The 97,227-nt window shown below is 33.7% G+C and carries 99 protein-coding genes, 1 pseudogene and 1 riboswitch; of the genes and pseudogenes, 49 read left to right on the top strand and 51 right to left on the bottom strand.

All coding sequences use genetic code 11. The annotated features are described in order from the left end of the window. The 7 genes from DYH56_RS07330 to DYH56_RS07300 form a co-directional block, all read right to left on the bottom strand. A partial coding sequence (locus DYH56_RS07330) for an SLC13 family permease (protein WP_116649066.1) occupies positions 1-763 on the bottom strand: 763 nt, incomplete at its 3' end. 26 nt (positions 764-789) lie between these two features. Next, positions 790-1,713 carry a PTS sugar transporter subunit IIA gene (locus DYH56_RS07325; RefSeq protein ID WP_114642217.1) on the bottom strand — a complete coding sequence of 308 codons (924 nt, stop codon included), beginning with the start codon at positions 1,711-1,713 and terminating at the stop codon, positions 790-792. A gap of 240 nt (positions 1,714-1,953) precedes the next feature. Continuing rightward, positions 1,954-2,823 (bottom strand): YitT family protein, encoded by an 870-nt coding sequence (locus DYH56_RS07320; protein WP_114642216.1) that lies wholly within the window; start codon positions 2,821-2,823, stop codon positions 1,954-1,956. Between the two features lie 79 nt (positions 2,824-2,902). Further along, the gene (locus DYH56_RS07315; protein WP_114642215.1) at positions 2,903-3,943 is read right to left on the bottom strand and encodes a sugar phosphate isomerase/epimerase family protein; all 1,041 of its coding nucleotides are present in this window, start codon (positions 3,941-3,943) and stop codon (positions 2,903-2,905) included. Positions 3,944-4,046: 103 nt separating this feature from the next. Further along, positions 4,047-5,345: an MFS transporter gene (locus DYH56_RS07310; RefSeq protein ID WP_114642214.1), complete on the bottom strand. Its 1,299-nt coding sequence runs from the start codon at positions 5,343-5,345 to the stop codon at positions 4,047-4,049. 230 nt (positions 5,346-5,575) lie between these two features. Continuing rightward, positions 5,576-6,346 carry a DeoR/GlpR family DNA-binding transcription regulator gene (locus tag DYH56_RS07305; protein WP_233500009.1) on the bottom strand — a complete coding sequence of 257 codons (771 nt, stop codon included), beginning with the start codon at positions 6,344-6,346 and terminating at the stop codon, positions 5,576-5,578. A 7-nt stretch (positions 6,347-6,353) separates the two neighbouring features. After that, the gene (locus DYH56_RS07300; RefSeq protein ID WP_233500008.1) at positions 6,354-7,688 is read right to left on the bottom strand and encodes an alanine/glycine:cation symporter family protein; all 1,335 of its coding nucleotides are present in this window, start codon (positions 7,686-7,688) and stop codon (positions 6,354-6,356) included. Between the two features lie 282 nt (positions 7,689-7,970). Here DYH56_RS07300 and hpt (DYH56_RS07295) point away from each other — a divergent pair, with 282 nt between their 5' ends. The 10 genes from hpt (DYH56_RS07295) to DYH56_RS07250 all read left to right on the top strand — a co-directional run bounded on the left by hpt (DYH56_RS07295) (position 7,971) and on the right by DYH56_RS07250 (position 13,572). Then, positions 7,971-8,534, top strand: coding sequence for a hypoxanthine phosphoribosyltransferase (gene hpt, locus DYH56_RS07295; protein ID WP_233500007.1), 564 nt, complete (start codon positions 7,971-7,973; stop codon positions 8,532-8,534). A gap of 14 nt (positions 8,535-8,548) precedes the next feature. Next, positions 8,549-9,082 carry a hypoxanthine phosphoribosyltransferase gene (hpt, locus tag DYH56_RS07290; RefSeq protein WP_114642211.1) on the top strand — a complete coding sequence of 178 codons (534 nt, stop codon included), beginning with the start codon at positions 8,549-8,551 and terminating at the stop codon, positions 9,080-9,082. Between the two features lie 26 nt (positions 9,083-9,108). Then, positions 9,109-9,903 (top strand): 16S rRNA (adenine(1518)-N(6)/adenine(1519)-N(6))-dimethyltransferase RsmA, encoded by a 795-nt coding sequence (gene rsmA, locus DYH56_RS07285; protein WP_114642210.1) that lies wholly within the window; start codon positions 9,109-9,111, stop codon positions 9,901-9,903. An 89-nt stretch (positions 9,904-9,992) separates the two neighbouring features. Next, positions 9,993-10,235 carry a DUF4911 domain-containing protein gene (locus DYH56_RS07280; RefSeq protein WP_114642209.1) on the top strand — a complete coding sequence of 81 codons (243 nt, stop codon included), beginning with the start codon at positions 9,993-9,995 and terminating at the stop codon, positions 10,233-10,235. Between the two features lie 9 nt (positions 10,236-10,244). Then, positions 10,245-10,649 carry an acyl-CoA thioesterase gene (locus DYH56_RS07275; protein WP_114642208.1) on the top strand — a complete coding sequence of 135 codons (405 nt, stop codon included), beginning with the start codon at positions 10,245-10,247 and terminating at the stop codon, positions 10,647-10,649. 43 nt (positions 10,650-10,692) lie between these two features. Then, positions 10,693-10,932, top strand: coding sequence for a KH domain-containing protein (locus DYH56_RS07270; RefSeq protein ID WP_028856129.1), 240 nt, complete (start codon positions 10,693-10,695; stop codon positions 10,930-10,932). 15 nt (positions 10,933-10,947) lie between these two features. Further along, positions 10,948-11,451, top strand: a complete 504-nt coding sequence (rimM, locus tag DYH56_RS07265; protein WP_114642207.1) for a ribosome maturation factor RimM — start codon at positions 10,948-10,950, stop codon at positions 11,449-11,451. Beyond that, the gene (trmD, locus tag DYH56_RS07260) at positions 11,448-12,161 is read left to right on the top strand and encodes a tRNA (guanosine(37)-N1)-methyltransferase TrmD (protein ID WP_114642206.1); all 714 of its coding nucleotides are present in this window, start codon (positions 11,448-11,450) and stop codon (positions 12,159-12,161) included. Before rimM ends, trmD begins: the two co-directional genes overlap by 4 nt. 178 nt (positions 12,162-12,339) lie before the next feature. Continuing rightward, positions 12,340-12,861, top strand: coding sequence for a gamma carbonic anhydrase family protein (locus DYH56_RS07255; protein ID WP_114642205.1), 522 nt, complete (start codon positions 12,340-12,342; stop codon positions 12,859-12,861). Between the two features lie 147 nt (positions 12,862-13,008). Next, on the top strand, positions 13,009-13,572 hold the full coding sequence (locus DYH56_RS07250; RefSeq protein ID WP_114642204.1) for an RNA methyltransferase: 564 nt from the start codon (positions 13,009-13,011) through the stop codon (positions 13,570-13,572). A 91-nt stretch (positions 13,573-13,663) separates the two neighbouring features. On the opposite strand, the gene DYH56_RS07245 is transcribed toward DYH56_RS07250, so the two are convergent. The 6 genes from DYH56_RS07245 to DYH56_RS07220 form a co-directional block, all read right to left on the bottom strand. Further along, the gene (locus tag DYH56_RS07245; protein ID WP_114642203.1) at positions 13,664-15,430 is read right to left on the bottom strand and encodes an aminopeptidase P family protein; all 1,767 of its coding nucleotides are present in this window, start codon (positions 15,428-15,430) and stop codon (positions 13,664-13,666) included. A gap of 74 nt (positions 15,431-15,504) precedes the next feature. Next, positions 15,505-15,786, bottom strand: a complete 282-nt coding sequence (gene ppnP, locus DYH56_RS07240; protein ID WP_114642202.1) for a pyrimidine/purine nucleoside phosphorylase — start codon at positions 15,784-15,786, stop codon at positions 15,505-15,507. Positions 15,787-15,805: 19 nt separating this feature from the next. Continuing rightward, positions 15,806-16,609: a pyrroline-5-carboxylate reductase gene (proC, locus tag DYH56_RS07235; RefSeq protein ID WP_114642201.1), complete on the bottom strand. Its 804-nt coding sequence runs from the start codon at positions 16,607-16,609 to the stop codon at positions 15,806-15,808. A gap of 30 nt (positions 16,610-16,639) precedes the next feature. Then, the gene (hypD, locus tag DYH56_RS07230; RefSeq protein ID WP_114642200.1) at positions 16,640-19,000 is read right to left on the bottom strand and encodes a trans-4-hydroxy-L-proline dehydratase; all 2,361 of its coding nucleotides are present in this window, start codon (positions 18,998-19,000) and stop codon (positions 16,640-16,642) included. Positions 19,001-19,002: 2 nt separating this feature from the next. Continuing rightward, positions 19,003-19,902 carry a trans-4-hydroxy-L-proline dehydratase activase gene (locus DYH56_RS07225; RefSeq protein WP_114642220.1) on the bottom strand — a complete coding sequence of 300 codons (900 nt, stop codon included), beginning with the start codon at positions 19,900-19,902 and terminating at the stop codon, positions 19,003-19,005. Between the two features lie 349 nt (positions 19,903-20,251). After that, positions 20,252-20,830, bottom strand: a complete 579-nt coding sequence (locus DYH56_RS07220) for a helix-turn-helix domain-containing protein (protein WP_199532989.1) — start codon at positions 20,828-20,830, stop codon at positions 20,252-20,254. Between the two features lie 740 nt (positions 20,831-21,570). Here DYH56_RS07220 and orr point away from each other — a divergent pair. Then, positions 21,571-22,632, top strand: a complete 1,062-nt coding sequence (gene orr / locus DYH56_RS07215) for an ornithine racemase Orr (RefSeq protein WP_114642199.1) — start codon at positions 21,571-21,573, stop codon at positions 22,630-22,632. A 96-nt stretch (positions 22,633-22,728) separates the two neighbouring features. On the opposite strand, the gene DYH56_RS07210 is transcribed toward orr, so the two are convergent. Genes DYH56_RS07210 through DYH56_RS07195 form a run of 4 tightly spaced genes read right to left on the bottom strand, consistent with a single transcriptional unit; the run spans position 22,729 to position 27,428 of the window. Then, the gene (locus DYH56_RS07210; RefSeq protein ID WP_147269600.1) at positions 22,729-23,283 is read right to left on the bottom strand and encodes a chalcone isomerase family protein; all 555 of its coding nucleotides are present in this window, start codon (positions 23,281-23,283) and stop codon (positions 22,729-22,731) included. Between the two features lie 16 nt (positions 23,284-23,299). Next, positions 23,300-23,836, bottom strand: coding sequence for a GNAT family N-acetyltransferase (locus DYH56_RS07205; RefSeq protein WP_114642197.1), 537 nt, complete (start codon positions 23,834-23,836; stop codon positions 23,300-23,302). Further along, positions 23,833-25,656, bottom strand: a complete 1,824-nt coding sequence (locus tag DYH56_RS07200; RefSeq protein WP_114642196.1) for an ABC transporter ATP-binding protein — start codon at positions 25,654-25,656, stop codon at positions 23,833-23,835. The genes DYH56_RS07205 and DYH56_RS07200 overlap by 4 nt, the downstream gene beginning before the upstream one ends. Beyond that, the gene (locus DYH56_RS07195; protein ID WP_114642195.1) at positions 25,656-27,428 is read right to left on the bottom strand and encodes an ABC transporter ATP-binding protein; all 1,773 of its coding nucleotides are present in this window, start codon (positions 27,426-27,428) and stop codon (positions 25,656-25,658) included. Before DYH56_RS07195 ends, DYH56_RS07200 begins: the two co-directional genes overlap by 1 nt. 253 nt (positions 27,429-27,681) lie before the next feature. Here DYH56_RS07195 and DYH56_RS07190 point away from each other — a divergent pair, with 253 nt between their 5' ends. Genes DYH56_RS07190 through DYH56_RS07180 form a run of 3 tightly spaced genes read left to right on the top strand, consistent with a single transcriptional unit; the run spans position 27,682 to position 29,618 of the window. Next, complete coding sequence (locus DYH56_RS07190) at positions 27,682-28,467, top strand: TIGR00266 family protein (protein WP_114642194.1); 786 nt, start codon at positions 27,682-27,684, stop codon at positions 28,465-28,467. Continuing rightward, entirely contained in the window at positions 28,460-29,365 is a 906-nt protein-coding gene (locus tag DYH56_RS07185) for a Ppx/GppA phosphatase family protein (protein WP_114642193.1), read from the top strand. The genes DYH56_RS07190 and DYH56_RS07185 overlap by 8 nt, the downstream gene beginning before the upstream one ends. Next, complete coding sequence (locus DYH56_RS07180; protein ID WP_114642192.1) at positions 29,358-29,618, top strand: acylphosphatase; 261 nt, start codon at positions 29,358-29,360, stop codon at positions 29,616-29,618. Before DYH56_RS07185 ends, DYH56_RS07180 begins: the two co-directional genes overlap by 8 nt. Before the next feature lie 135 nt (positions 29,619-29,753). On the opposite strand, the gene DYH56_RS07175 is transcribed toward DYH56_RS07180, so the two are convergent. Continuing rightward, entirely contained in the window at positions 29,754-30,821 is a 1,068-nt protein-coding gene (locus tag DYH56_RS07175; protein ID WP_114642191.1) for a GTP pyrophosphokinase, read from the bottom strand. Between the two features lie 377 nt (positions 30,822-31,198). On the opposite strand from DYH56_RS07175, the gene DYH56_RS07170 reads away from it, so the two are divergent. From DYH56_RS07170 to DYH56_RS07160, 3 genes are all read left to right on the top strand, one after another. Beyond that, a complete protein-coding gene (locus DYH56_RS07170; RefSeq protein WP_114642190.1) occupies positions 31,199-31,966 on the top strand; it encodes an SDR family NAD(P)-dependent oxidoreductase in 768 nt (255 codons plus the stop codon). Positions 31,967-32,235: 269 nt separating this feature from the next. Then, a complete protein-coding gene (locus DYH56_RS07165) occupies positions 32,236-32,865 on the top strand; it encodes a toxin-antitoxin system YwqK family antitoxin (protein WP_114642189.1) in 630 nt (209 codons plus the stop codon). 504 nt (positions 32,866-33,369) lie between these two features. Beyond that, positions 33,370-33,510, top strand: coding sequence for a zinc ribbon-containing protein (locus DYH56_RS07160; RefSeq protein ID WP_114642188.1), 141 nt, complete (start codon positions 33,370-33,372; stop codon positions 33,508-33,510). 1,584 nt (positions 33,511-35,094) lie between these two features. On the opposite strand, the gene DYH56_RS07155 is transcribed toward DYH56_RS07160, so the two are convergent. Further along, a complete protein-coding gene (locus tag DYH56_RS07155; RefSeq protein WP_114642187.1) occupies positions 35,095-35,610 on the bottom strand; it encodes a lactoylglutathione lyase family protein in 516 nt (171 codons plus the stop codon). A gap of 259 nt (positions 35,611-35,869) precedes the next feature. Here DYH56_RS07155 and DYH56_RS07150 point away from each other — a divergent pair, with 259 nt between their 5' ends. The 4 genes from DYH56_RS07150 to DYH56_RS07135 all read left to right on the top strand — a co-directional run bounded on the left by DYH56_RS07150 (position 35,870) and on the right by DYH56_RS07135 (position 38,866). Then, a complete protein-coding gene (locus DYH56_RS07150; protein WP_114642186.1) occupies positions 35,870-36,211 on the top strand; it encodes a winged helix-turn-helix transcriptional regulator in 342 nt (113 codons plus the stop codon). A 271-nt stretch (positions 36,212-36,482) separates the two neighbouring features. Then, the gene (locus DYH56_RS07145; RefSeq protein WP_114642185.1) at positions 36,483-37,232 is read left to right on the top strand and encodes a carbon-nitrogen hydrolase family protein; all 750 of its coding nucleotides are present in this window, start codon (positions 36,483-36,485) and stop codon (positions 37,230-37,232) included. Positions 37,233-37,519: 287 nt separating this feature from the next. Beyond that, the gene (locus tag DYH56_RS07140) at positions 37,520-37,705 is read left to right on the top strand and encodes a hypothetical protein (RefSeq protein ID WP_114642184.1); all 186 of its coding nucleotides are present in this window, start codon (positions 37,520-37,522) and stop codon (positions 37,703-37,705) included. A gap of 525 nt (positions 37,706-38,230) precedes the next feature. Continuing rightward, on the top strand, positions 38,231-38,866 hold the full coding sequence (locus tag DYH56_RS07135; protein WP_114642183.1) for a toxin-antitoxin system YwqK family antitoxin: 636 nt from the start codon (positions 38,231-38,233) through the stop codon (positions 38,864-38,866). A 295-nt stretch (positions 38,867-39,161) separates the two neighbouring features. Here the strand turns inward: DYH56_RS07135 and DYH56_RS07130 are convergent, their stop codons facing one another. Then, entirely contained in the window at positions 39,162-39,632 is a 471-nt protein-coding gene (locus DYH56_RS07130) for a type II secretion system protein (RefSeq protein WP_114642182.1), read from the bottom strand. Positions 39,633-40,120: 488 nt separating this feature from the next. On the opposite strand from DYH56_RS07130, the gene DYH56_RS16460 reads away from it, so the two are divergent. Together DYH56_RS16460 and DYH56_RS07120 are read left to right on the top strand one after the other, a co-directional pair. Then, on the top strand, positions 40,121-40,330 hold the full coding sequence (locus DYH56_RS16460; protein WP_199532988.1) for a nitroreductase family protein: 210 nt from the start codon (positions 40,121-40,123) through the stop codon (positions 40,328-40,330). A 157-nt stretch (positions 40,331-40,487) separates the two neighbouring features. Then, positions 40,488-40,922: a YbhB/YbcL family Raf kinase inhibitor-like protein gene (locus DYH56_RS07120; protein ID WP_114642181.1), complete on the top strand. Its 435-nt coding sequence runs from the start codon at positions 40,488-40,490 to the stop codon at positions 40,920-40,922. 134 nt (positions 40,923-41,056) lie between these two features. Here DYH56_RS07120 and DYH56_RS07115 read toward each other — a convergent pair whose 3' ends face one another. Next, a complete protein-coding gene (locus tag DYH56_RS07115) occupies positions 41,057-41,431 on the bottom strand; it encodes a hypothetical protein (protein WP_114642180.1) in 375 nt (124 codons plus the stop codon). A 92-nt stretch (positions 41,432-41,523) separates the two neighbouring features. Further along, a complete protein-coding gene (locus tag DYH56_RS07110) occupies positions 41,524-41,844 on the bottom strand; it encodes a hypothetical protein (RefSeq protein WP_114642179.1) in 321 nt (106 codons plus the stop codon). A gap of 215 nt (positions 41,845-42,059) precedes the next feature. Here DYH56_RS07110 and DYH56_RS07105 point away from each other — a divergent pair, with 215 nt between their 5' ends. From DYH56_RS07105 to DYH56_RS07085, 5 genes are all read left to right on the top strand, one after another. Continuing rightward, positions 42,060-42,341, top strand: a complete 282-nt coding sequence (locus DYH56_RS07105; protein WP_114642178.1) for a hypothetical protein — start codon at positions 42,060-42,062, stop codon at positions 42,339-42,341. Between the two features lie 617 nt (positions 42,342-42,958). Then, positions 42,959-44,029, top strand: a complete 1,071-nt coding sequence (locus DYH56_RS07100; RefSeq protein WP_158539093.1) for a sensor histidine kinase — start codon at positions 42,959-42,961, stop codon at positions 44,027-44,029. After that, positions 44,010-44,834, top strand: coding sequence for a DNA-binding domain-containing protein (locus tag DYH56_RS07095; RefSeq protein WP_114642176.1), 825 nt, complete (start codon positions 44,010-44,012; stop codon positions 44,832-44,834). Before DYH56_RS07100 ends, DYH56_RS07095 begins: the two co-directional genes overlap by 20 nt. A gap of 152 nt (positions 44,835-44,986) precedes the next feature. Further along, on the top strand, positions 44,987-46,702 hold the full coding sequence (locus DYH56_RS07090) for a M20/M25/M40 family metallo-hydrolase (protein ID WP_114642175.1): 1,716 nt from the start codon (positions 44,987-44,989) through the stop codon (positions 46,700-46,702). A 56-nt stretch (positions 46,703-46,758) separates the two neighbouring features. Further along, positions 46,759-48,183 (top strand): alanine/glycine:cation symporter family protein, encoded by a 1,425-nt coding sequence (locus tag DYH56_RS07085; protein WP_114642174.1) that lies wholly within the window; start codon positions 46,759-46,761, stop codon positions 48,181-48,183. A 267-nt stretch (positions 48,184-48,450) separates the two neighbouring features. Here the strand turns inward: DYH56_RS07085 and DYH56_RS07080 are convergent, their stop codons facing one another. From DYH56_RS07080 to DYH56_RS07070, 3 genes are all read right to left on the bottom strand, one after another. Beyond that, the gene (locus tag DYH56_RS07080) at positions 48,451-48,804 is read right to left on the bottom strand and encodes a toxin-antitoxin system YwqK family antitoxin (protein ID WP_114642173.1); all 354 of its coding nucleotides are present in this window, start codon (positions 48,802-48,804) and stop codon (positions 48,451-48,453) included. Positions 48,805-48,887: 83 nt separating this feature from the next. Beyond that, positions 48,888-49,454 carry a GNAT family N-acetyltransferase gene (locus tag DYH56_RS07075; RefSeq protein ID WP_114642172.1) on the bottom strand — a complete coding sequence of 189 codons (567 nt, stop codon included), beginning with the start codon at positions 49,452-49,454 and terminating at the stop codon, positions 48,888-48,890. Between the two features lie 103 nt (positions 49,455-49,557). Further along, the gene (locus DYH56_RS07070) at positions 49,558-50,028 is read right to left on the bottom strand and encodes a GNAT family N-acetyltransferase (RefSeq protein WP_158539092.1); all 471 of its coding nucleotides are present in this window, start codon (positions 50,026-50,028) and stop codon (positions 49,558-49,560) included. A 346-nt stretch (positions 50,029-50,374) separates the two neighbouring features. On the opposite strand from DYH56_RS07070, the gene DYH56_RS16455 reads away from it, so the two are divergent. The 4 genes and pseudogenes from DYH56_RS16455 to DYH56_RS07045 all read left to right on the top strand — a co-directional run bounded on the left by DYH56_RS16455 (position 50,375) and on the right by DYH56_RS07045 (position 52,065). Continuing rightward, positions 50,375-50,617, top strand: coding sequence for a redoxin family protein (locus DYH56_RS16455; protein WP_114642169.1), 243 nt, complete (start codon positions 50,375-50,377; stop codon positions 50,615-50,617). Positions 50,618-50,629: 12 nt separating this feature from the next. Continuing rightward, positions 50,630-51,010, top strand: a pseudogene (locus tag DYH56_RS16255) (redoxin domain-containing protein); the annotation flags it as partial. A 182-nt stretch (positions 51,011-51,192) separates the two neighbouring features. Further along, positions 51,193-51,681: a toxin-antitoxin system YwqK family antitoxin gene (locus tag DYH56_RS07050; protein WP_158539091.1), complete on the top strand. Its 489-nt coding sequence runs from the start codon at positions 51,193-51,195 to the stop codon at positions 51,679-51,681. Positions 51,682-51,819: 138 nt separating this feature from the next. Further along, on the top strand, positions 51,820-52,065 hold the full coding sequence (locus tag DYH56_RS07045; protein ID WP_114642166.1) for a DUF6868 family protein: 246 nt from the start codon (positions 51,820-51,822) through the stop codon (positions 52,063-52,065). A 117-nt stretch (positions 52,066-52,182) separates the two neighbouring features. Here DYH56_RS07045 and DYH56_RS07040 read toward each other — a convergent pair whose 3' ends face one another. The 10 genes from DYH56_RS07040 to DYH56_RS06995 form a co-directional block, all read right to left on the bottom strand. Continuing rightward, positions 52,183-53,037: a hypothetical protein gene (locus DYH56_RS07040; protein ID WP_114642165.1), complete on the bottom strand. Its 855-nt coding sequence runs from the start codon at positions 53,035-53,037 to the stop codon at positions 52,183-52,185. 58 nt (positions 53,038-53,095) lie between these two features. Next, the gene (locus DYH56_RS07035; protein ID WP_114642164.1) at positions 53,096-53,554 is read right to left on the bottom strand and encodes a cyclic nucleotide-binding domain-containing protein; all 459 of its coding nucleotides are present in this window, start codon (positions 53,552-53,554) and stop codon (positions 53,096-53,098) included. A 134-nt stretch (positions 53,555-53,688) separates the two neighbouring features. Next, positions 53,689-54,744, bottom strand: coding sequence for a threonine aldolase family protein (locus DYH56_RS07030; RefSeq protein WP_114642163.1), 1,056 nt, complete (start codon positions 54,742-54,744; stop codon positions 53,689-53,691). 146 nt (positions 54,745-54,890) lie between these two features. Continuing rightward, positions 54,891-54,991: riboswitch (glycine riboswitch) on the bottom strand. Between the two features lie 143 nt (positions 54,992-55,134). Beyond that, positions 55,135-56,583 (bottom strand): threonine synthase, encoded by a 1,449-nt coding sequence (thrC, locus tag DYH56_RS07025; protein WP_114642162.1) that lies wholly within the window; start codon positions 56,581-56,583, stop codon positions 55,135-55,137. Further along, on the bottom strand, positions 56,570-57,508 hold the full coding sequence (locus DYH56_RS07020) for a homoserine kinase (protein WP_114642161.1): 939 nt from the start codon (positions 57,506-57,508) through the stop codon (positions 56,570-56,572). Before DYH56_RS07020 ends, thrC begins: the two co-directional genes overlap by 14 nt. An 8-nt stretch (positions 57,509-57,516) precedes the next feature. Further along, positions 57,517-58,674 (bottom strand): aspartate kinase, encoded by a 1,158-nt coding sequence (locus DYH56_RS07015; protein WP_114642160.1) that lies wholly within the window; start codon positions 58,672-58,674, stop codon positions 57,517-57,519. 2 nt (positions 58,675-58,676) lie between these two features. After that, a complete protein-coding gene (locus DYH56_RS07010; RefSeq protein WP_114642159.1) occupies positions 58,677-59,612 on the bottom strand; it encodes a homoserine dehydrogenase in 936 nt (311 codons plus the stop codon). Further along, on the bottom strand, positions 59,609-60,613 hold the full coding sequence (locus tag DYH56_RS07005) for an aspartate-semialdehyde dehydrogenase (RefSeq protein ID WP_114642158.1): 1,005 nt from the start codon (positions 60,611-60,613) through the stop codon (positions 59,609-59,611). The genes DYH56_RS07010 and DYH56_RS07005 overlap by 4 nt, the downstream gene beginning before the upstream one ends. A 553-nt stretch (positions 60,614-61,166) precedes the next feature. Beyond that, entirely contained in the window at positions 61,167-61,799 is a 633-nt protein-coding gene (locus DYH56_RS07000) for a cyclase family protein (RefSeq protein WP_114642157.1), read from the bottom strand. A 456-nt stretch (positions 61,800-62,255) separates the two neighbouring features. Continuing rightward, the gene (locus DYH56_RS06995) at positions 62,256-63,077 is read right to left on the bottom strand and encodes a MerR family transcriptional regulator (protein WP_114642156.1); all 822 of its coding nucleotides are present in this window, start codon (positions 63,075-63,077) and stop codon (positions 62,256-62,258) included. 77 nt (positions 63,078-63,154) lie between these two features. Between DYH56_RS06995 and DYH56_RS06990 the strand changes: the two genes are divergently transcribed. The 4 genes from DYH56_RS06990 to DYH56_RS06975 all read left to right on the top strand — a co-directional run bounded on the left by DYH56_RS06990 (position 63,155) and on the right by DYH56_RS06975 (position 67,566). Further along, positions 63,155-64,507 (top strand): MATE family efflux transporter, encoded by a 1,353-nt coding sequence (locus tag DYH56_RS06990; RefSeq protein WP_114642155.1) that lies wholly within the window; start codon positions 63,155-63,157, stop codon positions 64,505-64,507. A 240-nt stretch (positions 64,508-64,747) separates the two neighbouring features. Then, positions 64,748-66,073, top strand: a complete 1,326-nt coding sequence (locus tag DYH56_RS06985; RefSeq protein ID WP_114642154.1) for an MATE family efflux transporter — start codon at positions 64,748-64,750, stop codon at positions 66,071-66,073. A 29-nt stretch (positions 66,074-66,102) separates the two neighbouring features. Further along, positions 66,103-66,894, top strand: a complete 792-nt coding sequence (locus DYH56_RS06980; RefSeq protein ID WP_114642153.1) for a MerR family transcriptional regulator — start codon at positions 66,103-66,105, stop codon at positions 66,892-66,894. 126 nt (positions 66,895-67,020) lie between these two features. Beyond that, the gene (locus DYH56_RS06975; RefSeq protein WP_114642152.1) at positions 67,021-67,566 is read left to right on the top strand and encodes a GNAT family N-acetyltransferase; all 546 of its coding nucleotides are present in this window, start codon (positions 67,021-67,023) and stop codon (positions 67,564-67,566) included. A gap of 197 nt (positions 67,567-67,763) precedes the next feature. Here DYH56_RS06975 and DYH56_RS06970 read toward each other — a convergent pair whose 3' ends face one another. Together DYH56_RS06970 and DYH56_RS06965 are read right to left on the bottom strand one after the other, a co-directional pair. Next, positions 67,764-68,441, bottom strand: coding sequence for a DUF554 domain-containing protein (locus DYH56_RS06970; protein ID WP_114642151.1), 678 nt, complete (start codon positions 68,439-68,441; stop codon positions 67,764-67,766). A 76-nt stretch (positions 68,442-68,517) separates the two neighbouring features. Continuing rightward, positions 68,518-69,318 carry a MerR family transcriptional regulator gene (locus DYH56_RS06965; protein ID WP_114642150.1) on the bottom strand — a complete coding sequence of 267 codons (801 nt, stop codon included), beginning with the start codon at positions 69,316-69,318 and terminating at the stop codon, positions 68,518-68,520. A gap of 247 nt (positions 69,319-69,565) precedes the next feature. On the opposite strand from DYH56_RS06965, the gene DYH56_RS06960 reads away from it, so the two are divergent. Further along, complete coding sequence (locus DYH56_RS06960; RefSeq protein ID WP_114642149.1) at positions 69,566-70,222, top strand: YczE/YyaS/YitT family protein; 657 nt, start codon at positions 69,566-69,568, stop codon at positions 70,220-70,222. Between the two features lie 284 nt (positions 70,223-70,506). Here DYH56_RS06960 and DYH56_RS06955 read toward each other — a convergent pair whose 3' ends face one another. Continuing rightward, the gene (locus DYH56_RS06955) at positions 70,507-71,061 is read right to left on the bottom strand and encodes a helix-turn-helix domain-containing protein (RefSeq protein ID WP_114642148.1); all 555 of its coding nucleotides are present in this window, start codon (positions 71,059-71,061) and stop codon (positions 70,507-70,509) included. A 126-nt stretch (positions 71,062-71,187) separates the two neighbouring features. Here DYH56_RS06955 and DYH56_RS06950 point away from each other — a divergent pair, with 126 nt between their 5' ends. From DYH56_RS06950 to DYH56_RS06930, 5 genes are all read left to right on the top strand, one after another. Next, complete coding sequence (locus DYH56_RS06950) at positions 71,188-71,844, top strand: YczE/YyaS/YitT family protein (RefSeq protein WP_114642147.1); 657 nt, start codon at positions 71,188-71,190, stop codon at positions 71,842-71,844. A gap of 276 nt (positions 71,845-72,120) precedes the next feature. Further along, positions 72,121-72,396 carry a hypothetical protein gene (locus DYH56_RS06945; protein ID WP_114642146.1) on the top strand — a complete coding sequence of 92 codons (276 nt, stop codon included), beginning with the start codon at positions 72,121-72,123 and terminating at the stop codon, positions 72,394-72,396. A gap of 64 nt (positions 72,397-72,460) precedes the next feature. Continuing rightward, a complete protein-coding gene (locus tag DYH56_RS06940; protein ID WP_114642145.1) occupies positions 72,461-72,748 on the top strand; it encodes a DUF503 domain-containing protein in 288 nt (95 codons plus the stop codon). 151 nt (positions 72,749-72,899) lie between these two features. After that, entirely contained in the window at positions 72,900-73,250 is a 351-nt protein-coding gene (locus DYH56_RS06935; protein ID WP_114642144.1) for a DUF3147 family protein, read from the top strand. Positions 73,251-73,436: 186 nt separating this feature from the next. Further along, positions 73,437-73,823, top strand: a complete 387-nt coding sequence (locus DYH56_RS06930; protein ID WP_114642143.1) for a desulfoferrodoxin — start codon at positions 73,437-73,439, stop codon at positions 73,821-73,823. 181 nt (positions 73,824-74,004) lie between these two features. Here DYH56_RS06930 and DYH56_RS06925 read toward each other — a convergent pair whose 3' ends face one another. From DYH56_RS06925 to DYH56_RS06910, 4 genes are all read right to left on the bottom strand, one after another. After that, positions 74,005-75,045 carry a hypothetical protein gene (locus DYH56_RS06925; RefSeq protein ID WP_114642142.1) on the bottom strand — a complete coding sequence of 347 codons (1,041 nt, stop codon included), beginning with the start codon at positions 75,043-75,045 and terminating at the stop codon, positions 74,005-74,007. A 12-nt stretch (positions 75,046-75,057) separates the two neighbouring features. Beyond that, positions 75,058-75,780, bottom strand: coding sequence for an outer membrane lipoprotein-sorting protein (locus tag DYH56_RS06920; RefSeq protein ID WP_114642141.1), 723 nt, complete (start codon positions 75,778-75,780; stop codon positions 75,058-75,060). Further along, positions 75,777-78,365 carry an efflux RND transporter permease subunit gene (locus DYH56_RS06915; protein ID WP_114642140.1) on the bottom strand — a complete coding sequence of 863 codons (2,589 nt, stop codon included), beginning with the start codon at positions 78,363-78,365 and terminating at the stop codon, positions 75,777-75,779. Before DYH56_RS06915 ends, DYH56_RS06920 begins: the two co-directional genes overlap by 4 nt. A 222-nt stretch (positions 78,366-78,587) precedes the next feature. Further along, positions 78,588-80,003: a GGDEF domain-containing protein gene (locus DYH56_RS06910; RefSeq protein WP_158539090.1), complete on the bottom strand. Its 1,416-nt coding sequence runs from the start codon at positions 80,001-80,003 to the stop codon at positions 78,588-78,590. A 419-nt stretch (positions 80,004-80,422) separates the two neighbouring features. Between DYH56_RS06910 and DYH56_RS06905 the strand changes: the two genes are divergently transcribed. After that, a complete protein-coding gene (locus tag DYH56_RS06905; RefSeq protein WP_114642138.1) occupies positions 80,423-80,926 on the top strand; it encodes a hypothetical protein in 504 nt (167 codons plus the stop codon). 246 nt (positions 80,927-81,172) lie between these two features. Here the strand turns inward: DYH56_RS06905 and DYH56_RS06900 are convergent, their stop codons facing one another. The 6 genes from DYH56_RS06900 to DYH56_RS06870 all read right to left on the bottom strand — a co-directional run bounded on the left by DYH56_RS06900 (position 81,173) and on the right by DYH56_RS06870 (position 88,316). After that, on the bottom strand, positions 81,173-82,078 hold the full coding sequence (locus tag DYH56_RS06900) for a toxin-antitoxin system YwqK family antitoxin (RefSeq protein ID WP_114642137.1): 906 nt from the start codon (positions 82,076-82,078) through the stop codon (positions 81,173-81,175). Positions 82,079-82,170: 92 nt separating this feature from the next. Beyond that, positions 82,171-83,136 (bottom strand): amidohydrolase family protein, encoded by a 966-nt coding sequence (locus tag DYH56_RS06895; protein WP_114642136.1) that lies wholly within the window; start codon positions 83,134-83,136, stop codon positions 82,171-82,173. Between the two features lie 519 nt (positions 83,137-83,655). Further along, positions 83,656-83,964, bottom strand: coding sequence for a hypothetical protein (locus DYH56_RS06890; RefSeq protein ID WP_114642135.1), 309 nt, complete (start codon positions 83,962-83,964; stop codon positions 83,656-83,658). A gap of 543 nt (positions 83,965-84,507) precedes the next feature. Continuing rightward, entirely contained in the window at positions 84,508-84,819 is a 312-nt protein-coding gene (locus DYH56_RS06885; RefSeq protein WP_114642134.1) for a hypothetical protein, read from the bottom strand. A gap of 643 nt (positions 84,820-85,462) precedes the next feature. Further along, on the bottom strand, positions 85,463-85,870 hold the full coding sequence (locus DYH56_RS06875; protein ID WP_114642132.1) for a DoxX family protein: 408 nt from the start codon (positions 85,868-85,870) through the stop codon (positions 85,463-85,465). 316 nt (positions 85,871-86,186) lie between these two features. Further along, the gene (locus DYH56_RS06870) at positions 86,187-88,316 is read right to left on the bottom strand and encodes an APC family permease (RefSeq protein ID WP_114642131.1); all 2,130 of its coding nucleotides are present in this window, start codon (positions 88,314-88,316) and stop codon (positions 86,187-86,189) included. 151 nt (positions 88,317-88,467) lie between these two features. On the opposite strand from DYH56_RS06870, the gene DYH56_RS06865 reads away from it, so the two are divergent. Further along, positions 88,468-90,048: a sensor domain-containing diguanylate cyclase gene (locus DYH56_RS06865; RefSeq protein ID WP_114642130.1), complete on the top strand. Its 1,581-nt coding sequence runs from the start codon at positions 88,468-88,470 to the stop codon at positions 90,046-90,048. 206 nt (positions 90,049-90,254) lie between these two features. On the opposite strand, the gene proC (DYH56_RS06860) is transcribed toward DYH56_RS06865, so the two are convergent. Then, a complete protein-coding gene (proC, locus tag DYH56_RS06860) occupies positions 90,255-91,058 on the bottom strand; it encodes a pyrroline-5-carboxylate reductase (protein WP_114642129.1) in 804 nt (267 codons plus the stop codon). A 4-nt stretch (positions 91,059-91,062) separates the two neighbouring features. Further along, positions 91,063-91,242: a pyruvate formate lyase family protein gene (locus tag DYH56_RS16250; RefSeq protein ID WP_500797403.1), complete on the bottom strand. Its 180-nt coding sequence runs from the start codon at positions 91,240-91,242 to the stop codon at positions 91,063-91,065. Positions 91,243-91,366: 124 nt separating this feature from the next. On the opposite strand from DYH56_RS16250, the gene DYH56_RS06850 reads away from it, so the two are divergent. Continuing rightward, the gene (locus tag DYH56_RS06850) at positions 91,367-91,978 is read left to right on the top strand and encodes a helix-turn-helix domain-containing protein (protein ID WP_114642127.1); all 612 of its coding nucleotides are present in this window, start codon (positions 91,367-91,369) and stop codon (positions 91,976-91,978) included. Between the two features lie 171 nt (positions 91,979-92,149). Here DYH56_RS06850 and DYH56_RS06845 read toward each other — a convergent pair whose 3' ends face one another. Beyond that, positions 92,150-93,163, bottom strand: a complete 1,014-nt coding sequence (locus DYH56_RS06845; RefSeq protein WP_114642218.1) for a DUF642 domain-containing protein — start codon at positions 93,161-93,163, stop codon at positions 92,150-92,152. 416 nt (positions 93,164-93,579) lie between these two features. Here DYH56_RS06845 and DYH56_RS06840 point away from each other — a divergent pair, with 416 nt between their 5' ends. The 4 genes from DYH56_RS06840 to DYH56_RS06825 are packed head-to-tail and all read left to right on the top strand — an operon-like array spanning position 93,580 to position 97,066. Continuing rightward, positions 93,580-94,506 carry an ABC transporter substrate-binding protein gene (locus tag DYH56_RS06840; RefSeq protein ID WP_114642126.1) on the top strand — a complete coding sequence of 309 codons (927 nt, stop codon included), beginning with the start codon at positions 93,580-93,582 and terminating at the stop codon, positions 94,504-94,506. Between the two features lie 24 nt (positions 94,507-94,530). Then, the gene (locus tag DYH56_RS06835) at positions 94,531-95,373 is read left to right on the top strand and encodes an ABC transporter permease (protein WP_114642125.1); all 843 of its coding nucleotides are present in this window, start codon (positions 94,531-94,533) and stop codon (positions 95,371-95,373) included. Continuing rightward, positions 95,366-96,157, top strand: coding sequence for an ABC transporter ATP-binding protein (locus DYH56_RS06830; RefSeq protein WP_114642124.1), 792 nt, complete (start codon positions 95,366-95,368; stop codon positions 96,155-96,157). The genes DYH56_RS06835 and DYH56_RS06830 overlap by 8 nt, the downstream gene beginning before the upstream one ends. A gap of 54 nt (positions 96,158-96,211) precedes the next feature. Further along, positions 96,212-97,066, top strand: coding sequence for a WYL domain-containing protein (locus DYH56_RS06825; RefSeq protein WP_114642123.1), 855 nt, complete (start codon positions 96,212-96,214; stop codon positions 97,064-97,066). Positions 97,067-97,227 lie beyond the last annotated feature (161 nt).

Below are 97,227 nucleotides of genomic sequence, written 5' to 3'. Positions count from 1 at the left end.
CACTGAGAGCCATTATAGCCAGTCCCTTATCGATGAAGTTATTCATCAAAAATCCAAAGATTACCAGGGCAAATATAGTAGCAGATTCCTGTAATAATCTTATGTTTTTTAAGGATCTGGATGCATCGAGTTCCATGACCCTGGCTTTTAGATCTCTGGAGACAACCATCTTTCTGCCGTACATAAAATAGACTGTAATTATTAATATAATCAGTGAAATAATGGCTATTGGAGCTGTATTGATTAAAAAATCATTGAAACCTATCTTACCCTCTGCTCCTATTATCAGCTGGGTAGGATCCCCGATCAATGTAGCTAATCCCCCTATGTTGGCCGACATAATGAGGGTCATGATGTATACGAAGGGGTCAACTTTCAGCTGGTTTGCCAGTAAGATAGATACCGGTGCCATGAGTAAGATAGTGGTTACATTGTCCAAAAATGCTGAACAGACTGCAGTTATTACTGCCAGAAGTACCAGTAAGGGAAAGGGTTCTCCCTTTACTAATTGTGCTACCTTTACTGCTAAATACTGGAAGACTCCTGTTTCGGAGATAAAATGAACGATGATCATCATCCCTACCAGCAGGAGTATTATTTCCAGTCTGGAGCCGATGGCATGGAGTGCTTCGTGTTCATTTATGATTCCCACAAGTGCCATGGACAGCCCCCCTAAAAGAGTGGCTATGGGACCTGGGACTTTTTCTGTTATTATCAAATAAAATGTCGTTATAAATATGATTAAACCTATTGCTAATTGCATCTTTCTTTCCTCCTAAATACCTAAACTTATATATGTAAAACTTTTTTGATTATATGTGATCTCAAGATAGTTCCGTAATATTTACCATTTTCAACTACATATATCCTGGTAAATCCTTTATTTACCATGAGCAGGCATATTTCCATTATAGGAGTTTTTCTGTCTACAACTGTTGTTTTTTTTCTGTAAATATCCTGAATTCTGGCTGTTTTTTCATTTTTTAGATATTCCTCAAAGGGTTCCCCTATGGTGAAAAAATCCAAGTCATCCATTACCGAGGTGTAGTCCGGCATACCAAAGGAGATAAGCTCCCTTTCGGTCATCTCTCCCAGGAAATTTCCGTTGTCATCCACTACCGGAAATCCCGGTTTTTCCTCTGTGATAAGCCTTCTGGCTATATCGTCCAGGGTATCATAGGGGCTCACCGGTTTTATTGTGGGGTCCATAACATCTTCAGCTGTGATCTTGTTTTCAATCTTTACATTGATATCACTTAAAAGATCATAGACTTCGGCCGGGCTCTTGGCATTTTTTAGTTTTTCCAACAGGACCTTATCTTTCATGGCTATCTTAGTGATAGAAGACATGATCTTTAAGATAACCTTACTCTTTAAAGTTTCGGCTGTGATCATAAAGAATATTTTTACCAGATCTTTATTTCTCAGATCTGCCATATCACATTCTATGGGCTCCTTCATGATACCTATAGAGATGAGGATATCGTCATATCCATCCACCCTGGCATGAGGTATAGCAATCCCGCTCCCCATAGCAGTAGAAACCTCAGCTTCCCTTGCGAAAACCGATTTTCTGATTAAATCCACAGATTCGTGAAATGTTTTGTCGTATTTAGCCGTATTATCTATCATTTGACCGATGATATCTTCCTTGGTATCTCCTTCTAAATTCAGATAGATACACTTAGGATTCAGGTAACTTGATAATTTCATATATAACCTCCAAATTGTTATTCAAAATCTAATTTTAGATTTTCCAGCCATTATCTTTTCCCAACTTTTCTTTAATGTTTGCCGGGACACAGATTGGGCAGGATTTTTTCTTGCATTTTATTATACAACGCAAGGTCCTATAAATGGAAATAGTTTTTTTAATTACCTTAGCTAAGGTATGGGAACTCCCTTAAGAAAACCTTTTTTTTAAGACAAGAGCCGCTCCTACCCTCCAAATTATTATTCAATATCTAATTCTAATTTTTCCAATCCATTATCCTTTCCCCAGGCTGAAATGATTGGAACAAAATTTATAAAGGCATCTATATCTATTTTACTTATAAAATCTTTTATCAGCATGGCTTCCCTCAAGGAACAAATTGAAATGATTTTTTCTCTTTTTTCTTCACTATGATTTCCTTTAAGGAACCCGATACTGTATCTTCTATGGATTTTATCTATCAGAAATTTTTCAATCTCCTCTTTTTTATCACTTATAATAACCACTTTTACCAGTGATGATCCAAATCCAAATAAAACCACATTTATAGATTTACTGTATACCGTTTGAATGATGATAGCGTATAATACAGCAGTTTTCCCGAAAACAAAACTGGATATAAGCAGGATAAATATGTCTATACAGAGCATTACTTGACTTATCCCTATAAATGGAAATATTTTTTTTTGAATTACCTTAGCTAAGGTATCTGAACTGCCTTGGGAAAACCCTTTTTTTAAGACAAGACCTGTTCCTACTCCCATAAAAACTCCATAATATATGCAGATTAATAATTTATCTGGGGTATCACTCAAAAAATTAAAACTGAAATTATTCATGAGCATTAAAATTAAAGGATAGGTTGTAGAAAGAAGAATTATCTTCCCGGCTTCTTTGTTTCCTAAGAAAATCTTGGCGGAAGAAAGTATTATAAGACAGATAAAATAATATATATAGGTGTAGTTTATAGATATTAACTTACCTATAGTCAATGAGAGTCCTGTTATTCCGCCAACAGTGAGATTGTTAGGCTTTAATATGCAGGTAATGGCAAAGGCCTGAATAAAACAGCCTAAATATACTGTAAGATAATCTACTTTATTTTTCATAATTGCTCCTAAGGTGAAAAACTAGAGGGGGACCCCCTCTAGTTTCAGTATTATTTATCTCTTAAATTGATTTGCGATTCTAGTCTCTACAGTATTTATCTCTTAGACTTTTTAGATATTTAACCCCTGTTCTAACACCTTCCATCTGTTTTACGATTAACTCTTCCAATAGTTCTTCTGAAACTTCATGGGGATAGTAATATTGAAGGGGTTTAATAAAGTCGTAATCAAATAATTGTTTTTCAACCTTAAAAGCTCCTTCACCTACTTTAAAGACTCCGCCCGTACCGGGACTTCTTTTAAACTGTGCACAATATGGATAACACATCTCTAAGTTGATTCTTTTAAGATCTGATTTTTCTACCATTATCTTAAAAACTGCATCCAGGTCAATATTTCCTTCACCGGCAGGGACACCACAAACTACATGTCCATATTTATCACTGGGATCTTCAATTATTATATGGTCTTTGAAGTGTGTTGTTAATGTATATGGAGCCATATTTTCGGCAGCCTGAACAGGTTCTTCCCAGACCATCATAGAATTCCCGAAGTCATAGTGTAACCCTACCCATTGAGAGTTGACTTTTTTCACTACATCCACCAATTCTTCCGATGTTTCATATTCATGGTTTTCCAGTGCGATTTTAATTCTATATTTTTCCAATAATGGAATCAATTTTTTTACCTTTTCTACCCCTTCATCAAAGCATTTAGTATCAAAATCCTGTCTGATTTTTGCAGGATCATATGCTCCTTCAGATCCGCTTTCTACCTCATTTCTTACGTTAGATACGATGGGAATATAGGTTCTGATGATATCAGCACCCAATAGATGTGATACTTCTATCACTTCTTTTAAGTGATCGTATTCTAAGTTTTTTGTGTCGATCTCCACATACATATTGTATTTGTTGATAAGTGCCTTAACTTTCTTTAAATGTTCTGGATCAACACTTCCCAATGTTCCCCAGTTGGGGTCTAAATTATAATCTGGAACGATATTTATTTGAACACCATCCAACCCTAATTCATGTGTAAATTCTATAAATTTAAATATATCCATCCTTCCGTGCTGGAATGAAAGGTGACAGCTTTCTGTTTCTAATCCTAATCTCATTTGTTCCTCCTAAATTTATGTTAATATTATATTTGTGCACTTCTTACAGGTCTTTTAAAATAAGAATTTGCCCGCCATAGGCAGGCAAATTTTACTTTTTCTTTTAACCGGCTTTGTTTTGTTTTTTAATCATTCCGATAAGTATAGTTGTTATTATTATTCCTAAAACAGCAAATCCGATCATGGTAGTGAATACCATTCTGTAACCTGCTATACCCGGATGAGCATCCAACATACTTCCATATAGGGAATATGCAAACATCGATGGTGAGTATCCGAAGATGCAGGCTATAGACATTGCAGCTCCACTTATATGTTTAGGTACTTGGATTTCATTGATAGGTGCAAAGAATACAGCTCTCATGGTGAATATAATTGCTCCGAATCCTAATGTAGCTGCCATTCCCGGATATAATCCCATTTTTGAATGAGGTAACATTATAAATACTGCCATAGATATTGCTGCTACAAGAAGAGCAACTCTTAGATATTTACTTGCTGATTTAAATTTCTTGTCCACAAGAAATCCCCCGACAGGTCCACCGATCATCTTCAGTCCATATTGATTTATGATACCATATGCTCCTAATAATGTAACAGGCATCCCATAGATATCTCTTAAAAATGGAATAAAGTATGTCAATCCACAATATACTGAGTATACAGAAAATATTGTAAATGATACAACCCAAATTTCTTTGGTTTTTATAGCTTCCATAACACCTTTCATAGCTACTACATTTTTATTGACCTTATTTCCGTTTTCATCCTTATCTACTACAATATCATCTTCAATTAAGAAGTATGAAATAATTCCTACGATTATAACCGCTGCTGAATAAAATAAGATAGATCCTTTTAGTGCTCCTGCTGATTTTCCCATTAATGCAAAGATTCCAAGGGCTGAGAATGCGATAATAACGTCTACAACTCCTCTACCAGCTTCTAAAAATCCAAACATTCTTCCCTGCTCTTCGTCATTTCCTAATAATCTCACCGCTTTTAGGAGAACCGGCCAATATGTTACTTCACCAAAGAATGCAAATAATCCCCAACACGCTAAGATTCCATAATAACTTGGGAATGTTGATAGATATACTCCAACTATTCCTATCCCAACCAGCGATAGAGGGATCAATGTTCTTTTGGAGAATCTATCTGAAATATAGATAGATCCTACATTACCAATTGTTTGAACCAGACCGTAAACTGACATGGCTGCACCTATCTGCGTGTGGCTTAAATGCATAAATTCTTGCATAGGCACATAAAACGCATCTTTTAATGATGAAAGCTTATATATTGTCCCCCCTCCAATAACTAAAATGATAAATGTGAACCACTTTTTAAAATTTTCACTCTTTGCTGCCGAATTCCCTAATGCTATACCTTTTCCTGCCATTTTTCCTCCCTTTATTTCTATTTTCGTTTGAACGTTTAGATTATATTACACTTTTTGTGGATTTGCAAGCTTTTTTATGGTTTTTTATGGTTTTTTATGTTTTTTTGTGGGAAAAATGAATAGGGGGTGTGGACTTTAGAAAGAGAAAGGTTTAAATTTTTTAGGGAAAATATATTACAGTAGTTGATTTAATAGTACAGAAAATAAAAAAGAGATAGTTTTCACTACCTCTAATTTTTTATCTCTATTCCGTTTTTTAAATATTTTTTTTTCATGTTTTTATCTAATTTGGAATCTGTTATTATAAAATTAATATCCTCTAAATCACATATTTTTATCAGGGAATTATTTCCTATTTTGCTGGAAACTGCTAAGATTATAACTTCGTTTGCAATCTCTATAAACTTTTTTTGCAGCTGGACCTCTTCCTCCAAAAAATCTGTAACTCCTCTTTTTAGAGAAACTCCTCCTACACTGATGAAGGATTTATTTACCGAAAATTTGTCCAAAGCATTGACTGTATTTTCACCCAAAAAAGAAAATTCCCTTTTATTGTATATTCCCCCTACCAATATAAGGTTTATCCCCTCTTTTTGAACTAATTCATTGGCTATCAACAGGGAATTTGTTATGACGGTCAGGTTGTTGTACTTAACTTTTAACAGTTTTGCGATCTCTATATTTGTAGTGCTTCCATTTAAAGCTATCGTTTCCCCTTCACCTATATATTCTAAAGCTTTAGATGCAACAGCCTGTTTTTCTTCTCTACTTTCATCTTCTCTCAATGTATAGGGAAGGTTGTCTACTTTATTTGTTTTGGCTACAGCTCCTCCATGAACTTTTTTTAGCAGACCTTGTTTTTCTAGATTTTCCAGATCTCTTCTGATGGTTTCCAAGGATACTTCCAATTTTTTAACTAACTTAGAAGATTTTACACTTCCTTCTAAATCCAAAATACTTAGGATTTTACCATATCTTTCGTTTGCTAGCAACGTTATCACCTCTTTGTTATATATTTATGTAGTTTTTTGAGAAATCTTTAACTGATTTTTTGACCTGTATACTGAGTAAAAGTATAGCTAAAAGATTAGGAATTATCATTATTCCTAGTATAGTATCTTGAATATACCATACTAAACGTAAACTGACAAGGGAGCCTATTAAGCTAAAAAATACAAAAATAAATTTAAAATATTCAGCTCTTTTTTTATCCAATATAAAGGTAAGGGTCACATCTCCAAAATACCACTGGGCCAGGATAGAAGAAAAACCAAACAATATCATACTTATTCCTATTATATATCTAAATATAGGATGGATGGATTCAAAGGCTCTCATAACCATTAAAGCCGGTGAAATATCTACTTTATATATACCGGTAGTTATTATTACAAATGAAGTCATTGAACACATTACAATGGTATCTATAAATACCTCTACAATACCAAACAAACCCTGCCTGGAAGGGTGATCGGTGATAGCTGTTGAATGCAATACAGGAGCAGAACCCTCCCCTGCTTCGTTGGAATAAAGACCTCTGGCTATCCCGAATCTCATAGCTGTTCTGATAGAATACCCTGCTACTCCGCCGCCAATCGAGTCAAAATTAAAGGCAGATCTGAATATCACGGCAATTGCCGGGATGATATTATGAAAATTGGTAATAATGATTGCTAAACTCCCTAAAAAATATATTAAAGCCATAATTGGGACTATTTTAGTAGATACAAACCCTAATCTTTTGACTCCTCCGACTATTACTAAGCTCACTAAAACTACCATGATTATCCCGGAAACTAAAGGTTTAATATGGAAAATATCTTTTGCTACCAAAGCAATGGCATTGGATTGAATCAATGCCCCGCCGCTTATTTGGAGGAACATTAAAATGGCAAAAAGAACTCCTGTTTTTTTCATATTCAAACCCTTGGAAAGATAATACATAGGTCCGCCTACAAAACTACCGTCTTTTAATTTTTCCCTGTATATCATACCTAACACAATTTCTGCATATTTTGTAGCCATACCTAATATTCCGGCCAGCCACATCCAAAAAACAGCTCCCGGACCACCTAATACAATAGCTGTAGCCACTCCTACAATATTTCCATTTCCTATACAGCTGCTAAGAGCTGTACACAGAGCTTCGTAGGGAGAAAGCGTCCCTTCACCCTTTGTACTGTCTGATTTTCTGCTGTCCCAAACTTCTCTCATAGATAGTTTAAACCATCTAAATTGAATGAAGCCGGTGAAAACGGTAAAATACAGGCCTACCAATAATAATGTTGCTAAAAGCCAGTTTCCCCAAATTAAATTGGATAAGGTCTTAAATAATTCTTCCATATATAACAATTCTTTACCTCCACATTCTTTTTATTTTTCTCAAATAATAACATTTTTTTCCAAGTTTTTCAACATTTTTATGCTGGTTTTATGTGTTTTTGTGTGTGTTTTGCTTTGTATGTTGTAAAAAAGTACGTTAAAGTCGCTACAGAATGAATGGCTATCTATAACAAGAATTACAATAAAATAAGGAAGTATTTTATTTTAAAATATAACATTGAAAAAAAACAAGAATTAATGGTAAAATATGGGGTAAATTATTAATCTTAGGAGGAAATAAAATTGAATAAAAAGCCTTGGGATAAAGGAATTGCAACAAAAATGCTTACAGAGGAACAGATCGCTGCAAGAGTGGCCGAGTTAGGAGCTCAAATCACAAAAGATTTTAAAGATGTAGAGGAAGATATAATCGTAGTATGTTTATTAAAGGGATCGATTATATTTATGGCAGACCTTTGTAGAAAAATTGAATTACCACTAAAGATGGATTTTATGACTGTATCTAGTTATGGAAATGAATTTGTATCAACGAGAGAAGTAAAAATCAAGAAGGATTTAGATGAAAATATCATGGGGAAACATGTAATCGTGGTAGAGGATATTATCGATTCAGGAAACACATTGAAGACTGTATTAAAGATGCTGGGGCATAGAGGACCTAAGTCGGTATCATTATGTACACTTTTAAATAAGCCTTCTAGAAGGGAAGTTGAGATCGATGTACAATATATTGGTTTTGAAATAGAGGATGAGTTTGTATTGGGTTATGGATTAGACTATATGCAGGAATATAGAAACATCCCTTACGTAGGTATCATGGGGAATTTAGACGAATTAGAAGACTAAGGAGATAAAAAAGAATGAAATATTCAGTAGATGTAATGATCTCAAAGAAAGAGATTGCAGAAAAAGTAGCAGAATTAGGGGCTAGAATAAATAAAAAGTATGAAAACAGTGAAGAGTTAGTATTGATTGCTCTTTTACGTGGATCGGTAATATTTATGGCTGACCTTGCCCGTGAACTAAAATTAGAGAATGTGAGACTGGACTTTATGACTGTATCCAGTTATGGGGATTCTATGACTTCTTCTAGAGATGTAAAGATAAAAAAAGATATAGAGGACTGTATCCAAGGTAAAGATGTACTTATTGTAGAAGATCTGATAGATACAGGATTTACTCTGAGTAAAGTTGTTGAGATTTTGAAGATCAGAGAACCAAAATCCCTCAGTATTTGTACACTTTTAGACAAACCGGCTAGAAGAGAAGCCAATGTTGAGGTAGAATTTTCTGGATTCCAGATCCCAGATGAATTTGTAGTGGGATATGGGATAGATTATGCTGAAAAACATAGAGAACTTCCATTTATCGGAAAAGTAATTATAGAAAAATAAGGTATAAAAAAAAAGGCAGGTAAAAGATGGGATTTAAACATAAAAAAAAATACGGGCAAAACTTTTTGACCAATGCAGGACAGGTTTTAAATAGAATTATAGAAGTTTCAGATGTAAATGCGAAAGACGCTATAGTGGAGATAGGACCTGGTGAGGGAGCGCTTACAGAACTGTTGCTGGAGCATGGGAAAAAAGTTACGTGTATGGAGATCGATACAGATCTGGAAAAGATACTCAGAAAGAAATTTGATACCAACCCCAAGTTTACACTGCTTATGGGAGACGTATTAGAGGTGGACTTTCAGGAGAAAATAGGAGAACCTATAAAGGTGGTAGCGAATATCCCTTACTATATCACTTCTCCAATTATTCATAAATTAATAGAAAATAGAAATATTATAAGTGAAATTTATATAATGGTACAAAAAGAAGTAGCTCAAAGGATATGTGCAAAATCAGGAAGTGAGAGAAGTGTTCTTACTCTGTCTGTTGAATATTATGGTGATGCAGAGTACCTATTCACTATTCCAAAGGAAGATTTCACACCGGTACCTAAGATTGATTCGGCATTTATGTCGATTAAACTTCGTGCTGACAACAAGTATGAAAAGTTAGTAGATGAAGCTACATTTTTTAAATATGTAAAGGCAGCTTTTGCTACCAAGAGAAAAAATATACTGAATAACCTGTCTAACCTGGGATTTAGCAAGGCAGAGTTAAAAGAAAAATTAGCTGCCATAGGTATAGAGGGAAACAGAAGAGCTGAATCTATAACTATCGATGAATATATGGAAGTTATCAGAGTCTTAGAAGCAAAATAATAATAAAAAATTAAGAATGGGGTAAATCTCCATTCTGAATTTTTTATTAATGGGTAAAAGATCGCCATAGGCGTAAGGGAGGTAAAATTATGATGAGAAGTTACGAGTTTTTCATTCAGACTGAAAGAAAACATATAGATTTTATAAATAAAGTAATGGAAGCCTATGAAGGGCTGGGAATAGTCAGAACTTTAGATGCTAAGTTAGGAACGATAAAGATTATATCTACTGAATTCTACGCTGATGAAGTAAGAGGTGTTGTAGAAGATTTAGATGCAAGCGGAGTATATGCTAAGATAACCTATGAGGGACCTTGGAAGGGCGTTTTATAGGAGGCAATAATGGAAAAAAGTTGTCATACGATAGATCACAGAGTTTACTACAATGAAACCGACCAGATGGGACGGGTATATCACTCCAACTATGTTATCTGGATGGAAAAAGGAAGAACTGAATTTATCAGAGATAAAAACCTCTCCTATAAATCTTTGGAAGCAGAGGGGATATTTCTTCCGGTCTCAGATATAGATATAAAATTTTTAAAGGCCATAGAATACGATATGGAGATAAAGATAAAAACTATCTTAATGGATATAAACAGAATTAAAGTGAAATTCAGGTATGAATTTTATGATAGTGATATGCAGACTCTCTTTGGGATTGGAAACACCACAAATATCTTTGTAGATGGTGACGGGGTCCCAAAAAGAGTCGGTAAAGAATTGGTGGAAAAAATAAGAAGTTAACTCTTCCTCCTTGAGAGGAAAGAGTGATATAAAGGAGGAAAAAATGGAAAAATTAGAAGCACTATTAAAATATATAGTTTCAGAAATGGTAAAAACACAAGATGCAATAGACATAACATATGAGGAAAAGAAAGATCTTATTGTATTTAAAATAAGAGTAGCTGATGGTGAATTAGGAAAAGTAATAGGTAAAAACGGTCTGACTGCCAACGCTATCAGAGGTGTAATGCAGGCAGCAGCAGTAAAAGATAAATTAAACGTAAACGTAGAATTTTTAGATTAATTAGGAGGTAAGAACATGGAATTAATTTCAGTTGGAAAAATTTCAGGAACTCACCATCTAATGGGAACAGTTAAGGTTTCTTCAAACTTTGAAGACCTGAGTGTAATAGTGGGATCTAAGGTAATTATAAAAAATACCAGTGGAATGAGCAGAATACTTACAGTAACAAATATAAAAAAAATAAGCCCTAAAAGATTAGCCTTTGATTTTGAGGAGATAACTAATAAAACAGAAGGGACTGCTCTATCTGGATATTCTATCTATGTGAGAAAAGATATCTTAGGATTGGAAGAGGATGAATATTATGCCTCTGACATCATTGGGATGATGGCTGTCACTGTAGAAGGGGAAGAGTTAGGAGAAATTACTGATTTGATGGAAACAGCAGGTCATGATATCTATATAATTGGTAAGGGAAAGGAAGAAATTATGGTTCCTTCAGTGGATGAATTTGTAAAAGACATCGATTTTGAAAAAAGGGTAGTTACCTTTGATCTGATAGAGGGAATGAGACCATGAAAATAAATATTTTGACTCTTTTTCCTGCTATGTTTGCCGGGTTTAAAAGTGAAAGTATAATAAAAAGAGCTATAAACAGCGGGTCACTGGAGATAAATATAATAGACATAAGAGATTATACTACAGATAAACACAATACTGCCGATGACACTCCATTTGGCGGAGGAGCAGGGATGGTATTAAAGGCTGAGCCTATATTTAGAGCACTGGAAAATACCTCTGGAAAGGTTATCTATACCTCTCCCCAGGGTGTGACCCTCCATCAAAATTTATCCAATGAGCTCAGTTCGGAAGAGGAAATAACCATAATAGCCGGCCATTATGAAGGGATAGATGAAAGGGTTATAGAGGAAAAAGTAGATTTAGAGATTTCCATCGGGGACTTTGTGCTGACTGGAGGAGAGCTGCCAGCCATGGTTATAGCTGATTCCATAGCCAGACTCCTGCCCGGTGTGATAAAAAAAGATTCCTATGAACAGGATTCATTTTACAATGGTCTGTTGGATCATCCCCACTATACCCGTCCGGCAGAATTTGACGGATTGAAAGTCCCGGAAATACTGCTTTCCGGACACCATAAAAATATAGAGTTGTGGAGAAAGAAGGAAAGTCTCAAAAGAACCTATCTGAGAAGGCCTGATCTGTTGGAAGGCCGTGAATTTACAAAGGAAGAAAAAAAGCTGTTAAAAGAGATCGTGGACGAACTTTAGAAACCACCCTCTTCCTTTTTATGATTTTCTCCCTGAATAGGGAGAGACCAAAGTAAGATTTTGAGGCAAGAGAGGACATAAAAGATTTTAACAAATAAATATAAAAGATTGCTAAGCAATCTTTTATATTTATCTAGACTAGGTTCCCTGGGGAACCGTTGAGGGAGGGGAACTAATTATGATATATTCTTTAAAAAATAAAACACCAAAGATTGGAAAAAATAACTATATAGCTCCTAATGCTACTTTAATAGGAGATATTGAATTAGGTGAAGATGTAAGTATATGGTTTGGAGCTGTACTCCGTGGAGATATGAGTAAGATCACCATTGGAAATGCCTCTAATATCCAGGACAACTGCACAGTCCATGGAGATGCACCTTACCCTGTTACCCTGGGAGAGGGAGTTACAGTGGGACATAATGCACTTATCCACGGATGCACCATTGGAGACAACTGTGTGATCGGTATGGGAGCTATTTTATTAAATGGTGCAGTTATACCTAAGAATTGTCTTGTAGGAGCCGGATCTGTTGTGGGAGCTAACCTGGAGATTGAGGAAGGAAGCCTGGTAATAGGAAATCCTGCCATAGTTAAGAAAAAATTATCAGATAAATATATTGAATATCTAAAGTATGCAAAGGATGTATATATAAATGATATTGATATTTATACAAAAGAGTTAGAAGAAGTAAAGTAGAAAAACTTAATCACGAATAATACTAATTAAAAGCTAAAATCTTAACATAGATTTAAAAGTCTGATTTTATTATCTGTATCAAAAGAACTTTATTTAGAGGTAATTGGTGGATATTAGTGGTAAAAATAGAAAAGAGGAGAAAAATAAATGAGAGAAAAAATATATTTAGGTTTAGTACACTATCCTGTGTATAACAGAAACCAAGAAACAGTTGCTACATCGGTAACAAACTTTGATATCCATGATATATCTAGAAGTTGTAAAACATATGACGTAAAGGGATATCATATAATCACTCCAGTGGATGCCCAGGTAGAATTAACCAGCAGAGTAATCGGATACTGGAAAGACGGGTTTGGTGGAAACTTCAATAAAGACAGGGAAGAAGCATTTTCTAGCACATATGTAACTGAAAGTATTGAAAAAGCTGTAGAAGAGATAGAAAAGGCTGAAGGGAAAAAACCGGTAATTGTCACAACTTCTGCAAGAGTATATGATAACTCAATTTCATATGAAGATATGAGTGAAAAAATCTATAATGATGACAATGTTTACCTGTTATTGTTCGGTACAGGACATGGTTTGGTAGATGAGATCATGGATAGCTGTACTCATATCTTAGATCCAATCAGAGGTAAGACAAAGTATAATCATCTGTCAGTAAGATCGGCAGTTGCTATAATCCTAGACAGATTATTAGGAGAAAAATAAAATAAAGAAATCCCCCCTGCTGGAATGGCAGGGGATTTTTTTTATTATTTAGAAAATTATACCCGCAGAGGGCATCACTAAATTGTGTATTTTATATTTGTTTAGTTTTTTCTTTTAACCAGTTGACCTCATCTATATTTAAATATGGAGACAATTTATTAAAGGTAGCAGCATGGTAGGTATTGATCCACTCTAATTCATCACTATTCAATAGAGATGGATCGATAGAATTTATATCAATGGGGAAGAAAGATATAGTTTCAAATTCATAAAAAGTCCCGCTTTCATTGGTAAAAGCTTCTTTTACTATAACGGTGTTTTCAGTACGGATACCATGTCTTCCTTCCTTATAAACACCAGGTTCGATAGTTAAGTTCATACCGACCTCTAAAGGAAGGTCATGACTTTTTCTCACAGAAAAACCTTGGGGACCTTCGTGAATATTCAGAAAAAATCCAACTCCATGGCCGGTTCCACACTTATAATCTATTCCTTCTAACCATAGCGGGTATCTGGCCAGCATATCCAATTTATAACCGGTAGTCCCCTTTAAAAATTTAGCCCTGCTGAGATTAATTACACTCTTTAATACCAGAGTAAAGTCTTTTTTCTGCTCAGGTGTGATCTCTCCCAATGAAAATGTTCTGGTGATATCGGTAGTCCCGTTGAGGTACTGCCCCCCTGAATCAACCAGTAAAAAATCACGAGAATCCAGGGTATATGTATTTTTTTCATTGGCCTTAAAATGCATAAGGGCTGCATGATCTTTGTACCCGGCAATGGTATCAAAACTTATACCCTTAAATCCATCGATCTTTGATCTTTCATTTTTGATAATATCTTCCACATCCAGTTCGGTGATAGGAGTTTCTTTAAAATTTTCTTCAATATGTTTAAACCCTTTTAGGAGAGCTATGGAGTCATTTAAATAACATTCCCTTGAATTTTGTATCTCTACCTCATTTTTAACAGCTTTTAAATAGGCAGTTATCTCTTTATCATGGATAATTTTATTGTTTTGAAGCAGTGACTCTATATAAATACTTGTTCTTTCCGGACTGAGATAGATATTCTTATTTTTTAAATTAGACAGGTCAGCAGTAATCTCATCATAGGATTTTAAAACTATATTGTTTTCTTTAAGGTATAATTTGGTTTCTTCATCCAGCTTATCCCTGTCTATAAATAGAGTAGTCTTGTCATCCTCAATAAGTGCATATGCATAGAAGGTAGTATTGTTTAATACATCACTTCCTCTCAGGTTAAAAGTCCATGCAATATCATCTAAAGAACTGAGGATATAGCTGTCAGCCCCATGGGAGTGATAGATTCCACGGATAATATCAATTTTTTCAGAGGTGGATTTTCCGGCATAGGAGAGGTCGTGAACAAAGATATTTTCCTTTGGGAAACTAGGTCTGTCATCCCAGATAGATTCCAACAGATCATACTGAATTTTAAAGTTATCTTCATCAAATCCTTTTTTTAATTCATTGTAGGCAGAAACAGAGATGACCTTTCCGTCAAATCCAATAATACCATCTTTTTTGACAACACTTTTCAACCATTCAGGGTAGGTAGGTACTCCCTCTTCAGCCATTTTAAAAAGATCAAAGCCGCTTCCTTCAAGTTCTTTTTCAGCCTGTATAAAGTATCGGCCGTCTGTCCAAAGGCCGGCAGAATCAGAGGTGATAACTGCAGTCCCGGCACTGCCTGTAAAGTTGCTTATCCATCTCCTGCCTTTAAAATATTCTGCTACATATTCACTCTGGTGTGCATCTGAACTGGGAATAATATAAGCATCTATCCCATTTTTACTCATTTCATCTCTAAGTTTTAAAAGTTTATCGTTTAACATCTGTACCTCCCTTAATAATTTTTAGTGTTTACACAATCCATACAAAATTTTATTGAATTTTAATCTACCTAAAATTATCTGTATAGACAAAGGTAGGAAATTTCATCCTCTACTTTTACTAAAAATGAACTATCTGCCTCCACTTCAAAGGTATTTCCTGCTTCCACTTCCTCCCAGTTTTCATTTCCAGGTAACTTTACCGTCATCTTACCGCTAGTTACGGTCATATATTCCTTCTTAGAAGTTCCAAACTTATATTCTCCAGGAGCCATAACTCCTATTGTTGCCGGTCCTTCACTATTTTCAAAACTAATAGATTTTACCTTCCCATCAAAATATTCATTTGTATTAAACATTAACCTTCCCCCTTGTTGTCTATTTAGACATTTTTTTTGATTTTTCTGTACACCTTTTCATAGCCGTAATCACTGCATTCCTAAGTCCTTTTTCCTCCAAAGCCGTTACAGCCTCTATCGTTGTTCCCCCGGGAGAACACACCATGTCTTTAAGCTGGCCAGGATGCATTCCAGTTTCCATTACCATTTTAGCCGCTCCCAATACTGTTTGAGCCGCCATCTTATAAGCCTTATCCCTTGGCATCCCATCAAGGACTGCTCCGTCAGCCATAGCTTCTATAAACATATAGACATAAGCCGGTGCAGATCCGCTTACAGAAGTAACTACATCCATAAGTTTTTCCTCCACAACCTCGGTCCTTCCAAAACTTTCAAAGATTCTTAGCACTTCTTCTAATTCATGAACTTCGATTAGCTTGTTGGGAACCATAGAAGACATCCCCTCACCCACTAGAGCAGGAGTGTTAGGCATCACTCTAACCACCTTTATATTTTTTCCAAAAGCTGTTTCGGTACTTTCTATACTCTTTCCTGCGGCTATGGTAACAACAATCACATCGCTTTTAACTGAGTCTTTTATCTGTGAAATAACTACACCGTATAGATTAGGCTTTACAGCAAGTATCAGAATATCGCTTTCCCTCGCTACTTCTAAATTATCGGTGGTGGCAGCAACTCCGTATTTATCCGCTGCAGCCTCTAAACTTTTTTTATTCAGGTCGGATACAAGTATGTTCTTTCCTGGAAATATCTCTGCCCTTACTACCCCACCAATCATTGCCTGTGACATATTACCACAGCCTATAAAACCTATTTTCTTCATTGTTCTCCTCCAATTCTTTTTCTATTTTGTCTAAAACTCCTGTTCCGTTCTTTCTATTATCTCATCCTGAAGTGCTTTATCAAGATTCCAGAAGAAATCACTGAAACCTGCCACCCTTACAATAAGATCCTTGTATTCTTCAGGGTTTTCCTGTGCTTTTAAAAGTATATCCCTGCTGATTATATTGAACTGAATATGATGACCGTCTAATTTGAAATATGATCTCACCAGGTGAGCCAGATTATCCAGACCCTGCTCTCCCTCCACCATAGAAGGGGTAAACTTCTGATTAAGAAGTGTTCCTCCTGTTATCAGGTGGTTCATCTTAGAAGCAGATTTTATAACTCCTGTAGGTCCTACCTTATCTACTCCCTTAGATGGTGAGATTCCGTCTGCCAGGGGTTTATTTGCCCTTCTACCGTCTGTAGTACCTCCTATTACTGCACCAAAATACACATGACAGGTGGTAGGAAGCATGTTTATTCTGTGTTCTCCACCGTTACAGTTAGGTCTCCCGTTTACTTCATTATAGTATGCATAAAATATCTCCTGCATGATGTCATCTGCGTAATCCTCATCATTTCCATATTTAGGAGTTTTGTTAACAACCAGGTGAAGGATATCCTCGTGTCCTACAAAATCATCTTTTGCAGCTTTTAGCAGTTCCCTCATGGACATCCTTTTTTTATCAAAAACATTGTATTTGATGGATGTCATCATGTCTGCAATATTACCTATACCTACTCCCTGGATATACGAGGTGTTGTATCTCGCTCCCCCTGCATTGTAGTCCCTACCCTTTGTGATGCAGTCATCTATGATTACAGACAGGAAGGGTACTGGCATCTTTGTTGCATAGAGTCTTTCAATTATCCTGTTTCCCTTTACCTTAATATCGATAAAGTGCTTTAGTTGTTTTTTATAAGCTTCAAACAGTTCTTCATAAGTAGAAAAAGTTTCCGGATTTCCTGTTTCTATCCCCAGTTTTTTGCCGCTCATAGGATCCAGTCCATTGTGAAGGGTTATTTCCAATATTTTAGGAAGGTTCATATACCCTGTAAGGATATAAGCTTCCTTACCAAAAGCTCCAGTTTCTATACACCCGCTGTTTCCACCGCACCTTGCATCCTCTACGGTCTTTCCTGCAATAAGCATCTCCTGGATTACAGCGTCTGTATTATAAAGTGCCGGCTGCCCCCATCCTTTTCTTACTACTTCCAGGGACTTTTTCAAAAATGCCTGAGGAGTTTTTTTACTTATATGAACATTTGAGCTTGGCTGCAATAACTTCAGTTCATCCATTACCTCCAATATGATGTAACTTACTTCGTTGACACCATCCGATCCGTCTGCCTGGACCCCGCCTGTATTAAGGTTGGCAAAATCTGTATAGGTCCCGCTCTCTTTTAGAGTAATTCCTACCTTAGGAGGTGCCGGCTGGTTGTTGAACTTTATCCACAGACACTGCAGCAGTTCCTTGGCTTTTTCAGGATCCATGGTCCCTTCATCTACTTCCTTCATATAAAATGGGTTTAAGTGCTGGTCCAGTCTTCCTGGAGAAAATGAATCCCAGGGGTTTAGCTCACTGATTACGCACAGGTGGATGAACCAGTACATCTGGATAGCCTCTTCAAATGTCTCTGGAGCATGGGCAGGTACTCTGCCGCATCTCTTTGAGATACCTAAAAGCTCCTCTTTTCTTATAGGGTCCCTCTCCTTCCCTGCCATCTCCTCAGCCAGTTCTGAATAACGTTCTCCCAATATCATTACCGCATCACAGGCTATACTCATTCCCTCTAATTGATGTTTTCTGTCCAGGGCTTTTTCGTCGGTGTGAAAGTCCAAGGAATCTATGGCTTTCTGTATGTCGCCTTTAAAATCTAGAAACCCCTTTGTGTATATCTTCCCGTCTGCCACTGTGTGACCTGGTCCCCTCTGCTCCATGAATTCAGTAAAGATCCCTGCCTGATAGCAGGAGTTCCATTCATCTGTTACATTGGCTAGTATAGAGTGACGCATAGATCTTTTTTCCCAGTGAGGAATTATTGTTTCTCTTTGGATATTCTTTGCTTCTTCAGATACCTTAAAAGATATCTTTTCTCTCTGGTTCATAACCTCAAAATCATCTATAGTATGACAACATAGTTCCGGATAAGTAGGAGTAACTGCCGGCTTTTCTCCTCTTTCTCCCACAATTAACTCCCCTTCATTTATACACAGCTCTTTTTTGCACATTAACTCCTTTAGTACCAGGGCTCTTAGTACCGGGGTAGAGACACTTCCTTCATATTTTTTATAGACTTCATCTACTATGACTGCTCTTTCCATTGATATTCTAGGCACTGCTTCTACACTTTGCTTTCTAAGTTTTTTTATTCTTTCTGTCATCATGATTATCCCCCTATTTTTACTTTTATTCCTGCTGTTCTAAATTTTTCGGCTATTTCTCTCATCTCACTGTCAGATGGTTTTTCTTCTCCTGTTAATTTGTATTCTTTAGCTAATTTGTTATACTTATTCATGCCTAATTTATGATAGGGAAGTAGATTTACCTGGAGTATATTAAGTTCTGATAAAAATTCCACACAATTATCTACATGCTCCCTGTCATCATTTATACCTTTTATAATCGGCATTCTTACATATATATTCTTACCCAGGCTGGATAATTTTTTTAAATTTTCCAATATCAATTTATTGGATACCCCGGTATATTTAATATGTTTTTTCTCATCAAATATCTTTAAATCATATAAAAACAGGTCTACCTTATCATGAATTTTATCTATTTTTTCCCAATCCGAATAACCACAGGTATCAAGAGTAGTATTGATGTGGATCTTCTTACACCTCTTTAAAACTTCATTTAAAAACTCCCCCTGCATTAAAGGTTCTCCTCCTGAAAAAGTTACCCCACCTCCTGATTCCTCATAAAAGGGGATATCTTTTTTTATCTGAACAATAAGTTCATCTACATGAACTTTTCTCCCCACGTGTTCTTTGGCGTCACTTATACAAAATTCAGCACACCTGCCGCAAGATTTACACTTTTCCAGTTCTACAAAGGGGTTTCCATCCTTTAGCTTTATAGCCTCCTCTCTGCATATTTTTATACACCTGCCACAGTTTGTACACTTATCTTCACAAGACATGATCTCTTCTTTTAAGCTTATACTCTCTGGGTTGTGGCACCACCAGCACTTTAACGGGCACCCTTTAAAAAATATAGTAGTTCTTATCCCGGGTCCATCATGAACTGAATATTTTTGAACATTTACAATTGTCCCTTCCATTTTTCCTCCCCTTTCAGAAGTATTTATTTTATACCGAGAGTATATAACATTTTTTTCACTAAGTCCAACTTTAAATTCATACATATAAACGCTTCGTTTATATATATAAACGGAGCATCTATTTTTAATATCATTAAATAATCTCAAAAATAGTCTGCAAACATAATATTAATAAAATAAAAAAGCAACGTGACGTTGCATCCAAACAAGCGTAATTTAGGCTTTTACAATATTTTATTTCATAAATTTTATCTCAAAATTCTATGCCTATATAGTAAACTAATAGTATTATGCCCCTTGCGGGTATAAAAAATAACAAAAAAACCTGTTTTTTAAAACAGGTTTTTGGTTATTTTTTATAGATGTTAGGTGTTCCTACAGCTATTATTCTTGTTTTCTTACTTGTATTATTCCCCCAGTTATGAAGAGACTGGGAGCTATAGTGTGCGCTATCTCCCGGGAATAGAGTTTCCTCCCTGTCATCCATCACAAGGGTAAGAATCCCTTCCAATACATATATGAATTCCTCTCCCTCATGGGAGTATCCCTTTAATCTTTCCTGTTTCTCCTTTGGCAGAATATCTATCATTCTTGGTACCATATCCTTATCTGTAAGGTTATTACTCAAATGGTAATGGACAAACTGTGAATTAACCAATTCATAAACTTCTTTTTCATACCCCCGCATTATTACTTTTTCTTCATTTTTTACTTCCACTTCACGAAAAAAATAAGTAAGTTCTACACCTAGTTCCACTGAGATTCTTTGAAGTACATCCACCGATATAGTTGTAAGGCCTCTTTCCAGCTGGGATAAAAATCCAGCAGATAGATCTACTGTTTCTCCCAGACCCCTTAGTGTCATTCCCTTATTTATTCTCAATTCTTTTATTTTTTCTCCTATATTTTCTCCTATATTCTCTAACATATATACTCCTTATGGGTCTTTACTCTATGGCAACAGTATACTAGATATATATACAAAAGTCTAACGTTAAAATATTAATTCTATCATGGACAATACTCCGATTAAAAATTTAACGATATGATACGAAGGTGTCAAAATAAACAATTGGAACATTCAAAACTAAAGTTAATAAAATCGACCTTAAAAGGACACTAATTCTAGTGTCCTTTTATTTGGTGTTTTTTCTTATTTTGTCTTCGAATTTCTTGGAATTTTATCTGCGATCATTTGATTTTTTTATAGAAATAAAGTTTATTCTAAAAAAGGATTTTGTTGATTTTTCAGAATAAATTAGAAGCCATTACTTTAAATTTAGGAGGGGAATATGAAAATTAATAAGATTTTTGGTTCTGGTGCAACAATTTTAAGGTAAACTGAAGTTAAGTTATTTGTTTTGCAGGAAAGTTTATTCAAAAGCAGGGGGATGGAATATCTATGATAGATTTGTTAAAAATTTTGGGAGAAAATGAGATCGACAAGATCTTGGAATATGGATGTCTCAATGGCAGTTTTTTTGGAGGCTATATCTGAAAAGGAATGTATCTGATATGTGCTCCCATAAGGACGTGTGATATCTCTGCCGGCGGAAGATTTCTGACTGATAAAAAATTTAGATGTGTCATTTAAGTTTATAGATATTACACTTTCCAGGAGCAGCGGTCCTATTTTACCTGCTTTATAAATGCTCTGGAGGATTACAGATGACCTATCCAAAGTTAACGATAGATTTAAAAAAGATTGAAGAAAATACCCGTGAGATGGTGAGACGGTGCCGGGCAAGAGGAATAGCTGTAGCCGGTGTCACAAAGATGGTTTGCGGAAATGAAATTATAGCAGATGCCCTAGTGGATGCAGGAGTTGAGGTTTTAGCCGATGCAAGGATTGAAAATCTTAAAAAAATATCTGATCTCAAAGTGCCGAAGATGCTGATCAGGATTCCTATGGCCAGTCAGGCGGAAAAAATAGTGAAGTATTCAGATATCTCTCTGGTTTCTGAAGTGTCCACTATAAAAGCACTTGGAAATCAGGCTGTTATACAAGAGAAGGTATATAATATAGTCTTAATGGTGGATCTGGGCGATTTGAGGGAAGGCATATTTTATATGGATGAAATATTTGATGCAGTGGAAAAGATAAAGGAGATTGCCGGAATTAGACTCCTTGGAATAGGAAGTAACTTGACCTGCTATGGAGGTATTCTCCCCACAGAAGAAAATTTAAGGAGATTAATTGAAATTAGATCTACATTGGAAGATAAGTTTGCTCTGACCCTGGAGATCATCTCTGGAGGGAATTCAGGAGCCCTCAGTTTATTTGAAGATGATTCACTACCAGAGGAAGTTAACCAGTTGAGACTGGGAGCTTCACTGCTGCTGGGAATAGGTTTGGATGATAAACCTGTCAAAGGCCTCAATGTGGACACATTCAGATTAGAGGCTGAAATAGTGGAGATCAAGCTTAAACCCTCTGTTCCTATAGGGGAGGTTGGTCTGGATGCCTTTGGAAAAGTGCCTGTTTTTATAGACAGAGGCATCAGAAGACGGGCTATATGCGCCCTGGGAAAACAGGACATCTTGCCGGACTACCTGACTCCCATAGATGAAGATATTATTGTTTTAGGTGCCAGCAGTGACCACCTTATCCTGGATATAACAGACTCTTCCAAGGAATATTGTGTAAATGGCAGGGTGGAATTTAATCTGAGTTATGGAGGATGCCTCTCAGCCATGGCTTCTGGATATATTAACAAGGTATTTATATAGATAATTGTAAAAGTTATTCAGCCGGCCCCGTGAGCCGGCTGTTTTATATACTTCTATGATCTTTTCAACTGAAAAGACCACCTTAATCTGCCCTATCTAATTTCCTAAGATTCCAGCTTTTAATTTTCTGTCCACAGGAGTATCTCCTATCCACAGCTGGATCAGTCTTTTACTGAACTGGTCTCCCTCTATAGATTTAATCAGCCTGTTATTTTTATAAACTTCTACCCCTGCACCGGGGATTATATTAAAAATAAATTTATCTCCCCTTATGATTTCTTCATTGAATGTAGATAAAAAAGTATCTATCTCTTCCTGCAGTTCATCCATCTCTTCTCCGGTGGATGAACTTCTCAATTCAGCCCTGAGGGCACTTTTTAATAATTTGCGGTTGATCCAGCTGGTTACAATATGAAGATGCATACTCTTAATGGTGTTGGAGTTAATTATAGATGCTGGATCATTTGTAGGGGTAACAACATATAGGGAACCTACATATATATCTATAAAAAATTTATTTCTGGTTCCGGCACCATTTAAAAAAAGCTTCTGATTATGAACTTTAATTTTATCCTTTAGAAGAATTCCGTTGACTGTTCTGGTGTATGAAAATGTAGAAAAAATAAATAAAAATAATATAATTTTTTTCATATAAAACTCTTTAAATTTACTCAAAGGTCATCCCCATTATATATGAATCATAATATTTACCGTCAGCAAAGAAATTTTTCCTGATTGTTCCTTCCAGTTCAAAGCCTAATTTTTTATATAGATCAATAGCGCTCCTGTTATCTTCCCGGACTTCCAGATTAATTTTTTTTATTATATTATTATCTCTGGCCCACTCAATAAGGTGAGACAGGAGGTTGTATCCGATTCCATTGCCCCAATAATCCTTTAATACACTTATCCCAAATTCACCTGCATGCCGGGTCCTCTGATGATTTCCTCCTCTAAACTGCAGGTTTCCTATGAGAATTCCATCCAATTCTGCAATGATGGAGTATTGGTTATCAGAATCCATGAAATTGCGGATAGATTTAGTCTGATCTTCTAAATTGAGATCTAACTCCGACTTAGAAGCTCTCAGATAAGTGGATTCATCTGCTAAAGTATTTCTGTAGTTTATAAAATTTTTAGCATCTGCAGGATCCATCTCCCGAATTAAGTATTCCCTCTTATCTTTTAAATAATATTTTTTCATATTGATATTCCTCCAATTAATTTTGATTCTTCATCCTGGGTAAACTGGTGGGTGTAAAGGGTGAAGTAGGTTCCTTTTTTATTCATTAAAAAGTTATGATCTCCTTCTTCTATAATATTTCCATTCTTTATGACTAAGATTCTGTCGGCATTAATTATGGTTGAGAGTCTGTGAGCAATTATAAAGCTGGTTCGTCCGTGTAAAAGGATGTCGGTAGCATCCTGAATGATCTTTTCACTTTCTGCATCGATAGAGGATGTAGCCTCATCTAAGATGAATATACTGGGATTTTTAAGGACAGCTCTGGCAAAGGAGATCAGTTGTTTTTGTCCGGTAGAAAGGTTATTTCCCCCCTCTCCTACTTCTGTATCATAACCATGGGTAAGTTTATGAATAAAATCGTGTGCTTTCACTAATTTGGCTGCTCCTACGACCTCTTCAAATGCCGCATCCCTCCTGCCGTAGGAGATATTATCTTTTATAGTGCCGCTGAATAGGTGAGGGGTCTGAAGTACATAACCTAAGTTATGATGGAGCCAGCTTTGGGATCTTTTCCTATAATCTATACCATCTATAAGAACACTTCCCTCTGTTGGCTCATAAAATCTGCATGCAAGATTTACGATTGTGGATTTTCCAGACCCTGTTTCTCCTACAAGGGCTATGGTTTCTCCAGAAGATATCTTTAGGTTGAAGTTTTTAAGGATAAGTTTCCCGTTGTTATATCTAAAATTGACATTTTTGAATTCAACATTCCCATCTATTTTTTCCCAGTTATGAATTTTTTTCTCACAGATGTCCCCGTATTTTTCTATTATTTCCTCAGAATCTTTAATTTCAAGGTTGGAATGGATAAGTTCTAATACCCTTTCAAAAGAGGCATGAGCTGACTGCATTTCAGCAAAGACTCGGGAAAATTCTTTTATAGGATTGAAAAACATCATAGTATAATTGATGAAAAGAACCAGGGTTCCAACACTGATCACTCCATTTGAAATAAATTTTTGGCCGACTCCTAAAACTGCCACAAGTCCGACACTATTGAGTCCTATAACCATAGGAAGGTAAATAGCAGTTATCATAGCTGCTCTCACAGAACTTCTATTCATTCGAGAGGTTAAATTTTCAAATTCATGGATATTTTTTTCTTCATTTACCAGGATTTTAGATGTTTTAGCCCCTAAAATACCCTCGTTATATGCCCCGGTTATAAGGGAATTAATTTTTCGAACATCTCTTTGTGTTCTCAAAATTTTGGTCTGGAAATAGATACTTATCACAACTAAAACCGGGAGCAGAAAGACGAGGACCAGGGCAAGTTTATAGTTTAGTCTAAACATCATGACTAAGATCCCGCTGAGAAACCCGATACTCCAGATCATATCTACGAATCCCCAGGCTGCAATTTCCCCTATTTTTCTAATATCAGAGGTCATCCTTGCCATTATCCATCCATCGGCATTTTCATCAAAATATGAAAATGACTGGTATTGTAATTTTTCAAAAGCCTTTTCCCTGAGGGAGTAAACCAGTGCCATCTCGACTTTCCCCCCCAGGGAGATAAATAGATAGACTAAAATTAATAAACTCATGGTGATCCCCATATATTTTATTAAAAATAAATTTATTCCCTGTATACTTCCCCGGAGGATAAAATCATCTATGGCAATTTTCTGCATGACAGGGAGATAAACTTCCAGGCCGGAAATAGCAATTATACTGATAAAGATCACAGCAATCGTTCCCTTAAAGGGGTTTAGAAACAACCATATATTCTTTATGATGTTTATAGATGATCTTTTATTTATAGCTTCCATCATTAAATCCCTTCCTTCATCCCGTCTTTCTGGATCTTTAAAATTCTTTTATAGAGGCCGTCTCTATCCTTTAATTGATTATGAGTACCATAGGCACTAATTTTTCCACCTTCTAAGACCATTATTTTATCGGCGTCCATAATGGAGGAGATCCTATGGGAGATGATTATTGTTGTTGAAGAACTGTGTTTTTTCTTGAGCTCCCTTCTGATTGAGGCATCTGTTTCTATATCCACTGCACTTAGGGAATCATCAAAGATTAATATTTTATGGTTATTAATAATGGTCCTGGCAATGGCTATCCTTTGTTTCTGGCCTCCTGAAAGAGAAACTCCTTTTTCTCCTACCTGGGTCTCATATCCCTCTTTAAAATTCAAAATTCCTTCATGGATGGAGGCAGTTTTTGCAGCAGTAAAAATATCACAGTCATCCAGGATTTTTTTAGTGATCCCGATATTTTCTCTGACATTTTTTGCAAAGAGAAAGGTTTCCTGCAGGACCAGGCCAATGTTTTTTCTTATCCATTTTTTATCGATCTCCTTTAACTCTACACCATCAATTTTTATAGAACCGCTGTCATAGTCGTATAACCTTGTAATCAGGTGGATAAGGGAGGACTTTCCGCTTCCTGTAGGTCCTAATATACCTAAAGTTTCACCTATATCTAAATCAAAAGAAATTCCGTTTAATATAGGTTTATCTATATAGGAAAACCTAACATTTTCAAAGACTATCTTCCCTTTGATTTGGGGTTTCTTTAAGTTTTCATTTTCATTAAAATCAGTCTCGCTGTCTAAGATCTCCTCTATTCTCTCAAAGGAGATACTTGCCTTGCCAAAATCACTGAGTATCCGTCCCAAATTTCTTACAGGAAATTCCAGCTGCCATACATACATTCCAAAAGCGATGACAGTCCCCATAGTAATAGTTCCGCTTACAGCCCATTTAATCCCCAAGAAAAGCACCAAACCCATCTGTACAAAGGAAAAAAATGACGAAATAGGCCAGTAGTAGGCAAATAACCGGATAAGTTTATAGGTGACATGACTATAATGTTTATTGGAACACCGAAATTTTTTTATCTCTAAATCTTCACTGGCAAAAGCCTTTACTACCCGGACCCCGTGGATATTCTCCTGGAGGATAGTCGATAACTTAGCTTCAGCTTCGTCGGAGATTTTAAAATATTTTTTTACAACAATAAAAAAATACAGGGAAAATATAAACATCAGGGGAATTATAGATAACACAATGATGGAAAGTTTTAAATTTAAATTAATGAGTATAAAAAAAATAATTATAATCATTAAAATAATATTTACTACTTCAACCAGCTGTATGGCCAGAAATTTTCGAATTGTTTCTACATCGGAGGTGCACCTTTGGAGCAGATCTCCTGTTTCTACCTTATTAAAATAACTGTATTTAACATTTTGAAGCTGGGTATACAGCTTATCTTTGACGGTCTTTACTATGCCTTCAGAAGCTATGCTGGATAATTTTCCTTTAAAATATAGACAACCACCCTGAAAAAAAGCAACGAAAAATATAAGAATACCTGTATTTAAAAGACTTTTTCCTACGAAAAAATCCATGGATTTCTCAAAATAGGAGTCTGAAAGATCAAAGTTTTGTATTATAATATCTATTATATATTTAATGATAAGGGGGGTTAACAGGGAAAATACAGTAGCTCCAAAAACAGCAAGGGTGGAAAGAAAATAAACCCTGCGGTATCCCTCTGTATAAGTATAGATTTTGTTTAAATAATTCATTGTAACCTCCTTGTTGATAAGCAGAGTATACTATGTTTTTTGACCCCTTCAAAATTTAATGGCTGGGATGAAATAATTATTTAAGACCGCAAAAGATCGATAATCAGAGGATATAATATTTTATAAAGATAAAAAAGGTGAGAAAAAATTAATTTTCAATTTTTTAATTGTTATGTAATAATAAATATAGTAAAAACAGGTTCTAAAATAAAGAGAATAAAATATTATAAGTAAGAATATCAGGAGGAATAAGATGTCAGCAGATATAATAGATTACGAAATTAAAGGTGAAGGAATCCAGTTAGTGGAGATAGAGTTAGATCCCGGGGAGGGAGTGAGAGCAGAGGCAGGAGCTATGACCTACATGGAAGACGGAATAGATATGCAGACAAAAAACAAGGGTGGACTCTTTGGCGGTTTCAAGAGAATGATAACTGGGACGAGTTTCTTCATCACAACATTTTTAAATGAAGGGAATCAAAAATCAAGAGTTGGATTTTCTGCACCATACCCGGGGCAGATAATTCCCATAGATCTAAAAAAATTCAACGGAGAATTTTTATGTCAGAAAGATTCCTATCTGTGTTCGGCCAATGGAATAGATATAGATGTGGCTTTCACTAAAAGATTGGGAGCAGGATTCTTTGGGGGAGAGGGATTTATCCTTCAAAAATTAAGAGGAAATGGGATGGCCTTTATCCATGCAGGGGGAACCATAGTTGAAAAAAAATTAGCTCACGGGGAAACTCTGAGAGTGGATACAGGCTGTGTTGTAGGATTTGAATCCAGTGTAAACTACGATATTAGATTTGTAGGAGGCTTTAAAAATGCCATGTTCGGTAAAGAAGGATTGTTTTTGGCCACTTTACAGGGGCCTGGAACTGTATACATCCAGTCTATGCCAATATCAAAATTAGCTGAAAGACTAAGTGCAGCAGTGGGAAGTAATAGGGGACAGAGTAACAGCAGCGGAGACATGCTGGCTGGAGGAATAGCAGGGGGAATATTAGGAAGTATGTTTGGTGGAGACAATGACTAAGGCCCATATAAAAAAAACTAAGGCTGTGATCGATATCGGGACTAATTCATGCAGGTTATTCATAGGTGAATTGGAAGATGGAAAAATTACCAATAAAATATTAAAATTAATGGAAATAACAAGGCTGGGGCAGGATGTGGATAAGACCGGGGTTTTAAGGAAGGATGCTATGGACAGAACCATAGAGACGCTGAAACTCTACAGGGAAAAAATAGATGAATATGGTATAGAAGAGATAAAGGTTACTGCAACTTCTGCTACCCGTGACTCTGAAAACAGGGAGGAATTTATCTCCCGGGTGAAGGCCACGACAAATTTCGATATCCACTGTATCACAGGAGAAGAAGAGGGAAAATTGAGTTTTTCCGGAGCTGTATCTGAATTTGATGAAAAAATTATGGTATTTGATATAGGCGGCGGGAGTACCGAATTTATCTTAGGGGATAAAAACAATATTGAATATATAGAGAGTTTCAATGTAGGTGCAGTAAGGCTGGGAGAAAAATTCTTTAAGAAAAAAGATAACCTTTTAAGTGGTGAAGTCTGGGTAAAAGAAATCTTAAAAAAACTGTCTAAGTATAAAGATCGGTCATTTACATTGGTAGGAGTAGCCGGGACCGTTACTACCCATGTCAGTGTACTCCTGGGGATGGAGGAGTATGATACCGACAGGGTTCACATGTACAGGCTGACTAAAAAAGAGATCTTAAAAAATCTGGATACATTTTTAAGTAAATCCCTGGAAGAGAGAAAAAAAATAGCAGGTCTGCATCCAAAGAGAGCAGGGGTAATCATCCCGGGAACCTATCTGTTGTTGTGGATAATGGAAATTTTGGAAAGGGATGAAATTATAGTTTCAGAATCGGATATCTTGGAGGGAATGATGATGGATGACTAAAAAATATATTGTTTACGGCCGAGTACAGGGAGTAGGATTCAGGTATTTTGTTCAGGAATTAGCCAAGAAATTAAAATTTAACGGACGGGTAAAAAATTTGTTTGATGGAAGTGTAGAAGTAGTCATAGACAGCAGCAGACATGAAGAGATATTGAAGGAGATTAAAAAGGGTAATTTTTTTAGTCATGTGGATGAAATAAAAGAGATTGAAACTTTAGAGACTACTTATGAGGATTTTAAAGTTTTATATTAAGCAGAAAAACTGTAATGATTAAAAGGTTTTTTTAATAAACAATCTTGGAGTTCGACAACATATATGTTGTCAGTAATTAGCTCTATTGAAAAAAGGCTCCTAAATTTAGGAGTCTTTTACAGTTGAATGGTTATTTTAATTAGGTTCCCCCAATAAGATGATTTTTCTGAGATCCCTTATTTTTTCTAAACTGGAATCTTCTAATTTATAAAGTTCTTTTAATTTTTGAGGTTCTTCATGAAGTAAGTGTAAAAACGTTATGATAAAAGAACAGCTGGAATTAACCAGATAGTTTATTTTTTTTAAGGTATTTTCATCTAAGTTTTCCAGGATAAGGCCTGTATTTTTATAGATACTGTTAACTAATTCTTCAATATAAATAACTCTGTTTTTGTTGAACTGCAGTGCAAATGTAATCAATTTTTTCTCTAAATTCTCCTCTTTGGCTACTTCAAAATTATTAAAATGAAAGACACCTAACTTTTTACAGATAGATCTTATAAACTTGTCGTTGTATTTCAGATAAAAATTGATACTGGAAATATCCAGACGAAGGCTGTATTCTTTTTCATTAAATCTGTCCTTATAAAAATTTTCAACTACCTGAACGTCGTGTTTAATAGAATCAAATTCATCATCGATACTTTCTAACATGGCACTAATTCTAAATAATTTTCTTTGAACTTTATTGGGTATTTTAACAAGGGTTTTATATCTCAATTGATGATCTATCTGAGCCCAAATATGCTGTAGGGCAGTCCGTATCTGTACTTCAAATTTAAAATCATGGCACCCAAAAAGATTTTTTTGACAAGCCTTATATTTGCAGATATAGTGGAGAGAGAGGTAGCCCATCTCATTATATTTTAAACTTTTAAGTTTATTCGTTGAGTTTTTATAATCGATCTTAAAATTTTCTTTGAGGAGGTTTAAAATACTGTCGAGATCTTCCCTATAATAGGTAATTATACGAATACCCAGGATATCTGTCATCTCTTCCAATGGATTTTCATACTTATCTTTTTTTATCTCTAATTTCCTTTTGAAACTTTCGAGACTTTTTACACGAGCTTCTGTCTTTACATAGAAGATATTATTGTCTTTTAGAATTTTTTCAACTTTTTGCTGCAGGTGGAATATAAATATTTCATATTCCTGCATATGGTCTTCAAATTCTTCAACCCAGTGGGTAATGTCGGCCATCTTGTCTCCTTTTGTTAATATATAGATATGGGAACTATTATAAATAGTTTTGAGTTACATCTTAGTTATACACCATAATATAAGAAATGGCAAGGAGGAGGGGTAAATAGCCACAAGCTTACGGGCTACAGTCCTCATTTCAAAGGGGCATCCCCAAGATTTCTAGAGATTATTACATAATCTAAGAACTTTGAGAGAACTTAATCTGTATATCGTTCTTAGTAGAATAATTAATATAAAAGCAGTATCGCCTTTAAAATTAAAGAATGAACGGAACGACTAGAAAATTTAAAATTTAAAACTTGTACACAGAGGTTAAAAAGGATAAAATAAAAAAAGAATATAACAAAAATTTAAATTTTACACAGGGGGCAGAGATGAAAAAAATTGTTTTAATTACAGGAGCTAGTTCGGGAATAGGGAGAGCTACGGCACTTAGATATGCAGAAAAGTCTTATGATTTGATCTTGGTGGCTAGAAGAATGGATAAATTAGAGGAACTAAAAAATGAGATACTTGGATTTAAAAATATTGAAATTAAACTTCTGCAAATGGATATATCCGATTCAGAAGAAGTAAAAAATAAGATAAATTCATTGGAAGACAGATGGAAGCAGATAGACATATTGGTAAACTCAGCCGGATTGGCATTGGGAATGGATAAGATCCACGAAAGTGAATACAGCTCATTTGACAATGTTATAGATGTAAATATAAAGGGGCTGCTATATGTGTCTAAAACAGTAATACCTCTCATGTTGGAAGCAAAACTAGATGGGCATGTGGTAAATTTAGGGTCTACAGCAGGCAGGGTAGCATATTCAGGTGGAGGAGTTTATTGTGCCAGTAAAGCAGCAGTAAAAACCTTATCCGATGCAATGAGGATAGACCTTATAGATACACCTATCAGGGTAACGAATATAGAGCCGGGAATGGTAGAAACTCCATTTTCAAATGTCAGGTTCAGGGGAGACGATAAAAAAGCTGAAAATGTATACAAAGGAATAGAAGCCCTGACTTCGGAGGACGTAGCCGAAGTTATTGTATATACGACTTCATTGCCGCAAAATATCCAGGTGTGTGAGCTGATGCTGACTCCGAATAAGCAGGCTACAGGGCGAGATATCTATAAGCAAATGGATTAGTACAAAAAGTAATTATTTAATAGCAAATAAGAGAGCGGGATGGGCTTATCCTGCTTTTTTTGATCTTCCATATTCAGCCAAACATCCATTAAAAGCAAGGTGTCTGCAATGACCTTCCAAAATTTTTATCATCTTCAGACTCCTAATTTCCCCTATCACCATAAATTTGTTTTGTTATTTTTTTAGAAACCAATCCTTTTTTTTAATTTGAAATTTAAAATATTATCAAGCATACTTAAAACGACAATAAAAATAAAGGGAGGAAGAAAATGAAACAATTATTATTAATATTAATAATTAGTATAAGTTTGATGAGTTATGGAAAAACAATTGATAAAGAGCAATTACAAACCAGAAACGGTGTGTATTTTGAAACAAATCAAGAAACTCCATACACAGGGGAAGCTATTGCCTATTACGAAAATGGGAAAATCAAATTTAAAGGAAGTTATAAAGATGGATTAAGAAAAGGGGAATGGATTGCCTATAATGAAAATGGAAAAATCAAAGCTAAAGCAAATTTTAAAGATGGGGGAAAAAAAGGAGAATGGATTGCCTATAATGAAAATGGAAAAATCGAAGGTAAAGGAAATTATAAAGATGGGGGAAAAAAAGGAGAATGGGTTACCTATAATGAAACTGGAAAAATCGAAGGAAAAGGGAATTATAAAGATGGGGGTGAAAACTGGGAATGGATTACCTATAATGAAAATGGAAAAATCAAAGGTAAAGGAAATTATAAAGATGGGGGGAAAAAAGGAGAATGGGTTACCTATAATGAAACTGGAAAAATCGAAGGAAAAGGGAATTATAAAGATGGAGAAAAAAAGGTAAAGGAATTACCTATTACGAAAATGGACGTATCAAAGTTAAAGGAAATTTTAAAGATGGGAAAATAAAAGCAAGAAAATACTGCTTTCTAATGAGGTGTTATTAGAAAAAAAGATGTTTCTTTAAAAGTTGAAATAATTGAATCAAATAAATTTTTATCTGTTTTTAATGGCTAAGATAAGTCATGGAGGTATCAAAATGAAAAAAGTTTTAATTTTAGGTGGTAATCAATTTTTAGAAAAAAATTTATTGAAATATTAAAAAATAAGAAGTAGTTATAGCTTTGGATAAGTAAAATTAGGTTGGAAGTAAGTTTTAAACAAAAAAGCAGGATAAATCCTACTTTTTTTGATCTTATATATTCAGCCAGACCGCTGTTAAAGGGAAGGTGTCATGGCTCATACTAAAGCTCCCATTTGATACCGTATCTATCTCTACTCCTATTTTTTTAATTCATAAAAACTTCTCCTTTATTATATTTTTTTTTAGTCATTTTTTAAGTTTTGGAGGTATACTTCTAACAGATAATATATTTTAAAATCTTTATGATTTTTTTTAGGAGGTGAGATTCTATGTATGTAGCAGGTGAAAAACCAGATGTAGGAACTTATATGTGTGTGATGTGTTATTTGGAACTGATAATCGAAAGCGACAATGAAGAATTACCAGAATGTCCAGATTGTAAGGCAGGAATCTATAAAAAGGTGGATTAATCCATCTTTTTTACTTTTCTCTCTCTTTTTTTTCTCAATATTGGAATTTTCTATCTTCACCTTTTCTCTGCAGCTTACAGCATACTTTAGGAGCCATGCTCTCACTTCTTCATCCAGGTCATCTGCCTCATCTATTCTTTAAAGGTTCCTACCCTTACCTGATCTAAGAATAGAGCTGAGTCTGGTCTAGCCGTGGTTAATCTGTTTTTATGTTCCTTTTTTTTTATTTAAAGGGAAATAGTTAAGCGGGAAACTATTTAAATATTAAGTCGGCGGGAACTCAATTACCCAGCAGGGGTAAATAAATTAATTTTTTTTGTCACGAATTACAATATCAGCATTCCTGTAACTCAAAACATACTGAGATTCTCAGAGATGCTTCAGCACTAAGAAAAGAGATGAAGAGATACACAAAGGTTTTTATTGGTTAAAACCTTCTTTTGACACTGACTTTATTTTCAAATTTTATCTTTTGAAGTTTATAGTCGTTGAGCTTCAGCAGTAGTGTTTCTACAATGACAATTGTGACTTACTCACAAAGACAAGATGATTATAGCTTCGGTTTCTCTTTGACATCGTAATTTTCTTATAACTATAAGAAAATTTCGTACTCGTCAATCGGGAAACCATAAGAAGGAGGAGTCTACCTTCTTTCGTCTATTTCTTGTGTCAAGACAAGAAACAGACCCGTATTAAAGATGGAATCTTTAGAATCTATTTACTCTCTCTCTTGAGGCGACAAGTATTAGAAATTTCTTATAGATAAAAAGTAATTTATAAATGTCTAAAGGGAGAAAGAGATTCCTTTTATTCTAACTGTTTTACTCCCTACGAGGGAGCAACATAGGAAGATGAGGGTCTTGTGAAACTATATAAAGGAGCTCTTATTAAGAGCTCCAGATACAATGAAATAGCTTGGGAGAGAATAACGTCTAAGAAAAACTCTTTTATTTCATCACGACATCATTGTGCAAAATTTGATACAAAAGTCAATAATTTTAGGAGATTGAGTTGATTATCTAGATGAGGATGGTTTTCTATAAAAAAAGTAAGAAGCTTTCGTAAAGTCGACGAGAGCTTCTTACTAAAGATGTGGTATTAATATCTAGTGGAATAAACATTAACACAATATTATTATTACTCTAAAAAATACAAAAAGTCAAAAAAATGTACAAAAAATTTAAAATAGGAGGAAACAATGGGGAAAAAATAGAAGAAAGGAAAATATGAGACTCCTGCAAGGGAATTCTATAAAGTGAAAACAGAGAAACTACACTGCCGATTTATTGTATACATAATAAAAGCCCTAACTTCGCAAGTCAAGGCTTTTAAAAGGTTGATAATATGAAGATCAACAGGTCTTCTTATTTAAAGTCTTCATTATAAATTATAAAAAGTCAAATTTAATTTCTATAGATAATAAAATATTTTAACAATAATGTTTAAGATATAACAAAAGCCCTACTTCGCAAGGCAAGGCTTTTATTAAAGGAAAAACACACATAAAACTAAACCACGGAAATTATATAAATAACTTCTCTATAGACTATTTTTGCTTAAGGTTATTATTATTGCAGCTTTATTTTAATTATGTAGTTCATGTTGGTATGCACCGGCACCATAGTGAAGTTCATATGAATGAGAATAAATTTCTATAATATTTCCAAAAGGATCTTCCATATAAACCATTCTGTATGGCTTATCTTCTGGGTAGTATTCTCTTATTGGCATTCGTTGTTTTCCGCCACATTCTACGATTTTAGCTGCTAAACCTTCTACATCTGGATCTTTTACCGAGAAGTGGAATACACCAGTTTGGAAAGGCTTAAACTCAGCTTGAGGTTGATTGTTGTTATTAGGAAATTCGAATAACTCAATTCCTATACCATCTGCAGTAGAAAGATGGGCTATTCTAAATGTACCCCATCCTTCACCAAAGACATCTATGCACATCTGACCTATTGCTGTTACCTTTTCTTCTACTACTTCACTGGGTTTCATAATAATATACCACCCCATAACCTCTTCATAAAACTTAACGGCTTTATCTAAATCTGACACTGTAATTCCAATATGTGAAAATGCTCTTGGATACCTCATTGTTACCTCCTAAATTATATCTAAATATTAATAAATTTTTTTATGTCTTTTGAGACAAGATAAGAATAACATAGATAAAAAAGTTTATGAAGAAGGCACTTTTTAGTAGTCAGGTTACCTAAAGGTTCCTTTTGTGAGAAAGACTCTCTTAGAAGAAAAAAAGTTTTTTTGAAAAAATTAACGAAATTGAATAAATACAGGAAAAGTTATTATATCATGATAGAATAGAGATAAATAATAAAAGATCAGGAGGAAAGTTATGTATAGATGGAACAATAAGGAATATAAGTGCCCTATAGAAACTACAATAGATGTATTAGGAGGGAAATGGAGATCACTTATTGTATGGCATCTTAATAAAGAGGTCTTAAGATTTAGTGAAGTGCAAAAGATAGTTCCCGGCATAAGTAAAAAAGTATTATCTGAACACCTAAAGGAATTAGAAAAAAATGGGTTTATAGAAAGGAAAGTCTATCCGGAAGTTCCTCCTAGAGTAGAGTATAAAATAACACCTAAAGGGAGAGGTCTTGGAGAGATACTGGATCTTATGGAAAAATGGGGAAGAAATATTCTTGAAACAGAGGGAGAAAAAATAGATTAAAACTGTAAAAAGAGAAAATCGAAAGTGGGGCGGGAATTATTGAAATAATGTAAATTTATAAAAGGGTTATTTGGAGAATCATAATATCTAATTATATATTATTTATGATATACTAGGGCATAATAATAGACAATCATAAATTATTCTAAGGAGATGTTAAAAATGACCGTATTTATTAACGGAAACATAATAACTTTAGATGGTGATAAGCTTTGTGAAGCTTTTTATGTAGAAAAAGGTATTTTTAAAGCTATAGGTACAAGGAGGATGTATGAATAATTTTAATAAAAACCTGAAAATAGCAGTTGCTCAAATATCATCTATTAAAGGTGATGTTTCAGTTAATATAAATCTTCATTTAAAAGCTATAAAAAAAGCAAAGACTGAAGATATATCAATTATTGTATTTCCTGAATTATCATTAACTGGCTATGAGCCTGAAATAGCAGAATATCTGGCATTTAAAATTGATGATATTCGATTATTGCCGCTGATTGAAGCAGCTAAAGATAATAATATGTATCTAGTAGTAGGAGCTCCTATAAAAAAAGATGAATTATTACAAATCGGTGCTATTATTATTTCACCCAAAGGGGAAGTTTCTACTTATTCTAAAATGAATCTTCACTCTGGAGAGAATGCATATTTTTCTTCAGGTAAATCCCATGTATTTTTAGAGATAGAAAATAAAAAGATAGCTATTGCTATTTGTGCTGACACTAATAATCCAGAACATGTAAAAAAATGTGTTAATGAAGGTGCTGATATATATTTGGCAGGGGTTCTTATAACTGAGAATGGATATCAAGCTGATACTAAGAAATTAAAAGATTATGCTTTAAATCATAAAATATTAGTTGGTATGGCAAATCACAATGCACCAACTGGTGGATGGGAACCTATTGGGAAAAGTTCTATTTGGAGTCCAATTGGAGATGTAGTGATGACAAACAACAAAAATTCATTAGTCATTGCAGAAGAAATTGAGAGGAGATGGATAGGAAAGAGTATAGAGATATAATAAAAAATCAGAAATTAATGGAGAATTATATTTAATTTCAAGTAGTAGAGAGTTAAGGGAAATCTTGGCTCTCTTTTTTTTATTCTTTAAGTAATTAAATAAAGATAACGACAAATATATTGAAAAGATTTGTTTTTGTTCTTCAGAGTTTTACCTTTTAAGTTAATAAATAAATTCATTGTAAATTGGATGTTAACATAAAATAATTTTTTTTTACTTCATTAAAGGAATTTTTTATTTTAAGCGGTATAGTTAAAAAAATAACAAGAACACAGGGAGGGATTAAAATGATGAATAAGATTGTAAGCGGAAACTTAGAGTATTATCTCAAATGCATCAAGGATAATGATGGTAAAAATCTATATTGTATCATGGAAACAATCTTTGGAAAGTGTGGATCATACAATGATTACGACCTTAATCTCTACTATGATGTTTTAGAAGAAGCTGAAGAGAAATTGAAATCTATGTAAAGAAGAGCCTTAGGGCTCTTTTTTTCTATCAAATGTTCAAAAACATTTTTTTCACAAGAGTGTTGTGATATATAACATTTCCATTGATAGTTCTAGTAGCAAATTTTATATATAAAAATTATTTTGTATTACATAATGTCACTGTCGGCGTTTTAAGATCAGGAGTAATAGATGTCTAGGGATCTATTTTTATTCTATATAAACGTGTTATTTTTAACCTAACTCTAAAGTGTGTCAAAAATAATTGAAAATATCCTATCAGATTTAAATTGTTGTACTATTTTATTTTGATTATGAAAATGAATTAATTTTGAATTTTGCACTTTCAATATTCAGTCATCAACTATAACATATCTGGTGGTAGGTGGCGTTTTTATGAAAAATTTACTAACTTAAAAAAAAAATCAAATCTCAAAAAAAGCATAATAAAATATAGAGTTTTTATAAGGTACTAATTCTAGATAAAGAAAGGAAATCTTGGATTTTTTGACATACTAGAAAAAATAATAGAAAGGAGGTGTAGTCATGAAAAAAATATTATTGATGATTAGTGTAAGTTTAATAATTAGTGTAAGTTTAATGAGTTATGGAGAATCACAATTGAGATACAGAAACGGGATAGGTTATGAAATAAACAAAGAAATTCCATACACAGGAAAAGGTATTACCCATTATGAAAACGGGAAAATCGCAGTTAAAGGAAATTTTAAAGAGGGAAGACGAAACGGAGAATTTATTTTCTATTATGAAAATGGACAAATCAAACTTAAAGAAAATTATAAAAATGGATTAGAAAATGGGGAAAGGATTGGCTATTATAAAAATGGACAGATCAAATTTAAAGAAAATTATAAAAAAGGAGGGAAAAATGGGGAAAAGATTTTCTATTATGAGAATGGACAAATCCAAGATAAAGAAAATTATAAAAATGGGGAAAAAAATGGGGAATTTATTGCCTATTACGAGAATGGACAAATCCAAGGTAAAGGAAATCGTAAAAATGGAAGAAAAAATGGGAAATGGAGTTATTATTATGAAAATGGGAAAATCAAGCTTAAAGGAGAATATAAAGATGGCAGACGAAATGGGAAATGGATTGACTATTATGAAAATGGACAAATTAAACTTAAAGAAAATTATAAAGATGGGATTAGATACTAATTTATTTAGATACGATATTTTACTAACCTCTTGAATGAAAGTTGCGCTTTAATTTTTTCGTAACTTTCATTTGAAGGCTAATAAAATTACCTTGAAGTGGTATTATAAATTTAGTATCTTTTTATTACTTTGTCCTTGATTTTCTGTGAATTTTGTCCGCAATTTTTGATGTTCTTAATAAAAACAAATTTTTATTTGCTATGATCCCCCACGCCTTAAACAAAATTTCAAATCAATATATCAATTGTATACAAGAATGAAAATAATAAAAAAGGATTTGAAATCTCAAACCCTTTTAATATGAAGTCCATAATTTACCCTCGGTACTTTTATCTCCTTCTATTCCTGTTGTTAAAATCAATTGTAAATCATCTGTTACGGTTATGGAGGTAGTACTTTCAGTTAAATTTTGAGTTCCGTCGTTTAGCATAACGGCTCCCCCGTATTTAAATGTTCCATCATCTTTTTCTATTCCTCCCACCGGGATTTTATTATCGTTCGTGTCATCTATGAGCTCATTCGTTTTAGTATCTAGCCCGGAAGTTATGTCTTCAAAGGTAATAGTTAGAGTCCCGCTGTCATTTTTAACCATCCTATCTGTAACAGCTACACTTCCTGCTATTCTAGCTGCTCCTAATACTGCCACCGCCTTAGCATCCTTGGCCTTGGCCAAACTTCTCCTTAATTTTGGAGCCAATGTCGTTGATAGTATACCTATTATTGCTATTATCACCAGTAACTCGATCAGCGTAAATCCTTTTTTAATATCTTCATCTCTCTACCTCCTTTTTTGAAGTAGTTCTAGTTATAATTGCCCGCTCTCGACTTCATGGGCATAAAACCTTCCTATTTATAAGATACAGTATTTTTTTATTTTTTATTTTTTTTAAGTTAGTATGTAATTCATAAAAAGCTTGTTTTTTACCGGACAAGCCTTAATTAATAGATGAATATGCAAGGGCTAAAATTCAAAAAAATCTCATTTGAGTAAGGAGCAAAATATAAAAAATTACAATTTTAACCAGAACAATTTTTTTTTTGAAAAAACAGATTCTCAATAGTTATACAATTAACCGGCATGACTCATTATGCCTGGAATTTTCTCAATTATTATATCTAGATGAATGAATTCAATTCTATATAAATGTTATTTACTTGACAAGGCTGAATTTATAATGAAATATATATTATGAGTATATTTGAAAATACCTGCAGCTCATATTCCAATAACACAAACAGGAGGTTATATATAATATGAATACATTAGAGGCAATTACGACAAGAAGAAGCATTTGCAAGTTCAAGAACACTCCTTTACCGGAAGGATCTCTTCATACAATATTAACGGCGGCAACCCAAGCTCCTTCAGGAAAAAATCGACAACCGTGGAACTTCGTCATTGTGAGGGGGGATAAACGAAATGAAAGGTCAGATGGTGGCTGCGGTATCGCTTGGATATCCTGATGAAAGTCCAAATGCAAGACCCTGTAAGTCGATTACAGAAGTTGTTCGGTGGGGGTAAAGGTTTTTTTTGAATTTTTAATAGATTATCGTGCTGTATAGCTTATTGTAACAGAAAATTATATGATGTAATCATAATAAACCTATTAGGAGGAAGTTTATGGAAATAATTAGCTCGGTTTTTAAAAATGGAGAAGCTATTCCAAAGAAATATACATGTGATGGAATGGACCTTTCACCCCCCCTCAAATTTAAAAATGTTTCTGAAGATACCAAGAGTCTGGCCCTTATAGTAGATGATCCCGACGCCCCCATGGGTACCTGGGTCCATTGGGTGGTTTGGAACATGGAAGCTTCTATAAATGGAATCTCCGAGGGAGAACAGATAAAGGCTGAAAAAGGGAAAAATGATTTTGGAAAATTAAACTATGGAGGGCCCTGTCCCCCTGGGGGAACACATCGTTATTATTTTAAGCTCTATGCTCTGGATAAGCTGTTAAATTTAAGGGAGGGTTCCTCCAAGAAGGAGCTAGAGAAAGCTATGGAGGGTCATATAATTGAAGAGGCTCAGTTGGTGGGATTGTACAGCAGATAGACTTAACAGATGCTCAAAACTGAAAGTTAAAGGATTTTAAGGTAGGACCATTTTTGGTCTATCCAAATTACGTGTACATTCAATTTATAACTGCTAAAGGAGAGCCGTTTCAACAGCTCTCCTTTTACATAAAATTATTTTAAAAAATTTATAGCTATATAATTAACTTCTAATTTTACTTCATATTTAGAATTATCGTTTAAAATTGGGAAGCGAATCAATAATTCCTCTTTATTTTTCTTTAGTTCTTCTTTACTCATCCTATAAAATTTTCCTTTTGAAAAACCAAGATGAAAAATTAAACTCTTAATTTTATTTTTTAAATTTCCATAAATAAGGTGAAAAAACATATCTTCTTTCTTAATTTTCAAATTATTTCTTATCCCTGGATTAATCTGTTGTTCTACTTCAAAACCTAAAGAATTAATTTTAAGTTCTAAGACTTCCAAAGAACTAAATAAATTTGGATCAATCACATTTATTAAATCGATAAAAGTACTACATAACATAATTTTTTCTCCTTTGTAAAAATTTTATTAAAAAACAATATGATATTACCACTTTTTTGCTTAAAACTTATTTTTTTTTCCAGGTTTTTTATTTAAGATGATTTTTCTCCTAAAAATATCTCCTCAAAATATAAATCATCCTTACTTTTTATTTTTTTTAATCTTATTTTTTTTAAAAAAGTATTTCTTTTAGTAATGGTGACTATAATAAATTCAACTTTGAGATATCTATTTTTACCTTTTAAAGCCTCTAATAATTCTATTTTTTCGATTTCATCATATCCAAAGTTTTTGTCATTTATTAAAAATTTCCTCCCATTACATTTGATGTACCCACATTTTTTTAAATTTGTCCATGATACTATAAATCCCTCTCCCTTTGTCTCCATACCTTTAATTTTTTCTGTACTCATCCTTACCCCTCTATATTCTATTTTTTATATCTATCTATAATTTATACTCCTTTAATGCTTATACTCCTATTATTTTTTGAAGTATTAGAAGCTACCTTTTCTTAAAAATAAATAATAAAAGGATTTATATGGTTGTATATGTATATATTAAAACAATGGAATCGAGATAACTGATTATATACATATATTAAAAAACGGTATGGAGGTAACTGATTATGACAACCCAAGATTTTTATAATAAAATTTATGAAGAAATGAAAAATTCAAAGGAAAAAGGATATAAAATAATTCTTAAAAAAAATCTTCAAAGCACCTTACTTGTGAATATTAACAATAGGGCCATTTTTAATAATAAAAATCTAGAAGGTGATTTTGTTTACCGTACAAAACTTTCAGTTAACAGTTTAACTACAAACATTCTATTTCAGGAAGGTAATAGAGCTAAAATTAAATTACGTAATTTTTTTTATAGAAACAATAAAAAATTATGGGGATAGTACCTAAAATTCCCTAGAATGTCATTGAATGCAACAGTGGGTTCTCCCCATGAAGTATTATAGGGAGAACTCTATTGGTCTATTTTTTTTTATGCTCTAGTAATGTCCTATTTCAATTCTATTATTTGTTTCTTGCATCCCTCTTCTATCCTTTTTTTATCGGTATGATACTCTTTTTTCCTTGATTCTATTTTTTTAACCTTACCTTTTCTAGGCATTAATTTAACAGTATCTTCTAAAAAAAGTCCCTCCTAAGCAAACATTTTTAAGCTGTCATATGGTAGCTTTTTTTTAATTTTAATTTGCCAATAATTGGTGGTATACTCTATTGTTTAAATATATGATAGTGAATAATAAAATTCAAAAAATAAATACTATTAAATTTAGAAAAAGGAGCACAATCCATGATCAGATCAAAATTTTATCAGTTATTCATCATATCCTTTACAATAGCAATTCTTGCCTGCTTTAATCTTTCGATTTTTAAGGAGGGCTTTATTGTCACTATATCTATTGTTTTTCTTCCTTTTTTTATCTACATAAATGAAAACATGAAGGCGCAAAGCATCTGCGCAGTGACTGCAGTTGTATCTCCTTTTATACGCTATATGACTCTTTTGTTTCAACATAAACCTGATGTAGCCTTAGAGATGACTCTGCCGGAAGTGTCTTTTTACCTGACCTATGGATTTATCTTTCACCTTTGCTATGAACGGAAGGAACATAAAACGGTTAGCAGCTTTGTAGTTACCACTATTATTTGCGACTACGGGTCAAACATTGTGGAGATGCTTTTTAGAGTGGGTATTGAGGGTATGAATTTAAACATTTTAAAAGGACTTTTGCTTATAGCACTTTTAAGAAGCGGACTTCTGCTTTTCTTAATAGTTTCTATGAAACATTATAAATCATTTTTGATAAATCAGGAGCATGAAATACGATACCGTTATTTGCTGAATCTTACATCAACATTTAAAAGTGAAATTTATTTTATGAAAAAGAATATGGGACATATTGAAGAAGTTATGAAAAATTCCTTTCAAGCCTATAAAATGGGAGAACTACAAAAAGTTTCATCTGAGCTTCAAGAAACCCTTTTGAACCTCACTAAAGAGGTTCATGAGATAAAAAAAAGTTATATCATGGTAATACAGGGCATAAAAAAAACATTTCCAGAACTTATGGAACTATCGGATTTAGATCTGAAAACCATAACCAGTCTTCTTACTTTAAATATAGAGGAACAGCTAAAAGAAAAGAAAAAGGTAATGTTTAAATGTATTCTTTCGGGAAATGCCCTTGTAAAAAACCATTATTATTTCATGTCTATTCTTTCAAATTTGGTTCAAAACGCAATTGAAGCTTCAGAAAGTGCACTTAATCCCACAGTTATTTTAAATATTTCTGCAAAGGAAGATTTTATATTAATTACAGTAAAAGATACTGGGGGAGGAGTTGCACCGGAACACTTAAAACATATTTTTAGTCCTGGTTTTTCAACTAAATTTGACCCTGAAACAGGAAATATTAATAGAGGAATAGGGTTAACCCTTGTTAAGGACCTTATTGATGAAAAATTTGGAGGTACTATATCAGTAGATACCGAATACAAAATAGGAACGATATTTTCTATTAAACTACCCAAAAAAAATTTAGAGGAGGAGTCTTGTGAAAATTTTTATTGTTGATGATGATCCTAGTATCATTAGGATTTTAAAAGATATTGTTATGAATAATAAGTTGGGAGAAGTGGTTGGATCTTCCCTTGATGGTGCTATGGCCCTGGAAAAAATAAAATTATATTGCCCGGATATTATACTGGTGGATTATTTAATGCCGGGGATGGATGGTGCTGCTTTGGTCAAAAATATTTTGAAAGATAACTCCGATATATCTTGTATCATGATTTCACAGGTTTCCAACCCTCAGATGGTGGCACAAACATATACGGCAGGAATAGAATTTTTTATTCACAAACCAATTAATATAATAGAGGTGATAAATATAATAAAATCAGTGACTGAAAAAATAAATCTAAAAAAACAAATCTCTATGGTTCAGAAAATTTTTGGAACTCCACAGAAAATACAAAACCCTCCTATTTTTAATTATACGGAGCAGATTCAGCTTACTCTTAGTAATTTGGGGATCTTAGGAGAGAAGGGAGGACATGATATTTTAGATATCTGTAATGAATGTATAAAAATTAAGAGCAGTGAACCTTGGGAAACTCTTTCAAAAGTTCTAAATTCTAAAAACAAGGTTTTAAAGCAACGGATCCGAAGAGCAATAATTGTAGGTTTAAAAAATATTTCTCATGTTGGTATTGAAGATAATTTAAGTGAAATTTTTATAAAATATTCTAATACTCTTTTTGATTTTCAAGAAGTCCGCCTGGAAATGGAAAAACTAAGAGGATATTCTTCTACGGGAGGTAGAGTAAGTTTGACTAAATTTTTTGAAAACCTTCTTGTTCAGTGCCGAAAAGATTAATTAAAATTAATTTCAATTCCTTTTGAAGTTTTATGAAGCTCAATGAGTCCCCTTACTATACTTATAGTAAGAGGACTTTTATTATGGTTATTTTTTATCAGTTATCCATAGAAAGGTTATCTTTGGATCTAAAATTTAAAGGAGGTAATTAAATGTTATCGAAAAAAATTGAGAATTTAACGGTCGATTCAACAAATGTACTTAGTGTTTTAGGAACAAACGGGGATTTAACGTTATCGAAAAAAATTGAGAATTTAACAGTCGATTTAACAAATATACTTAGTGTTGTAGGAACAAGCGGAGAGATAGATGCCAGTAACAAGATATATGAAGTTTTTGCTGGTATGCCATACTACAAGGAACATCCAGAACTTTTAAGTTTTCTAGATTTCGAAGATGATCTGGTAAATAGAAAAAATGTAGTTGCTATAGTTAAGGGAGAAAAAGCTCCTAGTGACAAAACAATAGTTTTAATCGGACATTCAGATACTGTTGGAATTAGTGACTATAGTGGTTTTGAAGAGTATGCCACAAAACCATATGAACTTGCGGAAAAGCTTAAGGAGTTAAAGCTTCCAGCGGATGCAAAAGAGGACCTAGATTCAGGAAACTGGCTTTTTGGTAGAGGAATCTTTGACATGAAGTGCGGAGTTGCCACTATTATGACAATAATGGAAGATATTACAAAGAATATTTCTGAGTTTGAAGGAAATCTTGTCTTTGCAGCAGTTGGAGATGAGGAAGGAAGTTCAGGAGGAATGTTGGCATTTGTTCCAGAGCTTGTAAGACTTCAGGAGAAACATGGATTTGAATATCAGGCAGTAGTAGATACTGACTATATGGCTCCCCGTTATGAAAATGATGAGCAAAAATATATATATGTAGGAACAGTGGGGAAACTGATGCCTTCTTTCTATGTAGTAGGAAAAGAAACACATGTTGGTCAGCCATATAAAGGTCTGGATCCAAACTTAATTACCAGTGCGATCATAACTGAGGTAGATAAAAATATAGAGTATTCAGATGTAGTGGACAAAGAGGTATCCCTGCCGCCGATTACTCTTAGAAACAGAGATTTAAAAGAGGAGTATTCGGTACAGATTCCAAAGACAGCTAATCTTTACTTTAACTATGCTACTCACATAAGTACGCCCGATATGGTGCTTCAGAAGATGAAGACAGCTGCTCAGGGAGCATTTGAAGGTGTAGTGGATCTTCTTAATGACAGATACATAGATTTCTGTGCTTCAAGTAAGTTCCCTCACACAAAACTTCCGTGGGTTCCAAGGGTGTTAACCTATGATGAACTTTATCAGTTGGTTCACGCAGAAATGGGAGAGAAACTGGAAGTGATTATAGAAAAGTATAAGAACGAACTTCTAGGTAAAGAAGAGATAGACGAAAGAGATTTTGGTCTAAAAATCATTGAAAAGGTGCAATCTTTATGGTCGGATAAGGACCCGGTAGTAATCTTATACTATTCGCCGCCATACTACCCACATATCTATGTAAACGGGTCAAACGATAAGGAAATAGCACTTTTAGAGTCTGTTTCTAAAGCAGTAGAAAGCCATGATCACGGTTACAACGTTATAAATAAAAAGTTTTATCCTTATATTTCAGATCTGAGTTTTGTTTCAGCACCTCAAGATGAAAAAATCTTAGACACGCTGACTCTTAATATGCCTGCCTTTGGAAGTAAGTACAACCTTCCTATAAAGGATATGCAAAAATTAAATCTGCCGGTAGTAAATATAGGGCCATTTGGTAAAGATGCTCACCAGTACACAGAAAGAATCGAAAGGAAATATTCCTTTGATGTGGCACCAAAGTTTGTTTATGAAACTCTTAAAAATCTTCTTAAATAATAAAATTGAAGTTTTGGTGTATGATATCGTTTTTTATTAGGAGGTTGATGTAATTTATGGATAGTTTTTTAGCGATTATAAGTGGCATATCAGGTTGGATTTGGGGACTTCCCATGTTAATGTTGTTAAGTTTTGGAGGAATATATCTGTCAATCAGACTGGGATTTTTTCAAATCAGGTATGCACCGTATATTATAAAGCAGACATTTGGAAAGGTGCTAAGCAAGCCAGAGGGTGGAGAGGGGACGGTATCTCCCTTCCAGGCAGTTACAGCAGCTCTAGCATCTACGGTTGGAGCTTCTAATATTATAGGTGTTCCTGCAGCGATTTGCTTTGGAGGACCTGGTGCTATATTCTGGATGTGGGTTATGGCGGTCCTTGGAATGGCTGCAAAGTTTGCCGAAGTAGTTTTGGGATATAAATACAGAGAAAAGAATTCCGAGGGGGAGTATGTAGGGGGACCTATGTATTATATGACAAAAGGTCTGAATATGAAGTGGCTGGGAACTTTATTCTCATTCTTCCTTATGCTTGAAATTATACCAAGTGTAATGGTACAGTCCAACTCTATCACAGCTTCAGCCAAGGAATCTTTCAACATTTCTCCTACAATAACGGGAGCAGCACTCTTTATCCTGGTTGCCGTTGTTGTTATTGGAGGAATTAAAAGGATAGGAAAAGTAACAGAAAAGCTGGTACCTCTTATGGCAGGGGTTTATATCCTAGCATCTGTAATTATTATATTAATGAATATAGATAAGATCCCTGGAGTATTATCTCTAATATTTACCTATGCATTTACACCTATGGCAGCAGTTGGTGGATTTGCCGGTTCAGCTATAGCTGCTACAGTACGTTGGGGAGTAGCCAGGGGGGTATATTCCAATGAAGCTGGTATGGGGACAGCACCAATAGCCCATGCAGCAGCAGTAAACGATCATCCTGTAAGACAGGGACTGTGGACAATTTTTGAAATAATTATCGATACTTTAGTAATCTGTAGTGCTACCGCTTTTGTAATTCTTTCATCTGGTCTATGGAATGCTCCTGGCGCACTTGACAATCCCTCAGGACTTCCAGCTGCGGCTTTTACCCATTACTTTGGAGCTGCGGGAGGATTCATGGTCACAATATCACTGTTATTCTTTGTACTTTCAACAGTAATAGTTATTATATTCTACGGAGAGAAGCAGGCGGAATTTCTTTTTGGCCTTAAATTCTCAAAAATTATGAGATATGTATACCTTGGGTCTATCATTGTAGGAACTATAGGAGGAGCAAGAATGTTATGGCATTTCCTTGATCTTCTGTTGGCACTGATCATCATACCTAATATTTATACGATAACTCGTCTTAGTGGTGAAGTTGTGGCTCTTACCAAGGAATTTTTTACAACACCTGGTAAGTACTATCTGAAGGATATAAAGAAGGAGAAGTCGTCTGAAACAGAGTTTGATGAAGGTGAAGAAGAGATAGTATAATAGACGCAAAATTTTAATTTTAAAAAATTTCTGAGGCTTTTAGAATAAATATTCTGAAAGCCTTTCTTCATATTTAATAATCGGGAACAAAATAATAACGATACTAAATAAATATTTTAGGATTTTCATGGAAATATGGGGGAGGGAGTTTAACAGATTAGAAGATCTAATCTCAGAGTTGAAGTACATTGTGGAGGAGGTCTATTTTAAGATAGGCTGCAAAATCTCGGAGTTTCATGGAAAATTGAGTGAATAAAAAAATAGGGATTAATTTCCCTCTTTATAATTTATTTTCAATTTAACTTTTCCATTTTTATAATAGGTAAGCCATTCTCCGTCTTTTTCCCCACCTTTATAATTTCCTTTAGCTTGGATTTTCCCATTTTCATAGTAAGTAAGCCATTCTCCATCTTTTTTACCATTTTTAAAATTCCCTTTAAATATAACCTTTCCGTTTTCACAGTAGCCAATAACTTTCGCATTTGTTAATTTATTTTTAAAATGTCTTTGAGGTTTGATATTTCGGTTATATAATTGCCTTTGATCAATTGATTTTCTATAACTAATTGAGCTTATGTTAAATGCTAATATTAATAGTAGTAGTAAAAGTATTTTCTTCATAGTTTACACCTCTTTATTGATAGTAAATTTAAAAGTTCCTTACAGACTTTACACTATAAAGTCTAAATAAAATCAATATTCCATTAATAACTTGCAGGTAAATCAACCTCTGCTTTTAAAGGAGTATTTTTATTTAAGAAATTCAATTCCAACACCATTACATATGCTTTCTTGACTTTATCCCCCAATGTTACTTCTGTTTCTTTTATTGTTTTATAACCCAGATTTTCCCAAAATTTGAATCCCTTGATGTTCTCTTTGACAACACCCACTATGAGTGACTTTCCACTGTCCTTTAAAACCATTTCAATCAGAGCACTGTGAACCTGTTTTCCGATTCCTTTATTCCTGTCTTTTTTCTTCAAAAGAAATAATCCGATGATCCATTGATCTATTACAGGGTAATCCTTTATAAGATCTATTACCCCTATGAGCTCCTCCTTGTAAAGTACTCCTAATGCAAACTTATCTTTGAATTCTTTCTCTGGCGGCAGAGCAGTCAGTATTTCTTCTGCGTCTTCTTTTGTGTGAACAGTTCCGTTAACCATTAAAAAATAATCCTCGCATTCATTACACAGCTGATCGACAGATCCCATATCATCTAAATCCAGTGATACAATTTTTATATTTTCATCCACTATTTTTTCCATCTTTTATCTCCTTTATCTAAGTAATTTTCTATTAACTGAATTTTAAAAGTTTCCCTATAAAATAAAATTCCAAATATCTTTTAAAAATAATTTGGATTCTAGACTATAAATTTATCCAGTACCTCCTGCTTCCATCTACTATATTTTCAAGGATGCCCATATTATTTTCAATTACCCTTTGAGAACCGATATTATCCTCGTTACATGTAATTAAAACTTTATTCTGTCCTTCTTTTCGCAGAAGATCCAGGCATAGAGAAAGCATTTTTTCCCCGTAGCCTTTTCTTCTATAATTTTTTTTAATATAATACCCGATATGTCCTCCTCTTTTAAGAAGAGGCTCGTTTATTCCCCTCCTGACTACAATCATTCCACAGGGGATTTCATTTGCATAGAGCCAATAAGTAGTTTGCGGGACTCGTCCCTTCTTTAGGTTGATTCCTAAATCTTCATCATATTTCTCTTTTAAATATTTGGGAAATTTCTCATGAGTCATAGAATCCATTAAACCCCAATTTTCTTCAACGGTTTCTTGGAGTAAATTAAAAATTTCAACAGGTTCTTTTAATTCCAATTTTTTTAAATATATATTCATATTCTTTCCCCTTTTAATTTTAATATTTTTCCTCTGTCTAATAAGTAGACATCACCAAAAAACTCTAAAGTTGAAGTTACTTTTATTGCACTATTATCAGTTATACCAAAAATCAAGTTATTACTGGATAATTTAATTAAATTTAAAAGTATTCTTCCATACTTTATACTACAAACCCTAAATAAAATCAATATTCCCTTAATAATATGTAGATAAATTTAGTCTCAATTTTAATAGAAAATTGAGTAAATAGAGGATAAATCTGTAAAGGGTATATATAATCAAAGTAATAACATTTAAATCATAACAATGAAGGAGGGAAAAAATGTTAAGAGAAAAATTAAAAGAATATAGTACCAATGCAGAAGCTGATATGCCTCATGAAGTAATAGCCACCATGGAAAAAGCTTTAAGAGAACTAAAAGCAACTCATATTGAGGAGAAAACAATAAAGGTAGGAGAAAAACTCCCTGATTTTAATTTAATAGACACCCAGGGAAATAAATACAGCAAGGACAGTTTTAAGAATAAGAAATTGGTCTTAAATTTTTTTAGAGGCTCCTGGTGACCATACTGCAACTTAGAACTGGGAGTTCTAGAAGAGATGCAGGATGAAATCGAAGAATTAGGAGGTAAATTAATATCAATATCTCCTGAAAAACCTGATAAACATAAAACTAAAGAAGTGAAAGACGCCAAAAGCCTGATCACAAGTGACATAGAAAATAATTTTGCTAAGAAATTAGGATTAGTTTTTGTTCTTTCTGAAGAATTAAACAATCTTTATCTGGAGTTTGGAATAAATTTGGAAGATTCAAATGGAGATAAAAGGAGAGAACTGCCTATGCCTGCAACAATAATTACCGATGAAAACTTAGTAATTCGATATGTTTATGCCAATGCCAACCATACTGAGAGAGCTGAACCTGAGGAGTTTATTGAAATATTGAAGAGTATATAGATCAATTTAAGATCTATTTCATGTGAGAAAGAAAGGTGTCTATCAGAACAGTATCGAGTTATTTTGCTATTTCAAATTTTCCTTATATTAAGATGAGAAAAATTAATTTTAACTTAATCTTGACTTATCTAATATTAAGATATATTATCTTAATAGAAGAAGATTATAAAGGAAGTGGCAGAGTGAAAAAAAGATTATTAGTTGTATTTATTTTATGTTTAATTTTAATAAGTTGTGATAAAAGGGAAGAATTATTTTCTAAAACACAAAAAAGAAATGGTCTTATTTATATAACAAATGAAAAAAAACCATATACAGGAATTTTACTTAAATATTATAAAAATGGGCAGATTAAAGAGAAACTTAATTTTGAGCAGGGTAAGTACCATGGGGAAAATATTTCTTATTATGAAGATGGGCAGATTAAAGAAAAATTTAATTTTGAGCATGATCAGTTAGATGGAGAAATGATTTCTTATTATAAAAATGGGCAGGTTGAAGCCAGATTTAATTTTAAGCAGGGGAAGCAGGATGGAGAGAACTTTTCCTATTATAAAAATGGACAGGTTGAAATGAAACTTGATTTCAAGCAAAACCAATTGGATGGGAAAATGATTTCATATTATGAAAATGGGCAGATTAAAGATGAAATAAATTGGCAAGAATGGTAACTCCTACGACATTTCAAAGGACTCTAAATTAGAGTCCTTTTTATGTTGAAATCCAAAAAAAATTGACAACCTTAAATTTATAATGAAATATATATTATAAAGTGTATCCTTAAATCAAAATAACAGAGGAGGATCGATATGAATAAAATCGAAGTAATAAGAGAATTTCTTGGCTGGTGTTCTGTAATCAATATTGGATTAGGTCTGTTTTCAATGATTTTTATAACCTCCCTACGGGGTCCGGTTTTACGTATTCATTCCAAAATTTTTAATTTAGATGAGAATGATTTATCCCGTGGATATTTCCAATTATTGGGACAATATAAGATCGCCATAATAATGCTTAATATCGTACCATACCTTGTGCTGAGAATAATGTATTGATTTTTTTCGAATCACTAATAAGTAATAGGACAGGTTGTTAATCAACTTACAGTAGATTATCTTAGTTATATACAAAAGGGAGATCGATTAAACCGATCTCCCTTTTAACCTTATATCCTACATATAATACTCAATTTCTCTTTCCTCTATTACTTTAGGTTTCTCGTCCTCAATGCTGATCTTTTGAATCCAGTTACCATTCTCATCGTACTTATACATATATCTTGTTTTTGACATAGTTAAATAACCCTCGTATTGAATCATTAAAGTCACATCATCTTTTTCTTTATTCTCATATTTAAAATTTTTGATAAAGATAGAATCCTCTGTTATCAACTTTACTTCGATCACCCTTCCTTTACCGTCATATTTAAAATATGTTTTGTCACGGAGCTCTCCATCAGATCCATAATATATAGATTCAAGCACTCTTCCTTTTTTATCATATTCAAATTTGAATTTAGAGTTCAAGCTGCCCATGGAATTATAACTATTTGTTTCAACAGCATTTCCTTTGCTGTCCCTTGTATATATTATTTTACCGATGAACTCACCCTTGGAATTAAAATCACTTGCTTCAATTAAGTTTCCTTTATCATCTCTTGTATATATTGTTTTACCTGCAAATTCAACCCTGGAATCGAAGTCACTTGTTTGGATTAACTTTCCTTCATCGTTATATTTATATAACGTTTTCCTTTGAATCCGATCATAGGAGTCACGTTCTCCCTCCTCAATTTTAACTTCTTTCTCATTGAAATAGTAGTATCTGTTATCCTGTCCAGAACTACTCCTGGTACCCTTTTTAATTTCTCCAAATTTTAACTCTGTATCATAGGTGGAATATTTAACTGATTTAACCCTGCCCTTAAGACCTGAAATTTTAAGGTCGGTCTCACTTGTCTTTTTTATGCCCCCGCAGGCAGATAATAAGATGATAAAAGTCAGTGCAGTAATCATTTTTATTTTCATATTAAAACCTTCCTTTACCCATTTGTTTTTTTTTACTCTATACAAAATAATATACGCCCTACTTAGATTTTTGTTTTTCTACATAATCCCTTAAAAATTTCAAGTCTCTGGCCAGATCCCTTGCCACATTTAATATTATCTTTACAAAAAGCTTTGGATCTTTTTTGCTCATCTCTATAAAAAAACTTTTAGAAATTACAGCCAGTTTAATATCTGTTATAGCCATTGCAGATACCAATTGTTTTTGAATGCCGATGGTAGCCGACGTCCCAAACAATAAGCCTGTCTCTCCATGGGCTATTTTTTCGTCCAGTATAAAAAAATCCATCTCTCCTTCCAATAAAATATAAAGACTTTCTGGAGAATCTCCCTCTCTGTACACATAGTTGCCGGCCTCTACTTCTTCTTCGTGGATATAATCTATTATATTATGTATCTCCTCTGGAGACGTCCCGCCAAAAAATGAAAGTTGAGGAACAATATTAAAAATTATTTTCTCTAATTCTTCTCTTTCCATAATATTTATCTCCTTTCACCTTATTTTTTTTGTCTCTTCCATCCTGCCCAGCTTTTATTAAATCTCTCTGCGGCTTATTATCTTTATACCAGCAGTTTAAAAAAATCCTCTTTGAAAACTATTTTCTGAAGTTTTTAGGCTGCTTTTTTAATTTTTTCCAGGGTAGACCTTATTTGTTCTGCAAAATCCATCACATCTTCCTCTGTTATATCAAAAGATGTGACCCATCTGACCTCTGAACGTACTATATCCCAGACATAAAAGAAGTATTTTTCCTGCAGATCCGGTATTATTTCTTTTGGAAGGATGGCATATACAGTATTTGCTTCCACTTCATTTGTCATCTCCACACCTGGGATATCCGATACACTCTCTGCCAAAAGTTTTGCCATATTATTGGACTGTTTTGCATTTTTAAATCCCAGTCCATCTTCTAAAAGGGCTGTAAACTGTGCCGTTATATAACGCATCTTAGAATTTAACTGTGTGCATTGTTTTTTTCTATGGGTAAAATTTTCAGCCAGCTTTGTATTGAAAAATACCACAGCTTCTCCAAACATCATCCCGTTTTTTGTCCCTCCGAATGACAGTACATCCACTCCGAGATCCTTTGTCATCTCTTTTAACCCCACACCCAGACTCTCAGCCGCATTGAATATCCTTGCCCCGTCCATGTGGAGGAGGAGCCCGTTTTCATGGGCAAAGTCTGCTATTTCTTCTATTTCTTTCAGTGTATAGACACTCCCTACCTCTGTGGGCTGGGTTATAGAGATGACTCTCGGCTGGGAATGATGCATACTCCCCGTGGAAATTTTTAGGTAGTCCCTTACCCTTTCAACTTTCAGCTTACCTCCTGTATCAGAAGCCTTTATTCCTATCATGGGACATCCGGTAAATTTTGTAGGGGCTCCTACTTCGTATGTGTTTATATGTGCCTGCTCCGGACAGATTACAGACTGAAATGATTCAGTCATGGCATCTAAAGCCACCGTGTTGGCTCCGGTACCGTTATATAAAAAATCAACATAGATCTCCTGACCAAATATCTGTTTAAATTTCTCTATGGCTTTTTTTGTGTATCTATCCTCTCCGTATGCTTTTGCGTGACCTACATTGCACTCTATAAGCGCCTCCATTATTTTTGGGTGTACTCCGCTGTAATTATCACTTGCAAAACTTTTTTTCTCCATTTTTCCTCCTGTGATTCATAATAAATTTTTTAAAGCAAAAATAAAAGAGGTTATGACTGCAGTCTGCAGTCATAACCTCTGAAGTAGGAAATAATCCATAAGAATTTTTTAGAAGGCAAATAAAACACATGCATATATGCATATGTTTTCCTTCCTCTGTCCTTTTTACCTGAGAGATTTGTCCAGTCCATAGACCGGTTTTGCTCCTTCGGTGCCCGTTATTTTGGGTCTCTCCAGAGGCTCGTCCAGTAAGGGTCCTTATCTGCTTTGCAGAATACCTGAAAGTTTTACTTCTTCGGTGGCTTATATTCTAAGCTCTCTCCCCATACCTTCGTCCGATTTTATTTTTAGTTAGGATTATAACAATTTTTTTTAATTATGTCAACAATCTTATAAACTTCTCAAAACATCTCCCAGTTTGTCTTTCTCAACTACTTTAGTATGCAATATCTTGAGAGATTTTAATTTTTTTATATTTAACGGAACATCTTCTTTAGATAGTTTTTCCAGGGCCTCAATATTTTCAAATTCATTATTTTTTTCTAAATCAAATGCTTTTAAAATGCTGGAAGAAAATTTATAGATATTGGCAGTGGAAAGAACAACTGTTTTACGTGATTTATTTTTTAAACCTCCATTCATGGCAACTGCAGTATGGGGATCTATCATATAATTATTTTTATCAAATGTATCATAGATAGTTTCTAAGCACTCATCTTCGGTACTATAGTCCGCAGCTATAGTTTCCTGGATCTTTTTTAGAGATGCTGTATCTAACTCTAATATTCCTGTTTCTTCAAATTCATTGTAGAGTCTGTTTAAAACTTTACCATCTTCTAAAATATGATATATAAGTCTTTCTAAATTGGAAGAGACTAAAATATCCATGGACGGGCTCATAGTTTTGAAAAAATCCCTCTGTTTATTATAGATCCCTGTTTTTAAAAAATCATATAATACATTGTTTTTATTGGAGGCACAGATCAATTTCCCCACAGGAAGGCCCATTTGTTTGGCATAATATCCGGCCAATATATCCCCGAAGTTTCCAGTGGGCACGGAAAAATCTATCGTTTCTCCCAAAGTAATTTCATTGTCTCTCAACAATTGAAGATAGGCTTTAAAATAATAGATTATCTGGGGGAGGAGTCTCCCAAGATTAATTGAATTAGCAGAAGAAAGTTTAAATTTATCCAAGGATAGATTTAATTCTTCATCTAAAAATATATTTTTTACGGCAGTCTGGCAGTCATCAAAATTCCCAACAACCCCTACTACCTCTACATTTTCACCTTCAGATGTCAGCATCTGAAGCCTCTGTACATCACTCACTCCATGAGCCGGATAAAATACAACTACCCTTACACCTTTCAGATCTTTAAATCCTTCCAGTGCAGCCTTTCCTGTGTCGCCGGATGTGGCAACCAGGATTAAACTTTCTTTTTCAGCATTATTTTTTTTCCTTGCCTGGGTAAAGAGACGGGGCATAATCTGAAGGGCCATATCTTTAAATGCAAGAGTCGGTCCATGCCAGAGTTCCAATACATAGACCCCGTCTTTTAATTTCACTACCGGGGTTTTTTCCGGATGGGAAAAAGTTTCATCATAGACCCCTATACACTCTTTTAATTCTTCCTCGCTGTAGTCTGTAAGGTATCTTTTCAGTATATTTAAAGCCACCTCCTTATAGTTCATCTCTTTCATCTTTTCAATTTCCTCCAGGGAAACATGAGGAAATTTTTTAGGAACAAAAAGGCCCCGGTCACTGCAGATCCCTTTTTCAATGGCCTGGGAGGCTGTACAATTTTCATGATTTCCACGAGTACTAATATATTTCATCTGTTTCCTCCTCAAGTAAGAACAAAAGCTCTTTGTAAGTTTTAACTTCCATATTTTTACCCCTGTTATCTTCTACATAAGATTTATTTATCCTTAAAAAAATAAAGGTAAGAGCCATCTTTAAAACCATTTTTTTCAATAGTTTTTTTTCTTCAGGCAATAATTTTCGTTCCCCTTCATATGCCTCTAAAAATATTTTTATAAACTTCTTTTCTTTATCTTTAGAAAATTCTTTTATTTTGATCCAAAAATTTATTACAATAGCTAAATCTATAATAAATGGAGCATTCATACAGTCATTGAAATCAATCAATGAAAGTTTTTCTCCCATAAATACATTGTCCGGAAATATATCGTTGTGAACAATCCCCTTTGGAAGGCTGGAGAAATCTACTTCTTTTATCTCTTTATACCTTTCCATGATCAAATCATGGTCTTTTTTTAAAACAGTTTTCAGATCGATTTTTGAGATCTTATCATAAAAAAAATCCAAGTCTATTTTTCTGGTTCTTTCAATAGACCTCCCCTGGGATAAATTGTGCAGCCTTCCCAGAGTAGAACCAATTTTTCTTAAGACCTCACTATCGATCTTATTTACTTTCTTGCCGTGAATAAAATCAAATAAACATCCCATTTTTTCCTGGATAAAGATATGGTTTTTACCCAGATTATTTACAGATACCCGGGGACATGAAATATCATTTTTATTTAAAAAGTTTAAAAATTCCAATTCTTTTAATTCCTCATCTATATTTCGTCTCCCCTCTAAGAGTCTGAAAACATATTTTTTATCCCTGTCTTTAATCAGATAATTTGTGTTGAGTATTCCCTCTGGAATTTCAATGAAATCCGCATCTTTTCCCAGGTTATAAAGAGTTCTGATATCTTCTTTGTGTTCATTAGTTAAGTTAGTATATACAGCCATAAGATCTCCTATTCAAATAATTCACGATGAAAAATAGCATTGGCATTATTTAAATTATTCTGAGATATGACATAGGATACACTTGTTTGATTTGAAGAAATCGAATCGATATTTATCTCATTTGAATTTAAAATTTTAGTTAATTTTCTGGGGATATTATTGGATGCAATCCCCAGCCCGATGACAGAGATCATACCCAGATCATCATTTATTTCCAGAGAATACCCATCTTTTTTTAAAACCTTATAAAATCTCAGAGCATCTTCTTTTTCAGTCAAAATTGAAAATTTAGAATTCTCCAACTGCTGAAACAATTTTACATTGATATTATTTTCTTCCAGACGATCCACAAGTTCATCCATATTTTTAAAATTTATTTTTAGATTTGCCAGATTATTTATATTTGAGATTCCTCTCACAACTGAATTTTCCATAGTTTTCTCCTTTTTAATCCAAGTTCCTTCTCTCCATGAAAAGGCTGAACGCAGGTGGATGGGGATTTCATATTTAGATGCTAATTCTACACTCCTGCAGTGTAAAACTTTGGATCCCTTATCGGCCATCTCAATCATTTCATCAAAAGAAATATTTTTAATTTTTTTAGCATTTTTTATAATTCTCGGGTCCGAGGTATAGACCCCATCTACATCTGTATAGATCTCAATCTTATTGGCATTAACCGCTGCTCCAATAGCCACAGCACTGGTGTCGCTTCCTCCCCTACCCAGGGTAGTTATATTTCCTTCATCATCTACCCCTTGAAATCCAGTCACAATAACTATATAGTCGTTGTTTAAATTTTCCAGGATTTTTTCGGGAGAAATATTCAAAATCTTAGCATTATTATGTTCACCGTTTGTTTTTAACTGGAGCTGTGACGCATTGAATGAAACGGCTTTTTCTCCTAATTCCTCGATTCCCATGGCAAGCAGTGCTGCGGAAATTTGTTCCCCCACTGAAAGGAGCATATCCAGCTCCCTCCCCTTTGGATTGGTATTCATCTCTTTGGCTTCATTTATAAGGGAGTCGGTCATTCCGCCGGGAGCTGATACAATAACTACCATCTTATTGCCTTCATTTTTATTTTTAACTACCCATTTGGCCACTTCACGAAGTCTCTCACTGCCCTTTAGGCTTGTTCCGCCAAATTTCTGAACGACTATCATATCTATCCTCCCAGTTTGATCTTATAAATGTCTGAAATTACTGCTGCAGCTGTGGCATCTCCCCCGGCACCTTCACCATAGAAGATAGTTTTCCCTGTATAGTTTCCATCTAATTCCACGGCATTGTATACCCCGTTTACATTGTATAACAGCTCATCTTTTTTGACCGCCACAGGAGCCACCCTTATATTTAATTCTTTTCCGTCAAAGTTTGCTTCTCCCAGTAATTTATATCTGAGTCCCTGGGATTTGGCTGCTTCAACATCATCTTTAGTCAGTTTATCTATCCCGACAATGGAAATTTCAGAAAATTCCTTTAATTCTCCCCAGGCCAGATGTGCTAAGATACTGATCTTGTGGGCTGTATCGATTCCCTTTATATCAAATGTCGGATCGGCTTCAGCATATCCTTTAAGTTTGGCATCTTCCAAAGCCTCTGAATAAGTCAGTCCCTCCTCCATCTTCATCAACATATAGTTGCATGTCCCATTTAAAATCCCACGGATATTTTTAAAATTATTCACAAATAAATTTTCTTTTATAGGTGAGATAACCGGGATTCCTCCCCCTACAGAAGCTTCATATTGGAGTTTCACCTGATTTTTTTCAGCCAGGGAAAATAATTCCTTTCCGTGAACAGCCAGAAGATGTTTATTTGCAGTGACCAGGTTCTTTTTTGAATTCAGAGTGCTTTTAGAAATCTCATATGCTGCTCCTACTCCTCCTATCAGTTCAACCACCGTATCGATCCTGGGGTCATTCAGGACCTCTCTATAATCATCTGTAAAATCATATCCACTGAGATCAATGTTTTGAAGATCACAAATTTTAAGGATCTCTATATCCCCGATCTCTTTATTTTTCCTGTCTTTTTCACCTGATAAGATCTTTAAAACATTTATTCCAACCGTTCCAAGACCAATGATTCCTAATTTCATAAATTTCCTCCTTTATTTCCAGCAACTAATAATTCCGCAATTTGAACTGTATTTGTAGCTGCACCCTTTCTTATATTATCGGCAACTACCCATAAGTTTAACCCATTTTCTACACTCTCATCTCTCCGAACCCTTCCTACAAACACCTCATCTTTTCCCTTTGAGTTGACTGCCATAGGATAGATATTTTCCTTTATATCATCTTCTACAATCAGCCCTTTCACACCAGCCAGATCTTTCCTTACCTGTTCTATATCAAATTGTTTTTCAAATTCAAGATTCATCGATACACTGTGGGAGTGCAAGACAGGCACTCTGACACAGGTAGCCGTCACCCTGATATCTTTAGATAATATTTTTTTGGTTTCATCTATCATCTTTTGTTCCTCTTTTGTATTGCCGTTTTCCAGAAATACATCTATATGAGGCAGACAGTTGCCCGCTATGGGGTGGGGATAATTCTCAGGAGCCTTTCCTTTTAATCCATTTTCTAAGTCTTTAATCCCTGCAAATCCGGAACCCGATACTGCCTGATAGGTAGAATATACAATTCTTTTAATCTTATATTTTTCATCTAAAACTTTAAGGGGTACCACAGACTGTATGGTTGAACAGTTGGGGTTTGCTATAATCCCATTGTGACTCCATACCTCTTCCGGGTTAACTTCCGGAACAATGAGTGGAACTCCTTCAACCATCCTGAAAGCACTGCTGTTATCTACGACCACTACACCTTTGGAGGCTGCTATAGGTGAAAACTTTTTTGATACTTCTCCTCCTGCTGAAAAAAGTGCAATGTCGATCTCTTTATCAAAAGAATTTTCATTCAATTCCTCAACTATTATATTTTTCCCCCTATAGTTTATTATTTCCCCTGCACTTCTAGATGATGCCATCAGGTATAAATTTTTAATGGGAAACTTTCTTTCCTCCAGTACCTGTAAAAAAGTCTGTCCCACCAATCCTGTAGCTCCTGCAATTGCGACATTATATTTTTTCATGATCATTCCTCCAAATTGTAATAAAAAGCAACGTGATGTTGCATCCAATTAATTATAATCAAAATTTTTACAAATTTAAATTTATTAAGAAATTTCATAATTCCCCAGATAAATAAAAAAGTCTATTTAGATAGAAATTCTAAATAGACTTATAAAAACCCTATATTAGAAGCATCTCTTGTTTTGGATAACTAAAAGAGGTTTGCTTCTGTTTTTCGAAAGCAAACTTAGGTCAGGGTTATTATGGTTGTCATCATATTTTTTATATACATAGTTTTTTCTCCTTGTTCGTTTTTTTGAACTCTTGTCCACTCCCGGTGGATTTAGAATATCATATAAAGATTCCAAAAAAAAGTCAAATTAATTTTTTTTAATTTTTGTATTATAATTAATATTTTGCAGTCATTGGGTCATCTTAAAATCCTGGTATAATCCCTAAGAACTACTTGAATACTGATGTGAAAAGTTAAATATTTAGAATGTAAAACTCATATTTATATTAAAAAAATATAACAAAAAAGGATCATAAAAATCAACAATTATTAGGAGAGTTTCACAGTATCCTTGCAAGGGCTCTTACTGGAGATCCATCCAGACCTTTTATCTTTAGCGGAGCAATATACAGCTCAAATTTTTTATTGATCAGATATTTTAAATTTTTTAGATTTTCTATGATGATCAGGTCTTTTTTTAACAGGATATGATGGATCTCAAAATTTACACTCTCCATAGGATCTATAGATACAGCATCTATACCTATGCCTTTCAAATCAAATCCCACAAGATATCTGGCTGCTTCTACACTTAGGGATGGAAATCCATTAAAATATTCTTCCCTCTCCCAAAACTCATCCCAACCAGAATAAAATAACACAAAAGAAGCTTTTCTTATCTCAGTTTCAAATTTCTTTAGATATTTTAATTCTATGGAATCATCTGACTCTAAAGGAATTACAATTCCCCTGCCTATAAATTTTTCAACAGAAAAATCACACAATGAATTCCCACCCTCTATCATATGGGCAGGAGCATCTATATGGGTTCCTGTATGAGAATACATGGTCAGTAGTTTTTCAGCAAATCCATCTTTTTTTATTGTATTTTTTTGAATGATTTTAGGCGGTTCTGTCCCTGGAAAAACAGGCATTTTTTCATCTATAACATGTGTTAAATCTATTATTTTCATCCTTCCCCCCTGTAAATTTTAATAACTTTATTTAACCCAAGTTGCCACCTCATAAGATATTTAATTCTTCATCACAAAGAAATGAGATAAAGGGATTCGCTAAGAGATCATTTTTTAGATGTTCCCTAGCTTCTCAGTAAATATTCTACTAAGTCGTTCAACAGAATAAGTTCCGCAGTGTAACGAGGACTGTTGCTATAAAAAGACTTACATTACCTTTGACTTACTTAAATAACATCATTTAAAAAAAGTGAGTTTTTCTTTGGTTCGTTTCTTTTGCTCACCAAAAGAAATGAACCCAGTTTAAGGATGGAATCCTTAGGTTTTTTATTCTATCTATAAAAATTTATTGTTTAAATGTCTTTTTTAAGTATACCCCATCTTCTTTTTTTTTCAAAAAGATCCTGGATAAAAATCTAAATTGTGCCTGTCTGGATTCAACGTCATGTTGCTCTTTTATCTCCCGCGGTATTTGACAGGAAAAGTTATCTGGATAGTCGACCCCTCTCCCTTCCCTAAATGAACTATAACCTCATTGAAAAATTCCATTGAATCTCCAATAACCTCGTATCCATTGTCTTTTATATATTTCAGAAGCTTTTTGTAACTTTCTTCTATGGTATCCCATGTATCCTTATGTATTATAGAGGCAAACCATCCTCCTTCTATTTTTAGGCTGTTTTTATGGTTACAGGAAGTAGGAGTAAAAAAACCAATAGTCTTTACTTCCATTGTGTTTCCCAGAATGATATCCTCCTTTGATATCCTCACAAAATAATCATCTCCTTTAATATCCAGTTCCTCCCTTATCTCCATTAAATCAGAAAATGTTTTATCATACTTTAAATAATCACAGGGTTTTTCTATTTGGATAGCAACGGCTTCCATAGATTCAAGGTATATGATCTGTGGCTCGATGTCATCCTTTTTCATCATGTTTTTTATCTCGGATATTTTTTTATCTATGATAAGCTTCGATTCAATCATCTTTTTTATCTTTAGATCCACCAATCTTTTCTTCTCCTCTAAATACTCCAAACTCTCCTCAGGGGAACGGCTTTTAGTATACTCCCTTATCTCCTTCAATGAAAACCCGGCCTCCTTGAGTATGAGGATAAATCTCAGGTTAGAAAATTGATCCTCTCCGTAGTACCTGTAGGAGGTCTCGGTATCCACAAATTTTGGTTTAAATAACCCAATCTCATCGTAATAGATAAGGGTCTGCCGGGAAATCTTAAAAAAACCGGCTATTTCATTGATCTTATATTTTTTTTTCATAGAACCTCCTAAAAATACTCTTGACTATATAGTATACTATATAGTTTATAATGTATATAGAAACAAGGAGGTTACTCATGAAAAATTTAAGTTTAGAAAACGGATGTGTAAAAAAAGTATTTTTTAAGTTTGCAATTCCCAGTATAGTAGGATTATTAATTGTGTCCATGCAGATAATGATAGATGGGATGTTTATAGGGAAGATCGTGGGGCCCAGAGGTCTTGCATCGGTTAACTTAGCCATGCCGTATATGAGTACCATTATGAGTATAGTCATGATGATCTCAGCCGGAGGTGCTGTGTTGGCCTCCATCTCTTTGGGAAAAAACCAAAAACAAAGAGCAGGGGAGATAGCAACCTTTACTCTGGTATCGTATTTAGTAATAGTGGGAGTAATATCCATAGGCAGTTTGTTTATTTTGGATAAAATAATATTGTTTTTAGGAGCAGACAGGGGATTATTGCCTCTGGTAAAGGCTTATATGAAGCCTTTACTGTTATTGTGCACGGTTTGGAATCTTCCAATATATACCGAAACATTTGCCAGGGTCGGGGAAAAACCCAACTCTGTGTTTTTAAGTGGTTTTGTTTGCTGCCTCAGTAATGTAGTCTTGGACTACCTGTTTATTGTAAGATTCGGCTGGGGAATGTCTGGAGCAGCCTATGCCACAGCAATAGCTAACCTTCTGGGCGGGCTGGCACTCTTTGGTTATTTTTTTAAGGGAAGATCTCAGATACAGTTTTCTAAATTTCGAGGTGACTTTAAACTTTTAAAAAACATCCTCTATAACGGGAGTTCCGAGATGCTGACAGTGGTGTCTACGTCGGTAGCGGCTTTTCTATTTAACAGAATAATCATGAGAGAATTGGGAGAATTAGGAGTTTCAGCTCTTACAATAGTATTTTATGTGAATACCATTGTAAACATCTCCCTCTACGGGTTGGCTCAGGCATTACAGCCTATAATTTCATATAATTTAGGAGCAAAAAGAATAGAAAAAATTTATGATGTATTAAAAATTGCTCTCACAACCGGAGGAAGTATAGGTATTGTATTTTTTATCCTGATGAAATTTTACAGTGCTCCCATAGTAAATATCTTTACCAATGGAAATACCCAACTGACCCTTCTAACCAATGAAGCCATAGCATACTTTGTATTTGCTTATATATTTTCTTTTATAAATATAATATCCAGTTCATTCCATACGGCCATAGAAAAACCCCTGGAATCTGCCAGTATAGCATGTCTCAGATCCCTTATTTTTGTAGCAATATTCCTTTTTACCCTCCCATCTATTTTTGGACCCCGGGGAATATGGATGGCTATCCCCATGGCAGAAGTTACCTGCCTGATTATAAGTATATCTATGATGATGAGATCTTTTAGAGTAATAGAAGACAGGATGAGACTAGCTCCAATAAATTAGTGATTTAAAAAGGCTGCTTTCGTAAATTATAACCATAAAACTGGACACTTCTAATTGAGTGTCCTTTTTGATTTTTTTTTACAAAGTTACATTATAACCAAGGTCTAAGTGTAATGTCTATCTCTCCGATAATTATTACTAATAAAAAAAGTGCCTTGACTATGAAGCTGCTTCATAGTTTACTATTGATTTATAAACAAGGTATGATAACTCATTGGAGTTATTAAAAGGAGGAAAAAAATGATCGATTTCAAATCAGATAAGAGTTATTTTAAGGAGTATTCATTAAGACTTATATTTCAAAATGTTGTTATGGGGTTAATGATGGCCGCAGATAAAATTATTGGTACTATGTTTATAGGTGTAAACACTTTGGTGGCCATTAATCTAATTGGACCAATGCAATTGATGATATATGCCATATCAACATTGTTTATGAGTGGCTTGGGTTCGTATGCAGGATTTCTATTGGGACGAAAAGATGTAGATAAAGCCAATCAAGCATCTAGTATGACACTTTTTGTATTGGCAGGGACCATGGGATTCATAACGATAGTTGTGATGTTATTTTCAGAGAGTATTTCATATTTTGTTGGAGCAAGAGGAGAAATTTTAGAGATTACTACCAAATATTTGTTCTATGTTAGTTGGGGATTTATGGCAATGGTTTTAGCTGCTGCTCTGGATGTATTAATTATGAATGACGGAAGTCCGAGCTTTATTATGAAAGTTAATGTGTTTTCAACTGTACTTAACTTGATGCTTAATTTAGTTTTTGTAGCATTTCTAAATTGGGGAATTTTTGGTTTAGTAATAGCGACAACTCTAAGTAACATAGTGCATCTAATTATCTCTAGTTACTATTTTGCTTTTAAATGCAAAACAATAAAATTTGTCACTCCTAGAATAAATATTGAAGTTCTCTTAAGAATCCTTTACAATGGGTCAAGCGATTTTATTGGTATGTTTAGTGAAGGGTTTAAAAGATATATAATTAATATAGCAATTATTGCTTTTTTAACGCCAAAACATATGGAAGCATATTCTGTCGTTTCTATGTTTATCATAATTTTTATATCCAGCATATTTTATGGAATCGCTCAAGGTTTGCAACCAATCTTTTCAAAAATGATGGGTGCGAAGAAGTTTGAAAGACTTAAACCACTTCTAAAATACTCTGTAAAGCAAAGTAATTTCATTGCACTTGCTGTATTTCTAGCAGCCCTTCCTTTTATGAAGGTTCTTTTAGGGTTCTTCTTGAGCGATCCCGAAACAGTAAAGATTGGCTTTTATATCTACTTGACATATGGTTTAGCAACACTATTTGAAAACCTTCCTAATGCTGCAATTATGTTTTTTACTGCGATTAATAGACCATTAGAATCTATTATATTTTCAGTATCAAGAACCATATTTTTACTACCAGTGCTGACTTATTTAAGCATCTATATGTTTGGTCAATCGGGATTAATGATTGGTACATTGTCTGCTGAATGTATCATGATACTAGCATCATACAAATATCTTAAGCCACTTGCAATTGAAAAAATACAAATTGTTGAATAATAGTTTTCGAAAGACTTGAGGGGGAAAGCATGAGTGACACGCTGAAGAAGAATGAAGTATCTAAGATTTTAGGAATGAGTCGATCAACCATCAGATATTATGAACAAGTAGGTTTAATAAAACCTCCAATTGATGATAATAACTACAGAGGGTATGGAATTAAAGAATTAAAACTGCTCAGTCAGATTAGTTTTCTCAGGACCATTAATTTAGATATTGATACTATAGGTCGAATATTACATGATAAATCCGATGATTCATTTGAAATATTAGTCCAAAAGAAGAGAGAACTTAATGATTTGATTAAGTTCTATAAAAATAATGTGAAAAAAATTGAAGAAATTTTACAATATAATAGTTCAAAAAGTGAGTCTATTAATTATCAGATTCTGAAATTTCCAAATAGATACCTTTACAAAATTAAATTACAGAATGAACACCTGGATGGCTTTTATAAAGAGAATGAAGATTTTTTTCAAACGAATACCGTGAGTTTAGAAGATTGGTTTATTAATATAACTGATGCAAACGTATTTCTGAATGAAAGTAATGTTGATTTTATAGAATGCATTGAGGTTAAGGAGGATAGAAATAAGGAGTTTATGCTAATTCCAAAAGGCAAGTTTGCATGTTTTGATATTACTTTTGAAAATAATAACTCAGAGAATTGGAAAGCCATAGCCGACAAACTAAAAAGGTTTCTTTTCGAGAATTCATTTGAGACAAGAGATGAAAAAATTCTATTTCTAAATAAAGATAATTTGAATTTAAATTTTGCTGATTCAAGAAGAATGCTTTCAATTCAGGTGCCGATTGTGTAGGCCTAGAGAGATCATCGATACTATACCTAGTATAATAAATTACGACTTGAACTTATTTATCACATATAACTAATAAAATGGCGTTAATTTTGTATATATACTTATAGCGCATCAATAGGAGGAGATATGAAAGACTTTAAATCTATAGAGCAAAGGTGTAATTTTAAAACAAGACAACTCTCAGTAAAAAGTTGGATTCATCAGAATGAGGATTTAACAACTGAACAATATTTTACCGAAAAGGTTTTAAGCATATTAACTCCTCAGGTTACAAAATTTTTACCTGATGGATGGCAGAAAATTAATAACGTAGAAGACGCACAGGTATGGATAAAAGAAAGATTAGAAGAAAGTTGTTTTTTAACTGTTGAACTTATTAAAACCAATGAACTAGTAGGATTTATATTCCTCTATAAGTCAGGTTCGCAAGATAATTATTATGATTTGCGATTTGGATACCTTCTATCAGAAACTATATGGGGTAAAGGTTTGGGAACTGAATTAGTGAAAGGTTTAGCCCAATGGTGTGAAAGAGAAGGAAATATCAAATCAATTTCTGGAGGTGTTACAATTAATAACGTAGGCTCTATTAAAGTGTTGGAGAAATGCGGTTTTTCTCCAACTACTTTAGACAATGTAGTTATTTATGAACGTAAATTTAATTGTAAATGAAGCAATATAATTATAAAATGGTTCTGTTGCAACAATTATGAAAAAATTTAAAATCTCCATAAGATTTTTTATTTAATCTGCAATTCCAAATAATTCATTTATAAATTTACATTCTAAAAGGGCATTTCGATCTAATCCATCGACCTGCCTTTTTCTTATTATATCAAAATTATTGCACCGGAATCTTTATTTTCACCCTAAATAATTCCAAAAAATTTTGCTGTAAAGGGAATTAAAAGAGCTGGCAGAAAATTCAAAATCTTTATTTTAGTTATTCCCAGAATATTTATTCCCGTTGCCAAGATAAAGATCCCTCCCAGTATAGTCAGTTGATTCAAGAGCTCCGGAGTAACCAGGTCCTGCATTGCACTGGCTCCAAGGTATATACTTCCCTGCCAGAGAAAAAGTATAAGCCCTACCAATGCTATGGATATCCCATAATTAATTGAAAGAATTACAGAGGTTATCCCGTCCAATACAGCATTGGCATAAAGCATGGTATTATCTCCCCTGATGGCGCTTTCTATAGGCCCTACTATGGATAGAGCTCCTACACAAAACAATACAACTCCGATAACTATCCCCTGCACAGGATTCTTGCTACCCTCATATTTTTTGCTTATGAGATCTATCTTTTTATCCAAATTGATCCATTCTCCTAAAACGGCTCCTATCCCTATACTTAATATAAATATCAGCGGATTATCTATAAGGGTCATCCCCTTGGATATATTGGATATCCCTATGGCCATGGCGACAAAGCCCATTCCCTGTATAGTCCTTTCTTTATACCGTTCTTCAATGCCCTTATTAAGAAAACTTCCTACGGCTGCTCCTGCTACTATGGTCGCTGTATTTACTATGGTTCCCAGCATTTTTCATCCCTCCCATTTAGATTCTTTATACAATTTGAAGTATACAGTCTTCACCTGGTAGAGAGTCTATACTAAATTATTTTTTCTTTATTTCTATCCTTCTGATATATTGTTTTTCGGTAGATGATATGGAGGTGATTACCAGGGCCATCTCATAAAATAATCCCTCTGTCTCTATCTCATTATCTTTTATATATTTTTCCAGAATTTTATAATATTTAGGTGAATTTTCTCTTTTTCCTTTAAAATATATCGTTAAATATTCTCCTGCCGGCTTTAGAGAAAAATTTAAAAGATCTTTAAAGTCTTTATCGATTAGATAAACACCGGCATATTCTCTATACTCAGAATCCTGTTTCATCAAAAGCCCTACATTTCCCAGGGTCAATGAATGGGAAAAATCCGTTTTTTCCCCTAACTCTCTCACTAAAAGTTCCAAATCACTCTCTTTATAAAATGCTTTATCCACAGTAAAGATCTTATTTTCATCCATATGTTGAATCAATACTCTTCCAAACTCAGGAATTTTTTTTATTTTTTCCATATACTCCAGTCTCTCCTCCACACTTTTTTTCGCACATTCCAGCTCCTTTATGGTTTTCTCCAGCTCTTCTTTCTGATCTAAAAAAATTGTTTTCAGGAGGGATATATCTCCATTTTCCGTATGTTCCTTTATCTTATCCAAGGAAAGCCTGCTGTATCTTAAATTTAAAATATTATTTAACAGTTCAAATTGATCTGAAAAATAATATCGGTATCCTGTATCTTTGTCTATATACCCGGCTTTAAATATCCCTTTATTGTGATAGTGCCTCAATGTGGTTATGGGTATATTAAAAAGTTTACTGACTTCTCCTATACTGTATCTTATTTTCATCCCCTCCTCTATCTTTTGAATAAGCGTTATCTCAATAAGATAATCATACTATAAATCCAATAAATATACGATTGTAATTGTGTTTTTCCCAAAGATATTATGACATGAAAGTAACCTGTTCTCTAGTTATAAAATAACTTCCTTACCTGCTAAATTAGATATAGTATAAAAAAAAATTGTATGATATACTTCTTAGAAATATGATGTATAACACAAAATATATTTTAATGAAATATGGAGGAAAACCATGAAAAAAGAGATTCTAAGATATTTAAAATTATTTTTAGGTTTGTTTATTTGTTCCTTAGGAGTCATTATTATTATTAAATCTAATCTTGGATTTTCTCCATGGGATGTATTGCACCAAGGAGTATCAAAGGTCATTCACATCACAATAGGTCAGGCCAGTATTTTTGTTGGACTCATAGTTATAAGTCTGGATTTTTTTCTGGGAGAGCGAATAGGAAGCGGAAGTATATTAAACATTATTTTAGGAGGGATCTTTATGGATTTAATTCTCTCCCTAAACATAATTCCTCTAGGCACAGGTATAACCATGGGAATTTTTATGATGTTCTTGGGATTATTTGTACTCAGTCTAGGATGTTATTTCTATATGTCTACCGGCCTTGGATGCGGTCCTAGAGACGCTCTTATGGTTGCTCTCACTAAAAAAACAAAGTTTTCAGTAAGAGCAGTTAGAAATATTATTGAGATCACTGTTTTAGGTACAGGATACCTTCTGGGAGGATATGCAGGAGTGGGAACGGTTATCACCGCTCTTTTCACAGGAAGTTTTATCCAGGGAGTTTTTAAACTCTTTAAATTTGATGTGAAATCTGTAGTCCATCGGGATATAAAAAGTGAAGTTATTTCATTAAAAAGATACATAGTTAAGAGATAAATAAAAAAACATAAGGTTTATGACCGGGCAGGGATAGAAACAATAAAAATTTAATTTTATAAATTAGCTTGAAATCATAAAATAACCTCCTTCCCTGCCAATTTAAGTATAGCTTTTAAAAAGATCTAAATCAAAAAAATTATAAAAAAAAGGGGGGATGCTCACCCTTTTAAAGTACTGTATCATAGATATAAATCATAAGTTAGTTAATTTTTTCAATAGAAAAATTCAGCCACTTAACCTCAAATAAGGGATTTCATCATAGAAAAATCCTTTCTAAGTAATTAAAGTTTTTTATGATAAACATTGATATTTTGGAACCTGCATTTGACACTCTCTAAATTTGAATATTCATGATCTACATTTGCTCTAAATCTTAAGGCTTCTCCTTTTTTTAAAACCATAGATTCCCTGCCTATTTTCACCCTGAGGATCCCTTCAATAACAAATATATATTCTTCTACTTCATTTGGATGCTTTGGGGAAGGATGAACGCATCCTGGTTCTAAATCTACATACAGTATTTCAAAATTATCGTTATAGGGAAACATTGTGTAAATTTTCATATTTTCACCGCATTCCATTACGGGCTCTAAATCTATAGGGGAGACAAATTGATAATCCAATTCAGGTTCCTTCATAAATTCTGAAAAAGGGACTTTAAGACCTGTGGCAATCTTCCAAAGGGTTGTTACTGTAGGATTCGATTTTCCCCTCTCGATCTGTCCCAACATAGGTTTACTTACTCCTGTAGCAGCAGCAGCTTCATCCAAACTTAAATTTTGGCTTTTTCTTATGGACTTTAAATTTTGTCCGATTAATATATTTAATTCTTTCATAATAACTTACTCCTTAAATTTTTATATAATTTAGTATAGCACAAAATATTTTTGTATGCTATACTTGCAAAAAGGACACTATATAATACAAAAATATGTTTTAGTGTAAAACCAGGAGGTAGAATCATGAAAAAAGAGGTGTTAAAATACTTAAAATTATTTTTAGGTTTATTTGTTTGTTCCTTAGGGATAATAATTATTATTAAATCTGATCTGGGATTTTCTCCGTGGGATGTACTTCATCAGGGGATATCCAAGGTTAGCAGCATTACAATAGGCCAGGCCAGTATCTTTGTCGGACTTATAGTTATAACTCTGGATTTTTTTCTGGGAGAGAGAATAGGCAGCGGAAGTATATTGAATATTATTTTTTTGGGGACCTTTATGGACCTGATCCTCTACCTGGACATAGTTCCTCAAGGCACCGGTATAACCGTAGGAATTTTTATGATGTTTTTGGGGATTTTTATACTCAGTGTAGGATGCTACCTCTATATCTCTACCGGTCTCGGATGTGGTCCCAGAGATGCACTTATGGTTGCTCTCACTAAAAAAACCAAGCTTCCAGTAGGAACTGTGAGAAATATAATTGAAATCAGCGTCTTGGGTGCAGGTTATCTTATGGGAGGATATGCAGGAGTAGGAACTGTTATCACTGCCCTCTTCACAGGGAGTTTTATTCAGGGAGTTTTTAAACTCTTTAAATTTGATGTGAAATCGGTAGTTCACCGGGATATAAAAAGTGAAGTTATTTCATTGAAAAGATACCTAGCAGATAAGTAAAAAAGAACAAGGACTGTTTAGATATTCTTATAAGAGGTTTATTAAGTGCTGTAGAGCACTCAATAAACCTCTTTTCTGCTATATGAATAGTATATTCATATTATGATTAAATGAAAAGTAATTGCTGTAAAAGGATCCACGGAGATTAATAAACAAAATAATTTTTTTATAATTTAAACTTTAAAAAAAGGAATTTTTGCAGTTTTAAAGAAAATAAGATCACGTAAGAAAATAGGAGATACTTGAACTTCAAAATAATAAAACGGAGGTAATAAGATGAATAATAAAGAACAGCATTGGAAAGAAACACTGGATTATGAATATGAAGGTCACATTTATACTATGCAGGACACAGAATTTGATAATGCAATTTTAGAAAGTTTTGACAATAATATGTATGAGCTTTATTTAGCGGTTAATTCCACAGATCATACAAGTGATAGATTTAAAAAACTTATAAGAGCCATAGAAAATTTTAACAATCTTTTTGATGATCAAAAAAATACCTTTGATCTGGATATAAGATGTAAAGAGATTCTAAGCTACAGCTAACCGAAATTGGACTTTAGGAGATCTGTGGTTTATTATGAAGGTTCTATAAAAAGGAAATGATGCTATGTATGTTGCAGCTGTACAGATAGAAATAAGAGTTCCCTGGGCCAAATCTCTCAAGGACAAAAGAATGGTCATGAGAAGTCTTAAGGATAAATTTTTAAAAAGATTTAAGATCCAGCTGACCGAAGTGGGACTTCAGGATGTAAAGAACAGGGGAATGGTTGCCTTTGTCCTTGTATCGGCCAGCCAGAAATCTGCTCTGGATATCCAGGGAAAGATGATAGATTTTTTTCTGGAGAACTGTCCGGAGGAGATAGTAGAGATATCTCGATATCTCGATAAGTATTAGTAAATTGCTTTCTGTCAAATTTTGGGGTATACACTTAGTGTGATTATATCGAGAATTTGATAGGAGTTGTTTTATGAAAAATACAGAAGAATCGTTAAAAAAACTTTGGGAGTCTCATTTAAATAAAGAAACCAAAGTTAGGAGGTGCTAATTGGCTTACTATCTGGTTAAAATTGCTGTTACATCATTTTTAATTGTAGTAATCTCCGAAAGTGCCAAAAGAAGTTCTCTTATTGGAGCTTTACTGGCATCTATTCCATTACTCTCAATACTGGCAATGTTGTGGGTCTATATAGACACCAAGGACATCATGAAGGTCAGCGCCTTGTCATCAGGTATTTTTTGGCTCGTTTTACCTTCCATGGCTTTTTTTGTGGTGTTGCCACTGCTGTTGAAACAAGGGTTGCATTTTTACCTCAGTATGGTAATTTCCATTGGCGTTACTCTTTTATGCTACTGGCTGATGATCATTGTTCTAAATCACTACGGAGTTAAACTATGATGTCATAGAGCATAGTGCAACAATTATAAAAGGGGATTTTGATGGGTTAAATCAAAATCTCCTTTCTTTTAATACAAGTAAATCTTTTGATTTTTCGAAAAAACCTCACAATGAGAGATAAAAAAAAAGGAGTTTTATGATTTTGCCAGTATAAATATTTATCATAATTTAAACAGGGAGGTAAATATGGCAAAATTATTTGAGGTTTATAAATGTAAAGTCTGTGGAATCATTACCAAGGTATACCACGAAGCGGGAGGTACTTTAAGTTGTTGTGATCAGGAGATGGTGCGTCAGGTGGAAAACACAACAGATGCTGCAGTTGAAAAGCATGTCCCGGTTATAACTAAGATAGAGGGTGGATTTGAAGTTCAAGTTGGTGAAACTCTTCATCCTATGACAGAAGATCACTACATTGAATGGATTGAATTAATTGTTGATGATTGTTGGGTAACTACTGCATTTTTAAAACCTGGAGACGAGCCTAAAGTTATTTTCAAAACATGTTCAGGAGAAAAAGTAGAAGCTAAAGCATATTGTAATTTACACGGGTATTGGAAGGCAGGATTTTAACATTAAAAACCTGGTCATCTATAAATAAATATTTTACAGCCACTATGTTGGGAGTCTTCCTAGATAGTGGCTTTTTATATACATATTTTTTGTTTAAATTTCACCGAAATAAATAAAGGATCCTCTTCTGAATTTTCTTAAATTTTAATAATTACTACTATAGATTATTAGTAAGATACTTTTAAAACATCACCCTCACTACAGCTGTTATCCCAAAGTTCCCAATCTCTTCTGCAAGAATACCATATTCACTTCCGGTCTTCCCTCCTATATAAAAAGGAATAAGATTAATGTCTATATTATTATTGTAGAAATAAGTGATAGTTGCTCCCAATGAATAGCTGTAATCATCCATATTCACGAAAGAATATCCTGTGAGTATAAGTTTTTCGGAATATTCATAGGTAAGAGAAGGCATTAGGTAATTTCTACCCGCCAGCTGTCCTGCAAGTATCCTGTTGATATTGTAATTTTCTTTTTCACCTTCACCCAGCCCGTGATAAAGATACTCCACCACCACACGGTATTTCTCTCTAAAGTAGTTGTCTATACCGGTAATGTAGACTAACTCTTCTTTCTGAAGGTAGTAGGCTCCCTCCAGCCAGATTCCGTAATCCAGGTAAGGTATGCTGAAACTGAGATCTCCTCCTATTATATCGTCCTTGTCTTCAAGTTCCCCCCATTCTGCTGCTCTTTTCCCCTTATGAATATATAAAAGATCTATATCGTATTCTGAAATGGTGGTCTTGTATTTTATCCCGTATTCCTCATCCCTGTCCGAGCCGTCTTTTGCTGCGTATATCCCCTGCAGGGCACTGTCTTTGATATATCTAGTCAATATTATGCTGTCCCTTCCTCTTTTTACATAGGTCGGATCATATGCCGCTCCCAGGGGGAGATCGTTGAATATATCTGTCGGGTTGAAGTTGTATCCGGTTCCCCATCCTATTCTATTTCTACCGATCTCCAAATCGGTTTTAGCTGTCATGAATTTTAACTGAGCAGCATCAACTCTGTCCACACCATCCCCAAACCTATACTCCAGAAAAAAGGAATAATGTTCTTGTTTATCATCTTTTAACACAATTCTACCAACTGCCTCGTCTTCAAAAGGGTATCTTTGGCTGTCAAACCCCTGATATTTTAATTCTGTATTCAAATCCAGAGAAAATATTGAGATTGTAACAGCTAAAAACAAGATGACAGGAGCAGCAATTTTCATGGTAATCTCCTCCTATTTCTTTAGATTTTTTTCAGAAAATTCCGAATCCTCCATCTCAAAATCAAAATCCAGGCTTTTCTCATGAGTTTCTATCCGTGTTATTTTGCCACTTATTAAATCCGTCATAATCACTCTAATGGCAGTCCACCGATCCTTCACCTGTTTAACGTTTTCAGTGACCATTACCTTGTACCTTACTTCATTTTTGTCATAATATTCCAACCTTTCTTCAATAAAATTTTCTTTATTGACTCTGGCAACTATATATCTATAGTTTCTTTCCCTGTCCACCGGGTAGATCTTAAGTATATAGTGATCTTTTTCATCCTCTAAGATCTCTCCGGTAAAATCCTCCACATAATCAATATTAAGATCATTGTAGCTGAAGGTCGATCCCATCATACTTCCCTTTTTTGCGCTCTTTGACAGGAGTCTGACCCTGTTGCTCCTCTTATTGTAATACCAGATTTTTTCCCCCTTTATGAGGATTGCCGTATCCTCGATCCTGGGTGGAGAGGTAAATCTCATAAGTTGCAGATCCTTTTCCCCTTTTTTGTGGTACCCTTCAAATTCCATGGTAGTTGTTTTACCCTTGTTTTCTATAATCATCGCATATGCCGCCCTTGAGGTTTTATAATCCTGGGCATCTTTCATATTTTGAAGTATTTCAGATGCGTCTCCTGCAAAAACCGATATACTTATGGTAGCCAGAAAAAACATCACCACTCTATTCATAGATCATCACCACCTTTATCTTCTATCTTGTCCACTACAGAAACTAAACTCACAAGGAAGGTTATCGTTAATATATAGGCAAACCCCACTCCCATAATCAGCAGAATACCAAAGTGCACAAACCCCCTGTACCTTGCAAACATAAGGGTACCGAAAGCAGCTATTGTTGTCATGGTAGTCAGGGTAACCGCCTTTCCGCTGCTTCTTACTGCTGTAAAAATATCCTTTTCTCTCAGATATCTGTGGATAATATGAACCCCGTCATCTACACCTATACCTATGATGAGAGGAACACCTATTATATTCACCATATCAAATTTAAATCCAGTCCATCCCATTACTCCCAGGGTAGCCAAAACTGAAAAAAGCATAGGAATTATAGCTATAGTTGCATATTTCAGACTTTTAAAATCCAGAATCAGCACCATATATATTGCAAACACTGTCAACAACAGTACTTTTTTCCCCTCCTCTGCAGATTTTTCAATCACTTTCAAAAATATCTTCACACTTCCTGTTACATCCTCTTTCAGACTATCGATCTCCTTCATATGTATCTTTTGAAAATCAGCTCTCCAGATATCCTGTTTCGGATAAAATGTTGTTATATATGTTCCGTCCATCCCTACATAATCTTCCTTCACTTTATCGGGAAGATCTTGAATATTTATAATTTTTGAGCTGTTGCTGGTTCTCATTATATTCTGGAGTTCCCCTATGAATATTTCCTGGGAACTTTCAAAATTCTCTCTGTATAAATTTACCCCAGATACCAGCTTACCGATGATACCCGAGTCCACTATCTCGTCACATCTTATCCTGAGATCCTCTTCTCCCCCTATATATGCCAGGTCTGCCAGTTCTATAAGGTTATCTTCCAGTCTCAGAAGCTCCTGGGTGATACCTTCCGGATATATCTCTCTGTCGGGAATCTCTTTAATTTCTTTTTTTAATTTTTTCGCGACTTTCATCCTCTTCATCTGTTTTTCTTTGGAGGGCAGATAATCTATAATCGAAGATATTACCCCTATAGTTTTCAGTTCATCTGCCCTGTCAAAAACTTCCTGAGCCTCCTCCAGGGTTTTGGACACCACTATGGTATTATCGGAACTGAAATCAAATTTATCGATAATCTCTCTGTTAAGCACCACACTTTCCAGGTTTTTAGGTTCTATTTTGAGCATATCATTTTCAAACTCAACCCTCCCAGCTTTAACTGCTAACAGCAGTAAAAGAAGGATCACAGTCACCAATGAACTCCACTTCTTTTTTATAACCTGATCCTCCATCTTATAAAAAAATCCCCTTTTCTCTGTTTTTTTTATCCTGGTTTTCCCTCCAAACACCAGGAGAAGAGAGGGCAAAATCAAAACTGCCGATACAAGGGTGCATATAATCCCCATGCTGAGCACCAGTCCGAACTCACTGAACCCTGGAAAATCACTGAAAGCAAACATTAAAAAACCTATTGCTGTTGTTGCTGCTCCTGTTGTGACCCCCTTCATTATTTTGGAATAGATTGCCAAAACAGCTTCCTCTACACCTTTTCCCCTTCCTCTCTCTTCAAGAAACAAAGAGATTATATGGATGGAGTAGTCTATCCCCAATCCTATGAGGATGGCTCCCATCATGGCTGTCATCATATTCAGGGTCCCTATTATCAGGTATGTAAGCCCCATAGCCCAGATTATTCCAGATATTAAGGGAACAAGGGCAAGGACCGAGTACCTTATCATTTTGAAGCTCATTATAAATATTACCAGGATAAGTATGAGGGAAGCCGTACTTGAAACTTCCATATCTCTCTGAGAAACTACCATCTCATCCCTGGACAACACCTGAAGCCCCGTCACCCCAACTTCCACATTGTATTTTTTTGCCTTCTCCTCCAGATAGTTTTCAAGACGGTTTACCACTCCGATTACATTTTCAAAGTCATCTATACTCACCCCAGATTTAACAAGTAGGATTCCCATGCTTTTATCTGGAGAAATCATGTACCTGTCACCCCTTACAAACCTTCTTGCATCCTCAGGGGTGGTGTCACCCTCCTTTATCTTAACCAGGATCTCTTCCAGTAGGTTTAAAGAATTAAGAAGCTTCATCCTGTCTTTATCCACTTTTTCACTGTCGGACTCCTCTAGATAGCTTTGTTCAAAGTTATCATTTACACCGCCAAAAAAATCTTTTAGACTGGAGGCCGTCAGAGCTCTCCTTATATTGTTCAGGTCCCTTTCTTTGGTAAGAAGCAGACCGTTACCCTCCAGGAATTCCACCTGATTTTCATAAGTGACACCTCTGATCCCTTCTATATCTTTGATTCCTTCAGCACTACCCTTTATAAACTTTTTTATATCCCTTTCATTGCCATTCACAGCCACAACAATGGAATCCAGGGTATCGAAGTTTTCCAGGGCATTTTTATAAGCTATAACCGTTCTTTCTGTCTTGGGCAAAATATCCATGAACTGCATATTTAGCTGCAGCCTGCTCATAAATACTCCCATTATTATTGTTGTAACAAGGGATACTATTAGTATCGTCCTATGAAATCTTTTGACGAACCTTCCCAGCTTTATCAACATAAAATCACCTCTTAGATACCTCTATATTCATTTATAAGCACAATTATCCTTTTTATAGTCCACATATAATTTTTTTATTGCCAATAACTTCAATTCATCTATCTCTTTTTATTCCTACATCGATGTGTTTTTTACAACACAAATAAAAAAAAGACCAAATTTTATAATTTGGTCTTTTTTTTAACTCCGATCCTCCACAAGGACAAAAGAAAATATAAATTCTTAAAATTCAATCCTGTTTCTTCCTTTACCTTTTGCAGAATATAAAGCTTTATCAGCTCTTTCGTATAATTTATTAAATGTTTCCCCTGTCCTGTATTCAGCGATTCCAATACTAACAGTTATCTTTTCAGCCTTAGTAAAATCAAATTCTTCAATTTTTTTTCTTATTTTTTCGCTAAATTTCATAGTCTCTTGAAGATTGGTATTTGCAGCCACAATCAAAAATTCTTCTCCCCCCCACCTTGATATACTGTCTGTTGATCTTACATTTTCTTTTAACAGTTTGGAAATTTCAGATAAAACTTTATCTCCTATATTATGACCATAGATATCATTTATTTTTTTAAAATGATCCACATCTATGAGTAAAATACTCATAAAGTTACCATATCTGGAGTTTCTGTCTAATTCATTTTTTATAATCTTATCAATAGCCCTTCTGTTTTTTAAGCCGGTAAGGGGATCAAGTTCTGAAATTATATTTAGCTGTTGGTTTTTCTTTTGGATTTCCTCATATAATTCCAAACATTTTTTATTTGTTTTTCTCATTAAATACTGTCTGTAGATTAAAAAAGTAATTATTACGATAAAAATTACAGTCAGTATAAAGATAAATATCTGCATTTTATATCTAACAAAAAAATCCGGTGGCTTATTGACTATTGTGGCAGAAGGTGGTATTTTATCCTCATCGATCTCCCATTTCTTCAATGAATTGTAGTCATAGACAGTCTTCATGGGGGATATCTCTTTGTAATTTTTGTTGTCTTCTGAAAAAATAAGTTTTCCTGTTTTTTCTCCTATGACTTCAAAATTAATTAAATCTCCTCCTACAATACCACTTTCAAATAAAGGATCCCAAAAACTAAATACTGGAATATTTGAGTCTCTGCATATTATTTCAGAAACTTCATAGGGAGTCATTTTTTTCCCGAAACCATCGGAATGCATTAAGAGGTAAAAAGCAATTGTGTAATCATCTGGGATTCTAAGTTTTTTAGTTATCTCATTAATATTTTTATCCAGTAAATATTCAACGTCTATATTTTTCTCAAAGTTGGATATAATTTTTTTTAGTATATTAACCCGATTTTGACCTAGTTTATCAGAGGTCCCCATAACAATAATTTTTTTTATTTCTTTTATTCTAAAAATTTCTTCCATTGTGGAAGAATAATCTGGTATGCTTTTAATTATCAGATCACTTTCAAGTAAAAGTTCTTTTTTAACAATTTTTTTTGATCCTTCAAGCAAGACCCTTTTGGCATTTGGGAAAATATCTCTAGATGAAGTAAGCAGCTCTATGGCATTAAACCCCCAGCAGATAATATAGTCAAACTCAATATTTGAATACTTTGCTTTCAGGTAATCACTATAAAAATAATAAGATTTTTTTTGTAATTTCTGAGAATTCATATACTCAAAAAAAAGATTCTCTTTCTGTGAACTTGTTTTAAATGCCTTAGAAAGACCTTTCTCAAGGGAAACAGTAGCGGGAATATTTTTTTCAAAAGAGGAAATAAACAACACATTTATTGAATCCTCTCCTTTTGAAGTTATACAAATTAAAAAATAGATAAATATAGTGATTGAAGCAATTTTTTTGTATAGATATATCATAAAATCTCCCTTTTAAAATTTTTTTGAATCCAAACATCTACTTTAAGTATACTATGCAACAATTAAAAATACTAAAAAAAAGCTGAAGTTATGAAATATATATAATTTGAAGCTTTCAGAAAAAATTGCATTTCATTTTATAAACCAGCAGGAAATAAATAAAAAAATAGAAATATTAAATATTGAGGTTATTTTTTAAGAAGGGAGGAGATAAAATGAAAAAAATAATAATAGCTTTATTGTTTATAATATTAATTTCAAGCTTATCTAATAGTAACGCAGCTGATAAAAATGATGAACATTGGAATCGTAAATTTGAAACATATTATCATAATATAAAAGATAATTTAAATTTTATAAGTACATTTAAAGAAGAATACCAATTAAAAAAGAATCTGGAGTTTCACAGAGATAAAATGAACAAGATAGATAAATTAAGAAGTACCGCCCTTACAGGGGAAGAATTAAATTCCTTGGATAACAGATATAGCCAAGCCCAGGCAGAGATAAAACTGGGGGAAATAAAACTGAATAAAATCTATAAGGAAAGTGGTTGGATAACGAAAAACGTTGTTTCACCGCTAATGGATACCTGGATAGATATCTATGATGTTACTGATAAGGGGGATATGATCTCCAGGATTACGGTAATAGCAGCAGCATTAATCCTTACAGTTGTACTTATATTTGCATCAATACTTATAATTTCATTTATTTGAGATGATTTTAAAAAAGACAAAATAAAAAGGACACTAGAATAGTGTCCTTTTAAGGTTGATTTTTATTTGTCTGTATCACATTCGTCGTCAAAAGAAAGGATCTATATCTCTACCGCCTGCCTTTTGAGTGACTATATCATCATCAAAGAGTTTATCTATAACAACATCCTTTGTAATTAAATAATGATCTAAGAATGCTTATTTTGGAAATTTTAAGAGGTTAACAAAATACAGTGTTCAAATAAACTAATACATAATTCCATCTTTAAAATTTTGTTTACCTTTGATTTTTCCATTTTTGTAATACGAAATCCATTCCCCATTTTTTAATCCATCTTTATAATTTGCTTTAATTTCAATTTCTCCATTTTTGTGATAGCTAGTCCATTCACCATTTCTTTCCCCATCTTTATAATTTGCTTTATATTTGACTTCTCCATTTTCGTAATAGGTAGTCCATTCACCATCTCTTAATCCATCTTTAAAATTTTGTTTATATTTGATTTCTCCATTTCCATAATAACCAATTACTTTCCCATTTTTTTCCCCCTCTCTATAATTTACTCTATTTTCGATTTTTCCGTTTTTATGATAGCTGGTCCATCCCCCATTTTTTTTCCCATCCTTATAATGTTCTTTATATTTGATTTCTCCAGTTTCGTAATAGGTAATCCATTTCCCATTTTTTTCCCCATCTTTATAATTTGCTTTAATTTCGATTTTTCCATTTTTGTGATAGCTGACCCATTCCCTATTTTTTTCCCCGTCTTTATAATGTTCTTTATATTTGATTTCTCCAGTTTCATAATAGGTAATCCATCTCCCATTTTTTTCCCCGTCTTTACAATTTCCTTTAGTTTCGATTTTTCCATTTTTGTGATAGCTGATCCATTCCCCATTTTTTTCCCCATCTTTATAATTTTCTTTATATTTGATTTTTCCATCTTCATAATAGCCAATCACTTTACCGTTTTTTAATCCATCTTTATAATTTTCTTTACATTTGATTTCTCCAGTTTCGTAATAGCCAATAGTTTTTCCTGTGTATGGAGTTTCTTCATTTTTTTTATAATAGATTCCTTTTTTATTATGTAACTGATCTTTATTAATTGATTTTCTATAACTCATTAAAGTTAATAATATTTTTTTCATTATTTCCCCCCAATTTTTTTAATTCCATGATCTCCTCCTAATTTTTTAGGATATTTTATCACATTTAAATTGTTGCAACAGAGATTAAATAATTATTTAGAATTTAAAGTTTCAATTAAGGAGTTGGCTTTTCGGGCTACTTCTTTTTCATCTATATTTACCAATTTTCCATGTTTTACAACTATATTTCCATTTACTATGGTATAGTCTACAGCTCCCTTTACCCCAATGGTTCCAAGCATAGACCCATAGTCATACTGGGAACCTACCAGCTCCAATTTAGTGGAATCAATCATAAAAAGATCTCCCGCTTTTCCTATGGAAATTTCTCCGAGATCATCCCTTCCAAGGAGTTTAGCTCCGCCGTTTGTAGCTAGTTTAAGAATATCATATCCACTGAGAGCATCATTGCTGTATTTTAATCTCTGCAGAAGGAAGGCCACTCTTATTTCTTCCAAAAGATTTGACCCATCATTGCTGGCACTCCCATCAACACCAAGGCCTACAGGTACTCCCAGTTTAATCATTTCGGATATTTTTGCAATACCAGATGAAAGTTTCATATTCGAAATAGGGCAGTGAGCCACTCCTGTTTTGGTTTCAGCCAATCTTTTTAACTCCTCACGGGTAAAATGAATTCCGTGAGCATACCAGACGTCTTCTCCTATCCATCCCAAGCTTTCCATGTATTCAAGAGGTCTCATTCCAAATTTTTTAAGGGTAAATTTTTCTTCATCCATAGTCTCAGCCAGGTGGGTATGAAGCCTCACTCCGTACCTCCTGGCTAATTCAGCAGATTTTTTCATGAGTTCTCCTGTAACGCTGAATGGGGAGCATGGAGCTAAGACAACCTGTCTCATGGAAAATGGTTTTGGATCGTGATATTTCCTTATGAGTCTTTCGGAATCAGCTAAAATTTCTTCTACACTTTGGACCACAGTATCGGGGGGAAGACCCCCGTCTTCTATATAAATATTTACACCTTCTAAGAGTTGATCTTTAGCATCACAGGTAATCACTGCTTTGGCATTTTTAATAAAAAGATTATTTTTCTCCATTAGACTTCTCCCCTTTTTTTATTTTTGTCTGAACTAGATCGATGATTTATAAAATCAGTTTCTTTAATATTAAAGGAAAAAATTAAAAATCCTCTAATTTAATAGTAAGATTAGTTTTTTTACAATAGGTCAGCAGTAATTTTTTTGTAATCTACTAATTTTTTAGAGGGAATCTTATAAAATACTGTTTTATACAAAATTGATAATTAAATAAAAAAAAAAGGCCCATAGAAAAATCCTGCCAATGCCTGTACCACCAAACATTAGAGGAGATTTCTATGAATCCAAATCATATTATTATTTTAGAGAGAACAAAGTATATTTTTTTACAGTGTTTTAATCATTATTAAACATGGGCTTTCTTCTCCCCGTATTTCAACGATTTCTTCTAAGGGTAGAAACCCAATTTTTTTCATAAAAAAGCCTTGTTTTAGCATATGCTATATTGTCTAATGATTCACTTATTGTTTTGACCGTTAAAAATTTATAGCCTTTATCTTTTAAAATTTCTTCTACTTTTTATAACCTCTTTATTCGGTCTTTGTTTATCCATTTTTTTCGTTTTATAAATAAAAGTAACTCTCTTTTTATTTCTTTTTTTACAATGTCTATTTCACGAATTTGGTATTCTTCTTCAAGATTTTTAGAATATTCATGTAAATTATAAAAGAAAAGATCTTTTGTTATACTGATGACTGGATTAGATACTTCATCAATAAATTCTTTCTGTTTATCATTTCCTCGATATCCTTCATATTCTTCTAAATTAAGTATTTCATATTGAATATCTTCAATAATTTTTTGCCGATCATTCCAGTTTAGTCCCATATTTCCTCCCTGATTGCTTTTACTAAATATAACTACAGTATTTTTTCAGAAATTAACTTTATAACTTTACTTTCAGTGGCTTTATCTTACTTCTCTAGAATATAAACCCTAGACCTCTGAACTTTCTCCTTATTTTCTTCCAATGGCGCGATTTTTAAAATAAATGATACACAATCATTCATTTTAAATGCGACTTAAAGACAGAGGATACAGCTAGAAAAAAAGACGGGGCCAGGGGGAAGTTCCAGAGTTTCCTTACTGAATAACAGGTTAATAACAATATCTTAACTCTTTTTCAGTTTTTTTACAATATTTTTAACTCTTTTTTTATAATAATCTGTATTATTTATAATATTTTGTAAAAAAAAAGACAGTTTTCACTATCTTTTTTTAATATTTCCTACAAGCTTAGTCACATATACTATAGGATGTAAACTCTTTGATCAGCTGCTACTGAAGGTAGTTTTATTATTCTTACCTCTTCCATAACTCCAGAGGGCTATTGGATTAGATGATATTTATAATCATTATTTACTTTTATACCTAAAGCTTAATTATCGCATCATTATAACGACTTGATTTAGAATTATATTTACCCGATACATTGAACTCATCATCTTCTAATTTAACATTTGATATTTTATCTAAATCAAACTGTCTAAAACTAGAAAACGGCTTTTGTTCAGAACTAAAACCTGAAGTCTGCTCGATATCAACTTTCACTGATTTTGTTCTATTTTTATTTATATGATTATAAACCGCATGGGGATTACCTGTTCGTTCTCCTTCATTATTATAGTCAAATGAAATATTTTGTTGTAATTCAATCGCTTTTTTTAAAATTTTTAAAGACATAACTTACCTCCTTGTAAATACGATAAAGCAAATCCCAATGTATTAATTCAAATAAAAGTCATATTTTTTCAATGATTTCCTTAATAAACTACATATTAATCATAGGTATATTAACTCTTTTTAAAGTTTTTTACAATGTTTTTAATTTTTTCATGAAAACCTGTATTTTTTATAATATTTTATAAAAAAAGGAGAGAAAACTCTCCTAAAAATTGAAAAGATCGAGATGTCTTTTTAGAATCTAATTTTCCAAATAAATAACCTCCTCCTCCCCCATCTTGGGGGGAGGGGAGGTGAGAAGGGTAAATTAGTATTAGTTCAACTAATACTATATCTACTAAATTAAGGTGATCTATCTCCCTGTTGGAGACATTTAATTTTATTATCCTCATCAATTTTTATACTTTCGACGGTTACAGAAGGTAATATTCTTCTTATTGTAATTATACAGTTATTTTTTTCACTTTATCTTGGGAAGTTATTTGATTATTCATTAAAATTTAATTATTCATGAAATAGTTTATAGTTTTTGGGTGAATCTTTAAAGTACAAAATTCAAAATATTTACATTTAAATGGGAATAAAAATAAATCAAAAAAAGATCCTAAAATTTTAGGATCTTTTTTCTTTGTCCAGGATTAATTTATTTTTTATCTAAACTCATTTTTCCAGGTCCAATCAGCATCAGGGCAATTAAAGCCCCTAAAATTGGAATAGCACCAAAAAATAAAAAGTTAGGCGGCATTCCTTCTGCAAACTTAAATGGTGCAATAATTTTCGGCACTGTAACTATAATGGTTGAAAGCTGCATCAATGCTAAAATAGTTGAAGCCAGACAAGTTTTCCATCCAATTATAACCATTATTCCCAGCAAGATCTGTACCCCGCCTAAAAAATAAATATAATTAGAGACTGCCATACCTTTGTAGAACATCGGGTACACCATATTTAACATTGGTCCATGACTAACAAATTTTAGAATACCAAATACCAGGAAAAATAAACCCAACCCCAACCTTAGCACAAAAAGACCATGATCACTTTTCTCCATTTTGACCTCCTTTTAATCAATAAAAAAATAAGTTGAAACAGTTAAGAATTTTATAGAATATACTCAATTTATAATAATTTCCTTCTATAACACATAAACAACAACTGTTACCGTAATTAAATTAAAGTAGGCGAGATGCTACCGAACACTTAGTTATAGTTGTAAAAAAATAATTATAAAGTTTTAAGAGGAGACAAATAAAAAAAAATATTCCTGTAAACTCTCCAATAGATAAATTATTCTTTGAAAAAATATAGAATAAAAATTAAAAAAGTAAAAACCAACTACAATTATGTCAGTTGGTTTTTACTTTTTTTTAATTTAATTTTCCTCTGACAAAAAGAACGGAGTTGAGCCCTTCACTCATATCCATAAGTTTATTGTAATATAAGATCTCATGATCTTTTTCAGGGAGGCTGAGGCCTATTAAAACTAAACTTGCCTCGGAGGAGTTTTCTTTTATTGTTTTGTTGATATTTTCCTTGCAAACTATAATCTCCACTTGGGCATCAACTCTTAAGGTTACAAGCATCTCAGCTAAAATAGTTTTTCTATAGACGACTTTATCTTCATTATCCACGACACTCAAAAGCCTTATTTTTGCACCCTCCCAATCATCATTCAAGGCGATCAGGTGGGCCATTGTTAACATAAGATTACCATTGTTTTCCAGACCTCTCCACCAAATATCAATAGAATTTTTTTCTTCGAAAAAATTTACATCTTCATTTTGACAAAATACTAAGGTGTTTTTGTTCAAATAATTAATTTTCCTCATAAATTCTACAAGAGGTTTGATATTTTCTTTATCCCTTGACATTCCCATGAGAACGGTATTTGGCTTGAGAAGCCCAATACCACTGGATTGTACAGTTTCGAGGAAAGTATCTGCCATATTTTCTCCTACGACTACTTCAGAAAAGGCTAAAATTTTATTTTCCTTCAGATAAGAATCTAAGTTTTCTCTGGCCTCTTTAATTTTGTCCTGCATCTCCTCTATATGTCCAAAAATAAATCTGACAAGAGTAATTATTCCGCGTCCCTTGGAAAAATGATTAGCCAAATAAATTAAATTACTTCTATTTTTTGGATTTCCAGAGAAAACAATGATATCAGGTTTCCAGTTTTTCTCCTGCTTTTTATTGAATCGAAGTCTTAAAAGACACATCCTGATAATAGATACCAATAGTCCATCTCTCAGATCTCCCCACGTACGAGTAATATTTTTTTTACTGATATAAAGGTAGATCATAAGAGTAAAACCAAGACATATAATCGTAGCTGTAAAATTGATTAAAAACATCACACTATAAGATCCAAATGCTCCTATTAAAGATATTACCCAATGAGTTTTAAAAGTCGGTCTGAAACTTGGGTTGCCAACTAATTTTTCCAGGGTCACAACCATATTTATAGCCCCATAGGTATTTAGAAAGAACATGGTGATAACAGGAGCCACAAAGTTTAGGTTGACCATTATTATAAATATAAACGCTATGATAAAACTTATAAAAGTAGCTATTCGAGGCTCGTTAGCTTTACCGCTTCCACGGCCTAAAATTGAAGGTAGAACTGAATCTTTAGCCAGAGCCTGCATAGTTCTCGGAGCCGCGATCATACTTCCCAGAGCAGAAGAAAGGGTCGCAGCCCAAATTCCGCCGATAATAAATACAGGAAAATTAACCTTACTTATAAGTACCAGCTTATTGCTGATGAGCTCCTCTGCCGGAATGTTGAATCCAAACCAAAATATCTGGAGTGTGTAGATTAAAAATGTAACTCCAATAGCATAAAATGTACCTTTGGGGATATTTTCTCTGGGATTGGTGAGATCTCCGGACATGCTGACCCCTGCCAGGATACCTGTTACTGCCGGGAAAAAAACAGCAAATGTCATCCAAAAATTACCGCTTTCCACATATGTTCCGAAAGACCTGGGGACATAGTCGTAACTGCCGGAACTAACAATTGTACCCAGTGAAAGGAGGATAAGGCAGAATATACCGTATTGCATCTTTACTGCAAGGTCTGCTCCAATACTGGAGATAACCCCTATTATTACCGTGACTCCCACAGAAAGTAAAAGTGTATTTATATCTGGAAATATAAGCTTAACGGATTCTATAAATCCCAGGATATAAAGGGATACCGATATTACCTGGGATAAATATAGAGGAATCCCGATACTCCCTCCTATTTCTAAACCAAGACTTCTTGAGATAAGAAAGTAAGCTCCTCCCCCCTTCACTTCCATATTAGTAGTGATACTGGCCATTGAAAAAGCAGTAGAGATAGTGATGATGTGAGCCAATACAACAATCCCCAGGGTTCCTAATATTCCTGCATTACCCACTATCCATCCAAACCTCAAATAAAAAATTACGCCAATTATTGTAAGGAAGGTAGGGAGAAAAACTCCATTAAATGTACCAAATCTTTTTTCCATATTTCCACCTCGTTATTTAAATTATAATAATCTTTTAGATACTACACTATATCTACTCCTTTTCAGACTATAATCCTATCAAGATTATTTTAAATACTGCTTAATGGAGGAAAGACGAGCATATGAGGTATATTTATACCGAGGTGATTAAATGAACTTAAAAAAAAATATATATTTAGTTAATTTTTTTACGGCAATTATCCCCATATTAATAATTTCAATGGCTACATATTTTATCTTTTCAGAAGAATTAGAGGAACTGGAAGAGGAAAAAATTGAATTCATTAGCCGAACTATAGAAAAATATCTAGATGAAAAAATATCAAATAGTCTTGAAATGCTCATTTATTTGGAAGAGGTTTATAAAAATGAAGACAATTATTTAGAGGCGATCCGTAATGGGGGCAGCGATAAAGAAAGAACCGATCATATGCTCCACCATATGGGGAAATTATCGACCTTAGAAAATACAGTTAAATTTATAGCCTACGGAACAGCTGAAAAACAAATATTTTTTGATAAAAACGCAGGAGATCAAAATCTGCCATCTGATTATGATCCTACCACAAGAACTTGGTATATAGGAGCGTTAAATTCAGAGGATTATTACCTGTCTGAAATCTTTATACATGTCGGGACAAAAGAGCCTGTAGTTACAATCTCTAAAAAGATAGAAGTAAACGGCAGAGTAGAGGGAGTGTTGACAGCCCTGCTGGACCTGTCTGTAATCTCAAAAACCTTATCGGAATATAAAATTGGAGAAAAAGGAAGTTTTTTTGTTTTAGATAAAAATAACAGGATGCTTATTGGCTCGGATAAGGATAAAGAAAAACTTAGTTATATAGCTGATATGGATTTAAATATCCATGAATTTAAAAAAAATACCCCCGAGGGGAAGGTAATATATCATATCTATAAGTTAAAAAAACTAGATGCAGTCTTAGTAGGAGTTGTTTTTGAAAAAGATCTTAATGCACCTCTCTACCGACTTAAAGATGTGGTGTTTATGATATTAGTGATAGTTATACTTATAATAAGCACTATATTGTTTATTTTCGGTAAATTTTTTGATAGATCCCTGGATAGATTATCCTGTATAGTTAACAGTATTTCCAGTGGGGATTATACCAAAAACATAGATAAATTGACTGAGATGATAGGGGAAAAAAGTGAATTAAAAATTATAAAAGATGCCATAAAAAACATGAACTATGAGATAGTGAAGAGGGAAACAGAATTAAAATACATATCTAAAACAGATCCACTGACTAAGATATATAATAGAAGAGCGATCATAAGTTTTATAGAGGTAGAAATTCAAAGATCAAAAAACTTTAAATCAGAATATACCCTGATAATGCTGGACTTGGATAAATTTAAGAGATTAAATGATAAATTCGGTCATTTGTTTGGAGATGAAGTTTTAAGGGAAGTCTGTAAAATAATATCATATAATATAAAAGACACGGATAAATTTGGAAGATATGGAGGGGAAGAATTTTTAATTTTACTTCCCGATACAGTATTGTCTGAAGGAATAATCATAGCCCAACGTTTGAGAAAAAAAATAGAAGAGATGAAATGGAAAAATGATGTTGTTGTTACAGCCAGTATGGGGGTTATAAGAAATATGAAAGCAGATACCCTGGATTTGACCTTGGAAAGAGTAGATAACCTGCTCTATAAGGCTAAAAATAACGGCAGAAACAGGGTAGAATATCAAAAGATATAAACCCTCTAACCATTTTGCAACTAATCTACACTAATCGATATACGAATATTAAATTTCTCTATCACTTAATAAAGAAATTTAAATGTATCTAATTTTATTAGTGAAAATTGGTGTTCATTGGTGGCTAAGTGATTGAAGAAAGTTAAAAAGCTAAAAAAGGAATAGGGCGACCTATTCCTTTTTTTCTGTAGATTATAATAAAAACTTTATTTACTCATCTCTTTAGATTTTTCCATACACTTTCTCATTCCAGAAATTACAGAAGATCTAAATCCTGTTTTTTCTAATTCTGCCACAGCTTCAATAGTTGTTCCTCCAGGGGAACATACCATATCTTTTAAGGCTCCCGGATGCATCCCGGTTTCTAAGACCATCTTAGCAGATCCCATCACTGCCTGAGAGGCAAATTTATATGCCTTATTTCTAGGCATCCCTGCTAAAACAGCAGCATCTGCCATGGCCTCTATAAACATAAATACATAGGCAGGAGCAGATCCGCTGACACCTATTACACTGTGGATAAGAGTTTCCGGAATCTCCTCCACCTCTCCAAATCCCTCTAAAATCTGCTTAGCTATAGCAGCTTCTTCAGATGTCACATTTTTATTTGGACTCATAGAGGTCATCCCTGAACCTACGAAGGCAGGTGTATTTGGCATTGTACGAATGATTTTAGCGTTATCTCCCAATCCCTTCTCAATGGCGGCAATGGTCACTCCTGCAGCTATGGATATGATTACCTTGGTATCATCTACGGCAGACCTTATATCGTCCATAACCAGGGGAAAGATATCAGGCTTAACAGCTACCAGGATCATCTCACTAGAATTCACCAGTTCAAGGGGAGTAGATGAAATATTTACCCCATATTTTTTCTTTAATTCATTTTGCCGCTCTTCATTTTTTTCAAAGACATAGATCTTATCACTATTATCGAAGGAATCTATAATCCCATTTAACATCGCTTCTCCCATATTTCCACAACCTATAAATCCAATCTTCTTATTCATCTGATTATCTCCTCTGTAAAATTTTATATTTAATTTTTTTATTATACCATAATCCGTCAAAGTTATCATGGCAGCATAATTCCGGGTATGCAGGAGCTCCTGCCGGTCTTTCTCCTTTTTCTCCTAAAATCAATTCTCCCTCACCTATATAAAGGGGCCGATTTTTTGTTTTATTATTGATTATATTACATCTTAAAGCAATTATAAACTTTTTATGGAGGAAATAAGTTTTTCTTTATTTATCGTATTTGTTTTATATTGATAGTGTGTTAAAATATAAAGAGGGAAATTAAAAAAAAGGAGTTACTATGAACAAAACTGTAGGGAATCGTATAAAAAAATTAAGAACTAAAAGAAAAATAACATTAAAAGATTTAAGTTTACTTTCAGATCTTTCAGTAGGGTTTTTATCTCAATTAGAAAGAGGAATGACCAGTATTGCAATCGATGATCTTGAAAAATTATCACAGATATTTGATGTTGATATAAGCTTCTTTTTTACTCATGCAGCAAATGAAAAGAGCTATGTGATGAAATCATATGAAAGAAGAGTTTCACCAATTGCCAGAGGGAATTCTATCCAATACTATCTTTCTAAAGTAATAGAGGACAAGCAGCTGCTTCCCAGACTCATTGAACTTTTACCGGGACAGAAAAACGCAGCATTAGAAAAGGAACATGAACATGAGGGGGAGGAATTTATATATGTGCTGGAAGGGATACTTACCCTTGTAGTGGATGGGGTAAAAACGGATTTATATCCAGAATATACTGCACATTATTTAACATCATCTCCCCATAACTGGATTAACAATACCAATAAGACAGTTAAATTTATTACTGTGAACACTCCTAATTTTTTAATAGATGCAGACGGAGAGTTGTTTTATAAAAACCCTAATAAGGAAATAAAAGAATAAAAAAATAAAAAAATCATCATAGATATATCTATGATGATTTTTTTATTTTCTAGGAAATTATACCCGTAAGGGGCATAATGCTATTAGTTTACTCCGTAACCACAGAATTTTGCGATAAAAATTGTAAAACCCTCGATTATGCCTATCTGGATGCAACGTCACGTTGCTTTATTATTCATCGAGTTTAACACTTACTGTAAAATTATCGATTAAATTTCCTACCGACAGGCTGCTGCTTGCTGAATCGATAGAGTCCAGAGAAAACCTGGTGACAGTCTGTCCTTCAGGAACCACATATTCCTGGGTATAGGTTACCCAGCCATCATTTCCGGTTGTCATGGTTTCTTGTAAATCCAGATCACCGCCAGAGCCTCCTACACTCAGAGCAGCAGTATCGGTCCCTGTTCTTCCCCTGTGACTGACAGACCACACCAAAGTGGTTCCGGGGATGGTGACAATGTCCTGATATAGAGAAGCAACCTGGTTTGCATTGAGTTCTAGAAAATAATCTCCTTCTACAGCATTAACCCCTTGGAAACCATCATTCCATACTTCTATCTGACCATCTGTAGCAGTAGTCTGCCAATGTTCAATCTCATCTTCATTAAAAAGACTCCATGTATTGACTGTCCTAGGCAGCGATTCAAAGCTTGGGTTATTTATATATTTCCCATTCTCATCCACTCCCATGGCTACAGTATTTCCTACATCTTCCAGATTTTGAAGATCTTCCAGGGTAACAAAACCTTCTCCTTTCCAGATTTCATAGACTGTATCATAGGTATATGCCCCGTTGGGAAGATTGGCATAGATCTCACCCTTGGTTCTATTATAAAACCATCCCCCTTGATTATCTCTGATTCCAACAACTCTATCGGTCTCACCATAAGACCCATTTTCAGATGAAAATGCTTCGGTAGAGTGTATGTCAAATTTATTCCGTAAATTATCATCGTTAACTAAGTCAGGGAATTCTTCGGAAAAGTTGCTGTCGATGGAGAGTTTTGATCTGATTAAACCTAATTTATGCTGCACCTTTGCAACCTTACCCTTAGCCAGCTCTTTTCTGAGCTTAGGTACAAGGGTTGTGGACAATAAGCCGATTATTCCTATGACAACCAATAATTCTATCATGGTAAAACCACGATTTTTTTTATATGAATCTGAAGAATGGGTGTTATCCATAATCTTACCTCCGTTAAATTTATTTCTTATCTTTTATGATAACATTTAAATAGTTATTGTATAAATTAAAAAAAACTACGTTTAACTAAATTTAAATAAAAATAACTAAAATTCAGCTAAAAAATATTATTATTTTATGGTTAAAACACAGAGAATATTATAAACAAACAAATATATGTCGTTGTTTAAAAGAGTACCGAACAAATGTTTATCCTTAAACAGGTTGAAATTCCTAGAAAAAGCTAGGTTAAAATAGATGTTATACCGAACAGAATTTTAATTTTATTGTTATCTACAAGGGTTTATTGATAAATGATACCATAATATATATTAATGTTTCACAGCAGTTAAATTACTTTTTTTAAGGGTAATCATGTGAAACTTCAATTATGAAGAAAAAAGAGGAGTGATCAATTATGAAAAAAAGTATTTTATTATTAATGATTTTATTGGTATTGGCCGGGTGTAAGAAGGAAGAAAATAAAAAAATAAAAATAGGTATCTCACAAATTGTAGAACATCAGGCTCTCGACAGTGCCCGTAGAGGTTTTGAAAAATCCCTTATGGACAGCGGACTAGACGTTGAGATTGAATTTCAAAATGCCCAGGGGGAGTTTGCTAATTCACAACTTATAGCTAATTCCTTTGTGAAAGATAAAAAAGATCTGATCTTAGGTATTTCTACACCAAGTGCACAGAGTGTTTATAATGCCACTAAAGAGATTCCGATTTTAGTTACAGCTGTTACAGACCTTGAGAGTGCAGGATTAACAGGAGATAATATTACAGGAACCAGTGATATGGCACCTGTACGAGAACAATTTCAAATTGCTAAAAAATTATTACCCAATTTAAAAAAAATAGGAGTTATATATAATACCAGTGAGCAAAATTCCCTTGTACTTATAAAAAAAGCTAGTCTCATAGCCCAGGAGCTCCAGATAGAACTTGTAGAAGTTGGTATAAGCTCTGTAAATGATATGTCCATGGCACTTGATACCATATTAACCAAAGTAGATGCATTGTATACACCTACAGATAATCTGGTGGTCTCTGCAACACCACTAATATTGGAAAAATCCAATGAACACAATATCCCGGTTATTGCATGTATAGAGGACCAGGTAAAGCAGGGAGCCCTTGTCACCGTGACCATTGACTATGAAAAACTGGGATATCAGACTGGTGAGATGGCTGTGAAAATATTAAAAGGTGAAGACATTAAAAATATTAAAGTTGAAACATTAAAAGATACCGATTTAATTATTAATAAGAAAAGTGCCGAAAAATATAATGTTGATCTGAAAAATATCGATAAACTAAAAAACGTCAAAATAATTTAACGAAAAAAAAGGAAGTGATTTCAAATGATACTAGGGACGTTGGAACAGAGTTTAATATTTGCATTTATGGTATTGGGACTTTATATTTCGTACAAGATACTGGATTTCCCGGATTTAACGGTAGATGGAAGTTTTTCCCTGGGGGCAAGTGTTGTTGCTGTTTCATTAGTTAATGGAATAGATCCAATAATTGCTATGATACTGGCATGTATCGCCGGGAGTTTAGCCGGGTTTATTACAGGATATATCCATGTAAAGTATAATATAACCAATTTATTATCCGGAATTATCGTTATGAGCGGGCTGTATAGTATTAATTTAAGGGTTATGGGAAGATCGAATATACCCCTATTTAATGCCAATACTATGTTCACGTCGGGAAACTCCCTTTTAAAAATCATTGTGCTGCTTATAGCTGTTAAGCTGATTTTAGATTTTATACTTAAAACAAAGTTTGGGTTTGCATTGAGGGCTATGGGAGACAATGAGGTTCTTCTTATTTCGTTAGGGATCAATGAAAAGAATATAAAGATAATAGGTCTTATGTTAGCTAACTCCCTGGTTGCGTTTTCCGGCGGAATACTGGCTCAATACCAGGGATTTTCAGATATTGGAATGGGAACCGGAACGATTATTACAGGACTTGCATCTATAATCATAGGAGAAAGTATATTTAAAGAAACAAAGTTTATCAACATGACCTTATTGGTTATATTAGGAAGTGTTATATATAAATTTATTATTTCAATCACCCTGACTATGGGGATGAACCCCGGGGATCTTAAACTTATTACTTCTATAATCGTAATTGCTATTATGGGGTCTAAAAACATTAAGAAGTTCAAAGGAGGTGCTAAACTTGCTTAAATTAAATAATTTAAATAAAAGTTTTATAAATAATCTTGGAATGACTAAAAATATTTTTACGGATCTTAATTTTCATATGAAAAAGGGAGATTTTGTTTCTGTAATCGGAAGTAATGGAGCCGGAAAATCCACTCTTTTTAACCTGATTATGGGTAATACGGAACTGGATCAGGGGGAAGTTATTATTTCCAACAAAAATATAACAAATTTTCCTAAACATAAAAGAAATAGTTTTATGTCTAAAGTATATCAAAACCCGTCTTTTGGAACATCTCCATCTATGACTGTATTTGAAAATTTATCCATGGCAGATAATAAGGGAGAGGTCTTTGGGTTAACTTTTGGATTGAATAAAAAAAGAAAAAACTTCTATAAAGAAACCTTAGCGGAGTTAGATCTCGGAATAGAAGAACAGTTAGATACCAAAGTTGGATCTTTATCGGGTGGGCAGAGACAGTGTCTGGCCCTCATCATGGCTACTTTAAAAAAACCAAAATTGCTGCTGCTGGATGAGCATACAGCGGCTCTTGATCCTAAGACCTCTAAAATAATCATGAATAAAACCAGTGACATAGTAAAAAAGGAAAAGATTGCAACTATAATGATAACTCATAATCTGCAGGATGCCATAGACTATGGGAACAGGCTTATTATGTTACACGAAGGAAATATAATACTGGATATTGAGGAAGAGGAAAAAAAGAGTTTAAGTGTGGAAAAACTCTTGAAGATATTTAATGAAAAACATCTAAAACTCAAAGATAATGAAGTCTTTATAGTATAGCCTTTCATGCTCCTTTCATGTTATAATCGTAAAAAGTATTTTTTTGGAGGGGCAATGAAAAAAATAAGAGTAACGGTGTCTGAAGATATATGGCGTCTTCTAAAAAAAGACATCGAGGAATTCGGTATTAATAATAATAAACTATGTAATTATATATTGGATAAATTGAAATATAAAAAAGAAATTGAAACTGGGAAATTAATGCAGAGCCAGGGCCGTCCGATAAAAAGAATAATTCAATTTGATTTAAATGTAGCTAACAAAGAAATTTACTACGATATTCTCCGGGAAAATAATGTTGAAATTGAAGCTGAATTTTTCAGAGAACTCTTTGAGACATACTCCTCACAGTTTAAATATATAAGAGAATTGTTTATATTTGAAGATAGGGTGAAATCCATATTGAACGGTATAAAAAATAAACAAAAAATCAAGATTAAATATAAAAAAAAGATCCTGAATGTTGAACCTTTTTTCATAAAAAGGGAGGAACAGGGAGACGAAAATTATTTATTCTGCTACAATGAAGATAAGAAAAAATATATAAATTATAAATTGAAAGAACTTGAGATTATAGAGGTGTTGGAAACAAAAATTAAAGGAAAAGATAAAAAATATATAGATAGTGTCAGGAAAAACTTCGATGCATTTCTAGGTGAATTTAATGAAATAAAAGTTAAACTCAGCGATGAAGGAAAGATTATGTTAAGGGGTCTTACCAACTATCGGCCTAAATTACTCAGAGAAAATGATAATATTTATATATTTTATACATCATTTGAAAACGCTAAACTCTATTTCAGGCAGTTCCTGGGGGAAGCTGAAATTTTGGAGCCTTTGGAGCTCCGGGAAGAGATGAAAAATGAATTTTTAGAAGCTTATAATATATATTCGAAAAAAGGCTGTTAAATACAGCCTTTTTTTATATACAAAAAATGGAAACAATACAGGTAACTGTAAAGAAATAGTTAAAAGCATTGTAAAAAAACTAAAAAAGAGTTAAAATATTTGTGATTAACCTAATAAAGAGTATTAAATAAAGACATATTTAAAAGGAAATAATATTATGA

It is taken from the genome of Psychrilyobacter piezotolerans, assembly GCF_003391055.1.
GTDB lineage: Bacteria > Fusobacteriota > Fusobacteriia > Fusobacteriales > Fusobacteriaceae > Psychrilyobacter > Psychrilyobacter piezotolerans.
Note: the sequence above shows the minus strand (reverse complement) of the source record. Positions and strands in the feature narration are given on the sequence as shown.

What these genes read in the sequence shown, in the direction of transcription:
- DYH56_RS07325 (WP_114642217.1), bottom strand. Translation starts at nt 1,713, where the DNA reads ATGAAATTATCAAGTTACCTGAATCCTAAGTGTATCTATCTGAATTTA.
- DYH56_RS07320 (WP_114642216.1), bottom strand. Translation starts at nt 2,823, where the DNA reads ATGAAAAATAAAGTAGATTATCTTACAGTATATTTAGGCTGTTTTATT.
- DYH56_RS07315 (WP_114642215.1), bottom strand. Translation starts at nt 3,943, where the DNA reads ATGAGATTAGGATTAGAAACAGAAAGCTGTCACCTTTCATTCCAGCAC.
- DYH56_RS07310 (WP_114642214.1), bottom strand. Translation starts at nt 5,345, where the DNA reads ATGGCAGGAAAAGGTATAGCATTAGGGAATTCGGCAGCAAAGAGTGAA.
- DYH56_RS07300 (WP_233500008.1), bottom strand. Translation starts at nt 7,688, where the DNA reads ATGGAAGAATTATTTAAGACCTTATCCAATTTAATTTGGGGAAACTGG.
- hpt (WP_114642211.1), top strand. Translation starts at nt 8,549, where the DNA reads ATGAAATATTCAGTAGATGTAATGATCTCAAAGAAAGAGATTGCAGAA.
- rsmA (WP_114642210.1), top strand. Translation starts at nt 9,109, where the DNA reads ATGGGATTTAAACATAAAAAAAAATACGGGCAAAACTTTTTGACCAAT.
- DYH56_RS07280 (WP_114642209.1), top strand. Translation starts at nt 9,993, where the DNA reads ATGATGAGAAGTTACGAGTTTTTCATTCAGACTGAAAGAAAACATATA.
- DYH56_RS07275 (WP_114642208.1), top strand. Translation starts at nt 10,245, where the DNA reads ATGGAAAAAAGTTGTCATACGATAGATCACAGAGTTTACTACAATGAA.
- DYH56_RS07270 (WP_028856129.1), top strand. Translation starts at nt 10,693, where the DNA reads ATGGAAAAATTAGAAGCACTATTAAAATATATAGTTTCAGAAATGGTA.
- rimM (WP_114642207.1), top strand. Translation starts at nt 10,948, where the DNA reads ATGGAATTAATTTCAGTTGGAAAAATTTCAGGAACTCACCATCTAATG.
- trmD (WP_114642206.1), top strand. Translation starts at nt 11,448, where the DNA reads ATGAAAATAAATATTTTGACTCTTTTTCCTGCTATGTTTGCCGGGTTT.
- DYH56_RS07255 (WP_114642205.1), top strand. Translation starts at nt 12,340, where the DNA reads ATGATATATTCTTTAAAAAATAAAACACCAAAGATTGGAAAAAATAAC.
- DYH56_RS07250 (WP_114642204.1), top strand. Translation starts at nt 13,009, where the DNA reads ATGAGAGAAAAAATATATTTAGGTTTAGTACACTATCCTGTGTATAAC.
- DYH56_RS07245 (WP_114642203.1), bottom strand. Translation starts at nt 15,430, where the DNA reads ATGTTAAACGATAAACTTTTAAAACTTAGAGATGAAATGAGTAAAAAT.
- ppnP (WP_114642202.1), bottom strand. Translation starts at nt 15,786, where the DNA reads ATGTTTAATACAAATGAATATTTTGATGGGAAGGTAAAATCTATTAGT.
- proC (WP_114642201.1), bottom strand. Translation starts at nt 16,609, where the DNA reads ATGAAGAAAATAGGTTTTATAGGCTGTGGTAATATGTCACAGGCAATG.
- hypD (WP_114642200.1), bottom strand. Translation starts at nt 19,000, where the DNA reads ATGATGACAGAAAGAATAAAAAAACTTAGAAAGCAAAGTGTAGAAGCA.
- DYH56_RS07225 (WP_114642220.1), bottom strand. Translation starts at nt 19,902, where the DNA reads ATGGAAGGGACAATTGTAAATGTTCAAAAATATTCAGTTCATGATGGA.
- DYH56_RS07220 (WP_199532989.1), bottom strand. Translation starts at nt 20,830, where the DNA reads ATGTTAGAGAATATAGGAGAAAATATAGGAGAAAAAATAAAAGAATTG.
- orr (WP_114642199.1), top strand. Translation starts at nt 21,571, where the DNA reads ATGACCTATCCAAAGTTAACGATAGATTTAAAAAAGATTGAAGAAAAT.
- DYH56_RS07210 (WP_147269600.1), bottom strand. Translation starts at nt 23,283, where the DNA reads ATGAAAAAAATTATATTATTTTTATTTATTTTTTCTACATTTTCATAC.
- DYH56_RS07205 (WP_114642197.1), bottom strand. Translation starts at nt 23,836, where the DNA reads ATGAAAAAATATTATTTAAAAGATAAGAGGGAATACTTAATTCGGGAG.
- DYH56_RS07200 (WP_114642196.1), bottom strand. Translation starts at nt 25,656, where the DNA reads ATGATGGAAGCTATAAATAAAAGATCATCTATAAACATCATAAAGAAT.
- DYH56_RS07195 (WP_114642195.1), bottom strand. Translation starts at nt 27,428, where the DNA reads ATGAATTATTTAAACAAAATCTATACTTATACAGAGGGATACCGCAGG.
- DYH56_RS07190 (WP_114642194.1), top strand. Translation starts at nt 27,682, where the DNA reads ATGTCAGCAGATATAATAGATTACGAAATTAAAGGTGAAGGAATCCAG.
- DYH56_RS07185 (WP_114642193.1), top strand. Translation starts at nt 28,460, where the DNA reads ATGACTAAGGCCCATATAAAAAAAACTAAGGCTGTGATCGATATCGGG.
- DYH56_RS07180 (WP_114642192.1), top strand. Translation starts at nt 29,358, where the DNA reads ATGACTAAAAAATATATTGTTTACGGCCGAGTACAGGGAGTAGGATTC.
- DYH56_RS07175 (WP_114642191.1), bottom strand. Translation starts at nt 30,821, where the DNA reads ATGGCCGACATTACCCACTGGGTTGAAGAATTTGAAGACCATATGCAG.
- DYH56_RS07170 (WP_114642190.1), top strand. Translation starts at nt 31,199, where the DNA reads ATGAAAAAAATTGTTTTAATTACAGGAGCTAGTTCGGGAATAGGGAGA.
- DYH56_RS07165 (WP_114642189.1), top strand. Translation starts at nt 32,236, where the DNA reads ATGAAACAATTATTATTAATATTAATAATTAGTATAAGTTTGATGAGT.
- DYH56_RS07160 (WP_114642188.1), top strand. Translation starts at nt 33,370, where the DNA reads ATGTATGTAGCAGGTGAAAAACCAGATGTAGGAACTTATATGTGTGTG.
- DYH56_RS07155 (WP_114642187.1), bottom strand. Translation starts at nt 35,610, where the DNA reads ATGAGGTATCCAAGAGCATTTTCACATATTGGAATTACAGTGTCAGAT.
- DYH56_RS07150 (WP_114642186.1), top strand. Translation starts at nt 35,870, where the DNA reads ATGTATAGATGGAACAATAAGGAATATAAGTGCCCTATAGAAACTACA.
- DYH56_RS07145 (WP_114642185.1), top strand. Translation starts at nt 36,483, where the DNA reads ATGAATAATTTTAATAAAAACCTGAAAATAGCAGTTGCTCAAATATCA.
- DYH56_RS07140 (WP_114642184.1), top strand. Translation starts at nt 37,520, where the DNA reads ATGATGAATAAGATTGTAAGCGGAAACTTAGAGTATTATCTCAAATGC.
- DYH56_RS07135 (WP_114642183.1), top strand. Translation starts at nt 38,231, where the DNA reads ATGAAAAAAATATTATTGATGATTAGTGTAAGTTTAATAATTAGTGTA.
- DYH56_RS16460 (WP_199532988.1), top strand. Translation starts at nt 40,121, where the DNA reads ATGAATACATTAGAGGCAATTACGACAAGAAGAAGCATTTGCAAGTTC.
- DYH56_RS07120 (WP_114642181.1), top strand. Translation starts at nt 40,488, where the DNA reads ATGGAAATAATTAGCTCGGTTTTTAAAAATGGAGAAGCTATTCCAAAG.
- DYH56_RS07115 (WP_114642180.1), bottom strand. Translation starts at nt 41,431, where the DNA reads ATGTTATGTAGTACTTTTATCGATTTAATAAATGTGATTGATCCAAAT.
- DYH56_RS07110 (WP_114642179.1), bottom strand. Translation starts at nt 41,844, where the DNA reads ATGAGTACAGAAAAAATTAAAGGTATGGAGACAAAGGGAGAGGGATTT.
- DYH56_RS07105 (WP_114642178.1), top strand. Translation starts at nt 42,060, where the DNA reads ATGACAACCCAAGATTTTTATAATAAAATTTATGAAGAAATGAAAAAT.
- DYH56_RS07090 (WP_114642175.1), top strand. Translation starts at nt 44,987, where the DNA reads ATGTTATCGAAAAAAATTGAGAATTTAACGGTCGATTCAACAAATGTA.
- DYH56_RS07085 (WP_114642174.1), top strand. Translation starts at nt 46,759, where the DNA reads ATGGATAGTTTTTTAGCGATTATAAGTGGCATATCAGGTTGGATTTGG.
- DYH56_RS07080 (WP_114642173.1), bottom strand. Translation starts at nt 48,804, where the DNA reads ATGAAGAAAATACTTTTACTACTACTATTAATATTAGCATTTAACATA.
- DYH56_RS07075 (WP_114642172.1), bottom strand. Translation starts at nt 49,454, where the DNA reads ATGGAAAAAATAGTGGATGAAAATATAAAAATTGTATCACTGGATTTA.
- DYH56_RS16455 (WP_114642169.1), top strand. Translation starts at nt 50,375, where the DNA reads ATGTTAAGAGAAAAATTAAAAGAATATAGTACCAATGCAGAAGCTGAT.
- DYH56_RS07045 (WP_114642166.1), top strand. Translation starts at nt 51,820, where the DNA reads ATGAATAAAATCGAAGTAATAAGAGAATTTCTTGGCTGGTGTTCTGTA.
- DYH56_RS07040 (WP_114642165.1), bottom strand. Translation starts at nt 53,037, where the DNA reads ATGAAAATAAAAATGATTACTGCACTGACTTTTATCATCTTATTATCT.
- DYH56_RS07035 (WP_114642164.1), bottom strand. Translation starts at nt 53,554, where the DNA reads ATGGAAAGAGAAGAATTAGAGAAAATAATTTTTAATATTGTTCCTCAA.
- DYH56_RS07030 (WP_114642163.1), bottom strand. Translation starts at nt 54,744, where the DNA reads ATGGAGAAAAAAAGTTTTGCAAGTGATAATTACAGCGGAGTACACCCA.
- thrC (WP_114642162.1), bottom strand. Translation starts at nt 56,583, where the DNA reads ATGAAATATATTAGTACTCGTGGAAATCATGAAAATTGTACAGCCTCC.
- DYH56_RS07020 (WP_114642161.1), bottom strand. Translation starts at nt 57,508, where the DNA reads ATGGCTGTATATACTAACTTAACTAATGAACACAAAGAAGATATCAGA.
- DYH56_RS07015 (WP_114642160.1), bottom strand. Translation starts at nt 58,674, where the DNA reads ATGATAGTCGTTCAGAAATTTGGCGGAACAAGCCTAAAGGGCAGTGAG.
- DYH56_RS07010 (WP_114642159.1), bottom strand. Translation starts at nt 59,612, where the DNA reads ATGAAATTAGGAATCATTGGTCTTGGAACGGTTGGAATAAATGTTTTA.
- DYH56_RS07005 (WP_114642158.1), bottom strand. Translation starts at nt 60,613, where the DNA reads ATGAAAAAATATAATGTCGCAATTGCAGGAGCTACAGGATTGGTGGGA.
- DYH56_RS07000 (WP_114642157.1), bottom strand. Translation starts at nt 61,799, where the DNA reads ATGAAAATAATAGATTTAACACATGTTATAGATGAAAAAATGCCTGTT.
- DYH56_RS06995 (WP_114642156.1), bottom strand. Translation starts at nt 63,077, where the DNA reads ATGAAAAAAAAATATAAGATCAATGAAATAGCCGGTTTTTTTAAGATT.
- DYH56_RS06990 (WP_114642155.1), top strand. Translation starts at nt 63,155, where the DNA reads ATGAAAAATTTAAGTTTAGAAAACGGATGTGTAAAAAAAGTATTTTTT.
- DYH56_RS06985 (WP_114642154.1), top strand. Translation starts at nt 64,748, where the DNA reads ATGATCGATTTCAAATCAGATAAGAGTTATTTTAAGGAGTATTCATTA.
- DYH56_RS06980 (WP_114642153.1), top strand. Translation starts at nt 66,103, where the DNA reads ATGAGTGACACGCTGAAGAAGAATGAAGTATCTAAGATTTTAGGAATG.
- DYH56_RS06975 (WP_114642152.1), top strand. Translation starts at nt 67,021, where the DNA reads ATGAAAGACTTTAAATCTATAGAGCAAAGGTGTAATTTTAAAACAAGA.
- DYH56_RS06970 (WP_114642151.1), bottom strand. Translation starts at nt 68,441, where the DNA reads ATGCTGGGAACCATAGTAAATACAGCGACCATAGTAGCAGGAGCAGCC.
- DYH56_RS06965 (WP_114642150.1), bottom strand. Translation starts at nt 69,318, where the DNA reads ATGAAAATAAGATACAGTATAGGAGAAGTCAGTAAACTTTTTAATATA.
- DYH56_RS06960 (WP_114642149.1), top strand. Translation starts at nt 69,566, where the DNA reads ATGAAAAAAGAGATTCTAAGATATTTAAAATTATTTTTAGGTTTGTTT.
- DYH56_RS06955 (WP_114642148.1), bottom strand. Translation starts at nt 71,061, where the DNA reads ATGAAAGAATTAAATATATTAATCGGACAAAATTTAAAGTCCATAAGA.
- DYH56_RS06950 (WP_114642147.1), top strand. Translation starts at nt 71,188, where the DNA reads ATGAAAAAAGAGGTGTTAAAATACTTAAAATTATTTTTAGGTTTATTT.
- DYH56_RS06945 (WP_114642146.1), top strand. Translation starts at nt 72,121, where the DNA reads ATGAATAATAAAGAACAGCATTGGAAAGAAACACTGGATTATGAATAT.
- DYH56_RS06940 (WP_114642145.1), top strand. Translation starts at nt 72,461, where the DNA reads ATGTATGTTGCAGCTGTACAGATAGAAATAAGAGTTCCCTGGGCCAAA.
- DYH56_RS06930 (WP_114642143.1), top strand. Translation starts at nt 73,437, where the DNA reads ATGGCAAAATTATTTGAGGTTTATAAATGTAAAGTCTGTGGAATCATT.
- DYH56_RS06925 (WP_114642142.1), bottom strand. Translation starts at nt 75,045, where the DNA reads ATGAAAATTGCTGCTCCTGTCATCTTGTTTTTAGCTGTTACAATCTCA.
- DYH56_RS06920 (WP_114642141.1), bottom strand. Translation starts at nt 75,780, where the DNA reads ATGAATAGAGTGGTGATGTTTTTTCTGGCTACCATAAGTATATCGGTT.
- DYH56_RS06915 (WP_114642140.1), bottom strand. Translation starts at nt 78,365, where the DNA reads ATGTTGATAAAGCTGGGAAGGTTCGTCAAAAGATTTCATAGGACGATA.
- DYH56_RS06910 (WP_158539090.1), bottom strand. Translation starts at nt 80,003, where the DNA reads ATGAATTCTCAGAAATTACAAAAAAAATCTTATTATTTTTATAGTGAT.
- DYH56_RS06905 (WP_114642138.1), top strand. Translation starts at nt 80,423, where the DNA reads ATGAAAAAAATAATAATAGCTTTATTGTTTATAATATTAATTTCAAGC.
- DYH56_RS06900 (WP_114642137.1), bottom strand. Translation starts at nt 82,078, where the DNA reads ATGAAAAAAATATTATTAACTTTAATGAGTTATAGAAAATCAATTAAT.
- DYH56_RS06895 (WP_114642136.1), bottom strand. Translation starts at nt 83,136, where the DNA reads ATGGAGAAAAATAATCTTTTTATTAAAAATGCCAAAGCAGTGATTACC.
- DYH56_RS06890 (WP_114642135.1), bottom strand. Translation starts at nt 83,964, where the DNA reads ATGGGACTAAACTGGAATGATCGGCAAAAAATTATTGAAGATATTCAA.
- DYH56_RS06885 (WP_114642134.1), bottom strand. Translation starts at nt 84,819, where the DNA reads ATGTCTTTAAAAATTTTAAAAAAAGCGATTGAATTACAACAAAATATT.
- DYH56_RS06875 (WP_114642132.1), bottom strand. Translation starts at nt 85,870, where the DNA reads ATGGAGAAAAGTGATCATGGTCTTTTTGTGCTAAGGTTGGGGTTGGGT.
- DYH56_RS06870 (WP_114642131.1), bottom strand. Translation starts at nt 88,316, where the DNA reads ATGGAAAAAAGATTTGGTACATTTAATGGAGTTTTTCTCCCTACCTTC.
- DYH56_RS06865 (WP_114642130.1), top strand. Translation starts at nt 88,468, where the DNA reads ATGAACTTAAAAAAAAATATATATTTAGTTAATTTTTTTACGGCAATT.
- proC (WP_114642129.1), bottom strand. Translation starts at nt 91,058, where the DNA reads ATGAATAAGAAGATTGGATTTATAGGTTGTGGAAATATGGGAGAAGCG.
- DYH56_RS06850 (WP_114642127.1), top strand. Translation starts at nt 91,367, where the DNA reads ATGAACAAAACTGTAGGGAATCGTATAAAAAAATTAAGAACTAAAAGA.
- DYH56_RS06845 (WP_114642218.1), bottom strand. Translation starts at nt 93,163, where the DNA reads ATGGATAACACCCATTCTTCAGATTCATATAAAAAAAATCGTGGTTTT.
- DYH56_RS06840 (WP_114642126.1), top strand. Translation starts at nt 93,580, where the DNA reads ATGAAAAAAAGTATTTTATTATTAATGATTTTATTGGTATTGGCCGGG.
- DYH56_RS06835 (WP_114642125.1), top strand. Translation starts at nt 94,531, where the DNA reads ATGATACTAGGGACGTTGGAACAGAGTTTAATATTTGCATTTATGGTA.
- DYH56_RS06825 (WP_114642123.1), top strand. Translation starts at nt 96,212, where the DNA reads ATGAAAAAAATAAGAGTAACGGTGTCTGAAGATATATGGCGTCTTCTA.